Here is a 114965-nt window from a genome sequence, read left to right on the forward strand (position 1 = left end):
CGTGGCGGGGGCGCTGTCCTGGGCGCGCATTGCTAACATGATCGGTCTCCCTGGCTGGTGCGCTGAAACGGATCCAATGAGCTTATGCCTGAAGCACTTGACGCGCCCGGCCAGCCGATCAACGGCGCCGCGTCAATTTAATGCTGCGACCTGCACAGTTTCATTCGCGTCCTGGCCTTAACTGTCCCTGTGTGCGGATCCACGGCGCGCCTAGAATGAGCGCACTTGTCAGCAGGCGTTGGGGTTTGTATGCACGTTTCATCGGGTCGCTGGGTGTACGGCTTGTTCCTCGCGCTGCTGACCGCGTTTTTGTGGGGCATCCTGCCGATCAAACTCAAACAGGTGCTGATGGTGATGGACCCGGTCACAGTGACCTGGTTTCGTCTGCTGGTGTCCGGCGGTTGCCTGTTCATTTATCTGGCCTCGGTCAAGCGCTTGCCCCGTCGCAAAGTGCTCGGCCCCAAGGGTGGCTGGCTGGTGCTGATGGCCGTGCTCGGGCTGGTCGGCAACTATGTGTTGTACCTGATGGGCCTCAATCTGCTCAGCCCCGGCACCGCGCAACTGGTGGTGCAAATGGGCCCGATCATGTTGCTGATCGCCAGTCTGTTTGTGTTCAAGGAGCGTTTCAGTATTGGCCAGGGCATTGGCTTGGCGGTGCTGTTGATCGGTTTTGTGCTGTTTTTCAATCAGCGCCTGGCGGAGCTGCTCACGTCGCTGTCGGATTACACCGCAGGCGTGCTGCTGGTGCTGCTGGCGTCGACGGTCTGGACCTTTTATGCGCTGGGCCAGAAGCAATTGCTGACGGTGTGGAATTCGCTGCAGGTGATGATGGTGATCTACCTGTTCTGCGCACTGTTGCTGACGCCGTGGGTGCATCCGCTGGAAGCGCTGAACCTCAGCCCGTTGCAGGGTTGGCTGCTGCTGGCGTGCTGCATGAACACGCTGATTGCTTACGGCGCATTCGCCGAAGCGCTGGCGCATTGGGAGGCGTCGCGGGTCAGTGCGACGTTGGCGATCACGCCGTTGGTGACGTTTGGCGCGGTGGCGATTGCGGCCGGGATCTGGCCGGACTATGTGCATGCCGAACAGATCAATGGGTTGGGTTATGGCGGGGCGGTGCTGGTGGTGTTGGGGTCGGCGCTGGTGGCGTTGGGGCCTTCGTTGATTGCCGGGTTGAAGGCGCGGCGGATGAAGATGGCGGCCAGTTAAACCGCGTTGGCCCCATTCGCGAGCAAGCTCGCTCCCACATTCGACTGCATTCTCATGTTGGAAATGCGCCCAAGTGTGGGAGCGAGCTTGCTCGCGAAGACTGACTTTCAGCCGCTATAAAACTAGCCCTTGGCACCAGCCTCGATCATGTTTTCCGGCCGCACCCACGCATCAAACTCTTCATCCGTCAGATAGCCCAACGCCAGCGCCGACTCACGCAAGGTCAGTCCTTCGCTGTAAGCCTTCTTGGCAATCTCCGCCGACTTGTCATAGCCGATGTGCGGGTTCAGCGCCGTCACCAGCATCAATCCACGTTCCAGATGGCGGGCCATGACTTCGGCATCCGGCTCCAGCCCGGCGATGCAGTGCTGCTGGAAGTTGCTGCAACCATCGGCCAGCAGACGAATCGATTGCAGCAGGTTGTGAATGATCACCGGTTTGAACACGTTCAACTGCAAGTGACCCTGACTGGCGGCAATGCCGATGGTCACGTCATTGCCCAACACCTGACAGGCGAGCATCGACAGCGCTTCGCACTGGGTCGGGTTGACCTTGCCGGGCATGATCGAGCTGCCCGGCTCATTCGCCGGCAGTCGCACTTCGGCGAAACCTGCGCGAGGGCCGGAGCCGAGCAGGCGCAGGTCGTTGGCGATTTTCATCAATGCCACGGCGAGGGTCTTCAGCGCGCCGGAGAGGCTGGTCAGCGGTTCGTGGCCGGCGAGGGCGGCGAATTTGTTTGGCGCAGTGACGAACGGCAAGCCCGACAACGCCGCCAGTTCGGCGGCAATCGCTTCACCAAAACCGTGCGGCGAGTTCAAACCGGTACCGACCGCAGTGCCACCCTGGGCCAGTTCACACACCGCTGGCAGTGCGGCGCGGATCGCGCGTTCGGCGTAGTCCAGCTGCGCGATGAAACCGGACAGTTCCTGACCGAAGGTGATCGGCGTCGCATCCATCATGTGCGTACGCCCGGTCTTCACCAGTTTCATGTGCCGCGCGGCCAGTTCGGCGAGGCCGCCGGACAGCTCGGCAATCGCCGGCAGCAGTTGTTCCTGCACGGCTTGCGCGGTGGCGATGCTCATCGCGGTGGGGAAGCAGTCGTTGGAGCTTTGCGAGCGGTTGACGTGGTCGTTCGGGTGCACCGGCGTCTTGCCGCCACGCGGGTTGCCGGCCAGCTCATTGGCGCGTCCGGCGATGACTTCGTTGACGTTCATGTTGCTCTGGGTGCCGCTGCCGGTTTGCCAGACGACGAGCGGGAACTGGTCGTCGTGCTGGCCGTCGAGCACTTCGTCGGCGGCCTGTTCGATCAGGCGGGCAATGTCGGCGGGCAGGTCACCGTTGCGGTCGTTGACGCGGGCAGCGGCTTTCTTGATCAGGGCCAGGGCGTGCAGCACCGGCAGCGGCATGCGTTCCTGACCAATGGCGAAGTTGATCAGCGAGCGTTGCGTCTGAGCACCCCAGTAGGCGTCGTCCGGGACTTCGATCTGGCCCAGGCTGTCGGTTTCGATACGGCTCATCGTGCACACTCCTGTTGGTCTGTTTGCGCAGTTTAGGCCGGCATCGGCCGTGGTGGTTCCATCGAGCCGATTGTTGACCGGTAAAACCCGGGCAATCAAGCACGGCAAGGCTCGGGGGTTGAGCGACGAGGTTTTTTAGGCGCAGAATGGTCGCCCTTGGGGTTTGACCTCGCCTAGCTGAAAAGGAAACTCGATGACTCGTCTTCGTGCCATCTGCACCGCGGTTGCACTGGTTTGCGCCAGCGGCCAGGTGCTTGCCGATACCGCCAGCCACAACGCCAGTGCTGAAGCTTTTCTGACCCTGGCGCACGCTGACAAGCTGGGCACTCCGGTGTACATGCAAGTGCAGCAAATGTTCGCTCAGCGTTTTGAGCAGACCAAAGCCCCGGAAGCCAAGAAAGCCGTCCTGGAAACCTACCAGGCCAAGGCCAACGCCGCGCTGGACCAGGCCATTGGCTGGAACAAGCTCAAGCCGGACATGGTCAAGCTCTACACCACTAACTTCAGCGAGTCGGAGCTGAAAGACCTGGTCGCGTTCTACCAGTCGCCACTGGGCAAGAAAGTCCTGGAAAAAATGCCGCAGCTGACTCAGCAATCGGCCCAGATGACCCAGGCCAAACTGGAAAGCGCCGTACCGGTCGTCAACAAGCTGCTCGACGACATGACCAAAGAGCTGGACCCGAAAGGCGCTGCTGCGGCGGCCAAGAAGAAGTAAGCGGAGTTCGTGATGACCATGCAACAACGCATCGAATCGACGCTGGCCCTGCTTCAGCCTGAGCACTTGCAAGTGCTGGATGAAAGCCACATGCACAGTCGCGGGTTACAGACGCACTTCAAGGCAGTTGTGGTCAGCGCGCAGTTCGACGGCCTGAACCGGGTCAAGCGCCACCAGAAAGTCTACGGCACGCTCGGCGAGCTGATGGGCGAGTTCCATGCGTTGGCGCTGCACACCTACACCCCGCAGGAATGGGCGGAGATCGACGCCGCTCCGGCATCGCCGACCTGTGCCGGCGGCAGCAAGCATTAAGCTTCGGTTTTTTGCTAGAATCCGCAACGCGCCGCTCACCCGGCGCGTTTTTTTTGAATCCGGTTCACCCTTTGCGAGGGTAGCCACCTGGAGAAATACCCATGACACAACCGATTGTCGTGGCGGCACTGTATAAGTTCGTCACCCTCGAAGATTACGTCAACCTGCGCGAGCCTTTGCTGCAAGCGATGGTCGACAACCAGATCAAAGGCACCCTGCTGATCGCCGAAGAAGGCATCAACGGCACGGTTTCCGGCAGCCGCGAAGGCATCGACGGCCTGCTCGCCTGGCTCAAGAACGACCCACGCATGATCGACATTGATCACAAAGAGTCGTACTGCGACGAGCAGCCGTTCTATCGGACCAAAGTCAAACTGAAGAAAGAGATCGTCACCCTCGGTGTCGAAGGCGTCGACCCGAACAAAAAGGTCGGCACCTACGTTGATCCGCAAGACTGGAACGCGTTGATCAGCGACCCGGAAGTGCTGTTGATCGACACGCGCAACGATTACGAAGTGTCGATCGGCACCTTCGAAGGCGCCATCGATCCGAAATCCACCAGTTTTCGTGAATTTCCCGACTACATCAAAGAACACTTCGATCCGGCCGTGCACAAGAAGGTCGCGATGTTCTGCACCGGCGGCATTCGCTGCGAAAAAGCCTCGAGCTACATGCTCGGCGAAGGTTATGAAGAGGTTTACCACCTCAAGGGCGGCATCCTGAAGTACCTCGAAGAGGTGCCGCAGGAAGAAACCAAGTGGCAGGGCGACTGCTTCGTGTTCGACAACCGCGTGACCGTGCGTCACGACCTCAGCGAAGGCGACTACGATCAATGTCATGCCTGCCGCACACCGGTCAGCGTTGAAGATCGCACCTCGGAGCATTACGTGGCCGGCATCAGCTGCCCGCATTGCTGGGACACGCTGAGCGAGAAAACCCGGCGCAGCGCCATCGATCGGCAAAAGCAGATCGAACTGGCCAAGGCGCGCAACCAGCCGCACCCGATCGGCTACAACTACAAGCAAGCATCCACCGAGGCTTAATCATGTCAGCACGCCTGCTCTATGTGATGGATCCGATGTGTTCGTGGTGCTGGGGATTTGCTCCGGTGGCCAAGGCACTCGTCGAGCAGGCGCAAGCAGCCGGGGTGGAGTTGCATCTGGTGGTCGGTGGCCTGCGCACCGGCAGCGGCTCGGCGCTGGAGCCGACCACACGGCGCTACATCCTTGAGCACTGGCAAGCGGTCACCGAGGCCACCGGCCAGCCATTCAAGTTTGACGGCGCCTTGCCCGACGGTTTTGTCTACGACACTGAGCCGGCCTGCCGCGCAATCGTTACGGCGCGCAGTCTGGCGCCGGATTGTGCGTGGACACTGGTCGGGCTGATTCAGCAGGCGTTTTACGCTGAAGGCCGCGATGTCACTCAGGCCAGCGTGCTGGTCGAGCTGGCTGAGCAGGCCGGTGTGCCGCGTATCGAGTTCGCCGCGTTGTTCGACCATGCCGATCAACACAAAGCGACTCAGGCCGATTTCAGTTGGGTGCAGGATCTCGGCATCGCCGGTTTCCCGACCCTGCTGGCCGAGCGCAACGGCCAACTGGCGTTGCTGACCAACGGCTATCAACCGCTCAGCGAACTGTCGCCATTGCTCGGCCGCTGGCTGGAGCGCGCCGCCTGTGCCTGATCTGGCCGATGACACGCCAGCCGTAAAGCGTGTCGACCGGCTGAGCTGGGCAGAAGTCCGGCGATTGGCACTGACGCACAAAAAATCCCTGTGGATCGCCAACGGCGTCGCCGTGCTGGCGACGTTGTGCAGCGTGCCGATCCCGTTGCTGCTGCCATTGCTCGTCGACGAAGTGCTGCTCGGCCACGGCGACGCCGCACTGAAAGTCATGAACCATGTGTTGCCGTCGATGTGGCAGCAAGCGGCGGGTTACATCGGCCTGATGTTGTTGGTCACCCTGACGTTGCGTTGTGGCTCGCTGTGCTTTGGTGTGTTGCAGTCGCGGCTGTTCGCCCGGCTGGCCAAGGACATCGTCTATCGCATTCGCGTGCGCTTGATCGAACGCCTCAAACGCATCTCCCTTGGCGAATACGAAAGCCTGGGCAGCGGCACGGTGACCACGCACTTGGTCACCGATCTGGATACCCTCGACAAGTTTGTCGGCGAAACCCTCAGCCGCTTTCTGGTGGCGATGCTGACGCTGGTCGGCACCGCGAGCATCCTGATGTGGATGCACTGGAAACTGGCGCTGCTGATTCTGCTGTTCAACCCGCTGGTGATCTACGCCACGGTGCAGTTGGGCAAACGCGTCAAACACCTGAAGAAGCTTGAGAACGACAGCACCTCGCGCTTCACCCAGGCGTTGAGCGAAACCCTCGATGCGATTCAGGAAATCCGTGCCGGCAACCGCCAGGGTTTCTTCCTTGGACGGCTCGGCCTGCGCGCGCAGGAAGTGCGCAATTACGCGGTCAACTCGCAATGGAAAACCGACGCCTCCAACCGCGCCAGTGGTTTGCTCTTCCAGTTCGGCATCGACATTTTTCGCGCGGCGGCGATGCTCACCGTGTTGTTTTCCGACCTGTCGATCGGCCAGATGCTCGCGGTGTTCAGTTACCTGTGGTTCATGATCGGTCCGGTCGAACAACTGCTCAATCTGCAATACGCCTACTACGCGGCGGGCGGCGCGCTGACGCGGATCAACGAGCTGCTGGCGCGTGCCGATGAGCCGCAGTATGCCGGCGGTGTCGATCCGTTCAAGGGGCGCGACACGGTGGGTATTCAGGTGCAGGGTCTGAGCTTCGGTTACGGCGATGAACTGGTGCTGGATCAACTCGATCTGTCGATTGCCCCCGGTGAGAAAGTCGCGATCGTCGGCGCCAGCGGTGGCGGCAAAAGTACCCTCGTGCAATTGCTGCTGGGGCTGTACACGCCGCTGGCCGGGACCATCCGTTTCGGCGGTTCGAGCCAACAGGAAATCGGTCTGGACACGGTGCGCGAAAACGTCGCGGTGGTGTTGCAGCACCCGGCGCTGTTCAACGACACCGTGCGCGCCAATCTGACCATGGGCCGCACCCGCAGTGACGAAGCCTGCTGGCAGGCACTGGAAATCGCCCAGTTGGACGCGACCATTCGCGCCTTGCCGGATGGCATCGACAGCATCGTCGGGCGCTCCGGCGTGCGCCTGTCCGGTGGTCAGCGCCAACGCCTGGCGATCGCGCGGATGATTCTCGCCGAACCGAAAGTGGTGATCCTCGACGAAGCCACCTCGGCCCTCGACGCCGCCACCGAATACAACCTGCATCAGGCCATGGCGCGGTTTCTCAATGGCCGCACCACGCTGATCATTGCCCACCGCTTGTCAGCGGTGAAGCAGGCCGACCGGGTGCTGGTATTCGACGGCGGGCAAGTGGCCGAGGATGGCGACCATCAGCAACTGATTGCCGATGGCGGTTTGTACGCCAAGCTGTACGGGCATTTGCAGCGCTTGTAGGTCAGTTCCACATGACCTTCAAACCCTCGGTTGTGCCGTCAAAGCCAAACTCTTTGATCACCACCGAGCAGCTCTCGCAGGGCGGCAGGGTCGTCACCACGTCGACTGATTTGAGCGTCGAGGGGTCCGGGTACTTTTCCCGCAGCACATTGACCAGCTTGGCCTCGCTGTCCAGCGAGGTCGGCCGAACAGTCTTCCCCGGGTTGTATTGGCCGACATTTTCTATTGTGTGGGGAATGGCCAGTATCCTGCTGTTCTCCGAGACATTCAGCGATGTTTCGGGGAAGCCCCGGCCGGCGTCAACGTTGAAGTAGGTGGTATCACCCACCACGACGCTATTGCTGGCGAGCGGGCGTTGGAACAGCGGCAGCTGTGAAGTCACGTCGTGTTTACCGGAAACGCTGACATACACCTCACGTTTGCCGGTCGCTGTAACAATGTCAGCGTAGGCGATGTTTCTCGGCCGTCCGGTGTGCGGGCTGATAGGAATCAGCGCCCGAACCCTGCCGATGGCCTGATCGATTGACTCGCTGTGCAGCGTCCGGTTGATCGGAAGGGTATCGACAATATCGGCATCGAGGTTGTGCACCCAATCGGGATCGTAGCGGCCGCCAGCGTGCAGCGTATCGAAGATGTCCGCTGCTCTCTGGCGAAAGGGCACCGAGGCGGTCTCGCTGCGAGACCACACCGCCGCACTGGTCGGTTTGCGGGTGATGATCATGCGCGAGGCGTGATCGAACAGCACCGCTTCGCCCGGGCTGGTATCGACTCTCAAATGCTTGAGGGTGTCGGGCGGGTTGACCCGGCCGCCAATCGGTATGGCGATCTCGTCCATGGTTCGCATGGCGCGCTTCACCGCTTCCACGCCGTGAATCCTTGCCATGTTGTTGGCGTTGAGGGAGCCGGTGTAAACCGTCATCAATTCATCTTTCAAGTCGGCGGGCAAGGTGCTGGCCTTGCGCAAAGTCAAAGGCGTGGCAAATGTTTGCCCCTTGGCCAGTTCCGCCACGTAAAAGTCGCCGGCATCCAGTCGAGTGAACACGTAGTGTTTCGAACCGTCGATGGCCGGGACAATGGTCGCACCCGCTTCGAGGATATGCGGCTGTCGGGGATTACTGGAGGGGATCTCGACTTTGAGCCTGCCGTATATCCCTTTTTGAAAGGACATGGTTGCCTGGTGCTGACTGTTTCTTTTCAGTTGCTTGAGTGACATTGGTTGTCGGGCATTCGCCGGTGTGTAGATGCTGTCGCCAAACCATGGCGCATAGTCTTTGGTTTCGTCGAACGTACCCACGGCCGGCGTGGCGGCCGGTTCGCCGGTGACGTAGCGGGTTTGGCAGCGGTTATTGCCTGCACGCCTCAGGCGACAAGGCAACGCTTTGAACATCGACTGATCATCGATCAGATCGGCGCGACGCAGTTGGTTGCCGTCCAGGCGATACGGCACGTCATCGATCAACATCGTGGTGCGACCATCCACTTCAAACATTTCACGGACGCGGGCATTGTCCGGTATTTCTGCCAGAGCATGGGATTCGCTCGGTGGCAGCGCCTTGAACGCGGAGCGGCCCTCGGTGAGACTTCTGCCGTTCCTCAAGCGCGGGCCATAGGGCAAGGATGTCACCGGGTCGACCAGGTGCAGTTGTTTTGGATCCCGCGGGTTTGTCTGGCGCACCAGAACGTCATCGATGCCATCGAGCGTCGCCAGTCGATCACTGGCATTGAGCGGCTTCCACTGCCCCGCATCGATGGCCTGCGGCAGATTGCGAGCCAGTCGGAAACCGGCAACACTGCTGCGCAGACTGTTGACCCCCCACACAGCCACGCGACCGACCCCGAGCAGTCCTTTGCTCACCCCACGTACCACCGACGGGATAACGTCCAGCGGGTTGGTGTTGCGCACTGTGGATATCAGCAGCTTGCGGGTCAGCGTTGAAAAGGACGGCAGGCTGGCTTTGACGGCGATGCGCGCGGTGCCGGTGCTGGCCTTGATCAAGCGCACCGAACCGGAGATGAACTTGCCGATGGGAAAAAGGAACGACGCCAGATCCGCCAGAAGTCCGAGGCCACCCAGCACTTTGCTGGTGGTGCTGTCCGAAAGCAGGTCTTCAATGCTGCCCCAAAATGGCACGAAGCCTTTGACCACCGTGACAAAGGTTTCCCGGCGTTTCTCGTTCCTCGCCCTGATCTCGTCGAAAGAAGTCATGCCCCGGGCCTCGGTGCGCAACTCGTTTTCATCGACATAGAGAAATTTCGAGGCGATGACCTCGGCCACTGCATTCAGGCGTGCGGCCAGCACCGCCGCTTCAGTGTCGGTGGCCGCCGGGTTGGCCGCCGAGGCTGGCGGCACCAGCGCCACGCTGTCGAGGAAACCGTAGCAGTGGGGTTTTTTCTCCGGCATCTTGCCCTGAACATGCGCTTCGAGGTCTAGAAGCAGCGACGTACGGGTGTTTTGACCGGGCGAATAGGGGGACTCAGGGAGTGAGACGTGCAACGGAAGTTCGCGGCGATTGCCCGCAATGATCGCCACTCTCAGGGCCGAACGTGAACGAATGATGCCAGCACTGGGGATGACTTCGTAGTAAGTGATGTCGTCGCCTTGGGTCGCCTTCAGCACAAAGCCCTTGCGTGCCTTTTGCTGGATGGCAAGGTTGCCTGGTGTTTTGCTTGCTCGCAGTCGGAGTATCTCGACCTCACCCTGTGCGAGTACGTTGCGCTCGGCCAGGGGCAGGGAGGTCAGCAGACTGGCGAGCAGGGTCTGATAGGCCTTGGTCATGGTCGCCAGATAGCGTTTGAAGGCCGTTTCAAACGCCGCATTGATATCGGGTAATGTCTTGCCACTGGGCAGGGGGCCGTCCATCTGGCGGTAAATCCCTTGGTGGTCTGGCGCTTCCAGCCAGCATTTACGTTGAGGATCAATGCGCAACGTCAGGCGGGTGCGTGTCTTGCCATCGGCCAGGGTCAGGCCCCACATGCTGCCGTCGTCCAGTTGGCCATCGGCGTAAAGGTCGAGAAAGGCGTGGCCCGGCAGGGTCAATGGCGGCGCCGACCTGGACTTCACCGAGATTGGGTCGATCAGGAATAATCGGCGCCCGTCGGCTTCCAGCGTATTGGCACCCCACTGCTCGTCCTTGATCTTTTTGGCCATTTTCAGCCGTTCGGGGATCCGTTCTTCCAGTTCCATGACGGCGGTGTTCAAGCGCTCGTTCTGGGTTTGCAGGGCCTCCATCGCTCGCTGGTAATCTTGCGGGGTGTAGGTGGACGCCGTTCGCAACTCAACGGAGCCGGTGCACACCGCCCATTCCAGTGCGGGGCGGAGGCGACATTTCGCAATTTGCTCAAGCTGCTCGGGCGAGGCGCCCTCGCTGCGCTGCAGAGGCAGGTTGACCAGTTCTTGAAACGTCAGCGGTGGCGATTGATTCAGGCTCAGCTCGTCAGCCAGCAGCACGCCGTGCATGAAGTTGACCCACACCGGCGAGCTTTTGTAACGCAACTCGGCGGGGATATCGCGTACGGCCAGGTCGCTGGACAATCGAGTCTGCGCGATCCGCCCGAGGATGATCGCTTCCTTGGTGTAAATCACCCGATGCGAGCGCTTCAAGTGCTCTTCAAAATCCTGCCACAGGGCCTGATAGCTTTTGCCCCAGTGCGCCGTATCCTGCCAGGAGAAACCAAAAGCTGCTTGCGGCTCGCCGGGTCGCGGCTTGTGCAGGTACACGCAGATCGCTTTGCACAACAGTTGGCGGCGCATGGATTCGGGTGTCTGTTCGCCGGGCCGGGCGCCATACCATTTGAGAGCCTTCAGTAGCCGATCTGTCAGCTCTTTGGATTGCGCGGAATCGAGTATCTGTCGCAGAAATACGGATGGCGTTGCGCGCACTTCCTCGATAGTGAGTGAAAACAACAGATCGCCGGCCAACTGACGGAGCAGCCCGGTGCCTGCCTTCATGAAACTCTCTACGGTTTGGTAGATTTGCTCGTCGATGCGTTGTGCCTTGTACGCTTCAACGGTCATTGATTGCGCGAGCGCGGGTGTCTGGCGTAAAAGAGCCTTGAAGCGTTTGTGGTCGCGCGCGGTGGGGCGAGGCAACAGTGTGTCGATGTGCGGGTTGTCATCCAGTCCCAGGGCTTGTTCGGCAAGCCGTTCTTCGTTGTCGGGTGCAGGTAAAGGTGTCGTTGTCATGTGCCACTCCTTGGCCGGGGCGTCCCCGGTAGCGGGGAAACGTCAGGCGCCCAGTAAACCGGCATGAGACCCAGTTGTGGCATTACATATATATGCGTACAGCGCGATCCTGCACTGAGGCCGATCCGTCGCTTGCCTGAACCGGGAACGCCTCCTAGTCTTGATGGGATGGTCTGACAGAGAAGGACGATCAGGCAGTGCTCATGCAAGGAATCCCATGAAGCAAAAGCGGACTCTCGGAACGCCACGGTTGTTGGGTATCGTCTGGCCATTCATTGCCGTCGTGTTGTTTCAGGCGTTGCTGGGAGGCGTGAGTCTTTACGTGCTTTCGGCCGTTCGCGGTTATGTGGCGGGGGAAAGTCTGTGGTCCAAAGGCCAGAAAGACGCCATCTACTACCTCAATCTGTACGCCGACAATCGTGACGAGGCGATCTATCTCAAATACCAGAAGGCGATCAGCGTGCCGCAGGGCGGGCATGAGTTGCGCCTGGCGCTGGATCGGCAACCGCCTGATCTGCAGGCCGCGCGTGAGGGCATCCTCAAGGGTGGCAACCATCCGGACGATGTCTCGAGCCTGATCTGGCTGTACCTCAACTTTCGCCATTTCAGTTACCTGGAAACCGCCATCGACCGCTGGACCGTCGGGGATGCGTATCTGGTGCAACTCGATGACGTGGCCCGGCAGATGCACCAGCGCATCGCTGATAACGCGGCCTCTCAGGCGGATATCCAGCGCTGGAAAGCGCAGATTCTCGCCATCAACGAAAGCGTGACGCCAGCGGCCAAGGCGTTCAGCGATGCGCTGGGCGAAGGCTCGCGGATGATTCTGCGACTGCTGCTGTTAACCAATCTGGCCACGGCGCTGGGGCTGATCGTGCTGGCCTTGTGGCGTACACACAAATTGCTCAAGCAGCGCCACGCCTTTGCCGAGGCACTGCAACTGGAGAAGGATCGGGCGCACGTCACGCTGCATTCGATCGGCGATGGCGTGATCACCACCGATGTCAGCGGCGCCATCGATTACATGAACCCCGCCGCCGAAGCCATGACCCACTGGAAGGCCGAGCAGGCAGCCGGGCTGCCGCTGGCCGCGCTGTTCAACCTGCTCGACGACAATGCCCAGGCCGAAGGCCTGACGCTGATCGAACACATCCTCAGCGGCAAGCTCAGTGGCGGCAGCGAACACTCCAAACTGATCCAGCGTCTGGATGGCAGCACCGTCTCGGTGACGCTGGTCGGGGCGCCGATCCGCAATGCCGGCAAAGTCAGTGGCACGGTGCTGGTGTTGCATGACATGACGCAAGAGCGGCAATACATCGCCAACCTGTCGTGGCAGGCCACCCACGATGCCTTGACCGGGCTGGCCAACCGGCGCGAATTCGAATATCGCCTGGAGCAGGCGCTGCACAACCTCACTCGACAGCCGGGCCGGCACGCGCTGATGTTCCTCGATCTGGATCAGTTCAAACTGGTCAACGACACGTGCGGCCACGCCGCCGGTGATGAGTTGTTGCGGCACATATGCACGCTGCTGCAATCGGGCCTGCGCGAGGGCGACACCCTGGCGCGTCTGGGCGGCGACGAGTTCGGCATCCTGCTGGAGAACTGTGCGCCGGAAGCCTCGGAGAAAATCGCCGAGGCACTGCGTCAAACCGTGCAGAACCTGCATTTCGTCTGGAAGGGGCGGCCATTCCTGACCACGGTGAGTATCGGCCTGGTGCATGTTGCACAGACCCCGACCACGCTTGAAGCCTCGCTGCGCGCTGCGGACATGGCCTGCTACATGGCCAAGGAGAAGGGCCGCAACCGTGTGCAGGTCTACCACGCCGACGATTCCGAGTTGTCCCTGCGCTTTGGCGAAATGGCCTGGGTGCAACGCCTGCACATGGCGCTGGAGGAGAACCGGTTCTGCCTGTACGCCCAGGAAATCGCTCCACTGAAACACAGCGATGACAAGGGCGGGCACATCGAAATTCTGCTGCGCCTGCACGATGAAGCGGGGCGGATGATTTTGCCGGACAGTTTTATTCCGGCCGCCGAACGATACGGTTTGATGAGTCAACTGGATCGTTGGGTAGTGCAAAACGTATTCAAGGTTATTGCTCAATGTATTGCACAAGAACATCAAGGTCCTTTAGCGATGTGTGCGATTAATCTGTCAGGAATTACTATAGGAGATGACGCGTTTTTGCACTTCCTGCGAGAACAGTTTGTTAACTACGCAATACCCCCTGAAATGATTTGTTTTGAAATTACAGAAACCAGCGCCATTTCAAATTTAGGCAGTGCAATACGATTTATTAATGAACTCAAAGGCTTAGGTTGCTACTTCTCGTTAGATGACTTTTGTGCCGGAATGTCTTCATTCGCTTATCTGAAACATTTACCTGTAGACTTCCTGAAGATCGACGGGAGTTTCGTTAAGGATATGCTGGACGACCCGATTAACCGCGCAATGGTCGAAGTGATCAATCACATCGGGCATGTCATGGGTAAGAAGACAATTGCCGAGTTCGTTGAAACAACCCAGATCGAGCAGGCCCTGCTTGAAATTGGTGTGGATTACGCTCAGGGTTATGTTATAGAACGCCCACAGTTGTTTACCTGCGACAGTTTGCAAAGTCGGCCCGCCAGACCGCAGCCGCTGTTATTCAAAGCGCCTGGCACGTTCCGTTGAAGTCTCTTGCCGATCCTTACAATCACAAATCAAAAGGAGCCGAACAGTGATCGACACATTCAACCGAACCGGACCACTCATGGAAGCTGCAAGTTATCCTGGCTGGGCACAACAGCTCATTCAGGATTGCAGCGAGAGCAAGCGCCGGGTTGTCGAACATGAACTTTACCTGCGCATGCGCGATAACAAGCTCAGCGCCCGAACCATGCGCCAGTACTTGATCGGCGGCTGGCCGGTGGTCGAGCAGTTTGCGTTGTACATGGCGCAGAATCTCACCAAGACCCGGTTTGCCCGTCACCCGGGCGAAGACATGGCGCGGCGCTGGCTGATGCGCAACATTCGCGTCGAACTCAATCATGCCGATTACTGGGTGCACTGGAGTCGCGCGCATGGCGTCAGTCTGGAGGATCTCCAGGCCCAGCAAGTGCCGCCGGAACTGCACGCCTTGAGTCATTGGTGCTGGCACACCAGTTCCGCCGATTCGCTGATCGTGGCGATTGCCGCCACCAACTACGCCATCGAAGGCGCGACCGGGGAGTGGTCGGCGGTGGTGTGCTCAACTGGCGTGTACGCCGCGGCGTTTCCCGAAGAGGACCGCAAGCGTGCGATGAAGTGGCTGAAAATGCACGCTCAGTACGACGATGCCCACCCTTGGGAAGCGCTGGAAATCATCTGCACGCTGGCCGGGATGAACCCGAGCAAGGCGTTGCAAACCGAACTGCGCCAGGCCGTGTGCAAGAGCTACGACTACATGTACCTGTTCCTGGAGCGCTGCATGCAGCTTGAAACCTCGGAGCGCTTGCTGGTGAGCCGCGAGCGCAGGGCCGTCGTCGAGAGCTGATTTTCGGCGTCACGCATAACCAATGTGGGAGCGAGCCTGCTCGCGAAAGCGGTATCTCAGTCAACTCATGGTTGAATGTCAGATCGCATTCGCGAGCAGGCTCGCTCCCACACTGTTTTGTGATGGCTGAAAAATCAGCCCGCCATCGCCAAGCGGTTTCGGCCTTCACGCTTGGCCACGTACAGCGCACTGTCGGCACGCCGCAACAGACTCTCCGCCGACTCGCCCGGCAGCAAGGTCGAACATCCCAGGCTGACCGTCAGCTCGATCAACTGGCCGTCGGCGTAATACTCGGCGGCCTGCGCCGCATAGCGCAACCGTTCGCCGACCATCGCTGCCGCTTCGCGGCTGGTGTTGGACAGCAGAATCAGAAACTCTTCGCCGCCATAACGAAACACCATGTCGACGTTGCGCAGTTGCGCCTTGATGGTGGCGGCGATCGCTTTCAGCACGTCGTCACCGGCGCCGTGTCCATGGCTGTCATTGACCCGTTTGAAATGGTCGATGTCGAGCATCAGCAGCGATAGCGGCTGTTGATGGCGACGAGACATCTCGATCTCGCGCTGCAGGGTCTGCTCCATGGCAATGCGATTGCCGGCGCCGGTCAGCGGATCGCGCAAAGCGCTCTGAGTGGCTTCACGATAGAGCAGGGCGTTGCGCATCGGGTACAGCAACGACGACAGCAGTGACTCGAGATTGCCTTGTTCCTTGTCGCTGAAACGCTGATTGCGGCGAAACACCAACTCGCCCATGTGCTCGCCTTCGTGGCTGAGGCTATAGCTGATCGAGTGATGACCGCGGGTGCCGAACTCCAGGCGCAGGTCGCTGCCCTGATGCACATAGCTCAAGGCATCCAGCGGCACCAGGCGCTGAACTTCGCGGAAAAACAGGCCAAGGATGCGTTGTGGCTCAAGACTGGTTTGCAGTTGCAGGCTCATTTGCTGGCGCAGTTGCGCCAGACTGGCCGGTCGCTCCAGCAGGGGAGGTACTTGACCAAAGCCCAGGCGTTGCAATTTGGCACTGTCAAAGTCAATTGCATTGGTCTGGGAGGGTGATTTCATATGGCGTGAACCCTTAGCAGTAAGTCTGTCTTACAGGCTGGGTGAGAGCGGCTATGGGCTGCGCGTCATACTGATCCATCAGTCCCGTAGGACGTTTGGCGTAAGTTTAGTCTGCCGGATGACGATTAGTAAGCTATCGAAATCGGCCTCGCCCCAATGCCTTCACGCGGCTTGCGTTGAGGAAAATTAGAGCGAAAGTCGTGCCATTCAGTTCGGTTTTATTTAAACCGTTTGGAATCAATGGTTTGGCTTGGAAGGCGAGAAGTTGGTGCTGGAAAATTGACAGGATTGTGACGCTCCCAGGCGGCAAATGCATGCCGCGACAGGAATCTGCCGCGGCAACAAATGCGACGTATGGCAGTTATTGCGCGTTGAATGCCTGGCCATTGATGCCGGTACTGTCCGGCCCCATCAGGTAGAGGTAGACCGGCATGATCTCCTCGGGCGTAGGATTGTTCAGCGGGTTTTCCCCCGGATAGGCCTGGGCACGCATGCTGGTGCGTGTGCCGCCGGGGTTGATGCTGTTGGAGCGTACCGGCGCGACGCCGTCGACTTCGTCGGCCAGGGTTTGCATCAGGCCTTCGGTGGCGAACTTCGACACGCCATAGGCGCCCCAGTAAGCACGGCCCTTGCGCCCGACGCTGCTGGAGGTGAACACCACTGATGCATCTTGCGACAGCTTGAGCAGCGGCAGCAGGGTGCTGGTCAGCATGAACATCGCGTTGACGTTGACCTGCATGACGCGCATGAAGTTTTCCCCGGACAACTGCTCGATCGGCGTGCGTGGGCCAATGATCGAGGCGTTGTGCAACAGGCCATCGAGGTGGCCGAACTCGGTCTCGATCATCGCCGCGAGTTCATCGTATTGATGGGGCAGGGCGGTTTCGAGGTTGAACGGAATCACCGCCGGTTGTGGGTGGCCAGCCCCCTCGATCTCGTCATAGACCTGCGTCAGATTGGCTTCAGTCTTGCCCAGCAGCAGCACCGTGGCGCCATGGGCGGCGTAGGTTCTCGCGGCCGCCGCGCCGATGCCGCGACCGGCGCCGGTGACCAGAACAACCCGATCCTTGAGCAATTCGGGACGAGCGGAATAATCAAACATTAAAAACCTCACAATCCATTGATGAAGACCTGCTTCACCCTGAGTCGAGTCAGATCAGCAGCTGCAAAGCGCGCTATCGAGTACCTTGCGCAATTCCGACGGATGATCCACCACCACGTCCGCACCCCAATGCCGCGGGTTGTCGTCCGGGTGGATGTAGCCAAACGTCACCGCAGCGGTTTTCGTACCGGCATCACGCCCCGATTCGATGTCGCGCAAATCATCGCCGACAAACAGAACCGTCGACGGATCCAGATCAAGCATCTTGCACGCGAGGATCAACGGTTCCGGATCCGGCTTGCTGTTTTTCACATGATCCGGGCAGATCAGCAGCGCCGAGCGCTCGGCCAGCCCCAGTTGTTGCATGATCGGCTCGGCAAAGCGCAGCGGCTTGTTGGTGACCACGCCCCAGATCAGGTTGGCCTTCTCGATATCGGCGAGCAATTCGCCCATGCCGTCGAACAACTTGCTGTGCACGGCGCAGCCGACCAGATAGCGCTCAAGAAACTCCAGGCGCAGTTCTTCGAAGCCCGGTGATTCGGGGTCCATCGAAAACGTCACCGCGACCATGGCTTTGGCGCCACCGGAAATCTCGTCGCGGATGTGCTTGTCGTTGATCGGCGGCAAGCCACGATCGGCGCGCATTGCCTGGCAGATGGCGATGAAGTCCGGCGCCGTGTCGAGCAGGGTGCCGTCCATGTCGAAGAGAACCGCTCTGATGGCCATCGGCTTACTCCTCGCGCAGGGTCTGGATCATGTAGTTGACGTCAACGTCGTTGGCCAGCTTGTAGTGCTTGGTCAGCGGGTTGTAAGTCAGGCCGATGATGTCCTTGACGGTCAGGCCGGCCATGCGGCTCCAGGCGCCGAGCTCGGACGGGCGGATGAATTTCTTGAAGTCGTGGGTGCCGCGCGGCAGCAACTTCATGATGTATTCCGCGCCGACGATGGCGAACAGATACGCCTTCGGATTGCGGTTGATGGTCGAGAAGAATACTTGGCCGCCCGGTTTGACCATTCGGTAGCAGGCGCGAATGACCGACGATGGATCCGGCACGTGCTCGAGCATCTCGAGGCAGGTCACTACGTCGAATTGCTCCGGCATTTCTTCAGCGAGGTCTTCGGCGGTGATCTGGCGGTATTCGACGTTGACGCCGGATTCCAACTGATGCAATTGCGCGACCGCCAGCGGCGCTTCGCCCATGTCGATGCCCATCACAGTGGCGCCACGCTGGGCCATGGCTTCGCTGAGGATGCCGCCGCCACAACCGACGTCGAGGACTTTCTTGCCGGCCAGGTTGACCAGCTCGTCAATCCAGTTGACCCGCAGCGGGTTGATGTCGTGCAGCGGTTTGAATTCGCTTTCACGGTCCCACCAGCGATGGGCCAGGGCTTCGAATTTGGCGATTTCGGCGTGGTCGACGTTGCTCATGTTAAATCCTCTAAAACTTGAAAAAGGCTGTAGCCGCGGATTGTGCTCCGCGGTGTTTACGATTCGGTGTGGCCGCTGATGCGCTGGCCCCAGGCTCTGGCGGTGGCGCCCAATTGTTCTTCGTCGAGTCGAGTCAGGCGCCGGTCGTCGAGCAGTTGCTTGCCGGCGACCCACAGGTGTTTCACGCAATCGCGACCGGTGGCGTATATAAGCTGCGAAACCGGGTCATACACCGGTTGCTGGGCCAGGCCGGACAGGTCGAAGGCGACGATGTCGGCGGCTTTGCCGAGTTCCAGCGAGCCGACTTGTGCCTCGATCCCCAATGCTCGCGCGCCATTCAGGGTGGCCATGCGCAATGCGCGGTGGGCATCGAGCGCGGTGGCCGAGCCGGCGACGGCTTTGGCCAGCAGGGCGGCAGTGCGGGTTTCGCCGAGCAGATCCAGATCGTTATTGCTGGCGGCGCCATCGGTGCCGATCGCGACATTGACGCCAGCCTGCCACAGACGCTCGACCGGGCAGAAACCACTGGCCAGTTTGAGGTTCGATTCCGGGCAGTGGATCACGCTGGTGTTGCTTTCTACCAGCAACGCCAGGTCGTCATCGCTGATCTGGGTCATGTGCACGGCCTGAAAGCGCGGGCCGAGCAAGCCCAGGCGGCCGAGGCGCGCGAGCGGGCGTTCGCCGTGTTGCTCCAGCGCTTGGTGGACTTCGAACGCGGTTTCGTGGACGTGCATGTGGATCGAGGCATCGAGCTCTTCGGCAATCACACGGATTTTTTCGAGGTTCTCATCACCAACGGTGTACGGTGCATGAGGGCCGAAGGTGATCTTGATGCGATCGTGATGCTTCAGGTCGCCGAACAATTCGACGCCCTCACGAATGGCTTCGTCGGCACTGCTGGCGCCCGGGATCGGGAAATCGAGGATCGGAATGGCGATCTGTGCGCGAATGCCGCTGTTGTGCACGCGCTCGCTGGCGACTTTCGGGAAGAAGTACATGTCCGAGAAGCAAGTGATGCCACCCTTGATCTGCTCGGCGATGGCCAGATCGGTGCCGTCGCGGACAAACGCTTCATCGACCCATTTGGCTTCGGCCGGCCAGATGTGGTTTTCCAGCCAGGTCATCAGTGGCAGATCATCGGCCAGACCACGGAACAGCGTCATCGCCGCGTGGCCGTGAGCATTGATCAGGCCCGGAGCGAGCAGCACATCCGGCAATTCGTGCACTTCAGTGGCGTTACACTTCAATGCTTCGGCGCGCGGGCCGATAAACACGATGCGACCGTCGCGGATGCCCAGGCCATGCTCCTTGAGCACAACGCCTGCAGGTTCGACGGGTACCAGCCAGGTCGGCAGCAATAATAAGTCGAGCGCAATGGCAGGTTTCGGCATCGAGGGTCGGTTCCAGTGCTTTTGTAAAGGATGGCGAAGTATACCCGAGCGTCTTCGCGGGGGGATCGCTATAATCGGCGGCTTTTGTTCATGAGTGCGGGGTGAGGGATGCGCGATCGACTGTTGGCTGCGGAGAAAGTGAAGGCCATCGATTGGCGAGATGGCGCGCTCCACCTGCTGGATCAGCGTATTTTGCCGTTCGAGGAAACCTGGATCGCCTACACCAGCGCCGCCGGTGTGGCCGAGGCCATTCGCTCGATGGTGGTGCGTGGCGCACCGGCCATCGGCATCAGCGCGGCCTATGGCATCGTGCTGGCGGTGCGTGCCCGGATCGCCGAGGGTGGCGATTGGTACGCGGCACTGGAAGAGGATTTCGCCTTGCTGGCCGATTCTCGTCCGACCGCGGTCAACCTGTTCTGGGCGCTCGGCCGCATGCATGATCGCCTCGATCGCCTGAAAGAAAACGCCGATCCGTTGGCGGCGCTGGAAGCCGAAGCCATCGCCATTCATGAAAGCGACCGCGAAGCCAACCTGACCATGGCGCAACTGGGCGTCGATCTGATCCGCAAGCATCAGGGCAATGCCCAGGCGATTCTGACGCACTGCAATACTGGCGCGCTGGCCACCGGCGGTTTCGGCACGGCTCTGGGGGTGATTCGCGCGGCTTATCTGGAAGGCATGGTCGAGCGTGTTTATGCCGACGAAACCCGTCCGTGGCTGCAAGGCTCGCGCCTGACCGCGTGGGAACTGGCTAATGAAGGTATTCCGGTGACCCTCAATGCTGACTCCGCTGCCGCGCACATCATGAAAACCAAAGGCGTGACCTGGGTGATTGTCGGCGCTGACCGCATCACGGCCAATGGTGACGTGGCCAACAAGATCGGCACCTACCAACTCGCGGTCAACGCCATGCACCACGGCGTACGCTTCATGGTGGTGGCGCCGAGTTCGACCATCGACATGAACCTGGCCAGCGGCGACGACATCCCGATCGAGGAGCGTGACGGCGCCGAATTGCTCGAAGTCGGCGGCAAGCGCGTCGGCGCGGATGTTGAAGCGTTCAACCCGGTGTTTGACGTGACCCCGGCCGACCTGATCGATGCGATCGTTACCGAGAAAGGCATCGTCGAACGCCCGGACACCGCGAAAATGGCCCAGTTGATGTGCCGCAAGCGCCTGCACTGATTGGCTTCGGCGTCAGTTCGGACGCCATCGCTGGCAAGCCAGCTCCCACAGGTTTTGTGTTCGCCACTGATCCTGTGGGAGCTGGCTTGCCAGCGATGAGGCCCTAAAAGTCAATAAACATCGCTAAACCTAGCCCCGATTCTGCATTGAAAGAAGCTCTGAGCTTCTCTCGTCCCCGTTAAGCCTGTCACCGGTCAACTAACTATGCTCCATGCGCATCTGGGGGATAGGTGCGTGGCGGCCTTTGTGATAACATCCGGCGTTTTCCGAGGCAGCTCCATGGAGCTGTCTTTACTGCGCAAATCCACGATCCAATGTTGATTTGTCGTAAGTCGGCGCATGGCACTCGGCCTGCCCCGACGAGCTTCGTTGGTCCCATATGGATATGACGAAGTTTCACCAGAAAAAGGAATCAGGCTTCTCATGGGCGAACTGGCCAAAGAAATCCTCCCGGTCAATATCGAAGACGAGCTGAAACAGTCCTACCTCGACTACGCGATGAGCGTGATCGTCGGCCGTGCACTGCCGGATGCGCGCGATGGCCTCAAGCCCGTGCACCGTCGCGTACTGTTCGCGATGAGCGAGCTGGGCAACGACTTCAACAAGCCGTACAAGAAATCTGCCCGTGTTGTCGGCGACGTGATCGGTAAGTATCACCCGCACGGTGATACTGCGGTGTACGACACCATCGTTCGTATGGCTCAGCCTTTCTCCTTGCGCTACCTGCTGGTAGACGGTCAGGGCAACTTCGGTTCGGTCGACGGCGACAACGCTGCGGCCATGCGATACACCGAAGTGCGCATGACCAAACTGGCGCACGAGCTGCTGGCTGACCTGCACAAAGAAACCGTGGACTGGGTGCCGAACTACGACGGCACCGAAATGATCCCGGCGGTCATGCCGACCCGTATCCCCAACCTGCTGGTCAACGGCTCCAGCGGTATCGCCGTGGGCATGGCGACCAACATTCCGCCGCACAACCTCGGTGAAGTCATCGACGGTTGCCTGGCGCTCATCGACAACCCTGAGCTGACCGTCGATGAGCTGATGCAATACATCCCCGGTCCGGACTTCCCGACCGCCGCGATCATCAATGGTCGCGCCGGCATCATCGAAGCCTACCGCACCGGTCGCGGACGCATTTATATGCGCGCGCGCTCGATCATCGAAGACATCGACAAGGTCGGTGGCCGTCAACAGATCGTCATCACCGAACTGCCGTACCAGTTGAACAAGGCGCGTCTGATCGAGAAGATCGCCGAGCTGGTCAAAGAGAAGAAGCTCGAAGGCATCACCGAACTGCGCGACGAGTCCGACAAGGACGGTATGCGCGTCGTGATCGAACTGCGTCGCGGCGAAGTGCCTGAGGTGATCCTCAACAACCTCTACGCGCAGACCCAGCTGCAATCGGTATTCGGCATCAACATCGTTGCGTTGATCGACGGCCGCCCACGCATCCTCAACCTCAAGGATCTGCTGGAAGCCTTCGTCCGTCACCGTCGCGAAGTGGTCACCCGCCGTACCGTGTTCGAACTGCGCAAGGCGCGCGAGCGTGGTCACATCCTCGAAGGTCAGGCCGTTGCCCTGTCGAACATCGACCCGGTGATCGCCCTGATCAAGGCTTCGCCGACGCCGTCGGAAGCTAAAGAAGCGCTGATCAGCACGCCGTGGGAATCCTCGGCCGTGGTGGCGATGGTTGAGCGTGCCGGTGCTGATTCCTGCCGTCCGGAGACTCTGGATCCGCAATACGGTCTGCGCGAAGGCAAGTACTTCCTGTCGCCAGAGCAGGCGCAAGCCATTCTGGAATTGCGTCTGCACCGTCTGACCGGTCTGGAACACGAAAAACTGCTGGCCGAGTATCAAGAGATCCTCAACCAGATCGGCGAGCTGATCCGCATCCTCAACAGCGCCGTGCGCCTGATGGAAGTGATCCGCGAAGAGCTGGAAGTGATTCGTGCCGAATACGGCGACCAGCGTCGCACCGAAATTCTCGATGCCCGTCTCGACCTGACCCTGGGTGACATGATCCCGGAAGAAGAGCGCGTCGTGACCATCTCCCACGGTGGCTACGCCAAGACCCAGCCACTGGCTGCGTACCAGGCTCAGCGTCGTGGCGGTAAAGGCAAATCGGCCACTGGCGTCAAGGATGAGGACTACATCGCTCACCTGCTGGTTGCCAACAGCCACACCACGCTGCTGCTGTTCTCCAGCAAGGGCAAGGTGTACTGGCTCAAGACCTACGAGATTCCGGAGGCGTCCCGCGCCGCCCGTGGTCGTCCGTTGGTCAACCTTCTGCCATTGAGCGAAGGCGAATACATCACCACCATGCTGCCGGTCGATCTCGAAGCCATGAAGCGTCAGGCTGACGAAGAAGAGGCTGAAGGCGTCGAGGCTGATGTAGAAGACATCGAAAACAGCAACGAGACCGACGAAGAGCGTCGTGCCCGTATCAAGGCTGCCGACCGCAAGAAAGCCCCGTTCATCTTCATGTCGACCGCCAACGGTACCGTGAAGAAGACCCCGCTGGTGGCGTTCAGCCGTCAGCGTAGCGTTGGTCTGATCGCGCTGGAACTGGACGAAGGCGACATCCTGATTTCCGCTGCCGTCACTGATGGCGAGCAGGAAATCATGCTGTTCTCCGACGGCGGCAAAGTGACGCGCTTCAAGGAATCCGAAGTTCGCGCCATGGGCCGTACCGCCCGCGGTGTGCGTGGTATGCGTCTGCCGGAAGGGCAGAAGCTGATCTCCATGCTGATTCCGGAAGAAGGCAGCGAGATCCTCACAGCATCCGAGCGCGGCTACGGCAAGCGTACGGCGATCAGCGAGTTCCCTGAGTACAAGCGTGGCGGTCAGGGCGTTATCGCCATGGTCAGCAACGAGCGTAACGGCCGTCTGGTCGGCGCGGTGCAGGTGCAGGACGGTGAAGAGATCATGCTGATCTCTGATCAGGGCACCCTGGTGCGTACCCGTGTCGACGAGGTGTCGAGCCTGGGTCGTAACACGCAAGGTGTGACGCTGATCAAGCTGGCCAAGGATGAAACCCTGGTCGGGCTGGAGCGGGTTCAGGAGCCTTCGGAAATCGAAGGTGAAGAGCTTGAAGGGGAAGAGGGCGAGGAATTCGAAGGCAGCGTCGTGAGCGACGATGCTGGCGAAGACCAGCAACTCGACGCCGCAGCAGACGAAGAACCGCAAGAATAAGCGGGCAAACGAGGGGGCGGATGAGAATTCGCCCCCTTGTTATTTGTCCTGTTTGAAAATTTGCAACACTGCACGGGATCGTTCCCACGCAGAGCGTGGGAACGATCATCCGCAGACCAAAAGATTTAAGTGACCACCAAATCAGAGCGAGATTGGATGTGAGCAAGCGAGCCTATAACTTCTGCGCCGGTCCTGCGGCGCTTCCTGAAGCCGTCCTGCAACGTGCTCAAGGTGAACTCCTTGATTGGCACGGCAAGGGTCTCTCGGTCATGGAAATGAGCCATCGCAGCGATGAGTTCGTGTCCATCGCCACCCAGGCCGAGCAGGATCTGCGTGACCTGCTGAATATCCCGTCGAACTACAAAGTGCTGTTTCTGCAAGGTGGCGCCAGCCAGCAATTCGCGCAGATTCCACTGAACCTGTTGCCTGAAGGCGGCTCTGCCGACTACATCGACACCGGTATCTGGTCGCAGAAAGCCATCGAAGAAGCTTCGCGCTACGGTCATGTCAACGTTGCCGCCACTGCCAAGCCTTACGACTATTTCGCCATCCCGGGCCAGAACGAGTGGAACCTGTCGAAAGACGCCGCTTACGTTCACTACGCGCCGAACGAAACCATCGGTGGTCTGGAATTCCAGTGGATCCCGGAAGTCGGTGATGTGCCGCTGGTCGCTGACATGTCTTCGGACATTCTCTCGCGTCCGGTCGATATCTCGCGTTTCGGCATGATCTACGCCGGCGCGCAGAAGAACATCGGCCCGAGCGGCATCGTCGTCAACATCATCCGCGAAGACCTGCTCGGCAAGGCGCGCGCGCTGTGCCCGACCATGCTCGACTACAAGGTCGCAGCGGATAACGGCTCGATGTACAACACCCCGCCGACCATGGCCTGGTACCTCTCCGGTCTGGTGTTCCAGTGGCTGAAAGAGCAGGGCGGCGTCGACGCGATCGCCAAACTCAACGACGTCAAGCAGCGCACACTGTACGACTTCATCGACGCCAGCGGCCTCTACAGCAACCCGATCAACAAATCGGATCGCTCGTGGATGAACGTGCCGTTCCGTCTGGCTGATGATCGTCTGGACAAGCCATTTCTCGTCGGTGCCGAAGAGCGTGGTCTGCTCAACCTCAAGGGTCACCGCTCTGTGGGCGGCATGCGCGCCTCCATCTACAACGCCGTCGATATCACCGCGGTCAACGCGCTGGTGGCGTACATGGCTGAATTCGAGAAGGAACACGGCTGATGTCCGAGCAAGAACTCAAGGCACTGCGCGTTCGCATTGACGCTCTGGACACCAAAGTCATGGAGCTGATCAGTGAGCGTGCGCGTTGCGCCCAGGAAGTCGCGCGCGTAAAGATGGCCTCGCTGGCCGAAGGCGAAGTGCCGGTGTTCTATCGTCCTGAGCGCGAAGCTCAGGTGCTCAAGCGCGTGATGGAGCGTAACCAGGGGCCGCTGGGCAACGAAGAGATGGCGCGCTTGTTCCGCGAAATCATGTCGTCGTGCCTGGCGCTGGAGCAGCCGCTGAAAGTGGCTTACCTCGGTCCTGAAGGCACCTTCACCCAAGCGGCGGCCATGAAACACTTCGGTCACGCTGTGATCAGCAAGCCAATGGCGGCGATCGATGAAGTGTTCCGCGAAGTGGCGGCCGGTGCGGTGAATTTTGGCGTGGTGCCGGTGGAAAACTCCACCGAAGGCGCGGTCAACCACACGCTCGACAGCTTCCTCGAACACGACATGGTTATTTGCGGCGAAGTCGAACTGCGCATTCACCATCACCTGTTGGTCGGTGAAAACACCAAGACCGACAGCATCAGCCGCATCTATTCCCACGCGCAGTCGCTGGCCCAGTGCCGCAAGTGGCTGGACGCGCACTACCCGAATGTCGAGCGCGTTGCGGTTTCCAGTAACGCCGAAGCGGCCAAGCGGGTGAAGGGTGAGTGGAATTCGGCGGCGATTGCCGGTGATATGGCGGCAGGACTGTACGGTCTGACCCGTCTGGCCGAGAAAATCGAAGATCGTCCGGACAACTCGACGCGCTTCCTGATGATCGGTAATCAGGAAGTGCCGCCGACCGGCGACGACAAGACCTCGATCATCGTGTCGATGAGCAACAAGCCCGGCGCGCTCCATGAGCTGCTGGTGCCGTTCCACGACAACGGGATCGACCTGACCCGTATCGAAACCCGTCCGTCGCGCAGCGGCAAATGGACCTACGTGTTCTTCATCGACTTCGTCGGCCATCACCGTGATCCGTTGATCAAAGGTGTACTGGAAAAGATCAGTCAGGAAGCAGTAGCACTCAAAGTGCTGGGTTCCTACCCGAAAGCAGTTCTCTAAGGGCGGTAGCAAATGAGTGGCAATTTCCTCGCTTTGGCACAGCCGGGCGTGCAACAACTTTCGCCATACGTTCCGGGCAAGCCTGTGGACGAACTGGCACGCGAGCTGGATCTGGATCCGGCAAAAATCGTCAAACTGGCGAGCAACGAAAACCCGTTGGGCGCCAGTCCAAAAGCCTTGGCGGCAATCCGCGAAGAGCTGGCCGAGCTGACCCGTTATCCGGACGGCAACGGATTCGCATTGAAATCGCTGTTGGCCGAGCAATGCCGCGTAGACCTCAATCAGGTCACGCTGGGCAACGGTTCCAACGACATTCTTGAGCTGGTCGCGCGTGCCTATCTGGCACCGGGCCTGAACGCGGTGTTCAGCGAGCACGCATTTGCGGTGTATCCGATCGCCACTCAGGCCGTTGGCGCACAAGCCAAAGTGGTCCCGGCCAAGGAGTGGGGGCATGACCTGCCGGCGATGCTCGCAGCCATCGATGCCAACACCCGCGTGGTGTTCATCGCCAACCCGAACAACCCGACCGGCACCTGGTTCGGCGCCGAGGCGCTGGACGAGTTCCTGCAGGACGTTCCGGAACACGTGCTGGTGGTGCTCGACGAGGCGTACATCGAGTACGCCGAAGGCAGCGATCTGCCGGACGGTCTGGATTTCCTCGCCGCTTACCCGAATCTGCTGGTATCGCGCACCTTCTCCAAGGCCTACGGTCTGGCAGCGCTGCGTGTCGGCTACGGTCTGTCGACTGCGGTTGTTGCTGATGTCCTGAACCGTGTTCGCCAGCCGTTCAACGTCAACAGCCTCGCCTTGGCGGCAGCCTGCGCAGCGTTGAAGGATGATGAGTATCTGGCGCAAAGCCGTCAGCTCAACGAGGCGGGCATGCAGCAGTTGCAGGCCGGTTTCCGTGAGTTGGGGTTGAGCTGGATCGAATCCAAAGGCAACTTCATCTGCGTCGATCTCGCTCAGGTTGCGGCTCCGGTGTTCCAGGGCTTGCTGCGCGAAGGCGTGATCGTGCGTCCGGTGGCCAACTACGGCATGCCGAACCACCTGCGGGTGACCATCGGTCTGCCGGCGGAAAACAGCCGCTTCCTTGAAGCGCTGCGCAAGGTTCTGGCTCGTGGGTGATGTCACTGCACTGCAATCTGCTGCACCTATGATCGGGCGCCTTGTGGTGGTCGGTCTGGGGTTGATCGGTGGTTCGTTTGCCAAAGGCTTGCGTGAAAGCGGCGTGTGCCGTGAAGTGGTCGGGGTCGATCTTGATCCGCAATCGCGCAAGCTGGCGGTTGAGTTGGGCGTTGTGGATCGCTGCGAAGATGACCTGGCGGCGGCCTGTCAGGGCGCTGACGTGATTCAGTTGGCGGTGCCGATTCTGGCCATGGAAAAAGTGCTCGCGCGGTTGGCGAGCATGGATCTGGGCTCGGCGATTCTGACCGATGTCGGCAGTGCCAAAGGTAATGTGGTGCGCGCGGCAACCGAAGCGTTTGGTGCTATGCCGCCGCGCTTCGTGCCCGGCCATCCGATTGCCGGCTCCGAGCAGAGTGGGGTGGAAGCCTCCAATGCCGAGCTGTTTCGTCGTCACAAGGTGATTCTTACGCCGCTTGAGCAAACCGATCCGGCCGCGTTGGCTGTGGTCGATCGTCTGTGGCGCGAACTGGGCGCCGACGTCGAGCACATGCAGGTCGAGCGTCACGATGAGGTGCTGGCTGCGACCAGCCATCTGCCGCACCTGTTGGCCTTTGGTCTGGTCGACTCGTTGGCCAAGCGCAATGAAAATCTTGAGATCTTCCGTTACGCTGCGGGCGGTTTCCGCGATTTCACAAGAATCGCCGGAAGCGACCCGGTGATGTGGCACGACATCTTCCTCGCCAACCGCGAGGCTGTCCTGCGCACACTCGATACATTTCGCAGCGACCTCGACGCCTTGCGCGACGCGGTCGATGCAGGGGATGGGCACCAATTGTTGGGCGTTTTCACTCGCGCCCGGGTTGCCCGCGAGCATTTCAGTAAAATCCTGGCCCGCAGGGCCTATGTGGACGCTATGAATTCCAACGATCTGATCTTCCTGGCTCAACCTGGTGGCCGCCTGTCCGGTCGGATTCGCGTACCGGGTGACAAATCCATTTCCCACCGTTCGATCATGCTCGGCTCGCTGGCCGAAGGCGTCACCGAAGTCGAAGGCTTCCTCGAGGGCGAAGACGCTTTGGCGACCTTGCAGGCGTTCCGCGACATGGGCGTGGTCATCGAAGGCCCGCACCACGGCCGCGTGACCATCCACGGTGTCGGCCTGCACGGCCTGAAGCCGGCGCCGGGCCCGATCTATCTGGGCAACTCCGGCACTTCGATGCGTCTGCTGTCCGGCCTGTTGGCTGCGCAGAACTTCGACAGCACACTGACCGGCGATGCCTCGCTGTCCAAGCGTCCGATGAATCGCGTGGCCAATCCACTGCGTGAAATGGGCGCCGTGATTGAAACCGCTGCTGAAGGTCGTCCGCCGATGATCATTCGTGGCGGTCATAAGCTCAAAGGTCTGACCTACACCATGCCGATGGCCAGTGCACAGGTGAAATCCTGCCTGTTGCTTGCCGGTCTGTACGCTGAAGGCAAGACCACCGTGACCGAGCCGGCACCGACTCGCGACCACACCGAGCGCATGCTGCGCGGCTTCGGTTATCCGGTCAGTGTTGAAGGCGCTACGGCTTCGGTTGAGTCCGGCGGCAAGCTGAGCGCAACTCACATTGAAGTACCGGGCGATATTTCCTCGTCGGCGTTCTTCCTGGTCGCGGCCTCGATCGCCGAAGGTTCGGAACTGGTGCTCGAGCACGTCGGCATCAACCCGACCCGTACCGGCGTGATCGACATTCTGCGTCTCATGGGTGCAGACATCACTCTGGAAAACCAGCGTGAAGTCGGCGGCGAGCCTGTGGCTGACCTGCGCGTGCGGGCAGCTAAACTCAAAGGTATCGAGATTCCTGAAGCGTTGGTTCCGCTGGCGATCGACGAATTCCCGGTGCTGTTCGTGGCGGCTGCCTGTGCCGAAGGGCGCACCGTGCTGACCGGCGCTGAAGAACTGCGGGTCAAGGAGTCGGATCGCATCCAGGTGATGGCGGACGGCTTGTTGGCGCTGGGCGTCAAGTGCGAGCCGACCCCGGACGGCATCATCATCGACGGCGGCCAGATTGGCGGCGGCGAAGTGCATGGCCATGGCGATCACCGTATCGCGATGGCCTTCAGTGTGGCCTCCCTGCGCGCCACTGCACCGATCCGCATCCATGATTGCGCGAACGTCGCGACGTCGTTCCCGAACTTCCTCGCGCTGTGCGGGCAGGTCGGTATTCGTGTGGCACAAGAGGCTCAATCGTGAAAAGCATTGCACCGGTCATCACCATCGATGGGCCAAGCGGCTCGGGCAAAGGCACTGTAGCCGGGATTCTGGCCAAGCGTCTGGGCTGGAATCTGCTGGATTCCGGTGCGCTTTACCGTTTGCTCGCCTTCGCTGCGCACAACCATGGTGTCGACCTGACCAATGAAGAGTTGCTGAAGAAACTCGCCGCTCATCTGGATGTTCAGTTCATTGCGGCGACCGAAGGTCAACTGCAACGGATCATTCTGGAAGGTGACGAGGTCAGCGATGTCATCCGAACCGAAAGCATCGGTTCGGGTGCTTCGCAAGTGGCTGCATTGCCCGCCGTGCGCGAGGCGCTGCTGCAGCGTCAACGCGCTTTTCAGGAAGCGCCGGGCCTTGTCGCCGACGGTCGCGACATGGGTACGGTGGTTTTTCCTGATGCACCGCTGAAGATTTTCCTGACCGCTAGTGCCGAGGAGAGGGCGCGCCGCCGATATTTGCAGTTGAAGGGCAAAGTCGAGGGTGTTAGTCTGTCGAGTCTGCTAGATGAGATCCGTGCACGCGACGAGCGTGACACCCAGCGAGCGGTAGCCCCGCTTAAGCCGGCGGCTGACGCCATACAGCTGGATTCCACGGAGTTGTCCATTGATCAGGTGCTGGAACGCATCATGAGCGAGATCGCCATTCGCGATATCGCCGGGTGACCAAGAAGGTTGCAGGGGACCAGTCATAGTCCTGTGGCGCTTCTTCTATATGAAACTAACCCACACCGTCTGGGGTGTGGAGATGGGCGTATCCTTCGCCCTCATTTACAGGAATTAAAATGAGCGAAAGCTTTGCGGAACTCTTTGAAGAAAGCCTAAAAACCCTGAACCTTCAGGCAGGCTCCATCATCACCGGTGTTATCGTTGATATCGATTACCAAGCTCGCTGGGTAACCGTTCACGCTGGCCTGAAGTCTGAAGCACTCATCCCGCTTGAGCAGTTCTACAACGACGCTGGCGATCTGACTATCAATGTCGGTGACGAAGTTCACGTTGCTCTGGACTCGGTTGAAGACGGTTTCGGTGAAACCAAGCTGTCCCGTGAAAAAGCCAAGCGCGCTGAGTGCTGGATCGTTCTGGAAGCAGCCTTCGCAGCTGAGGAAGTGGTCAAGGGCGTTATCAACGGTAAGGTTAAAGGCGGCTTCACTGTCGACGTTAACGGCATCCGTGCGTTCCTGCCAGGTTCCCTGGTTGACGTCCGTCCAGTGCGCGACACCACGCACCTGGAAGGCAAAGAGCTGGAATTCAAGGTCATCAAGCTGGACCAGAAGCGCAACAACGTTGTCGTTTCCCGTCGCAGCGTCCTGGAAGCCGAGAACTCCGCCGAGCGTGAAGCTCTGCTGGAATCCCTGCAGGAAGGCCAGCAAGTCAAAGGTATCGTCAAAAACCTCACCGATTACGGCGCATTCGTCGATCTGGGTGGCGTGGACGGCCTGCTGCACATCACCGACATGGCCTGGAAGCGCATCAAGCATCCTTCCGAGATCGTCAACGTTGGTGACGAAATCGACGTCAAGGTTCTGAAATACGATCGCGAACGCAACCGTGTTTCCCTGGGCCTGAAGCAACTGGGCGAAGATCCATGGGTTGCTATCAAAGCCCGTTACCCAGAAAGCACTCGCGTTACCGCTCGTGTAACCAACCTGACCGACTACGGCTGCTTCGCTGAGCTGGAAGAAGGCGTTGAAGGTCTGGTACACGTTTCGGAAATGGACTGGACCAACAAGAACATCCATCCTTCGAAAGTCGTACAAGTCGGCGACGAAGTGGAAGTCATGGTTCTGGACATCGACGAAGAGCGTCGTCGTATCTCCCTGGGCATCAAGCAGTGCAAATCTAACCCATGGGAAGATTTCTCTGGCCAGTTCAACAAGGGCGATAAAATCTCCGGCACCATCAAGTCGATCACCGATTTCGGTATCTTCATTGGTCTGGACGGCGGCATCGACGGCCTGGTTCACCTGTCCGACATCTCCTGGAACGAAGTTGGCGAAGAAGCCGTACGTCGTTTCAAGAAGGGCGACGAGCTGGACACCGTTATCCTGTCGGTTGACCCAGAGCGCGAGCGTATCTCCCTGGGTATCAAGCAACTGGAAAGCGATCCGTTCTCCGAGTACGTCTCGGTTAACGACAAAGGCGCAATCGTTACTGGCACCGTGAAAGAAGTTGACGCCAAAGGCGCCATCATCGTTCTGGCCGACGATATCGAAGCGACTCTGAAAGCCTCCGAAATCAGCCGTGACCGCGTTGAAGACGCGCGCAACGTTCTGAAAGAAGGCCAGGAAGTAGAAGCCAAGATCATCAGCGTTGATCGCAAGAGCCGCGTGATCCAACTCTCCATCAAGTCGAAAGATGATGCTGAAGAGAAAGAAGCTATCCAGAGCCTGAAATCGGCTCCGGAAGGTGAAGCAGCTGACACCACCATGGCTGGCCTGCTGCGCCAGGCAATGGCGGCCAAACAGAACTAAGTTCTGATTGGGCAATAAAAAGGGCGACTTCGGTCGCCCTTTTTTGTGCTCGCGATTTAGTGTTTCGAGTCATGCATGAAGGTGTTAGTGAAACCAATCCCGCTTCTGAGCGGTCTGTTTCTTTAATCGGATCAATCGCCTATTCACGACTAAGCTTGGTCTTAAGCGTGTAGTCGTCGGGCAGTTGCCTGGCATAAGGAAGTGGATGAACAAGTTTATTGTCCTCATGGCTGTACTGGTTCTGGCTGGCTGTACGACCAGTGCCAAGACCCATGCCGTGCGTGGTGTCAGTGGTATAGAGGTCGACTGCTCTGGGTTAGGCTCTGGCTGGGAGAAATGCCAGAAGCGCGCGGCGAAGGAGTGCAAGGGCGCGGGCTACAAAGTGATCACGAGATCAGATGATGCCAAGGATGAAGATGAGTTTCCTTTTGGCTTCAACCCGGCGGGCTACGTGACGCGAACCATGCTGGTGATATGCCGTTAAGCATGCTGTGCCCTGTTTGTGGCTGTGATGCCCTGAAAACGGGCGTTTCGACGCGGTGGAAGATATGTCAATCCCTGGGCTGTTCAAAATCTTCCGGGCGTGCTAAAACCTTTCAAGCGCTGATCTAGCTGCTTGAAAAAGAAGGGAAAAATATGACGAAGTCGGAGTTGATCGAACGAATTGTCACCCATCAAGGGCTGCTCTCATCCAAGGATGTGGAGTTGGCCATCAAGACCATGCTTGAACAAATGTCCCAATGCCTGGCTACCGGTGATCGTATCGAGATCCGTGGGTTTGGCAGTTTCTCTCTGCACTACCGTGCGCCGCGTGTTGGCCGCAATCCGAAGACCGGCCAGTCTGTCAGTCTGGATGGTAAATTCGTTCCGCATTTCAAGCCCGGTAAAGAATTGCGTGATCGGGTGAATGAGGAAGAGGAGGAGGGCGCTTGATCTTCGCTATTCAAATTCGAGGGGGCATGAATGCGTAACCTTAAACGCATATTGCTTGGCGTATTTCTTCTGCTGATGGTTCTGGTTGTTCTGGCATTTGTGCTTGAGAATCAGCAGTCGGTTTCGCTTTTGTTTCTTGGTTTTTCCGGCCCGCAGTTGCCAGTGTCGCTCGTTGCAGTGTTGGCTTTGTTGATCGGAATGCTGATTGGCCCTTTATTGGGTTGGTTTCTGGGGCGTTCGTCCAGAGCTGCACGCAAGCGACTGGTCTGAAAACGACAGGCGCAGGGCGTCTGTCGAAATTGCGCCTCTGCCTGTCTTTATCCATTAGTAAAACCATCATTAAGCTGTAAAATGCGTCCCTTGTTCGATCTTGCCTTATTGCATGTCGATTCAGACTGACTCTGACAGATGCCAACTGCGAGTGGCTTCTGCATTCATGGATTAGACAGCGCTCATCGGCAGCGCTGTCCGCAGCTCAAGGGTATCGTTCGCGTGAAAATTCTAGTTACCGGCGGCGCCGGCTTTATTGGCTCGGCAGTCATCCGTCACATCATTTCCAACACGTCCGATGCTGTCGTTAACGTCGATAAACTGACTTACGCCGGCAATCTGGAGTCCTTGGCAGAAGTCAGCCAGAATTCGCGCTATGCATTTGAACGCGTCGATATCTGTGATCGTGATCAGATCGACCGTGTCCTGCGTGAACACCAGCCAGATGCAATCATGCACCTGGCCGCAGAATCCCACGTCGATCGCTCGATCACTGGTCCTTCCGAGTTCATTCAGACCAACATCATCGGCACGTACACGCTGCTCGAAGCCGCCCGCCACTACTGGGCCGCGCTGGATGATGCGCGTAAAGCGAGTTTCCGCTTTCACCATATTTCGACTGACGAAGTTTACGGTGATCTCGAGGGGCCGGAAGATCTCTTCACCGAAACCACGCCATACCAGCCAAGCTCGCCTTACTCGGCCAGCAAGGCCAGCTCCGATCACCTGGTTCGTGCCTGGGCCCGCACTTACGGCCTGCCTACCTTGGTGACTAACTGCTCGAACAACTACGGCCCATGCCATTTCCCTGAGAAACTGATCCCGCTGATCATTCTCAATGCGCTGGAAGGCAAGCCTTTACCGGTTTATGGCAAAGGTAATCAGGTTCGTGACTGGTTGTATGTCGAGGATCACGCCCGCGCGCTGTACAAAGTCGTCACCGAAGGCGTGATCGGCGAGACTTACAACATCGGCGGTCACAACGAAAAACAAAACATCGAAGTGGTGCATACCCTGTGTGCGTTGCTCGATGAGTTGCGCCCTGATTCTGCCCATCGTCCGCATGCCAGCCTGATTACCTATGTTCAGGATCGTCCTGGGCATGACGTGCGTTATGCAATCGATGCGAGCAAGATTCAGCGTGAGCTGGGCTGGACACCGGAAGAGACTTTTGAAACCGGTATTCGCAAGACTGTTGAGTGGTATCTGAATAACACTGAGTGGGTTGAGCACGTGAAGAGCGGCAGCTATCAGCAGTGGATTAACCAGAATTATGCGGATCGTTCGAACAGGGCATGAAAATTCTTCTGTTGGGTAAGAACGGTCAGATTGGTTGGGAGCTGCAGCGCTCGCTCGAACCGCTTGGTCAGCTAATTGCGCTGGATCGTCAGATTGTTGATGGGCTGTGCGGGGACCTGTCCAATCTGGTTGCCTTGCGCGCAACGATTCGGCAGATCAAGCCCGATGTCATCGTCAACGCCGCTGCCTACACTGCGGTCGACAGAGCGGAGTCAGAAGCTGATCTGGCTTTCATTGTGAATGCCCAGGCGAGCCAGGTTCTGGCCGAAGAAGCCGTCGCCCTGAATGCGTGGCTGGTTCATTATTCAAGCGACTACGTCTTCAGTGGTGTCGGTTCCGTGCCATGGCTGGAGACCGATGCTGTCGGCCCGGTGAATCAGTACGGCGCGAGCAAGCTGGCGGGCGAGCAAGCGATCGTTTTGTCGAATTGCAAGCATTTGATCTTTCGTACGAGTTGGGTCTACGGTGCGCGCGGCAACAACTTTGCCAAGACGATGCTGCGTCTGGCAAAGGAGCGGGATACGCTGAATGTTATCGCCGATCAGATCGGAGCTCCGACCGGGGCTGATCTGATCGCGGATGTGACCGCTCTTGCTATCCGCCAAGCGCTGCAGCAGCCGGAACTTTCCGGCGTGTATCACCTGGTTGCCAGCGGTGAAGTGTCTTGGCACGGGTATGCGACTCATGTAATTGCATTTGCCCGGGCCAATGGTGAGACGCTTGCTGTAACGTCCGTCAATGCCATCGACACGACCGCCTACCCGACACCTGCACAACGGCCATTGAACTCGCGTCTGAATTCTCAAAAATTGTGCGCTAAATTTTCTCTACACTTGCCGGATTGGCAAAGTGGTGTAACCCGAATGCTTAGGGAAGTTCTGAACAAATGACCACGACAAATCGTAAAGGCATCATCCTCGCTGGTGGTTCGGGTACGCGCCTGCACCCGCTGACCCTAGGCGTTTCCAAGCAGATGCTGCCGATCTACGACAAACCGATGATCTTCTATCCGTTGTCCGTGTTGATGCTGGCGGGGATGCGCGAAATCCTGATCATCTCCACTCCCGAAGATTTGCCTTGTTTTCGCAAATTGCTGGGTGATGGCAGCGTTTATGGGATCAAGCTCACCTATGCCGAACAACCTAGTCCCGATGGTCTGGCCCAGGCATTCATCATCGGTGAAGAGTTCATTGGCAACGATCCTTGCTGCTTGATCCTTGGTGACAATATTTTCTACGGTCAGCATTTCTCGGACAATTTACGTTCGGCGAGTACTCAGCAGAAAGGTGCTACGGTCTTCGGTTATCACGTGTCTGATCCGGAGCGTTTCGGTGTTGTCGAATTCGATAAAACCGGTCGTGCACTGAGTATTGAAGAGAAACCGCTCAAGCCAAAATCTAATTACGCCGTAACCGGACTGTACTTTTACGATAACGATGTCGTCGAGATCGCGAAAGGCATCAAGCCATCTGAGCGCGGTGAGTTGGAAATCACTGACGTCAACCGTGCGTACCTAGAAAGAAAGACGCTGAGCGTTGAAATGCTCGGTCGTGGATTTGCCTGGCTCGATACAGGCACGCACGATTCGCTGCTTGAGGCCAGTCACTTCGTACACACCATCGAACAGCGTCAGGGCCTCAAGGTGGCCTGCCTGGAAGAAATTGCATATCACAATGGCTGGATCACCGCTGAGCAGTTGGGTGCACAAGCGGATGCGCTGAAGAAGACTGGTTATGGCCAGTACTTGCAGAAACTCTTGGAGCCCACTAATCGCTGAAAATGGCGATTTGATGCAAGGAACACTTCTTGAGTGTGGATGCAAGCCATATGTCAGTCAAACCTAAGGTTGCAGTTTTGCTGGCGGCCTATAACGGTGTCCAATGGCTAGAGGATCAGATTGATTCCATCCTCGGTCAAGCAGCAGTCAATCTGACCATTTACATCAGTGTCGACCCATCAACTGATGGCACCGAACAGTGGTGCGCTGCTTGCGCTGCCCAGCACGCCGAGGTGGTTGTTCTGCCCATCTCGGAAGTGTTTGGAGGTGCGGCGCGCAATTTTTTCAGATTGATTCGTGATGTGAGCTTCGATGGCTATGACTACATTGCGCTCTCTGATCAGGACGACATTTGGAATGCAGGAAAGCTGGAGCATTCTATTCGCATGCTCCAGTTTCATGGCGTTGATGCATATTCCAGTAACGTCACTGCATTTTGGCCTACCGGCAAGGTTTTGTTGCTGGATAAGGCACAACCTCAAGTTGAGTGGGATTATTTATTTGAGGCGGCGGGCCCGGGTTGTACTTATTTGATAAGTCGCAAGGTCGCTGGCTCGTTGAAGGCATCCGTACTTGAGGACTGGCAAAAGTTACAGGCTGTATCCCTGCATGACTGGTATATCTATGCCTTGGCTCGAAGTCATGGGTATAGATGGTTTATCGATCAGGTTTCGACATTGCGTTATCGGCAGCACGAGCGGAATCAGGTTGGAGCGAATGCCGGTATCAGGCCCCTTATCTCCAGATACAAAACCATCAGTAACGGTTGGTGGTTCTCTCAAGTATCACTCATTGGATCTCTGGTCGGTTTGGAGGCGCATCCCTTTTTCCTGAGGTGGCGGTCTTTGGGTAGGATGGAACTCCTGTCGTTATCAATGAATGCGTGGAAGTGTCGCCGCCGTGTGCGAGATAAGATTCTATTCTTTTGTGTGTGCTGGATTACTGCGTTAAATTTTAGGAAGTGAACCTGATTGCAGTCAGTCCCGAAATGGATATTTCAATGTAACGGATTGTTGCGAGGGTATGACCCCCGATCCGTCCTTCCAGGTTTACTTTCAGTCACGATATTGGCGCCTGCGATAGTCTCTGTTCGTTCGAGTAACCGTTCCGCTTGGATGGGCAGCTGAAACGCCCGCAAGGCGCTGATGCCCCCATGCCTGTATGTCTGATCATGCCGCGGATACAATGCCGAAAGGCATGAGATTGGGCGTATACCTGCCTTATAGTGGTTCTCCTGTGGCCGCGAGCTAATGTTGCCTTGCGCTTTCAGGGGCAGATACCTGATGCTTAAAAAGCTCTATTTCGCTAGAATAGTGCCCATTTTGTTTGGGTGGGAGGGGAGTGGAGGAGGTCAAGCATCAATCCTCTTCAGGCACGTCCAACAGCTCAGTCAGAGGCTTTTCGGGGTGAGGGCATGCCGTAGTCCTAAGGTCTTCATCTTCGTTTTCAAGATTAGCGACACCGGCAGCTCGACCATGCCCACGCTCTAGCAAGGACGTATTTTTCGCTCGACAAGGATCGGAATGTCGTTTTGCAGGAGGTTTCTTCAATTCAATTCAAGAGTAAAAAATGTCCTTTTTCCCCTGTTTTTTATCTGTCGTCTTCGTGGTGAGAAACCAGTCAGCGAGCATAGAAAGCACTCTGGCTGATGCAGTGGCTGCAATTGCGGGCGTTGTTAGTGACTATGAATTGATCGTTGTAGATAACGCCTCAGAAGACGATAGCATTTCGGTACTAAAGCAGCTCACTGCAGAAGACGGACTGGCTAATTTGCAAGTCTATGCGCTGACGAAAGAGGTGGATGCGGATACCGCCTCATGGGTTGGTCTCGAGAATGCGCTCGGAGATTTCGTTGTAGTGGTCGATCCATTTGTCGACGACATTAGCTTCGCTCCCAAGATGCTTGATCGCGCCGTTAGTGGTGCTGATGTGGTATTTGCAAATAATTCGCAAAAACCGGCGCAGAGCCTCGCCTATCGTGGGGCTAACGCTATCTTTCACAGCATTTACAATCGCTTGAACGGTGTTCATTTAGCTAAAGAAGCTCCGCAATACCGAATTCTGAGCAAGCGGGTCATCAATTTCATCCTGCAACATCCGCAGCCTGTAATGACATACAGGCATCTTCCCGCAACGGGTGGTTTTGCACGGGCTTATCTGAATTACAGTTCTGCGCCGAAGGCGTCCAGTCCCAAGAGATTGGGGGAGAGTATTGACCGAGGTATGCGCTTGTTGGTATCGACCACACGTGCGCCAATGCGATTGGTTACGACGCTTTCCCTTTTTGGTGCCATCGCAAACGTGGTGTACAGCGTTTATGTGCTCGCAATTGGCATTCTAAAAACAGATGTTGCTCCGGGTTGGGTGAGTTTTTCATTGCAGCAATCGGGGATGTTCTTCCTTATTTCCCTGGTCCTGTTGGTTTTGGGTGAATACATTCTGAACATGGCCAGTCTGTCGAATGAAGGCCCTCTTTATCACGTAGGCCAAGAGTTCACCAGCGCGCGCATGACGCGCCTTGAAAAATTGAATATTGAAGCGGTAGTGTCGGACTCCGCCAGTGCGGAAGATCCCAATAAAGAAATCGTTTCCTGATGCCTTACTTCGATCCCAATGTGTGCAACGAGGATGCCGTAATAATTGGCGGGGGGTTTTACGGCGCGGCTATTGCGGTCTATCTTGCCAAGCAACGTGGACTCAAACGCATCGTTCTGGTCGAGCGGGAACCCGCCCTGCTAATGCGCGCCTCGTACAATAATCAGGCGCGTGTGCATAACGGCTACCACTACCCACGAAGTTTTACCACGGCCTATCGAAGTCGAGTAAACCTGCCTAAATTTGTTCGGGACTGGCCACTCGCGGTGAAAAAGGATTTCACCAAGCTATACGCGATTTCTCGACGAAACTCGAAAGTCACTGCGAAGCAGTTTGAACGCTTTTGTCGGCAGATTGGAGCGGATATCAAACCCGCGGATCCTAGTCTAAAAGACTTGTTTGAATCGCGACTGATCGAGGACGTATACCTGGTCGAAGAGCACGCGTTTGACACTACTCAGCTTGCGAGTTGGGCAACGCGTGAGTTGAAAGACGCGGGCGTTCAGGTCCGTTACCAAACGCGGGCGAGCGCTATTTCGAAGGGCGAGCGGTCGCCGTTGAAAGTTGTATTGGAGTGCGGACACGGAGAGGCAGAAATTCTCAACTGTCGGTACGTGTTCAACTGTACTTACAGCGGCCTTAATCAGTTCAAGGGTGACTTTCCCGGAGTCAATACAGGCCTCAAGCAAGAAATTACGGAAATGGCCTTAATGAGAATGCCTCCATCACTTGAAGGTTTAGGGGTCACGGTCATGGATGGCCCCTTTTTCTCGATGATGCCCTTTCCGGCGCGCGGGCTCCACACCTTGTCTCATGTTCGCTATACGCCACATCTCAACTGGAGCGACGAGCAGGGGATTGATCCCTACGAAAAGCTGCGTCATTACGAACGAAATACTCGCGTGGACCGGATGCTGAGGGATGTCGGGCGTTACATGCCTGAAGTCTTGAAAGCCAAACACGTAGACTCGTTATTTGAAGTCAAGACTGTTCTCGTGAAAAACGAAGGTGATGACGGAAGGCCGATACTTTTCGAGAAGCACGCGGAGTTACCAGGTTGTTATTCGGTGCTTGGTGGAAAAATTGATAATATTTATGATGTTCTTGAAACCCTTGAAGCTGAAGAAATTATCAGTGTTGATGATCAAGATATATCTAAACTTGGAGCGCTGAATGTTTAATTCGCTTATTGGTTATTCGGGCTACGTCGGCAGCACCCTTCTCAAACAGGAAAGTTTTACCTCGCTGTATCGCTCAACCAATATCGGCGATATAGATAATCAGACCTTTGACACAGTGGTGTGCGCCGGAGCCCCGGCGCAAAAATGGATCGCCAATCGCGATCCGCAGTCTGATCGACAGAAAATCGAGGCATTGATCGCGCACCTCAGAACCATTCAGTGCCAGACTTTTATTTTGATCAGTACGGTCGATGTCTTCAAGAGTCCCATTGGTGTGGACGAGGGGACGTCTGTCGATGAGTCTGGTTTGCATGCCTATGGTCTTCATCGGCGATTGCTTGAAAAGTTCGTCGAAGAGCACTTCCCCAACCACCTGATTGTTCGTCTGCCAGGCTTGGTCGGCCCGGGTTTGCGCAAGAATGTCATCTTCGACTTTTTGAATGATAACAATCTTCAAGCGATAGATAGTCGGGGAGTATTCCAATTCTACCCAATGGTGAACCTTTGGTATGACATTCAAACGGCGCTTAACGCCCGCTTGAAGTTGGTACATCTCACTGCAGAACCGATAAGCGTGGCAGAGATTTCCCGACAGGGTTTCGGCAAAACCTTCGCCAATACCTTGGCTAACCCTGCTGCAACATACGATCTGCAGACCAGGTACGCGCAGGTATTTGGTTCCTCGGGCCGCTATCAATATAGTTCCCGAGAAACCATCCAAGCCGTCCGAGGTTATGCGCAGTCCGAGCCGATCGCGATTAAAACCGAAGAGGGGACAGGCGCATGAGATTGGCGATCTCCAACATTGCGTGGGACATCAGCGAGGACGAGGCGGTAGTTACGCTGCTTCAGCGCTACGCAGTTGATGCAATAGATATCGCACCTGGCAAATATTTCCCGGAACCCGCCCTAGCGACCGAAGCTGGTATTGCCAAGGTCAAAGCGTGGTGGGCTGAACGTGGAATTGAAGTCACGGGAATGCAATCGCTATTGTTCGGCACCCAGGGATTGAATGTCTTTGGTAACACTGAAAGCCAAGCTGCTCTCCTTGCGCACATGGCGGCGGTATGCCGTATCGGCGCAGGTCTTGGGGCGACCAGGCTGGTTTTTGGTTCACCGAAGAATCGGGATCGCAGTGGGTTGAATGATAAAGAGGCGTTGGATATAGCAATTGCCTTTTTTCGGAAATTGGGGGAAATAGCTCTGTCTTGTGGCGTAATTATCTGCCTTGAGCCCAACCCCACTTGTTATGGCGCTAATTTCATGACAACTACTGTCGAGACGGCCGAGGTCGTTAAATTAGTTGCGCATCCAGCTATTCAAATGCAACTGGACACCGGTGCGCTTACCATCAATCAAGAAAGCGCTGAAGCAGTGTTGCAACAGTGCGCTGCGATAATTGGTCATGTGCATGCGAGCGAGCCCAATCTGGTGCCTTTGGGCGATGGCGGTACAGATCATGGAACGGTTGCTGTCGGTCTGATGCGGTACTTGCCTTCTCATGTGGTTTCCATCGAGATGGTGGCAACAAAGGATGAGTCGCACGTGATATCCATTGAGCGCGCCCTTAAAGTGGCAATGCAGCATTATCGTGGAACAGATGTAGGAGCGAGTGTATGAGCATAAAGTGGCTCATCCTCATTCTGGGTATTCTTTCAAACGCGTCTGCCAGTGTCCTGGTGAAGATGGCCATGATGCCGCCGCGCAAGTTTCCCTCGCTGGGTGATCCAATGTCAGCGTTGAGCAATTGGCCGTTCTGGTTGGGGCTTGGCCTATATGGCGCGGCGTTTCTCCTGTACGCCGCTGCTCTGGCACGTCTGCCGCTGAATGTGGCGCACCCGGTTCTAACGGCTGGAGCGATCGCTACTGTTGCCCTTTTTTCGGTTCTGTTTTTTCGTGAATCCTTCCACTGGACTACAGGGGCAGGGATCGTATTGGTAATTATCGGCGTAGGGCTGATTACAGCGCGCGTCGCCTGATGGTAAACATGATGACCTTTTCTGAAAATGTTCCTGCTGACCGCGAAGCGTGGCAAGTACCCTCCTATGACACGCAACTCTGGCTCGGCCGTAAGCATCCCTGGTGTGTGGTAATTCCGGTTATCAACGAAGGTGAACGTATCAAGAGTTTGCTGGCTAGAATGGCGGCGCTCGAGATTGAAACCATTGCAGATATCATCATTGTCGATGGTGGCTCTACAGATGGTTCGCTGGAGTTACAAGCACTGCAGCAGGTCGGCGTACGAGGCTTATTGCTGAAGACTGCTCCTGGAAAACTCAGCGCCCAATTACGTTGCGCTTACGCCTTTACACTCGATCAGGGCTATGAAGGCATCGTTACCATTGATGGCAACGACAAGGATGATCCGGAAGCGATATCGCGCTTTATTGATGCGTTAAAGCAAGGTGTCGATTTTGTACAGGCCTCGCGCTTTGTGTCGGGGGGCGTGGCTGAGAACACACCGAAATCGAGAGATTTTGCAATTCGCTTCATCCATGCGCCGATGCTCAGCCTTTGCTCCGGATTTAGCTGGACTGACACCACTCAGGGTTTTCGGGCTTATAGTAGGAAAATGCTGTTGGACCCGAAAGTCTCTCTGTTTCGTGATGAGTTTATGACTTACGAACTGTTGGCATATCTGTCTTATCGGGCGCCTAAACTGGGTTATCACTGTGTCGAACTGGCTACCGTTCGACGTTACCCTAAAGGTGAGGTCCCGACTAAGATAAGCAGTGTCAAGGGTAACCTTTCGGTGCTCCTGGTGTTATTTAGAGCTTGTCTTGGTAAATATAATCCCAAGGGGATTAAATAATCGGTGTGCTCTTTTGTATGGATATCGATGTTTAAATTTACTGAATCTTAAGAGTTGAGCATGTTATTGACTGGTAGTGGCGAGCACAGAATAACCGGATCTACTAAGTGGCTTTTTGCAATTTACGCTGCCTTGGTATTTTTCAGGTTTTGGTTGACCGGTGATAGGGATATAGTTGCGACCAATAGTCCATATGATGAGTACTGGTACATCGAGAGTGCTGCCAGGTATATTTGGGGTGGCGGTTACACCCATATGGCATTTGCTCAAATACCAACCTATTCAATTTGGTTGCTTGGTTTAAGTCTTCTAGGTATCCCCGCTCGTCTTGGTATTGATGCACTCTGGATATTCTCCAGCTTGTATCTGGCATTTGCCATTTCGCGGTTTACCCGTTGGAGGCCGGCAGGATTATTGGCATTCGTTTTATTGGCTTTTCACCCTTATGCAATCATGGTGTTGGATCGCGGGCTTTCTGAGACCTTGCTAGGCGGCTTAACGCTATTGACTCTGGCTGCGGGTATTGAGGTCTGGAACTCGAGGAAGTCTGAAAGTGGCTACTCCAGAAAAATATCATATGTACTTTTTGTGTCGGGATTTGCGTTTGCTTATCTGACTCGAAAAGAAGGTGTTGTTTTACTCGCCCCATTGATAGTGATGCTGTTTTTTTCTTTCTTCTACAAAGAAATATGGTGGCAAGGACGTTTTTGGCAGAAGATCGGCACTAAATTGATTGTTGCTCCATTGATAGCAACTATTTTTCTAGGGGCCGTGATATCGATCGGCAATTACACTCGGCTGCATATGTTTGTGCTAAACGAGCTTTCGGCGCCCGGCTACCAAAGTGCAGTCAAGTCTTTGAACAGCATTGATGTTGGTCGTACTCCTAAGCACGCTACGGTCACAGCCGCCGCTCGAGCTTTGGCTTATGAAGTCAGCCCGACATTCAGAGAGCTGGCTCCTTTCTTTGAGGGGCCCATCGGGAAGTCAATTGCTGCGCACCCGATAGCCGGCTCGGAGGGGGAAATAGGGAATGGTTGGTTCTATTGGGCCCTGCGTGATGCTGGTGCAAATGCTGGCTGGTTTGAAAGTGCAGAATATGCTGACGAAAAATTTGCTCAAATTACCCGTGATATTAACCATGGCTTCGAGAGTGGCAAGCTCAAGAAGCGTCCTTATGTAATTTCAAGCTTTATTGATCCGGATCTAGGCAAATGGGTTGGTGATGTTCCAACGTCTACATGGAATATTTTCCTGCTTTTAATCTTGCCGAGATATCAGTTCGAACCACCGACTGACACAGCAACCCCAACACAGTTTGAGAAGTATGTGTCGATTGCGGGTCGTAGAAATGCACCCAGACAAAGTGGTATTTCGGGTTGGGTCGCAGTACCGGCCGGTAGTTTCATGGCTCTCGGTGGCAATGAAGTACCTAGCGATTGGACTGCTCTAGGTGGCGTAAAACGTGCTGACATTTCCACCGAAGCTTATCCTTTTTGGCTCGCGGCCGATTCAAGCATCCTCCCGCAATACATCTATCTGAAGAATTTGAATGGTGAAATTTCAAAAGCGGATATATCTGGAGTAAAGGTGGGCGATAATATTTCGCTACACGGCGTCTCTAGTTATACGATGGGTATTGATAGTATTTCTAATGTTAAAGTTTATCGATTGGATAATCTTTTTGAAGCTGCTGGGGCTAATGGCGAAAAAAATCTATTGCTATATCAGCTTTATCGATTTATGGGCTATCTTCTTTGTGCGGCAATAGTGATCGGTTTCATTGTCTCACTGTTAGCTAAGCAGAAGGGAGCGGCGTTTTTGATTTTGGTCACGGTAGCAGGCTTGCTTGCGAGGTGCGCTGTTCTAGGTATTCTTGATGCTAGTTCTTGGCCTGGAACGCAAGTCAGATATGTTTTTCCAGCGCTCCCGTTTTTCATTACTGCAAGTGTTCTAGGAGTTTATGTGACGATTCGTTCATTGCGGACGGCTGGCAAACGCAGCCAATCCGGGCATTTAATATCGCAGTAGCGATTTCTGTCTCTTTGTGTGCTCCTGTAGGCGTAAAATTTTACAGGAGCACATAGTCGGCATGCGCAAACTCGTAAACGAACGGCTAATCAGCGTGACACACCTCACCAAACAAGGGTAATGGTATCGCCACTGCTTTAAGAGGGCTCAATAGCACCTGGCGCTGCCCGTTCCATTAAAGATTGGGTCGAGAGGCCGCTCTAAGCTTTGAGAGTTACTGAGTCGCGATTGAACAAGCAAACTATCACCTGCAATGCCGTCTTCCGAACTTGCTAGATGCATCATTCATGGATTTGCGCGGTGAACAGCATCGACGCGATTTGCCTGGTCGTTAGAGCAAGCTCAAATTAGCTTGCGCAATGGTAGCCCGTTTTGCTCCACATGGGGCTCAGTCGTAAAAATTGGCGGTTCGCCGCTCTCTGCGCGATGGATAATCGGCGGCACTGTGAGACTGATCCAGTCGGCCGAGCGTTACGTGTATATTTTTTGAAGGAAAAACCTCACTCGCCTCCAACGAAGCAGGCGAGTGAAATTACGCACTTATTTCCGTAGAACTGGTAGCCGGATTAGTTGTGGCGGAAAGAGTGTCCGATACTTGCAGTGTAACTTAAGCTTTATTATTTTCAGGTGACAGGCTATCGACGTACCAGTTTATTGTGCGCCTCAGTCCATCCTGAAGACTGAACTCTGCCTTCCAACCTAGTTCCCGTTCTGCCAGCGAACAATTAAGTACGTTGATAGGCACATCGAAAGCTCGTGCGGGCATGAAATTACGAGTCACTGCGTTATCAGTTATATTCTCAATAAGATCGATCAGCGCATTCAGTGATGTCCCCTCGCCTGAGCCGATGTTAAAGACAATCTCAGAGCCTTGGTACTTGAGGGCTTTCGAGAATGCGTTGGCGATATCTTTTATATATATATAGTCACGCGTAACCGATCCATCTCCCCAAATGTCTATCACTTTTCCTGCTGTCGCTCTGCTTACAAAAGCTGCAATGGCACCTTGTGCCGTTTCAATCCTTTGTCTTTCGCCGTAAGGGTTGGCAACCCTTAATATCACCGGTTTGATGTTGTGGAGCTTTTTGTAAAGATAGAGGTATTTCTCGATGGTGAGTTTGCTGATGCCGTAAGATACTTCTGGATCAGTGGGATGTTCTTCGGATAGCGGGCATTGAACGGGCTTTCCGTATACGGTACCGCCCGATGATATAAAAATGATCTGCTCAACTTTTTGCTCCACCATCACATTCAGCATGTTCAGGGTCGCAATGACATTCGTTTGAATGTCATAAATAGGATCATCGTTAGAAGATTTGGGTAGGGTAGTGGATACCAAGTGGAGTACGCCATCGACGCCTTTGATCGCTTCTTCAATATCGTGTTTGCTCTGCAGATCTCCAGCGATCCATTCAACGTTCTCATGGGACTCGAAAACGCGATACGGAGGGACTCGGGGCCGCTCAAAAATTCGCAGGCTGTGGCCCTCTGCAAGGAGCTTGTCTGCTATGTTCGAGCCGATGAAGCCACCGCCGCCGAAAATTACATACTTCATAATTTATTCCAATTTTTCATGAATTTGCATGAGATCCGCGTAAACACCCGATAGTACGCTGATGTAGGCGTGCAGCGGTTCACCGGCTATCCTTCCTGCGCCATGATTGTGGGCGTGCTCATTATTCAATGCAAGGCACGACTGGAGCCTTTGCGCCAATTCTTCGGCGTTTCCAGGCTCGAATACTGTTACGTTATCCTTCTCCCCCAAGTATTCAGTTATTCCCGTTACGTCGCTTGCGATGATGGGGGTGCCGCAAGCCAAAGCGTTCAATAACACGAGGGGCGCGTTTTCTCTCCACGTAGAAGGGATGACCAGTACATCCAGCGAGTGCAAAACGCTACCAATTCGTTCGTGAGGGAAAGTTCCCATGAACCGGACTCGTGAATCATTCTGAATAACCCCTTCGAGACTTTTCACGTAATCCGGGTTTTGTTGTGTGTCGCCGTAAATAACAACGTCCGCATCCATGTTTGGAAGTTGCTTGATGGCCTGCAGGAGAACGTGACAACCCTTGTGGTTTGTCAGCGTTCCAATAAAACCGATAGTGGGCGTCTTTCTCCGCGTTTTGATTCGATCCAGATCAACTGGATAAATGATTGGCGGCTGGATTCCGTATTTGAGGCGTCTGATTTTTTGCTCGGGAATTCCCGCGTTGATCAGTAAATCTTCTATGAATAATGTAGGCGGTAAAATTTTATCAATTTTGAGCATGGCTTGGGCAATGGTCTGCTCACGATTGCGAAGATCCTTCATGGCCAGCATGATGTTCTTGAAGCGGGTATTGATTGGCGCGGACGCAGCCAGCATCAACGCGGAAAATAGTACCTGAGGCGTATGCGCCAAAAGCCGGCGCATGGTGCCCTTCTGGTTATTAATGGCTACATGTTTGAGGCAGTTACTTGCCAAAAGACTTGGTCCAGAGCACTCATTCTGACCCCAGGGTTTCACCAGCTGACATGATCGGCAGTTGATCCAATAGTCGGTAGGGGTGTAAACCGTTGGAATATTCTTGTCAACGCACGCTTGAAGTGCTGATATCGTCAGGTTTTTGAAATGAAAGAAATGCACTAGATTCGGTTGGAAGTGATCAAGCAGACTTTTGAAGGGAGCGTATACCGCACGGTTGTTGTATTCATCCACTAGCGTAGTGCTGGAGAACTTCCCTGCGACGTAGGGCACCAGTAGTTGATGAACCCTGAAGCCTTCATGATCGTAAGACGCAAGACTCAGGTTTTCTTCTCCCTGAAGCTGCGCCGTCACAATTTCAACAATATAGCCTTCGTCTCTCAGTGCCTGAGCAGTCGATAATGTAAGCACTTCTGTTCCCGCAGAAAATTGCGGAAAAAACTGATGAACGCACAGCAGAATACGTTTGCCATTGGCAAAAGGCGTTTCACCTTGCATGGTGGCCAACAGCGCTGCGCATTTTGATAATTTCGATGATTCTCACCAAAGTCTAAGGCTTTTAATTTGATTGGATGTTTGAGAGCTGGAGTAGCGCTCGGCGTCCGTTATAGTCAGAGACCGTGCTGTGCACAGCAATCGGGCTGGCCGGGTCAAGATAAACTGCAAGTCCCAGCATTTGCGGTGAGGGTTTGCTGAGGCCCGCTGTGAGCGTCACAACCTCTGTCCATTGATCCCCTGGCCTGAGCTTTTCAGACTTTGAAAGCGCAGTATCCGACTTGTCGAGAATCTCCGCGTTCTTGTCCAGGAGGTGAACCGCCAGAATGTATCCCTTGGGAAGTGGCTTGATCAGTTCGAAGGCCAACTCGATGTTGTCGCCGCCTGAACTCGTCTTTACGGATTTGGCGGCGACAAGGCGCAGATTTTCACCAAACTCCGGTGAGCTGGTTAGCGCGTGGTTCTTGACCAGGTAAGTGCATTCGTCTGATTGGCAGCCTTTGGGGGCGAACGCTGCGGGTAATAAGTTAAGGGCCAGGATCAAGGCACCTGCTGTTGCGAGGTAGGCACTAGCTCTTACATTGTATGCCGTGCTCAGGGCTTTTGGGATCGTGGTTTTGTTTACGCTCAGGATTAACTTGCGGCATGGGTTCTCCACGGCTTTGTGCAGAAGAAACGCCATTGACAGGGCGATAGCCCAGTAGCCGGCAGTTTGCACAAGAAGCGGAAGATGGCTGAAGTACAAGGAGTTCGCCATGTACCACTGGAAGATCGTCATGTGTACCAAGTACAGGGAAAAGCTGATTTCTCCCAACAGCACGAGAAAAGGTGCGGAGAGGGCTTTGGAAAACACACCCTTGCCGAGGGCGAATACAACAATCAGGGCTGCAAAAAACAGGAAACTGCCGGACTTGATCAGGTAATAGTTTACGGCGCTGCCAATGGCACCGTGCATGGCAAAAATAGTCGTGAGTTTTGGCGTTATCCACATTGCGAATACTGCGAGCACAACGACCAGTAACTCTGCGGCGGAAAAAAGCGGGCCGGATTGGTTCTTGGTACGGCTGTGGATTTTCTGATACACCCTGCAAGCGAGGATTCCTGCAAAAAACTCAATGATCCGTACAAATGGGTTCACGTAAAACAGGCCCATCAGGCTCACCGATGGCGCTGCATCATCTGCCGGTACGTTCCAAGCGATCGCGAATCCGAAAAACAATGCTGCCACGGTACTCAGGAAAATCAGTTTTACTTTCCAGCCCGGGATAAAACTGGAAATCAATAACGGAAAGCTGAAATAAAAGAACATCTCGGTCGAGATGCTCCAGGCGACACCGTTAAATGTGAGAAATACATCTCTGAGTGGGATGAGGGACTGAATCAGAAATACGTTGGCCAGGGCTGTGAATATGGCCTGCAGATAGGTCAGCCCACCAAGGTTCCAGCTAGACGTCAGCAGATACAGCAGGATGATCGCTGCAATGTGCGCAGGCCAGATCCGGGCTATGCGTGCTTTGAAAAAATGGGCCGTTTCCTGGCGTGTAGAGAGCGTCGGGTAGTTGTACGCCAGGATAAAGCCGGAGAGCACGAAGAAGAAGGATACACCTTGGGCCAAGGACAGCGTCGTTGCCAGCCCCAAAGAGCCAAACGCTCCATGGGTGTGTCCCAGAACGATCATTGCAGCGGCAAAAAAACGTAATGATGTCAGTGCGTCAAGTTTGACTGTCGCATGCATAAGTGAATCCCGTGCGCTTGGTGTTTAAAGCGAATGTGAAGTGCGTACAGCATCGGCCGTCCTTGGCCCTGCTGTTCAATACAAAACCGTCAGACCGTTTCAGGCGTCTTCGCATACATGGCAAATGTCTCTCGGGCCATGATTTCCGGCGTCCTCTCGTAGTTCGTGGTCTTCGCCAGATCATAGAGGGCTTGCGGATTGGCAACCCAGGCCGACAGCTTGCGATAAAGATCATCGGCGCTGCCGCGATCGAATATCTCTCCGTTTATCCCGGCCTCTACGAACTCGGTCATGCCGCGCACATCCGATACCAGAGCAGGGGTGTGGGTGGCCAGAGCGTTCAACAGCACCAGCGGGCTGTTTTCATACCAGCGCGACGGGATTACCAAGGTGTCCATGTCGCGCAGAATATTGACCATATCCTTGCTCTCGAAAACGCCACGGAACTCGATTTGCGTGCCAGCGCTTTTGGCTTTCAACTCTTCCATGTACGCCGGATCCTGGTCGGTCGGACCATAGATCAACAGTCGTGCACTGCCCTTTGGCAGGCGATTGAAGGCATCAATCAGCAGATCTGTACCTTTGTGCGGTGCAATCTGGCCGATGAAACCGATCACTGGAATGTGTTCGGCGTCTCGCTGCGGCTTCGGCGTGCGGTCGACGTCGATGCCGAACCACAAGGTATTCATGGGGACCTTGATGTCGTTTTTGACATAGGCTTCCCTTAAAAAGGTGGTTGGCGCGACGGCACCTGCGTAGGAGCCATTGTAAAGAGCTCCAAGAATGTCCGGGCGCTCCGCGATGTAGTCGATCGTTTGATCGAACACACTGTTTTTCACGCCCGGCATTTTGCGTAGAGCGGTTACGGCGCTCGCGATGAGCTTGGCTGACGTGCCATTATTTGCGTATTTGATCCAGCCCTCTTTCGATGTGCGTGCAGTCTCTTTCAAGTAGCAGGCCACGCAGTTGCTGCGAGTTCTCGACGGGCCCGCACACAGTGCGCCATCAGCTGCTTCCAGTTTATTGGTCAGGCAGAAGCCGAAAAAGTCAGTGAAGGTTGCGTAGGTCGGAATGCCCAAGGCCTTGGTAGCTTCGAGCAAGGCACTGGTGTGGTTGATCAAATGGGTGACATGAACGATGTCCGGTTTCAAGTCAGCGAGAATATCGGTCAAGACCGGACGCATCTCCGCCTGGTAGTACGTTTCCTTGATATTGACGTGAGGGATTTTGTTTTTGTCGACCAGGACAACTTCAAAGCCTTCATGCTCATATCGAGTGATCAATTCCGCTGCCGCGGGTTCGCCCTGAAACAAGGCGCTGACGATGACTACATCGTGGCCCCAATTGCGGTAGTTCTTGGCCAGTTCCAGCGTATAGGTTTCTGTTCCGTAGAAATGATCCGGAAAGAAGCAGTGCACAAAAAAAACGATCTTCATTGTTTGGTTTCCGCCAAGGTTTCGGCATAGATCTGGTCGTAGTTCTCAATCATCGCCTGGATCGAGAAGTGAGCCTCGGCTCTTTCGCTGTGGCGGTCGGCAATGTAGGTGCGGCGAGCGCTGTCATTCAGCAGATCAACGATGATGTCCGAGAGTTTGTCCGCATCGCCATAAGGGGCGAGCAGGCTGCTGTCATCGACAATCTCGCCAATTGCACCGATGTCATACCCGACAACCGGAACATGCATGCGCATCGCAAAAGGACTGACCTGGCCGAAGCTCTCTTTCCAGACTGGCGCGACAAAAAGTTTCATGCGGCGGTACAAGTCTGGCAGTTGCGAGTAGGCGACATAACCGGTGAACTCAAAGTTGTCTGAAACTCCCGCCGAGTTCACCGCTTCTTTGAAGGTCTCCATCAGACTTCCGCCACCGACAATCAATACGTGGGTTTGCGGGCGTTTCTGTACGGCTTTGATGAACGGAGTAATGGAGTCAGCATTAAGCTTGTCCGTTTCCAGTCGGTAAACCATGCCGATCGTGTCGGTAGCAGTCTGATTGGGCGCATCGGCTTTGAACATCGAGAAGTCGGAGCCGGGATAAACCGTTGCATTCGGTGCTTCTGCTTGTCCAAAAACGTTGCGAACGTAATCACTGACGTACACGTAACGCTTGATGGCGGGCGACAAGTAAGGCGCAACCGGTGTGTTGATGTTCTGGATGACAGGAATGCCCAATTGTTGCGCGGCACGCATGGTCTGGTCATACCAGGGTTCATCACAATCGCCCCAGTAGTGCATGTGAATGACTTCTGGTTTTAGTGCTTGCAAGTACTCGACAAAAGGCATCTCGTCTGCAGACAGTTTGATTTCCTTGATGGTGATGCCCGAATACGCGGCAGGTGTCGGTGCGTAACTGGTCAGAATACTTTGATCGAACCGGTCGCCCAGGTATTCATAGATATCCACCACCAGGCGTGAGGAGCCGCCGGTCATGAAGTTCGCGATGACATGCAGCACCCGTGGCCGGACCGCGTTCAGCCTGGCTGGTTGCTTGACGATGTAAGTATCTTCATTGATGTCGTCGGGCACGTCGGTATTCGACGCAATCGCCGTTGGTTGCTGGCCTCTAAGGCTTTTCTTCAAGGCCGAAACGGTTGGGCTCATCATGCGACGAACAGGGGCCGGGGTCACCAGGGAGGTGAGTACGTAGGCTACGCGCAAGTATTTCTTCAGGTCGCTGGGTTGTGCAGCAAATGCCTGGCTCAAACGGAACAGTCGACTCCGGCCGATGGTTTGTAGCCGTTGCTCGCGATGTGCGACTTCTGCATTAAGCAGTTGCACGATAGCGTTCTTTTGTTCCAGTTGCTGATTCAACGAGGCGGTAGTGTGTTCCAGTTGCCGATACAGCGAGGCGATGGTTTGTTCGTTGGCTTGTTTGTCGGCTTCTGCGGCTGTAAGGGCCAGACTCAAGCTTTGCTCTTTCTCGGAAAGAGCGGTGTTGAATTGCTGCTCCCAATCGCTCTGGGCAGACTGGCTGGCCGCATCCTTTTGCATGATCACCCGATTCAGCCGCGCGGTTTCCGCCACGATACCTGGCACTCTCGACAGTTGAGAGTCGCGGTCACGAAGATGCTGGTGCCACCATTGCGGGGTGCGATCCTCGGTGTTGGAAGCGTATCGCAAGGCATAAGCGCAAGAGGAGGCGAGTTCGACAATGGCGCCCAGTTCGGACATACCGAAGTCGGTCGGTTTTTCGAGCGAGCCCATTGAGGCGCACCAATCGATGGCGAGGGCCTTTTCTGCGCTGGTTAAGCCTGTACGCCAATACAACTCAGCCTGTTGATTGTTACCTTTGCCGGACTCGATCAAACCAAGGTTCAGGTACGACCTGATTTGCTTGGTAATCAGGGTCGGACTGTATTGAGTGCAGTCATAGGCTACGCATGTTTTATACAGATCAATGGCGCGAGCGGTGTCGCCTGCGGCCTGCCAGAGTTGGGCCATAACGAACGATATCGATACTTTCCAGCGCAACTGCTGAGGCGAATGATCCGCCTGACTCATATAAGCGTCAGCATCCTTTGCAAACACTTCCAACTGATTCACCGTCAGTGTAGGTGCCTGCAGCAGTTGGTAAGCCTGAATGCACAGTGCCGCTCCCAGGTCGGGTGATGTCGCCGAGGCTTGAGCGGCCACTTCGCGGGAAAGCTCAAGTAGCTTCTGACTGTCTTCGATTCGATGGCCGATCGTGACCAGTCCCTTCACCAGCCAGGGATTGGCATAGTCGTCAAAGCGCGTGACCTTCCATTCCGGGTTTTCCGGATAGAGGTCGTAGGTGGTTTCGCGGTAAGGCACGGTTGCGCCCAGTGTCGGCGATTTCATGCCGACCAGAAGGCACCATTCGCAAGACGGATCTTTTTCGATCAATGTCTTGGTGTCTACCTCGTACAGCTCGCGAATGCCTACGGCCCACTCGTAAGCGTTGTTGATTTTCGGTTTGTATTGATCCGCTGTCTGAGCGTAAGCCGCTTCGACGATGAAGTCTTTTTCCAGTTCTTTAACGATGCGCTCCCACGTGTAGACGTGAAAGTGGAATTCGTTCGGATCTTCTCCGGTTTCATCTGACCAGTCATTTGGAACGGAAAGCACGATTCGTCCGGACGGACTCAGAACCCGGTAGAACTCTGCCAGCAATCCCACCGGATCCGGTACGTGTTCCAGTGTTTCAAACGAGGTAATGAGGTCGATCGAGTTATCCGGAATATCGTTCAACGCCTCCGGCAGCCAGCCCTCTTTGAAGGTCAGCTGTGAATTGACTGTAGAGAAGTTTTTTTCAGCGTACTTGACTGCGTAGTTGCTGCCATCAACGCCGAGGATCGAACCGGCGTCCGAGCAGTTGAACAACGTGTAGGCGCCGTAACCAAGTCCGCAGGCGGCGTCGAGGATGCGGTCGCCATTGCGCACATAGCGACTGGCCAACAGATACCGAATGATATGGCCGTCGGAGCGACTGCCTGGCTCGCGCGTCATGTCCATGTGCAGGTCGCGTTCTTCTTTCAGCGCTTCCAATGGATAAACGGCGGCGGCTTCTTTGGGAAGCTTCTCAAGCGGAATGGCAATTTTGCCTTGTTCGTATTGCAGCGACTGGTAGTCGTTGACGCGGTAGTAGGCAGGGTGTTTGCGTACGCCGTTTTCGAAGAACAGCATTTCCCATGCCTTGCGGGCTTCTTTCGTGTCGGGTTCGGAACTGGTGTCCAGAAACAGGAAAATGTTGCGTTTCGAGACTCTTGGAGCTTCGACGGCCAAGCGCTTGAGGGAGAGAGCTGTGTCGTCGGTATGAGTGATCAATACCGTCGAAAAACCCTCGTCGTCCAACGGCAGGTCAGCGCCATCCCATTCAATGAAGCGCCCTGGAAGCTGTGCGTTGCCACTGTCGGTTTCAGTGCCCGGGAAGACGTTGTACGCCTGCACACCCGCAAGCAGGAAGGCCCGCAGCAACTCTGTATCAGGCAGGCCGATATGCAGCACTTTGCCGTTACCGCAGGCTGAAAGTACCTGCGAGACCAATTGTTGGCGTTCCCCTGCCGTCAGCGATGCTGAGCAAATGTTAGTAGTGGAAATAGTCATTGGCTCAGCCCTTGATTTCGGTTGCTTTCATGCGGAGGTCGAGAACACCGCCAAAATGGTATTCGCGGGGCTTGGTGGCCACCGTAAAAAATGCTGCTTCGTCTCGCCAGTGAAGAATGCGTTGTTCGGCGTAGTAGGGTTTGCCTTCCTGGGATATGGCAGCCTGAATTTCGTAAAGGTTGGCGCCAAGGCTGCATTCAAACTGAAAATCAACCGAGGACTCGGTGCCGGCAGTGAATGTCTTGTTCCAGAAGGTCTCGCCCGTCGCCAGATTGGCGGCGATGGCCATGTCCTGGTTCAGCGTGCCCCAAGAGTAAATCTTGACGCCTTCCTTGTTGCGAAGACGCAGGCTCACATTCAGGTGCTCAAGATCGACGTTGCAGCGGAAGGACACGCGAATGACTGCCGTCTGCGTGGCATAGAAAACCTGGGTTTCTTCGCCCTCGGCGTTCAATACGCGCACGTCCAGGACCTCGGCATCCTGATTACCGAAGGAGAACCGGTCTGCAGTTTTCGATTCGGTCCTGGCAGCCTTGTTGTCGTCCTTCTGATGTTGCGCAGCTTTGTCGGAAAGGTTTTTCGTCAACTGTTGCAGGTAAAGACTTTCCTGTTCGTGCAGGTTCCTGCGGTAATCGAGGATGACGTCTGCCGACGATCCGATGCTTTCAATTTTCCCGTTGGACAGAAAGATCGCCCGCTGTGTGAGGGTCCGCACCGATTCTTCATCGTGGGAGACGAACAGCAGGGTTGTGCCATTGCTGGTGAGCTTTTCGATTCGTTCGTAGCAGCGTTTCTGAAACAGCGCATCGCCGACCGCCAAGGCTTCGTCGACAATCAGGATTTCAGGTTTCAGGTTAGCCTGGACAGAGAATGCCAGCCTCACAAACATACCGCTGGAGTAAGTCTTTACGGGTTGGTCGACGAATTCGCCGATGTCTGCAAACGACAGGATGTCATCCATCAACTCGTCGGTCTTGCTGCGGCTCAGACCGTGAATCGCACAGTTGAGATAAACGTTTTCCCGCCCGCTGAATTCCGGATTGAAACCCGAGCCCAGCTCAAGCAGCGCGGCAATGCGCCCATCCACATTGACCGTGCCGGAGGTCGGCGTCAGCGTGCCACAGATAATCTGCAGGAGGGTGGATTTGCCCGAGCCATTTTTGCCGATGATGCCAACGGATTCGCCACGTGCCACTTCAAAGTTGATGTCCTTGAGCGCCCAGAACTCATGGTGAAGTTTCTTCGACGGCAGGATCATCTGGAGCAAGCGATCGTGCGCTTTCTCGTACATATTGAAACGCTTAGAGAGGCCATTGACGTGAATGGCAACATCTTTAGAGGACATCAGCAAAGCCTGCGCGAGTTTTTTGAAAGAATGCAAAGCCGAGGCAGCAAATGACGATGCCGACGATATAGCTCGTGCCGAGTGTGTGCAGATCCGGAAACTGACCGAAAAGCATGGTCGCACGACCGTTTTCGATGATGGCAGTCAGCGGGTTGATATACAGCCAGCCGCGATATTGTTCCGGCAAGGCACTGATTGGATAGAAAACGGGTGAAAGGAACAGCAGCGCTGTGGCTGCCATGCCCGTGACCTGGCCGATATCGCGAATATAGGCGCCGAGTGCCGACAGGATCCAGGAAAGGCCTATCACCATCAGGATCAAAGGCAGCAGAACGAAAGGGAATAGCAGCGCGGTGAGCGGTATCGAATGATTGAACACCAGTTGTGCGGCCAGCAATACCGATAGGCTGACGCATAGATGGAACAAGGCGTTCAACACTGAAGTGGGCGCCAGGGTCTCGATCGGAAAAACAACTTTCTTTACGAAGTTGACGTTGCTGGTGATCAATTTCGGTGCCGAGTTAATGCACTCTGCGCAGAACGCATGAATGATCAGGCCGGTAAACAGAATCAGTGCAAAGTCGACTTTTGATCCTGTGCCCGCAACGCCTCCCCAGCGCGCATTGAATACAGTCGAAAATACAAATGTATAAATGGCCAGCAATAGCAGTGGATTGATAAACGACCATGCTACGCCTCCCACGGAACCGCGATAACGAGAGGATATTTCCCGCTTCGTCAGTTGCATGATCAGTTGACGATTTTTGATCGCGCTGATCAGCATTCTCAAAGGCGACGTTGGAAATGAATCATGCATGTTCAAGGAAAAAGCTCCAATGGCGGCCGTTCGGTAAGTGGAAAGAGGGGGCGGGCGACGTTAGTCAGTTCGCCTGAAACTGGCGACTGGAATTGTCCGGTTGACGCAGTGCCATGGCTGAAATCTGCATGGGCGTAGACACTGTCATCGCCGCTGCGAAACGTTTGATGAGCAGTCATCGATCAAATGCCCTTCACGATGGCCGCGAGGAAAAGTCCGATGTTTCCTGGCAATGTCTGGCGGTAAACACCGGCGCGCAGCAATCCAAGGAGCCGGCCTGGCAGGTGGCTTTTCCTCGCCAGTCGAAAGCGGTCGAGCTTTTGCTGATTTTCGGCAGTCAGTAATCGGCGTGCCGAAGTCAGGCAGTGAATGTTCTGTTCATTCCAGTTGGAAAATCGTCCCTTGAACATCATGCAAAGCCTTGACAGTCGCGCCTTCAATCCGGAATTGGCACCCACCAGATTGCCGTCATGTTGACGGTACAGAACAAAAGGTTGGGCGTCGTAGGCAACCTGGCCGCCGGCACCCGTTACCAGGAGATAGGCCCACCAGTCGTGGGAGACGATATCCAGATGGCCGCCTGCGCCGAGCATCAAATCACGTGCCGCCTGATTGAACACCATCGTATTGCCTCCCGCCAGGCTCTGTACCAGCGCATTGGCAAACGTCGGCGGGCGAGAGAAAAGCGGGGAACACTCCATTGGTTTTCCTTGAGCGTTCATCCCACGGGTTCGACCGCAATAAAGTGCGGGAACGCCTGCGGGAACTGTTTGCAACCAGGTCAATGCGGTCTCTAGTTTGCTGTTCAGCCAGATATCGTCCTGATCAGACCAGGCATAAAAATCGGCCTGAATAGCCTCGTTACAGGTGAGGGTCAGAAAATTGGTGGCGAAACCACGTTTCGGGCCATTGAAAACGCGGACACGGTCTGCCCTGTTCTGGCTTGCGGAAAATGTAGCGATAATGTCCAGGGTCTGGTCGGTGGAGCCATCGTCGGAGACTACAACTTCCCAGTTTTCGTGGGTTTGAGCAGCGATGGAAGCTAATTGTTCGGACAGAAAACGCTGGCCGTTGAACGTGCACATGAGTACCGCGACACGTCTGGACGATAAGCGGTGGAAGGAGTTTGTCTGCCCGAATTGATTTGCTTGGTGAGTATCCACTTTAGAATCTGTTGTTGAGGGGCTATGCACCTAGCACTCCGTTGCGAATAAATGACTCGATGGTCAGAAAAGTCCTTGTCGAAGGCATTCCTGCGAAACGCGCCCTCTGACTAATGTTAAGTGACCAAAGTCAAAACGCGCATTGTAGCGAAAATACCTTTGCCCTAGTAGTGCTTAGCAGCCCGCGCGCAGGGAGATGGACCGGCGGACGGAGCTCAATCAGGTAACATGTCCATGCATCGGTTTTCACTGTTGGGAGAGGCGGCCCGGGTTTGCGGGGTGCCCGACCGTGATGCGTGGCTGATTTATTGGATAATCGTGTAACAAATCTGTGCGAATACGCATTTTGTGACGTGGCTTGTTGGCCAGTACGATGCTCCGCCATTTCAACCCCAAGGGATAAGGCCAATGCCTTGTTCGCGATGATTTGCTTTTGAAGAATGAGATAAATGAGCGCTAGCACCCTATTAGTAACGGGCGGATCGGGCTTTGTGGGCGGCGCCTTGCTAAGGACATTGGCCAAGCGCGGTGAATACTCCTTGCGCACGGCCATAAGGCGCGACAGCGCGGTGTTGCCCGCGTCGGTGCTCAAGTTCAATGTCCCGGACCTGACAGCAACAACGGATTGGCAGGATGCCTTGAGCGGTGTCGACGTTGTCGTGCATGCCGCTGCGCGCGTACATGTGATGGACGAGCAGGCGGGGAACCCCTTGGCCGAGTTTCGCCTGATCAATGTCGATGGCACGCTGAATCTGGCACGGCAGGCCGTCAACGCGGGGGTTCGACGGTTTATCTACATCAGCTCGGTGAAGGTGAATGGCGAACTCACTGTTCCGGGCAGCGTATTTACGGCAGACGATCCTTCGGGCTCCATTGATCCCTATGGCATTTCCAAGTGCGAGGCAGAAGAGGCACTGCGCCAACTTTCTTCGTCATCGCCGATGGAGGTCGTCATTGTCAGGCCCGTGCTGGTGTACGGGCCGGGTGTGAAAGCAAACTTTCTCAGCATGATTCGCTGGCTGGAGCGTGGAGTGCCATTGCCATTGGGGGCGATCGACAATAAACGCAGTCTGGTAGGAATTGATAACCTGGTTGATCTGATCGTGACTTGTTGCTCCCATCCGGCAGCAGCCAATCAGACGTTCCTTGCCAGTGACGGAGATGATGTATCCACAACCGAGTTACTGCGCAGAATCGGTCAGGCGCTTAACAAACCCGCAAGGTTGATGCCTTTTCCTGTGCCGCTTATGCGTCTGGGCGCGAGACTTGTGGGCAAGCAAGCAGTGGCTCAGCGACTCTTCGGCTCCCTCCAGGTTGATATAAGCAAAAATGAACGGCTCTTGGGGTGGGCCCCCCCCATGAGTCTTGATCAAGGACTGAGCGCTACCGTGCAGGCTTATCTGGAATCTCACAAGTGATGAACTTTTACTGGATTGTTCCGCTGTTGGCGGGTGTTTCATTTGCCCTCACTGCCGGTTTGCGACGCTATGCGCTGGCGCGCAGTCTCCTGGATGTACCCAACGGTCGCAGCTCTCACTCCGTGCCCACTCCGCGTGGCGGAGGCGTGGCAATCGTCCTGAGCTATAGCGCTGCTCTGGTGGCGCTGTTCGGTGGAGGACTGATTTCTTCTGATGGACTGATTGCTTTCCTCGGCGCGGGTGCGATCATCGCTGTGATTGGCTTTCTGGATGATCATGGGCACATTGCCGCGCGGTGGCGATTGCTTGCGCATTTCTTCGGTGCGGCCTGGGGGGCTTACTGGCTGGGCGGGCTGGCGCCGTTTACCGTGTTTGGTTTTGCCATCGATGCAGGTTGGGTCGGGCACCTTCTGGCTGTGGTTTACCTGGTGTGGATGCTTAATCTCTACAATTTCATGGACGGTATCGACGGTATCGCCAGCCTTGAAGCGATCACCGTGTGTGTCGGCGGGGCACTTCTTTACGGGGTCAGTGGCCATACGGAGCTTTCCTGGCCTGTTGTGCTTCTGGCGGCTTGTGTCGTGGGTTTCTTGTGCTGGAATTTTCCGCCGGCAAAAATTTTCATGGGGGATGCAGGCAGTGGTTTTCTCGGCGTCGTGCTGGGGCTTCTGTCCCTGCAAGCGGCCTGGGTCTCACCTGCTCTATTGTGGGGGTGGCTGATTCTGTTGGGCGTGTTCATTGTCGATGCCACGTTCACGCTGTTCAGGCGCCTGTTTCGCGGCGACAAGGTCTACGAAGCGCATCGCAGCCATGCCTATCAGTTTGCATCCCGTTCGCATGGTAGCCATCTTCCTGTCACGCTTGCCGTTGGCCTGATCAACCTGCTTTGGCTACTGCCAATCGCGATCGGAGTGGTCCTCTACAATTGGGACGGCACGCTGGCTCTGCTCCTGGCTTATGCGCCGCTGGTAGGGCTGGCAATCAAGTACAGGGCGGGACAATTGGAAGGTCGAACCTCCAATATTTGAAAAACAATGTTACTGTTTAGTGTGCTGTCAACGTCGTCTGCATCACAGGATTCGGCGCAGTAATTCAGTTGAAAGGAACGTGCTGAGGTAGTGGACGGGATGATGGATAAGGTTCGTGCGTATCTGCTGGGATTACCCCGGCGTCGCAAAAGGTTGATTCAGGTCGCCACCGATATTGTATTGGTCTGGCTGGCGCTGTGGTTGGCTTTTATCGTGCGCTTGGGCATCGATGATATGTACAACCCGTTGCGGGTCCATATGTGGTTGTTCGCTTCCGCACCCCTCGTGGCGATTCCCCTGTTTATCCGGTTCGGCATGTATCGGGCCGTCATGCGTTATTTTGGCAATGACGCATTGGTCGCAATTATCAAGGCTGTCAGTCTTTCATCGTTGATCCTCGCGTTGATTGTTTACTGGTACAGCAACCACGAAACGGTTGTGCCGCGGTCCATTATCTTCAACTACTGGTGGTTGAGCATGGTGATCATCGGCGGACTGCGTCTGTTGATGCGCCAGTATTTTATGGGTGACTGGTTTACTGCCGTTCAGCATGTGCCTTTCACCAACCGTGATGATGGTCTGACCAAGGTGGCCATCTACGGTGCGGGCGTTGCCGGAAATCAACTGGTGGCGGCACTGCGCATGGGGCGCGTCATGCGCCCGGTCGCGTTCATCGACGATGATCCGGGCATTTCTGATCGCTCCATTTCGGGTCTGCAAGTTTATAAGCCCAAGCATATTCAGCAGATGATCGACGTGACGGGAGCGAAGGAAATTCTGCTTGCCCTGCCGTCGTCTACCCGAGCAAGGCGCCGGGAAATCCTGAATTTACTTGAGGGCTTTCCACTTCATATCCGCAGCGTTCCGAACTTCACCGATCTGGCCAGCGGTCGGGTCAAGGTCGAAGATATCCAGGAAGTGGATATCGCGGACCTGTTGGGGCGAGATTCCGTGCCCGCGCAACCTGACTTGCTTGAGCGTTGTATCAAGGGCAAGACGGTAATGGTCACGGGCGCCGGCGGCTCGATCGGTTCGGAGTTGTGTCGGCAAATATTTGCATTGGGCCCGGTCACCCTCATTTTGTTCGACCACAGTGAGTTCAACCTGTACAGCATTTTGTCGGAGCTGGAGCAGCGCGGCATTCGCAAGTCGATATCCGTCAGATTGTTGCCGATACTTGGGTCCATTCGCCATCCAGATAAACTTCTCGATGTCATGAAATCCTGGAAAGTCGACACCGTTTATCACGCTGCAGCCTATAAGCATGTACCGATGGTTGAGCACAATATTGCTGAAGGCGTGCTCAACAATGTGATCGGAACGCTGAATACCGCGCAAGCGGCGTTGCAGTCAGGGGTGTCGAATTTCGTCTTGATCTCAACCGATAAGGCCGTACGTCCGACCAATGTGATGGGCAGTACCAAGCGCCTCGCCGAGCTGACGCTGCAGGCACTCAGTCGCGAGGTGGCTCCGGTATTGTTTGGAGACAAGGCCAATGTCTCGAGGGTGAACAAGACCCGCTTCACCATGGTGCGTTTCGGCAATGTCCTGGGTTCTTCGGGCTCGGTCATACCGTTGTTCCACAGTCAGATCAAGTCCGGTGGACCACTGACGGTCACTCATCCGAAAATAACCCGTTACTTCATGACCATTCCTGAAGCGGCACAACTGGTTATTCAGGCGGGGTCCATGGGGCAAGGCGGTGATGTCTTTGTCCTCGACATGGGGGAGCCGGTGAAGATCGTCGAGCTGGCGGAAAAGATGATCCATCTGTCTGGGTTGAGCATTCGCTCGGAGCGCAATCCCCAAGGGGATATCTCCATCGAGTTCACTGGATTGCGACCCGGAGAAAAACTCTATGAAGAGCTGCTGATTGGTGACGATGTTTCTGCGACGTCCCATCCGATGATCATGACGGCCCGGGAGGATCACGTTGCGTGGGATGTGCTCAAAGGCCGTCTCACAGAACTGCTGGCGGCTGTCGAGTGCGATGATTACGCTCGAGTGCGGCAGTTGCTGCGAGAAACCGTAAGTGGTTATGTACCCTCCGGCGAGATTGTGGACTGGATTTATCAGCAGCGCAGGCTCGATCCATAACGGCCTCACATTCTGTAACTGACACATTTTTGACAGCTCGCCTACATCGCCTAACTTTGGGAGGCAGCTTAGGAAAAGCTGCTTCTACTTAATCGATGTCATGGAGCGTTTCTTATGCGTACTGGTTACTTCTACTCTCTGGTTTTTGCCTTGCTCACCAGCGCCTCGATCGCGGCCATCGCCGCCCCGGCCTCCACGCCAGAGGCTGCCAACGTCGTGTTGTCGCAGGCCGTTACGACCAAGGTGCAGGACGGAAAAGTCAATTTAAACGACGCAGATGTGGCGACTCTGCAACGTGAACTGGCGGGTGTGGGGGAGGCGAAAGCCAAGGCTATTGTGGCTTACCGTGAGGCAAATGGTCCTTTTGCTTCAGTCGATGAGTTGCTGGAAGTGAAGGGTATCGGGAAGGCGATTCTGGATCGGAATCGCGATAAGCTCGAAATCAATTAACGTACGTCAGTCGAATCGGAAGCCGATCATTTGGTCGGCTTCCTTCAATTGCGTCAGTGTGTGAGCATGACCACAAAACCCATCAATCACTAGTGAACTCGGTCACGCGAATCGAATCGAGCAAGTGGACCGTGAGTAGTTACTGATTTTCACAATCAATAGGCGTTTTTTTGTTTGGGGTGACTCTTTGGACAAATATGCTTATTGCGATTTTACCACTCCGGATAATTACAAAAAGTACAGCTGGCAAAAAGCCGAAGTACCACAATACATAATCAAGGTTGATATGTATCGCAGCATGCCGCTGCATCAGTATGAACCAACTCAATGGCGACAGGGAGGCAGCAAAAAGCAACGCCGTGTCGCGAAAGCGGAACTTGTCATTTATAGAGTACTGAAACAACAAGGAGCCTATCGATACTGCGATGAGGCATACAAAAAAGCCAGGCATGGTTACCCAGAATAGAACTGGCGTACTCCAGTCAAAGACATATTCTTTTAGAATTTGCAGGAGCGGGGTGTCCGGGCCAATCCGGTTGAACCCGTTTACCTCAACGACGCTGCTATATTTCAACGCATCCTGACTAAAAGTCTGCATAAGCCCTTGAGTGATTGATCCTGCACGATTTGCTGCATGCACAATCAATGCGGAGATGAACGCTAGCAGGCTTGTGATGCCAATGCATATCAGGTGTTTTATCGAGTCAACGACTTGTTTTTTCTGTGTTGCCTTAAAAGGTGCGATCATGAATGGCAGCAGAGAAAGAAGAACGACGGATGTGATGTATTCATAGCCCGCAAGGCACTTTAGCATTATGGCGATAAAGTACATTGCATAAAAGAATCTACGCTTCTGGGCGTGGTCGATGTAATTGAAAATAGCTGCGGCGAAAACGGCAGGCAGGAACCATAAAAATGAAGCCCAGTACAAGTTTCTGGCAAATGCGACTATCCAGGGTGAGCCTATCATCGTAATCAGAAAAATCATCCCAAAAAGCGGGGAAATTGAGCGAGACAGTTGCATGGATAATGCTATTAATGTTAATGCCAACGCTGCGCTCATAATCAGCTGAAGCGAAAATACTGAATTGAAAACGGGGATTGATTTATGTACAAGTGAAAGCGCTAGACCTTGAATGCCAAATTGTTGTGGGTAAGGATCAAACAGCAGGGTGGGGGGGTGTGTTGGTTTTATAGTATTTGGCCACTCACTGGCGGAACCATCAATACGCGGGCCGGAATAGCTGACATTTAAAAAGTTTCCCTGTCTGTCGGTAGCGGTGACTTCGCGAACGTCCCCGTGAAGAAACTCTATTTTTTCTCCGAGTTTAAGCTCGTCTGGCATATAACCTATAACGTTGGTGTTGGCAACTGGCAGTACGAAAGCACTTTGATTGTTACTAAAACCGTGAGTCCAGTATTGATCGCTGACGTTTAAAGTTGATAAACCTAGTGGGTTGTTAAATCTTTCATAGACTGAAAGCACGCCAGGACCTTTTTGGTTGACGTCTTTCTCCAGGAATCCCAGGTTCGAGTGAGGGGTTGCAATATCGTTCTTGTCAGCGACGATTTTTCCGAGGACAAGGGCTTCGGAGCCATCTCGGTATGTTTTGAACTGAAAGTCTGATGTGGTACGAAGAATGTTTAGTTGGAATACGAGTATTAATATTATGAAAGTTGCGGTGTACAAGTAAAATTTTATTGATTTTGTCATTTGAATGTTCATGTGGTGCCCGTTTTTATCGGGGCTTTCAATATAGGGGCGAGCAATTGTTTTTTTTTGCTCGGTGCGTTATGTCGGATGGTAGCAATTTTTAGTCATTGAATTAAGCAAAAATTTCCGAAATGGTATTTGACGGTGCGTGAATCAAAAGTGGCCAAGCACCTGCGACGCCCAAGTGAATTAAGCTAATGTTTCTAAGCCAGGAAGGCGTTCGTTAGCCGTCCTTTTTCATTCTGTGCCGCGCAAGGCAGAGTTCAGCGGCGTTAGGGCGTTCGTCGGGCAAATAAAAATTACAGCTATCATATTGCGATAAAATTATGCCTATAATAATTTGCCTCGCCTTAGATTCCACTTCGTGCTGGGCGATTCTTCCTCAAGCCTCCTAGGAGCACTCTCATGAATTCCGCACATCCTGGTACTGCTCTCGTTACCGGCGCATCGTCCGGTATCGGTGCGATTTACGCCCAGCGCCTGGCGGCGCGTGGCTTTGATCTGCTGCTGGTTGCCCGTGACAAGGATCGTCTGGAAGGCGCTGCGAGCCAGTTGCGTGAGGCCCATGGCGTTCAGGTTGAGGTCCTCAAGGCCGATCTGACACAGAAGGACGACGTGCTCAAACTCGAACAACGTTTACGTAGTGATTCGAGCATCAGCCTGCTGGTCAATAACGCCGGTGTGGCTTCGGACGGTTTGCTGGCCAACGCCGATATGGACCAGTTGGAGCGACTGATCCAGTTGAACATCACCGCCGTCACGCGTCTGGCGTCGGCAGCCGCCGCCAGTTTCGCCAAGGCCGGACGTGGCACGATCATCAATATCGCCTCGGTGGTGGCGTTGTTTCCGGAACGCTTCAACGCAACCTACAGCGCCAGCAAAGCTTATGTACTGAGCCTGACGCAGTCGTTGAACACTGAGCTCGAAGGTACCGGTGTGCAGATCCAGGCCGTGCTGCCGGGTGTGACCCGCACTGAAATCTGGGAGCGTTCCGGTATCGATGCCAGTGGCATTCCGGCAGAAATGGTCATGGAGGCGGGCGAGATGGTCGACGCGGCGCTGGCCGGCCTGGATCAGGGCGAGTTGATCACCATTCCTTCGCTGCCTGACGCTGGCGAATGGCACGCCTTTGTTGCAGCTCGCCATGTCATGGCGCCGAACCTTTCCCGCAGTTCCGCAGCCCAACGCTACAAGTCCGGCAATTGAATTGATCAGAGGTCACCACGGTATGGATTCGCGTCGAATAGTCGTCACGGGCATGGGCCTGGTTTCACCCTTGGGCAGCGATCTTGAAATCGTATGGCAGCGTTTGCTGGCCGGGCGTTCTGGTTTGCGTAACTTGCCTGAGGCAACGGTCGCTGATTTACCCACGCGAGTCGGAGGCGCTGTGCCGACGTTGGAGGAGGACGCTGAAGCAGGATTTGATCCGGATCGCGCCACGCCACCCAAAGAACAGAAGAAGATGGACCGCTTCATTCTGTTCGCCATGGAGGCTGCCCGGCAGGCGCTGGAGCAGGCTGACTGGCATCCTTCAGAAAACCAAAGCCAAGAGCGTACCGCAACGATCATCGGTTCCGGTGTCGGGGGGTTCGGCGCGATTGCTGACGCCGTACGCACCACCGACAGTCGCGGTCCTCGGCGTTTGTCACCGTTCACTATTCCATCCTTCCTGGTCAATCTGGCTGCCGGGCATGTCTCGATCCAGCATGGTTTGAAGGGGCCACTGGGTGCTCCGGTGACGGCCTGTGCTGCTGGTGTTCAAGCAATAGGAGATGCCGCGCGTCTGATTCGTGCCGGTGAAGCCGACATCGCGGTGTGCGGCGGCGCGGAAGCCTGCATCGACCGGGTCAGTCTGGCGGGATTCGCGGCAGCGCGGGCGCTGTCCAGCGCTTACAACGACACCCCGCAGCGCGCCTCGCGGCCGTTCGACAGCGGGCGCGACGGCTTCGTGATGGGCGAGGGCGCGGGCCTGTTGGTGATTGAATCCCTGGAGCATGCCTTGGCTCGTGGCGCGACACCGCTGGCGGAACTGGTCGGATATGGCACGAGTGCCGACGCCTATCACCTGACGGCCGGGCCGGAAGATGGCAGTGGTGCGCGTCGGGCGATGACGCTGGCATTGGCGCAGGCGGGTATCAAGCCGGATCAGGTGCAGCACCTCAACGCCCACGCCACGTCGACCCCGGTCGGGGATCTGGGTGAGTTGGCGGCGATCAAAAGTGTTTTCGGCGAAGAGAATAAAATCGCGGTGACGTCGACAAAATCGGCCACAGGTCATCTGCTCGGCGCCGCCGGTGGGCTTGAAGCGATTTTCACGCTATTGGCGATCCGTGATCAGGTGGTTCCGCCAACACTGAACTTCGACAACCCGGATCCGGCGAGTGCCGGTGTGGATATCGTCCATGGCGAAGCGCGGTCAATGCCGATCGAATATGCACTGTCCAACGGTTTTGGCTTCGGCGGGGTCAATGCCAGCGTATTGTTCAAGCGCTGGCAGGCTTAGTCGCGGTTCTTGAGGTGATCGCGGGTGACATTGAGGATGCGTTGCGCAAACTCGGCATCCGCGACGCTGCGTGACAGCAGCAGCGCGCCGATCAGGGTCGACATGATGACAATGGCGCGATCGGCGCTGTGTTCGCCTTCGAGGTTGTTCTCGATCTGCTCCAGTCGTGACTTGAGTACCGCGTCACTGGTGAGACTTGCTTGTCCACGAAGGCCCAGTTCGGAAGAAATGGTCGGCAGCGGGCAGCCTTCATGCGGCGACGTTTGATGCCACTCGGACAGATATGTCTCGATAAAGATATCGAGAGGATTGTCCTGGGAAAAAATCTCGGCACATAACCCATCGACCTGGTTGCCGGCCTCTTGCAAGGCCTTCTCCACCAACTCGTCCTTGGACTTGAAGTGAGAATAGAAGCCGCCATGGGTCAGCCCCAGTGCTTTCATCAAGGGTTGCAGGCCGGTGGCGCCGATGCCGTCCTTGCGAAATCGCGCCGAAGCTTCCTTGATGATGCGCTGATGGGTCTGGGCTTTGTGGTCTTGCGAGTAACGCATGTGGAACTCTCCGCAACAATGCCCCCATCTTAACCACGGAAAATTAAATGGTGACTGTACTTCTACTTCTAAAAAGCATGCAGCCAGGTCCGATCGGATCTGAAAAAACAAACCCCGCCAATTCGGCGGGGTTTTCGTTAGCGATCTTGCGCTTCTTTCGCGTCCATTTCCGCATTGCGTTGCGCAACGCGTTTGCGTTCTTCATCGGTCAGTTCGACCTTGTTGGCGGTGTCGCGCAGCATCATTAATCCGCCAACGATCGAGCCGATTGCAACGACCAGAATCAACCAGGCATACCAAGGCATAACGGCTCTCCTTAAGGGCAGGTCGACGGACGAGGATTTCGCCGTACGACGCTGCATACCACGTTTGAGCGAAGTGACTTCGCAGTGGTTCCATTCTAGGCCGCTTGCACCCGGTTCACCTGAAATCCCTCAATTGCCGGTCAGCATCGCATCGGCCGGTGCGTTGGCACGTAGTTGCCCGGTCAACAGGAAGTACCCGAAGCCCACCGCCATGAAGCCGAGGAAAATCAAGCCGATCAACGCATTGAACCACGCCATCGCCACCAGACACACCACCGCCAGCACCAGCGCAATCAGCGGAATCAACGGATAGCACGGCGCGCGAAAGGTGCGCTCCAGATTCGGCTCCGATTTACGCAGTTTGAACAGGCTGAGCATGCTCATGATGTACATCACGATGGCGCCGAACACCGCCATGGTGATCATCGCCGCAGTAAGCGTCATGCCGCCGAGGTTGATCAAACCGTCGCTGTAAATCGCTGCGATGCCGATGATGCCGCCGACGATGATCGCCCGATGCGGCGTCTGGAAGCGCGACAGTTTCGCCAGTGACGCCGGCAGGTAACCGGCGCGGGCCAGAGCGAAGAATTGTCGCGAGTAACCGAGGATGATCCCGTGGAAACTCGCCACCAGGCCGAACAGGCCAATCCACACCAACATGTGCAGCCAGCCGGAGTTGTCGCCGACCACGGTTTTCATCGCTTGCGGCAGCGGGTCGTTGATGTTGGCCAGCGTGCGCCAGTCGCCGACGCCGCCGGCAAAGAACATCACGCCCATCGCCAGCAGCACCAGGGTCAGGATGCCGCTGATGTAGGCTTTGGGAATCGTGCGTTTCGGATCCTTGGCCTCTTCGGCGGCCATGGCGGCGCCTTCGATGGCGAGGAAGAACCAGATCGCAAACGGAATCGCCGCAAACATCCCGGCAATCGCCGGCGCACCGAACACATCCGAACCGGCCCAGCCATTCAGGGCAAAGTTACTGAAGCTGAACGCCGGCGCGACCACGCCCATGAACACCAACAGTTCAGCGACGGCCAGCACGCAGACGATCAACTCGAAGGTCGCCGCCAGTTTCACGCCGAGAATGTTCAAACCCATAAAGACGATATACGCGCCGACCGCTGCGTGTTTCGGATCGAGCGCCGGAAACTGCACATTCAGGTAAGCGCCAATCGCCAGAGCAATCGCCGGCGGCGCGAAGACGAATTCGATCAGCGTTGCCAGGCCAGCAATCAATCCACCTTTTTCCCCGAAGGCGCGGCGGCTGTAGGCAAACGGCCCGCCAGCATGAGGAATCGCGGTGGTCAGTTCGGTGAAACTGAAGATGAAGCAGGTGTACATGGTCGCGACCATGAATGAGGTCACCAGAAAGCCCAGCGTGCCGGCCACGCCCCAGCCGTAACTCCAGCCGAAATACTCCCCGGAAATCACCAGTCCGACGGCGATGCCCCACAGGTGCAAGGTGCCCAGCGTGGGTTTGAGTTGTGTGTTCATGCGGTTGCTCCCTGAACGGTTTGGAAAGCTCGGGGGAGGGTGTGTGCAGTGGGCGTGCCATTGCGCTGAAACAAGTCGTAATGAGTTGAAAGCTGTCGTATCGGGGATGTTGGCTTCGGGATGCCTGCTGAATTGCTGCGTTTTGTGCGCCAGTTGGGTGCGATGTTGCTAGTTATGCCGTCTTCGCGAGCAAGCTCGCTCCCACAGGTGTCAGCGGTGTCTGGACGCGCGCATTTCAAAATGTGGGAGCGAGCTTGCTCGCGAAGAGGCCCGGCCTGACGGCGCAAAAACCTGCTGTAACGCCCGCATAAACCCACTCTTTACGCTTTCTTTATGCCCAGCCAGCACCCTCGGTCTCGTTCCTTTACAGCCTCCTTTCCGACAATGCCTGCACACACGGCAATACGCCGTAACACGGAGATCTTCCATGAGCGTTCTGGACGGGGTGTCACTGCTACTGGCAGTGGGGCTGTTCATTTATCTGTTGGTTGCGCTGTTGCGCGCGGATCGGAACTAGGAGCGGCTATGCACAGTTATGACTATTGGCTGATCCTCGCGTTCTTTGCGCTGGTCTTGCTGCCGGCGCCTTTCCTCGGGCGCTTCTACTACAAAGTGATGGAAGGCCAGCGCACCTGGCTGACGCCGATTCTCGGCCCGGTCGAGCGCGGCTGCTATCGCATCGCCGGCGTCGACGCCGAGGCTGAGCAGAGCTGGCAGAAGTACACGCTGGCGCTGCTGGCCTTCAACCTCGCCGGTTTCCTGCTGCTGTTCGCGATTCTGCTGTTCCAGGATCACTTGCCGCTGAACCCGCAAAATCTGCCGGGCCAGGAATGGACCCAGGCGTTCAACACCGCGGTCAGTTTCATGACCAATACCAACTGGCAGTCCTACAGCGGTGAAGCGACCCTCAGCTACCTGAGCCAGATGGTCGGCCTCACCGTGCAGAACTTCGTCAGCGCCGCCACCGGCCTCGCCGTGCTGGTCGCGCTGTGCCGCGGCATCGGCCGCAAGTCGACGAAAACCCTCGGCAACTTCTGGGTCGACATGACCCGCGCCACCCTCTACGGCTTGCTGCCACTGTGCCTGTTGCTGGCGCTGTATCTGGTCTGGCAGGGCGTGCCGCAAACCTTCGCGCAGTATGTGAACGCGGTAACGATGCAGGGCGTCGATCAAGTGATCCCGCTCGGCCCGGCGGCCAGTCAGATCGCGATCAAACAACTGGGCACCAACGGTGGTGGCTTCTTCGGCGTCAACTCGGCGCACCCGTTCGAGAACCCGACCGCGTGGAGCAACCTGTTCGAAGTCGCCTCGATCATTCTGATCCCGGTGGCGCTGGTGTTCACCTTCGGCCACTACGTCAAGGACCTGCGTCAGAGCCGCGCGATCATCGCCTGCATGCTGGCGTTGTTCCTGATCGGCGGCGCCACCTCGCTGTGGGCCGAGTATCAGCCGAACCCGACCCTGAACAACGCTGCCGTTGAACAGACCGCACCGCTGGAAGGTAAAGAAGCGCGCTTCGGCACCACCGCCACCGTGCTGTGGTCGGTGACGACGACGGCCGCCTCGAACGGCTCGGTCAACGGCATGCACGACAGCCTCAACCCGCTCAGCGGCATGGTCGCGTTGGTCAACATGATGGTCGGCGAAGTGATCTTCGGCGGCGTCGGTGCCGGGCTCTACGGCATGTTGCTCAACGTGCTGATCGCGGTGTTCCTCGCCGGTCTGATGATCGGGCGTACGCCGGAATACCTCGGCAAGAAACTCCAGGCGCGCGAAGTGCAATTGCTGGTCGTCACGCTGTTGGTGATGCCAGTCGGCGTGCTGGTGCTCGGCGCGATTGCCGCCGCGGTCCCCAGCGCTGCGGCAACCATCAGCAACCCCGGCCCCCACGGTTTCAGCCAGTTGCTCTACGCCTACACCTCGGCCAGCGCCAACAACGGCTCGGCATTCGGTGGCCTGAGTGCGAACACGCCGTTCCACAACCTGATGCTGGGCCTGGGCATGTTGATCGGTCGCTTCGGTTACATCCTTCCGGTACTGGCCTTGGCCGGCAGCCTGGCGATGAAGAAAACCGCACCGATCGGCCAGAACAGCTTCCCGACCCACGGCCCGCTGTTCGTGACCCTGTTGACCGTGACCATTTTGTTGGTGGGCGGCCTGACCTTTCTGCCGACTCTGGCGCTCGGCCCTATCGCCGAACATTTAAGTATGGGCTTCTAAGGAATCCATCATGAATATGCCTGCAATCAAACCCGCCGCCGTCAAGGCACCGGAACAAGCGAAAACCGCGATCTCGGCCCTCTGGCGTCCGGCGCTGGTGCAAGCGTTCGTCAAGCTCGACCCTCGGCAATTGAAGCGTTCGCCGGTGATGCTGGTGGTCGAACTGACCGCGATTTTCACCACCGTGCTGTGCTTCATTCCTGATGCCGATGTGCCGACGTTTGTTGCCGCACAAATCGCCTTGTGGCTGTGGTTCACCGTGCTGTTCGCCAACTTCGCCGAAGCCCTCGCCGAAGGTCGCGGCAAGGCCCGCGCCGACAGCCTCAAGGCGGGCAGTGAAGGCCTCAGCGCACGGCGCAAACTGGCCAACGGCAGCTTTCAAGTGGTGCCGGCGGCGAGCCTGCGCAAGGGCGATGTGGTGCGCGTCGAAGCCGGGGAGATGATCCCCGGTGATGGCGAAGTCATCGAAGGCATCGCGGCGGTCAACGAAGCGGCGATCACCGGTGAATCGGCGCCGGTGATTCGCGAGTCCGGCGGCGACCGTTCGGCCGTTACCGGCAACACGCGGCTGGTCTCCGACTGGCTGCTGGTGCAGATCACCGCCAATCCGGGTGAGTCGACCCTCGACCGCATGATCGCCCTGGTCGAAGGCGCCAAACGCCAGAAAACCCCAAACGAAGTCGCGCTGGATATTTTGCTGATCGGGCTGACGTTGATCTTCCTGCTCGTGGTCGTGACCCTGCAACCGTTCGCGCATTTCGCCAACGGCAGCCTGCCGCTGGTGTTCCTCGTGGCACTGCTGGTCACGCTGATTCCGACCACCATCGGTGGTCTGCTGTCGGCCATCGGTATCGCCGGGATGGATCGTCTGGTGCGCCTCAACGTGATCGCCAAGTCGGGCCGCGCCGTGGAAGCAGCGGGTGACGTGCATGTGCTGTTGCTCGACAAGACCGGCACCATCACCTTCGGTAACCGTCGTTGCAGCGCGGTGTATGCCGCGCCAGGTGTGAACAGTCGTGATCTGGCCGAGGGTGCGTTGTTCGCCTCGCTGGCGGATGAAACGGCGGAAGGTAAATCGATCGTTGAGTACCTGCGCGGTCTGCACCCGCAACCCGAGCCTGCACTGGACACCTTGACCGCTGTGCCGTTCAGCGCTGAAACGCGGTTGTCCGGCGTCGACTATCAAGGTCGCGTTTACCGCAAGGGTGCGGTGGATTCGCTGCTGAGTTTCCTCGGCCAGAATCGCGCGGATCTGGCCCCGGCCCTGTCGCGGGAAATCGACAAGATCGCCCAGAGCGGCGGCACCCCGTTGCTGGTCTGCGCCGACGGCAAACTGCTCGGCGCGATTCACCTCAAGGATGTGGTCAAGCCAGGCATTCGCGAGCGCTTTGCTGAACTGCGCAAGCTGGGGATTCGCACGGTGATGGTCACCGGCGACAACCCGCTGACTGCCGCCGCGATCGCCGCTGAAGCAGGCGTTGACGACGTTCTCGCCGAAGCCACCCCGGAGAAAAAACTCGCGCGCATTCGTCACGAGCAGAACGACGGTCGTCTGGTCGCGATGTGCGGCGACGGCGCCAACGACGCGCCGGCGCTGGCTCAGGCTGACGTCGGCATGGCGATGAACGACGGCACACAAGCAGCGCGCGAAGCGGCGAACATGGTCGACCTCGACAGCGACCCGACCAAGCTGCTCGACGTGGTGCAGATCGGCAAGGAATTGCTGGTGACCCGTGGTGCGCTGACGACCTTTTCCATCGCCAACGACGTGGCCAAGTACTTCGCGATCCTGCCGGCACTGTTTGCCTCGATCTATCCGCAACTGGGTGTGCTGAACATCATGCAACTGACCAGTCCGCAGAGCGCGATTCTCTCGGCCATCGTCTTCAACGCCTTGATCATCGTCGTGCTGATTCCGCTGGCGCTGCGCGGGGTTCGCGTGCAGGCGGCGAGTGCGGCGGCGTTGCTGCGGCGCAATCTGTTGATCTACGGACTGGGCGGGATTCTGGTGCCGTTTGTGGGGATCAAGGCGATCGACATGTTGCTCACGGCGCTGCATCTGGTGTGAAGCTGAAAAGAGCCCCTCACCCTAACCCTCTCCCGGGGGGAGAGGGGACTGACCGAGTGGTTTATCAGAGATACACCGACCTGAACTACCGAGCCGAACTCAGGTTTTGAAAAGCACAAAAATCGGCTCCCTTTCCCCCTCGCCCCCTTGGGGGAGAGGGCTGGGGTGAGGGGGAAAAGACCTCCCTGACACCCCGCAAAAGTTTGCCCAACGAATTCGAGGATTATGAAATGTCCACAATGATACGTCCGGCCCTGAGCCTGCTGGTGCTGATGACCCTGGTCACTGGCGTTGCCTATCCACTGGTGGTGACCGGTGTCGCGCAAGTCGCCTTTCCCGCACAAGCCAACGGCAGCCTGGTGCGCGATGCCGACGGCAAGGTGCGTGGCTCCTCGCTGATCGCCCAGGACTTCGTCGGTGATGCGTGGTTCCACCCACGTCCCTCCGCCGGTGCGTTTGCTACCGTTTCCAGTAGCGCGAGCAACCTGGCACCGAGCAATCCGGCACTCGCCACGCGGGTGATCGATGACGCCAACAAGTTGCAGGTTCCGGGGCAAGGCCCGGTGCCATTGGCCTTGCTGACCACCTCCGGCAGCGGCCTCGATCCACACTTGCCACCGGCAGCAATTGCCTATCAACTGGCGCGTGTCGCAGCGGCGCGAAATCTACCCGTATCGACTGTGCAGCAATTGCTCGATGCGCACATCGAACAGCCGCTGGTAGGGCCGCCGGTGGTCAATGTGCTTGAGCTGAACATGGCATTGGAAAAACTTTAGTAGATGCTCGTTCCCACGCTCTGCGTGGGAATGCATCAATAGACGCTCTGCGTCTGCTTTGATGGGACGCAGAGCGTCCCGGGCTGCATTCCCACGCAGAGCGTGGGAACGATCAATCAGGAAGAGAGAGCATCAAGCATGAGCGACTCCGGCCGCGCCGACGCGCTGTTAGCAGACCTGCCCCGCGACGGCCGCGGCCGGTTGAAAGTGTTTCTCGGCGCCGCCCCTGGCGTCGGCAAAACCTACGCCATGCTCCAGGCCGCCCACACGCAACTGCGCCAGGGCGTAAAAATCATCGCCGGCGTCGTCGAAACCCACGGCCGCGCCGAGACCGAAGCCTTGCTCGGCGGCTTGCCGCAACAACCGTTGCTGCGCTCGGAGTACCGTGGCGTGATGCTCGAAGAAATGGACCTCGACGGCATTCTCGCGGCCAAGCCGAAGCTTGTGCTGGTCGATGAACTGGCCCACAGCAACGCCCCCGGCAGTCGCCACACGAAACGCTGGCAAGACATTCAGGAACTGCTCGCCGCCGGCATCGACGTGTTCACCACGGTCAACGTCCAGCACCTGGAAAGCCTCAACGATCAGGTGCGCGGCATCACCGGTGTGCAGGTGCGCGAAACCCTGCCGGACTGGGTCCTGCAAGAAGCCTATGAACTGCTGTTGATCGACCTGCCGCCACGCGAATTGCTCGAGCGTCTGCGCGAGGGCAAGGTCTACGTGCCGGAACAGGCACGCGCGGCGATCGATGCATTTTTCACCCAGACCAACCTCACCGCACTGCGCGAACTGGCGATGCAAACGGCCGCCGCGCAGGTCGACAACGATCTCGCCCAAGGTTATCGCCAACTCGGCCAGGCAGCGCCGGCGGTGCGTGGCCGATTGCTGGTCGGCGTCGATGGCGATGCGCAAGCCGAACGCCTCGTGCGCCATGCCAGTCGCGTCGCCCAGCGCCGACATCTGCCGTGGAGTCTGGTGCATGTCGACAACGGCAGCGTGCGCGACGAGCAATCACGTCTGCGCCTGCAAAGCGCTCAGCAACTGGCCGAGCGCCTCGGTGGCGAAGTGGTCTTGCTGCGTGCCGGCGAGGTGGCGAAAACCCTGATCCAGCATGCTGCCGAGCGTCGCGCCAGTCTGGTGCTGGTCGGCCAATCCCGGCCGCGTCTGCGCCGTCGGCTGTTCGGTGGCGGTCTTGCGGCGCGCTTGCTGCGTCAGGCTCACGGGCTGGAAATCAACGTCCTCGACAGCGACCAGCAACAGCATCAACCACGCCCGCGCAACGCGCTGACCCTGGTCTGGTTCGACTATGCGCTGGCGCTGGTGGCGACCGTATTGGCGAGTGCCTTGGCATGGGCGGTGTCGAGTGTGTTGCCGCTGCCGAACATCTCGCTGGTGTTCCTCGCGGCGGTGTTGCTGGTGGCGGTGCGCAGCAGTCTTGGCCCGGCGCTGGCCTGCGCGGCGCTGTCATTTCTGACCTACGATTTCTTATTCATTCCACCGAATTTTTCTTTCAGCATTCAGCGCGAAGAAGACGTGCTGACCCTGCTGTTTTTCCTGTTGATGGCGGCACTCACCGGTAACCTTGCGGCGCGTCAGCGGCGGCAATTGCAGGCGTTGCGCGACACCCAGCAAGAGACCAGCGAGCTGCTCGATCTGTCACGCAAACTCACCGCCGCCACCGACCGCCAGGCCGTGGTCAGCGCTGCTGCGCAACACCTCAACGGTTGGAGCGACCTGCAACTGTGCTTGCTCAATCGCGATGGTCAGGGCGACTGGAAAGTCGAGACCGGCGGGCCGTTGCAATTCACCGAGGCCGAGCGCGCCGCCGCCGATTGGGCCTGGCAACACGATCAACCGGCGGGCATGGGCACCGGCACGTTGCCGTTCGGGCGCTGGTGGTGGTGGCCGCTGTCGGTCGAGGACGGGCCGCTGGCGCTGCTCGGCGTCTGCGCCAAAGAAGGCCAGACCTTGAGCGGCCAGCGCCGGCGTTTGCTCACCGCGTTGAGTCAGCCATTGGCGCAGGCACTGGCCCGCGCGCAGTTGGCTGATGATCTGGAAGCCGCGCGTCTGCACGGTGAAACCGAACAACTGCGCAGTGCACTGCTGGCCTCGGTATCCCACGATTTGCGCACACCGCTGACCGCGATGCGCGGCAGCATCGACAGCCTGCTGGCGCTCGGCGAAGCGATTCCGCTGGAGGACCGGCGCGAACTGCTCGAAGGCACCCGCGATGAAGCCGAGCGCCTCGATCGCTATATCCAGAATCTGCTCGACATGACCCGTCTGGGTCACGGTGCACTGAAACTGGCGCGCGATTGGGTGTCGCCAGCGGACATCGTCGGCAGTTCGCTCAACCGGTTGCGCGCAGTGCTGGCGCCACTGCAAGTCAGTACCGACGTACCGGCCGAGCTACCGTTGTTGTTTGTCCACGCGGCGTTGATCGAGCAGGCGCTGGTCAACGTGCTGGAAAACGCCGCGCGCTTCTCGCCCCCTCACGGTCGTTTGCAACTGAACGCGGGAGCGCATGACGAAGAGATTTTCTTCTCGGTCAGTGATGAAGGCCCGGGGATTCCCGAGGACGAACGAGCGAAGATATTCGACATGTTCTACACCGCTGCCCGCGGCGATCGTGGTGGTCAGGGCACGGGGCTGGGCCTGGCGATCTGCCAGGGCATGGTCGGCGCGCACGGCGGGCGGATCAGCGTTGCTGACGGTATCGACGGGCGCGGCACCTGCATCACCTTGCACTTGCCACTGCAGACGCAACCGGGGATGGACGATGAAGGCTGAAGCGGACTGCGCTACTCTCTTGCCACTCTTTTGTGTTGATGTGAATTCATGAGCCAGACCGCGACCATTTTGGTCATCGACGACGAACCGCAGATCCGCAAATTCCTGCGCATCAGCCTTACCTCACAGGGCTATAAAGTGCTTGAGGCGGGCAACGGTGCCGAGGGTTTGGCGCAAGCGGCGCTGAACAAACCGGACCTGCTGGTGCTCGATTTAGGCCTGCCGGACATGGATGGCCAGCAAGTGCTGCGCGAGTTTCGCGAGTGGGCCACGGCGCCGGTGCTGGTGCTGTCGGTGCGCGCCAGCGAAGGGCAGAAAGTCCAGGCGCTGGATGGCGGCGCCAATGACTATGTGACCAAGCCGTTCGGCATTCAGGAGTTCCTCGCTCGCGTACGTGCGCTGTTGCGTCAGGCCCCGGCGGGGGAGGCCCAGCAGGCGGCGCTGAATTTCGGTCCGCTGACGGTGGATCTGGCCTATCGGCGGGTGCTGCTCGACGGTGTCGAAGTGGCGCTCACGCGCAAGGAGTACGCGGTGCTGGCGCAACTGGCGCGACATCCGGGGCGGGTGATTACCCAGCAGCAATTACTCAAGGATATCTGGGGCCCGACGCACACCGAAGACAGCCATTATCTGCGGATTGTGGTGGGGCATTTACGCCAGAAACTGGCGGATGATCCGACGCGGCCGCGGTTTATTGTCACTGAAGCCGGGGTTGGTTATCGGCTGATCAGTGACAACAATTTTTAGCCATTGGTTGTCCCGGCAGACGCCATCGCTGGAAAGCCAGCTCCCACAGGTTTTTCAGCTGTGATTGAAATCTGAGTATCACACCGATCATTGTGGGAGCTGGCTTGCCAGCGATGAGGCCCTTACAGACTGCGGAGAACTTCAGGGCTCTCGGTTCTGCTCACTCTCGTACCGATCCAGCGTATCGCTGGCAATTTCGCGCCCCAACGCGATCAACTCCGGCGCCTTGTAGAACTCGAAAAACCGGCACACCCGCTTCGGCACATTGATCAGAATATCCGGCGGATAGCCGGCGATCTTGTACTGCGCCAACGAGGTCTGCATGACCTCGAAACTCTGGTTGATCAAGTCCAGCAATGACGCCGGCCCGACGTTGTCGATGATGAATGAACCGGTCGCCGATTTCGGCGCGCCTTCACGCTCAGGGGCGGCGGCCGGCTGTTGATTCTCGGGTTCGGCGCCTTCCAGCCATGGATTGATATCGGCGGCTTCCGCGCGCAGGGCTTCCTGTTCGAGCTTCAACAATTGCTCGGCCTGTGTCCGGCGGAACGGCATCTTCGAACCCAGCGAACTGATCAGGCTGTCGAAGCGTGAGCGGAACGCAGGCGGGCGCTGGATCACCGGCAGTTTGTAATGACGCTGGTTGGTCGAGTTGAGATTGACCGCAATGATCAGATCACAGTGGCTCGACACCACCGGCACGATCGGCAACGGATTGAGAATCCCGCCATCGACCAGCATGCGGTTGCCTTGCATCACCGGCGTGAACAGGCTGGGGATTGCCGCGGAGGCACGCATGGCCTGATGCAGACAACCTTCCTGAAACCAGATTTCCTGCTGGTTGGTGAGGTCGGCGGCGACGGCGGTGTAGGGGATGCGCAAGTCTTCAATGTTGATCTCGCCGACGATCTTGCGGATCTGCCCGAAGACCTTCTCGCCGCGAATCGCACCGAGGCGGAAACTCACGTCGACCAGCCGCAGCACATCCAGATAATCGAGACTTTCGATCCAGTTCTTGTAAACGTCGAGTTTTCCGGCGGCGTAGATGCCGCCGACCACCGCGCCCATCGAACACCCGGCAATGCAGGCGATGTCGTAACCGCGTTTCTCGATCTCTTCGATGACTCCGATATGGGCATAGCCCCGGGCGCCACCGGAGCCCAGCACCAGTGCGACACGCTTTTTCATCCAGTTTCCTCCCCGGCAAGTTTGCACAATGCACCCATCGCCGGACTGGCTCAATCGCCGTGGTCGTTGAGTGCGCCGGTGACGTCGTTTTTTTGATACTGCATGACCCTTCAGCGCTATCCTTCTCAGTTGCGCGGTTTCACCCGCCGGCAAGGCACTTTTTCGCAGCCTTACCGTCTTACCTGCACGACTGTTGACCTATTTTGAGGTGTGAGTGATGAAAGCCTGGATCTGTGTGCCGTTGATGGCTCTGGCATTGGCCGGTTGCGCCGGTAAAACCGCTTACCGCGACAGCTGCGGCAGTCAGCTCGATGCGGCTTGGCATGAGCTGGATCTGGCCAAGGCCGAAGGCTTTGCCGGCACGGTCAGTTATTCCAAAGCCTTGTCGTTGCTGACGGCGGCGAAGACTCAGCAACAATTCGAAGGGTTCGAAGGTTGCAGCAACAAAGCCGAGAAGGCGCGCTTCTACATTCGCGAATCCCGCGCCGGGCGCTAAGCTGCTGACGTGAAGCAAGGACGCTGCTTTGATCGAGCGGCAGAATAATTCTCAAAGCCATTTGAATCAGGAGCAAGTGATGTCTGCGTTGGTTGACCGGTTGGTGGCTCATGTCCTGAGCCTGGAAGTACGGCTGCTGGCCTGTCAGGCGCGACTCACTGCACGGACCGACCCCGAGGCGCTGCATGATCTGCGCACCACGGTGCGGCGCTTGCGCAGCCTGTTGCGGCCATTGCGCGGTTTGCCCGGTGTCGAGCAACTGGAAGACGCCGCGTCCGCAGTCGGCCAATTGACCACCCCTTGGCGCGATCGTGAAGTGCTCGCGGCGTATCTGCTCGAGCATGATCAGCCTGAGGCCGCGCAACGGCGCATGGCGCAAATGGCTGAGGCGTATCCGGCACTGGCGGCGAGCGCCGAAGTGGCTTCGCTGTTGATGATTCTCGACGCCTTCCCGCGCTTCCTGCGCGCCTCCCAGCGTCAGGGCTTGCTCAAGGGCCTGGATAAACGCATCGAAAAACGTCTCGGCAAACAATGGCAGAAACTCGACCAGGCGCTGCACGATCCAGCCCACGACCGCCATCGCCTGCGCCTGTTGATCAAACGCGTGCGCTACGGCATCGAAGCCTATCCCGAACTGGATCGCTTGCCCGCCCCAGCGTTGAAGCGATTGAAGGCTGCGCAAGGGGCGTTGGGCGACTGGCACGATTGCTGGCAGTGGCTGGCGAAAGCCGAGCTGGAGGCGGATATGCAACCGTGCGTTGCAACCTGGCAGGCGACGATGGTCAACGCTGAAGTCGAGGCCGACCGAGTGCTTGAAAAACTCAGCGCTGCCTGCTTCAAAAAATCCTGAAATCACCACCTCCCCTGTGGGAGCGAGCTTGCTCGCGAATGCGCTCTGTCAGGCGGTACATTTTTTCCTGACACACCGCTTTCGCGAGCAAGCTCGCTCCCACAGGGTGTTGTGTGTGTCGGGAAGTGCGCTAAGGCCTTTCTGTCAGCCCATTTGACCGGAATAGACGCTGCGGCGCTGTGCAGGTCTGGTTAAGATCCCTGTATTCCTTTCTTGTTTTCTGAGGTTGCCATGCGCTTTAGCGATCTGCTCGAGGCGGTCCGCCGCCAACCGCAACTGACGATTCCCGCCGAATGGGGCCAGGGCCGTGCCAGTTTCGGTGGCCTGGTGGCCGCGCTGCAATTTGAAGCCATGCGCGCAAAAGTACCGGCGGATCGCCCGGTGCGTTCGCTGGCGATCACTTTTGTCGGCCCGGTCGAACCCGAAGTCCCGGTGAGTTTTGAAGTCGATGTGCTGCGCGAAGGCAAAGCCGTCAGCCAGGTCATGGGCCGGGCGATGCAGAATGGTCAGGTGGTGACGATCGTTCAGGGCAGCTTCGGGGCTTCGCGGCCCTCTGAAGTGGCAGTCGAAGCGTATCCGGCGCCATCAATGAAACACTGGGACGAATGCCAGGAGTTGCCATACATCAAAGGCGTGACGCCAGAATTCATGCGTCATCTGGCAATGCGCTGGAGTGTGGGCGGCATGCCGTTCACCGGCACCCAATCGCGGCTGATGGGGGGCTGGGTGCGGTTGCGTGGTGATGTCAAAGAAGAGCCGGTCAATGAGGCGCATCTGCTGGCTTTGGTGGATGCGTGGCCGCCTGCGCTGTTGCCGTATCTGAAGAAGCCTGCACCCGGCAGCACGCTGACCTGGACCATTGAATTCGTGCAGCCTCTACACGATTTGAGCACGCTGGACTGGTGCCAGTACCTGGCCGATATCGAGTACGCCGCCGACGGCTACGGCCATGTCGCCGCCAAGCTGTGGAGCGCAGAAGGTGAGCTGATTGCGATGAGTCGGCAGACGGTCACGATCTTCGCCTGACTCAATGCCGACGGTGGCGCTCACGCCATGCGCGCCACCAGCCGCCACTGAGAAAGAAGCGCGGAAAAGTCAGAAACTGCTCGACCAGCAAGCGTGACACCGCATCTTTACGATCACTGAACGGCTCGGAGGCTTGCGCCTCCAGGCTGTGGCCGTGGCGCTGCAAACCGAGCGCCGCGACGATACCGATCACGCCGATGGCCACACTGGCCAGACTCGGGCTGAACACCCCGGACACGATCAGCAGAAAGGCGACGATAAACAACGGCACGGCAATCAGGTGCAACACCAGATTGGTCGGGTGCTGATGATTGCCCGGGTACGCGCGCCATTGCCACGCGGGAAGGTTGGGGTGACGTTTGCCCATGTTTGCTACTCCTCGATCCATGTTGAACACATGCTTGAAGAATAGGCCCGGGCAGGGAGGGCGGCGAATCAAGGTTGGCTATTGAAGTGATAGGCGTCATCGCAGGATTCGATGCTGCCCGGGCTGACGCCTTCGCGAGCAAGCTCGCTCCCACATTGGACCGGTGCGCATACAAATCCCCTTGTGGGAGCGAGCTTGCTCGCGAAAGGGCCGTCAGAGTTTCAGTTGTCCGATCGCCTTGCTCAACTCCCCAGCCAACGTCGCCAGCTCATTACTGGTCGTCGCCGAATCCACCGTCTGCTGCACGGTATTCTCGGTCACATCGCGAATACTCACCACCGCCCGGTTCATCTCCTCGGCAACCTGACTCTGCTGCTCCGCCGCCACGGCAATCTGCGTATTGCTTTCACGCATCTGCGCCACCGCCCCGGTGATTTCCGCCAGCGCTGCACCGGCCTCCTGTGCCTGCTGCACGCAGTCGTCGGCCTTGTACGAACTCTCCTGCATGAAATCCACCGCATCACGGGTGCCGGCCTGCAAGGCCGAGACCATCGTGGTGATCTCGTCGGTCGAGGTCTGCACGCGTTTGGCCAGATTACGTACTTCATCAGCCACCACGGCAAATCCCCGGCCCATTTCACCGGCGCGGGCGGCCTCGATGGCGGCGTTCAGGGCGAGCAAGTTGGTCTGCTCGGCAATGCTGTGAATCACGCTGACCACGCCGTTGATCTTCTGACTGTCCTCGGCCAGCCGTTGAATCATCTCGGCGGTCTGCTGCACGCCGCTGGAGAGCCCGGCAATCGAATGCTGCACCCGCGCGACCACTTGCTGACCGCTGCCCGCGAGGCCATCGGCGGTCTGCGACAGATCGCGAGTGGCACCGGCGTGCTGAGCGATGTGATAGACCGTGGCAGTCATTTCATTGATCGCCGTGGCGGCCTGATCGGTTTCGCTCTGCTGACCGAGCATGCCGTGACGCACTTCGTTCATGCTCGACGCCAACCGCGCCGCGCCGACATCCAGTTGCCGTGCGGTGTTGGCCACGGTGGTCACAACACGCTGGTAACCGGCCTGCATCGCGTTGAACGCATTGGCCATCTGCCCGACCTCGTCTTTGCCGGCCAGCGGCACGCGAGCCGAGAGGTCACCGGTTTTTTCCACGTGCAGCATCACGTCTTTCAGGGTGTTGAGCTGGCTGAGCAGGAAGCGGATCAGCAACTGCGAGGCACACAGCATGGCAAACATCAGGATGAACACTGCCACCGCATAATTGGCGAAACGCTCGCTGAACACCTGGCTCAGACTCGGGCCATAGGCAATCACGGCAACTTGCTGGCCGTCGGCGCGGCTGAACACTTCAGCGCCCATCAGCGGATTGTCGCCGAACAGCGGCAGATGATTGATGTCGTTCCAGCCGTTGCTTTCAGTGATTTCCAGCAACGGTTGATCGTTCAGGCGCGGTGCTTCACCTCGTTTGAAGGTCAGCACCTGATCGGCTTTGGGCAATGGCTGACCGACCGGCCAGGCTTTAAGCAGTTGTGCCTGGGCTTGCGCCGAGGCCTGTGATGCGTGACTGCGCGCCTGTTGTTCGAGTTGCACGGCGTACAGCACCAACAGCAGGGTGGTGACGAAGGCGACCGCATTGACCGCCCAGAATTTGTATTTCAGCGAGATATTGCTAAGCCAGGCACCCATGGAGGTCTTCTCTGATAGCGGAAACAGTTTCGGCAAGGTGCCAGCATTGTGCCGCTACGCAGATTCGAGATCTTGATACACATCAAAAGAACACATCGCTTCCACAAGGGAATTATGGTGTGTCAGGGGAGGGTGGGGAGGTTATAGAACGCTCGGGCGCACGCGGTGCTATGCGCCGCCAGATCTTCCTCGGTTTCACCGCGATGCAACGCCACTTCGCGCAGCACTTCTGTCAGATACGCCGGCTCGTTACGCCCGTTCTTCGGCTTCGGCCGCAAGGTGCGCGGCAGCAGATACGGCGCGTCACTTTCCAGCATCAACCGTCCGCGTTTGATCTCTTTGACCAGTGGGTGCAAATGCGTGCCACGGCGTTCGTCGCAGATCCAGCCGGTGATGCCGATGTGCAGATCCAGATCGAGATAGCTGAACAGGGCTTTTTGCTCGCCGGTGAAGCAATGCACCACGGCGGCGGGCAGGTGATCGCGGAAGTCTTTCAGGATTTCCAGCAGCCGCTGGCTGGCATCGCGCTCGTGCAGGAACACCGGCAGTTGCAGTTCAACGGCCAGCGCCAAGTGTTCTTCGAGGACTTTTTCCTGCTGTGGGCGCGGCGAGAAATCACGGTTGAAATCCAGCCCGCATTCACCCACGGCGACTACGTTTTTTTCGTGCAACAGGCTGCGCAAACGACGGGCGCTGTCCGCGTTCCAGTCACTGGCCGAATGCGGGTGAATACCGGCGGTGGCGAACAGCCGTTGACCGCTCTCATCCAGTTGCTGGCACAGCTCCAGAGCCTGTTCGCTGCCCTCGACGCTGGTGCCGGTCAGCACCAATTGGCAGACCCCGGCGGCATAGGCGCGATCAAGCACGGCCTGATGTTTGTCGGCGAAACTTGGGTTGGTCAGGTTGACGCCGATATCGATGAGTTGCATGGTTGCTACCTCGGGCCGAAGGCCGGAAAGCATACCAGAGCTGTAGATTCATAAGAAAAGCCAAGAACTACAACGAGTTATAGCTGTCTTTTGATGCCGCGAGGCAGCCCGGTCTGGCAACGATGCCACTACTGTGCCAGTCTCTCGCACTTTGCCAGCGCTCCAGGCGCTCTGTTTTCGTCGGTGATATCGACCGTTCAGCGGTGTTATCACCCCGTATTCTTTCCGGAGAGTGGATGGTTCGTCCCTCGGTTTTGCTTCTGTTGTGTGGATCGCTGCTGCTGCCGATGACGGCGGTTGCGCGCCTGCCCGGGCCGCTGCAAGCCGTGCCGGCGGCCAAGGTGCGCGACTTGTCCGAGATTCGCAGCAGCCGCGTGTTGCGCGTGCTGGTCAACCAGAGCCGCAACAGCTCCGGTGAAGTTCAGGGTCAGGCCATCGGCGTCGAATACCATCGCCTGCGCGCCTTCGAGCAATACCTCAATGGCCATGCTCGCGACGGCCAGGAAATCACCCTCAAGATCATTCCCAAAGCCAAGGATCAACTGCTCGGTGCGCTGCAGCGCGGCGAGGGCGATTTGGTTGCGCCGGGCGAATTGCTCGATCTGCAACCGGGCTTCGCCGTGGCCAGCAGCGAACCGATCGCCAGTAACGTGCCGCTGTTGCTGGTCGGGATCAAGGGCGAGCGCCGTTACACCAAGGTCGAGCAACTCGCCGGCAAGACCCTCGCGTTACCCACCGGCAGTGCAGCGGGGGAGGCGGTCAGTCAGCTCAATCAGAAACTCGCGTTGCACAAACTGGCGCCGATCAAGATCGAATGGGTCGATCCGACCCTGGCGGTCGAAGATGTGCTGGAGATGGTTCAGGGCGGGATTTTCCACCTGACCATCGTCGAGCAACCCATTGCCGAGCGCTGGGGCAAGATCCTGCCGAAGCTGCGTTTTGATCGCCAACTGATGATCAGCGAACCGGGCGAAGAGTATTGGTTCGTGCGCCGTGATGCGTCGATGCTGCGGGCCAGCATCGATCGCTTCCTCGTTGGTTACAAGAAGCCGTCCAACGAAGACGTGGCGTTTCTGCGCATCTATCGGCGCCTCTATCAAGTTCACTATCCATTGGCCAAGGCCGACCGCCAGCGTCTGGAAAAACTCCGTCCGACCCTGCAAAAGCATGCTGACGCGCAGAACATGGACTGGTTGAATCTGGCCGCCCTGGCGTTCAAGGAATCGGCGCTGCAGCCCAATGCGCGCAGTGGCAGCGGCCCCACCGGGCTGATGCAGATCACGCCTTCCGCCGCCCAGCGTGTCGGCGTCAACAATATCCAGAATCTTGATGCGAACGTGCAGGCCGGGGCCAAGTACCTGGCGATGATCCGCCGCAAATTCTTCAACAGCTCCAAGCTCAATGAGCGCGAACGCATGGCCTTCACCCTGGCGGCTTACAACATCGGCCCCGAGCGCGTGCAGGGCATGCGCGCCGAAGCCCGGCGGCGTGGTTTGAACCCTAATCAGTGGTTCTTCCAGGTCGAGCGTATTGCCATGGAGCAGGTAGGAATGGGCCCGGTCAGCTATGTTAATAGCGTGAACAAGTATTACTTGGCGTTCGACCGGGAGCGTGAATCGTTGGAGCCCGGGACGCAAAAAGTCGTCTCACGGAAATGATCTAATAATTTGATTGTTATGGCGGAATATTTGCGCTTTTATCATGAAATTAACTGATTAATATAGCGGCCAACCAACACACATAACTCCTCGCAAAAACAAGGAATGCCCCATGAGCTCTCTGATCAACAAAGTCCTGTTCACCCGCGCCGGCTACGGTCTGACCCTCCTGCGCATTGCTGTCGGCGTGATCTTCGCCGCGCACGGTTCGCAGAAGCTTTTCGGTCTGTTCGGTGGTTACGGTCTGGCGGGCACCGCGCAGTACATGGACAGCCTTGGCCTGCACCCGGGCTACCTGATGGCGACCCTGGCTGGCGGCACTGAGTTCTTCGCTGGCCTGGCCTTGATCATCGGCCTGCTGGTGCGCCCGGCGGCGTTGGGCCTGACCTTCCTGTCGCTGGTGGCAATCTTTACCGTACACATCAGCAACGGTTTGTTTATGGCCAACAACGGTTACGAGTTCGCTCTGGCGCTGCTCGGTGGCAGCCTCGCCGTCCTGATCGAAGGCGCCGGCAAGCTCTCGGTGGATCGCGCCATCGCCGGTTAAGCGCTCTGGCTCAAGGAAAAGGCCCGCATTGTGCGGGCCTTTTTTGTTGCCGCTGATTCTTGACACTGATCGGTCACGTTCTCTAGGATGTTGCCCATGCGCCGATTTAAACAGCTACTTGCGGGGCGCCAGGTGACTTCAACAGTTGCCGTCAGAAGCCGGAACAGGGCTTCGAAATACCGCTAAAGCGCTGGTTCGGTGTTGCCTCTCACCTGCCATGCAGACTTTTGAGGCAGAGACACGACACGATGAATGCACTACGCCCTCCAGCACGTCCCGCGCCGATCACGGCACATATCACCCAGCGCAACCCGAAAATTCTCCTTGGCGGCAAACATCAGCCGACGCTGTTGCGTTATCTCGATGGCTGGCCACGTCGCAGCGGCGGTCCTGCCGCGTTCCTGATCCAGTTCGTTGAAGACGGCGAGTCGCTGGCACGGTTTGCCACTGACAGTTTCGATCTGGCGGTGATTCAGGCCTCGAGCGCGGAAGATGCGCCGGAAATGATCAAGCAACTGGTCCGTGTGGCGCGGCAGGGTCTGATCACCCGCCGCTGATGCGCTTTACGGATAGTCGATGGCGACGATGTAAACGAACTGCTCGCCAGTCGGCGTCTGCACCCTGACTTCAGCATCCAGCGCCTTGCCGATCAAGGCGCGGGCCAATGGCGAGTCGATGCTGATCAGGCCCAGCTTCAAATCCAGTTCATCCGGGCCGACGATGCGGTAGCGCGATTGCTTGCCGTCTTCGTCTTCGATGGTGACCCAGGCGCCGAAGTAGACCTTGTTCGGATCACTGGGTTTTTCACTGACGACTTTCAACGCTTCCAGACGTTTGGTCAGAAAGCGCACGCGACTGTCGATCTCGCGCAGCATCTTCTTGCCGTAGGTGTACTCGGCGTTCTCCGAGCGATCACCCTGAGCCGCTGCCTCGCTCACCGATTGCGTCACCTGCGGGCGGCGCACATGCCACAACTCATGGAATTCGGCGCGCATCCGCGCTTCACCTTCGGGGGTGATCAGCGCGGTGCCGGCGGGGCGTGGGGGGCGATAACGGCTCATGGCAACTTCTTGTGATTAAGACCGCTTGAGTCTATCAACCCTCGCGCAACACTGTCAGTGGACTTGCATTGAGCGCCCGGCGCGTGCCGAACACACCGGCACCACCAATCAGCGCGGCGCCAATCAACGGCAGCACCAACAACCATGGATGCGGATGCCACGGCAGATCGAACGCGTAGCGATACAACACCAGACTCACCACTTCCGAGCCGATCGCCGCAAGCAGGCCGCTGACCGCACCGAGTAAACCGAACTCAATGCGCCGTGCCTTGATCAGCAATTGCCGCTCCGCCCCCAGTGCACGCAACAGCGCACCTTGGCGAATACGTTCATCGAGCGTCGACTGCAAGCCGGAAAACAGCACCGCCATCCCTGCCGCCAAGACAAACAACAATACGTATTCCACGGCCAGGGTGACTTGGGCGAGGATGCTGCGCAGCTGTTCGAGCAGCGCTTCGACCTGAAGAATGGTCACCGCCGGGAAGGTGCGCGACAGTTCGACGATCTGCTGATCATGACCGGGGGCCAGATAGAAGCTGGTCAAATAAGTCGCTGGCAGATCCTTCAACGTGCCGGGCTGGAAGATCATGAAGAAGTTCGGCTGGAAATTGTCCCAGTTGATTTCGCGCAGGCTGGTGACCTTCGCTTCACGATTGACCCCGCCGACGCTGAAGACCATGTGATCGCCGAGTTTGAGCTTGAGGCTTTCGGCGACTTTGCCTTCCACCGAGACACCGGGAACATCATCCGTGGGTTGATCCTTCCACCATTCACCCGCTGTGAGCTTGTTGCCCGCAGGCAGATCCGCCGCCCAGGTCAGGCTCAAGTCGCGCTGCACCGCACGGTCACCGGCCGAATCCTTGCTGACGATTTGCTGCACGGCTTCGCCATTGATGCTGATCAGGCGCCCCGGCACCACCGGATACAGTGGCGCCGCTTGTGCGGAGACTTTGATCAGGTGATCGGTGAAGGCCTGTTTGTCTGCCGGCAGAATATTCAGGGCAAAGTAGTTGGGCGCGTTTTTCGGTAGCTGGTTCTGCCAGGTGTCGAGCAGTTCGCCACGCAGCAGGGCAATCAAGGCCATCGACAGCAGAATCAGGCCGAATGCCAGTGACTGACCGGCCGCTGCCAACGGATGCCGCAGCAATTGGCCCAGACCCAGGCGCCACGGCAGCGAAGCACGGGCGAGCATCCGCCGCAGGCTTTGCAGCAGCAACAACAGCAAACCGCCCAATAGCAGCGCGGCGACCACGCCACCGCCGAGCAAGGCAAAGGTCAGCAGCAGATCCAGACTTAGGCGCCACATGATCAGGCCGAGCGCTCCGAGTGCAGCGCCGTAAACCATCCAGGTACTCGACGGAATCGGCAGCATGTCGCGGCGCAGCACACGCAGCGGCGGTACGCGGCCTAGCGCGGCGAGTGGCGGCAAGGCGAAACCGGCCAACGCCACCAGCCCGGTGCCGATCCCGGCGATGGCTGGAAACAGACCGCCCGGAGGGACATCGCTTGGCAACAGATCGTGCAGCAGCGCGAACAGGCCCAGTTGCGCCAGCCAACCCAGCAGCGCTCCACTGAGAGCGGCCAGCAAGCCGAGCACGGTCAACTGCAAACTGAACAGCAGCATGGTTTCCCGGCGCGACAGACCGAGGCAGCGCAGTAACGCGCTGGCATCGAAGCGGCGGCTGGCAAAACGGTTCGCCGACAACGCCACGGCGACACCGGCCAACAACACGGCGACCAGACTGGCCATGTTCAGATAACGTTCCGCCTTGCCCAGCGCACCACCAATCTGCCGGTTGCCATCGCGGGCATCCTGAATGCGCTGGTTGGCGGCGAGCCCGGGTTTGATCAGTTGCCGATAGGTTTCCAGCGCCTGCGGTTCACCGCGCCACAGTTCGCGGTAACTCACGCGGCTGCCGGGTTGCACCACACCGGTGGCGGCGAGGTCGTCGAGGTTGATCATCACCCGCGGCGTCAGGCTATAGAAATTGCCGGCGCGATCCGGTTCGTAGGTCAGCACGCGGGTCAGTTTCAATGTCTTCATGCCGACATCGATGCTGTCGCCGATCTTCAGATCCAGTGCGGTCAGCAGGCGTGCCTCAACCCAGGCTTCGCCCGGTTGCGGTTCGCCGCCGGTTTCTTCTGTGGCGAACGGCGCGGCTGCGCTCTTCAGTTCACCACGCAACGGATAGGCGCGGTCGACGGCTTTGATGCTCGACAGTTGAATGCCGTTGTCGGTGGCGATGACGCTAGAAAACTCCACCACCTGCGCATGATTCAGACGCAGTTCGGTACCACTCCTGATCTGTTCTTCACGGGCCGGAGAACTGCCTTCGAGCACCAGATCGGCGCCGAGAAACTCGGTCGCGCGCAGCATCATCGCGCCGTTCAGGCGGGCGCCGAAATAGCCGATGGCGGTACTCGCCGCGACCGCCACGACCAACGCGAAAAACAACACGCGCAATTCCCCGGCGCGGGCATCGCGCATCAGTTGGCGCAGGGCAAGGCTGAACAGACGCAACAGCGGCAAACGTGCCATCAAGGCTCCAGAGGGGCGACCAACAGCCCGGCTTCAAGTCGGATCAGGCGCCGGCAGCGATGGGCCAGGCGTTCGTCGTGGGTCACCAGCACCAGGGTGGTACCGCGTTCCTTGTTCAACTCGAACAGCAGGTCGCTGATGCGCTCACCGGTGTGGCTGTCGAGGTTGCCGGTGGGTTCGTCGGCGAACAGCACGTCCGGCTCGGCAGCAAACGCTCGGGCAATCGCCACGCGCTGCTGTTCGCCACCCGAGAGCTGGCGCGGCGAGTGCGTCAGGCGCTGGCCGAGGCCGACGCGCTGGAGCAGTTCGGTCGCCCGTTCGCGGGCATCTTTGCGGCCATCGAGTTCCAGCGGCAGCATGACGTTTTCCAGCGCATTAAGGCTGTCGAGCAATTGAAAGGACTGGAAGACAAAACCCACGTGCTCGGCACGAATACGCGCGCGCTGGTCTTCATCCAGTTTGCTCAGGCCTTGGCCGGCGAGAATGACCTCGCCGCTGCTTGGCAGGTCGAGGCCGGCGAGCAGGCCGAGCAGGGTGGATTTGCCCGAACCGGACGCGCCGACGATGGCCAGGCTGTCGCCCTTGTTCAGTTCCAGGCTGAGTTCGTGCAGGATAGTCAGTTCACCTTCCGCGCTGGGAACCACTTTGCTGAGGTTCTTCGCGGTGAGAATGCTTGCGCCCATGGAGAATCCGATGCGTGTGTGGTTTTTGAGTGCTGGCCTGGCCTTGATGTGTATGGCCCAGAACGCAGCGGCGGGTACTGTCCTGATCGTTGGCGATAGTATCAGCGCCGGTTTCGGACTGGATACCCGCTTGGGGTGGGTGTCGTTGCTCGAACAACGGCTCAAACAGGAGGGTTTCGACGACAAAGTGGTCAATGCCTCGATCAGCGGCGACACCAGTGCCGGAGGCCAGGCGCGGCTGCCGGCGCTGCTTGCAGAGCATAAGCCGGAACTGGTGATCCTCGAGCTGGGTGGCAACGACGGCTTGCGCGGAATGCCGCCAACTCAATTGCAACAAAATCTTGCCTCGATGATCGACAGCTCCCGCCAGAGCGGCGCCAAGGTGCTGCTGCTGGGCATGCAATTGCCGCCCAATTACGGCAAGCGTTACACCGATGCTTTTGCCGAGGTGTACGGCAAACTCGCCGACGATAAAAAGATCCCGCTGGTGCCGTTTTTCCTCGACGGCGTGGGCGGTCATCCAGACTTGATGCAAGCCGATGGTCTGCACCCGGCGGTCGGGGCTCAGGGCAAGTTGCTGGAAAATGTCTGGCCGACGCTAAAACCGCTGTTATGAGGCTTTTCTAAGGGCAGGCTTTCGGCTAATGTGGCGCCCCCTTATTTGGAGCCCCCGATGTCGCGTTCTGCCTGGTCCCTGTTTGCCTACCAACTGATCGAGCCTGACGAGCAGCTGGACCTGTTCGCCTGCCAGGAAGTGCGGGTGCATCTGGTGACGCGGCAACTCGAACTCGGTGGCTCGGCTGATCGCACCCTGTGCGGCAGCCTGCTGCCGGCGCAACCGCGCTGGTCGAGCGTGGATCGCCGGGTGTTTCAGGATCAGCGCCTGTGTTCGTTGTGCCGGGCGATCCTTGAATCGCAGAAGCGTGGCACCTCGCCGATCTGGCCCGAGCTGCGTTTCGAGCTTTAAGCGCAAAAGATCGCAGCCTGCGACAGCGCTTACATGAAGAGTTTGTCTGCCTATCGGGCCGTCTCCCCGAATATTCAAAGTGCGGTGTACAATCGCGCTCTTATACCCTTGTTGATCATGCGAAGGATTTTCCGGATGTTGCCGCGCTTTCCTGCCGTCACCCGCTGCCTGTCACTTGCCGCCCTGTGTGTGGCCGGTCCCGTTGCTGCATTGGAGTTTCCCCTGCCACCACCCGGTGAAGACATCATCGGCCAGGTCCAGGTGATCAAAGCCAAGTACGAAGACACCTTCGCCGATCTGGGCACGAAGTACGATCTGGGCTACTCGGAGATGGTCGCGGCCAACCCGGGCGTCGATGCCTGGTTGCCGGGCGCCGGTACCGAAATCGTCTTGCCGACCCGTTTCATTCTGCCGCCGGGTCCGCGTGAAGGCATCGTCATCAACCTCGCCGAATACCGCCTCTACTACTTCCCGAAAGGCCGCAACGTGGTGTACACGTTCCCGCTGGGTATCGGTCGTGAGGGGTGGGGGTCGCCGATCGCGCACACCTCGATCACCGCCAAGACGCCAAACCCGACCTGGACGCCTCCAGCCTCGATCAAGGCTGAGCACGCCGCCGATGGCGACCCGCTGCCAAACGTCGTGCCGGCCGGCCCGGACAATCCATTGGGTCCTTTCAAGTTCACGCTGGGCACGCCGGGTTACCTGATCCACGGTTCGAACAAGAAATTCGGTATCGGCATGCGCACCAGCCACGGGTGCTTCCGCATGTTCAACAACAACGTGCTGGAAATGGCCAGCATGGTGCCGGTAGGAACGTCGGTGCGTATCCTCAACGATGCGTACAAGTTCGGCAGCAGTGGCGGCAAGGTTTATCTGGAAGCGCACACGCCGATCGACGACAAGGGCAATCCGTCGGTGGTCGACAAGCACACTGCAGTGATCAACGCGATGCTCAAGCGTGAAGACGTCACCAGCAACCTGCGCGTGAACTGGGATGTGGTGCGGGATGTGGTCGCGGCCGAAGATGGTCTGCCGACCGAAATCGGCACGCCGAATACGTCGGCGCCGATGGTCTCGAACACACCGATCGACTTGCAGCAGTAAATCGCGGTGCAGAACCCTCCGGTGCGTGAAGCGCCGGCGGGTTTTTTATTGCCCGGTGAAAAGCACCAGGCAATAAAAAAGCCGACCCGAAAATCGGGTCGGCTTGATAACAATCCCGAAGGATTATTACTTGCGGCTAGCTTTGTCCAGCATGCGCAGAGCACGCTCGTTAGCTTCGTCAGCAGTCTGTTGTGCTTTTTGAGCAGCAGCCAGAGCTTCATCAGCTTTACGGTAAGCTTCGTCTGCACGAGCCTGGGAGCGAGCAGCTGCGTCTTCAGTAGCGGTCAGACGTGCTTCGGTTTCTTTCGATGCGCTGCTGCAACCGGTAGCCAGAACTGCGGCCAGAGCCAGAGCAGAGAATTTCAGAACGTTGTTCATCGTGTTCCCCTTCAAGGACTTTCAAATTAAGTGGCTGTCTCCTCACGATTGAGGAAATAGCCGGCGTACATACTACCCATTACTTGTAGTAAGTAAACTGACGTAGCGCAAGAAGCAAAAAAAATTGTAGGCGCTGATTCTTTTTCGAGCAACTTTTAACTGCGCTGTATAAAAAATACCCAGCTACAAGCCCCGAGCTGAGCGAGTTATTGAGAAAAAGTTCCCGTTACGGCGTGCTGTTTTTGCAGTCTTGGCTAAAGTCTTTCTAGATGAATTCGTCCACACTTTTGTTCCGATTTTGCGCGCTGCTTCGCTTATCTTTGTGCATGTTGAGGTGACTTTAAAAAAGGGCGTACGTCTTAAGTCTCAACATCCGGCAATGTACAGGCGAGCGGCCCGGGAAGATCTTCTCCCGAACCGTCCCCGCGTCAATCGGAGCAACCCCGGTCAACCCACGTGATGACGAGTGCACCTTGAGCATTTTGGCCATTGGTGCCTACTATTTATCAGGTGCTCGGTTGCGCGAGATCGGTGTGGCTCTTCTCGGTGTCCATCAGGCACGGGGTGGCGTAGATGTTCCTTCGCCGGAAAAACATCGGTAAGGTAGGGGTCAGAATTCAAGACCCGCGAGGAGTAGTGATGAGCGAGGCGTTGTCCATCCACCATGACCAGGCTGGTCATCAGTTCGAGACCAATGTGGACGGTCATCGTGCCTACCTGACCTATATGGATCTGGGGAAACAGACTCTGGATATCTACCGCACGTTCGTGCCCAACGCCCTGCGTGGCCGAGGCATAGCGGCAGCGCTGACCGAGCGCGCGCTGCAGTACGCTGAGGAAATGGGCTACACGGTGATTCCGTCGTGCTCCTACGTCGAGCGCTACATGGAGCGCCATCAGCGCCGCGCTGCAAAGATCTGAACCGCACACACAAAAACGCCGGGCAATGCCCGGCGTTTTTTTATGCCTGCAAAACGCCTGTCAGTCGCGCTGGCGTTTCGGCAACACGTCCTTGAGCTTGGCGTGCATGCTGCGCAGGGTGTTCTCGGTGGCGGACCAGTCGATGCAGGCATCGGTGATCGACACGCCGTATTGCAGGTCGGCGAGGTCTTTGGGAATCGCCTGGCAACCCCAGTTCAGGTGACTTTCGACCATCAGGCCGATGATCGACTGGTTGCCTTCGAGGATCTGGTTGGCAACGTTCTCCATCACCAGCGGTTGCAGGGCCGGGTCCTTGTTGGAGTTGGCGTGGCTGCAATCGACCATGATGTTCGGCTTGATCTTCGCCTTGTTCAGCGCCTGCTCGCACAGGGCCACGCTGACCGAATCGTAGTTCGGCTTGCCATTACCGCCGCGCAGTACCACGTGACCGTAGGCGTTGCCTTTGGTGGTGACGATCGACACGCCACCTTCCTGGTTGATGCCGAGGAAACGGTGCGGGCTGGACACTGACTGCAAGGCGTTGATCGCCACGGTCAGGCCACCGTCGGTGCCATTCTTGAAGCCGACAGCCGAGGACAGGCCGGAAGCCATTTCACGGTGAGTTTGCGATTCGGTGGTGCGCGCGCCGATGGCCGACCAGCTGATCAGATCCTGCAAATACTGCGGGGAGATCGGGTCGAGGGCTTCGGTGGCGGTCGGCAGGCCTTTTTCGGCCAGGTCCAGCAGCAACTGGCGACCGATGTGCAGACCGTCCTGAATCTTGAACGAGTCGTCCAGATACGGATCGTTGATCAGGCCTTTCCAGCCGACGGTGGTCCGTGGCTTCTCGAAATACACGCGCATGACCAGGTACAAGGTGTCGGAGACTTCCGCCGCCAGCACCTTGAGGCGATCGGCGTATTCGTGGGCAGCCTTGATGTCGTGGATCGAGCACGGGCCGATCACTACGAACAGACGGTGGTCGGTGCCATCAAGAATGTTGCGAATGACTTCGCGGCCCTTGGTGACGGTGCGCAGGGCAGCGTCGCTCAGAGGGATATCACGCTTGAGCTGATCGGGAGTGATCAGGGTCTCGTTAGAGGCGACGTTTAGGTCGTTGATCGGTAAATCAGCCATCGTTTACTCGTCAGGTCACGGGTGCCGGCCGCCAGCGATCCCCGCGCGGCGGAGCACAGCAGATTTAAGCGCGTCGGGGAGCGGAACCTTAGCGCGTAAAGCGCCTGCTCGACAATGGGCAAGTAACTGTTTAGAGAAGACGGTCAGTCCAGCACTGGCTGGGCGAAAGCCTTGCGCACGCTGTCGTGGGAGAACTCGTCGGCGTGTTGCTCGACCCATCGCAGGGCCACAGCCTGAATATCCTGCAAGTCTTCGTGGCTGTCGTGCATGCGGCAGTAGCGCTCGATCTGACACACCTGCTCACCCATTCGCGCGCTGAACAGCGTCTGCTCATCGGTAAACGCGATGCCCACCAGATAGCCTTTTTTGCGACGCAGGCACCACGCCACATAGCCCGGATAACAGATGTCGGCATTCAGGGTCGGCATGCGCACTTGCAAAGCGGTGCCATGGCGCCAGGCACGGTGGTAATTGCAAGCGATGCCGCCGAGGCTGATAGTGTGCAGCTGTTGCCTGGAAATACACTCAGGCTTGAGCAAGGTTAATTCAACCGGCACCTCGTCCGGATGAGGTATGAAACGTCCCATGAGCACAGACTCCCTGTGTCGGCCATTTGACATTGTTTCCCCCAGTATAGTGGTCGAATCCGAACTGAACGATTTCGACGCCGACCAACGGCTGCTGGCGATGAGCGGTGTTTCGCTGGTGATTTTCACCAGCGTCGGTTGCGCCAGTTGCCGTTACGCCCGCGAGGTCTTGCCGGACATGGCCTTGGCCATCGATCGCCTGTGCTGGATCGATGCCGGCGACAACGGCGGCTTGGTCGAGCGTTATCAGGTCTTTCATTTGCCGGCGCTGTTTGTGGTGCGCGACGGCGAGTTCTTTGGGGCATTGCACACACGCCTGACGGCCGAGGCGCTGAACGCGGCGCTGGCACAGGCACTGGGTCGAATTGCAGAGGAGTTGCCATGATGGGGGCAGTGAATAAACCGGGCGTTGATAAACCGAAGGTGGGGATCATCGGCACCGGCGCCATTGGTGGGTTCTACGGCGTGATGCTGGCGCGGGCCGGTTTCGATGTGCACTTTCTGTTGCGCAGCGAATTCTCTGCGGTCGCCGAGCGCGGTTTGCAGGTGAACAGCGCAGTGCATGGCCCGCTGACGCTGAATCCGGTGCAGGCCTATTCCGCCGCCGAAGACATGCCCAAGTGTGATTGGCTGTTGGTCGGGGCGAAAACCACCAGCAATGCCGGCCTCGCGCCTTCTATCATTCAAGCGGCCAAACCCGACGCGAAAGTGCTGGTGCTGCAAAATGGCCTCGACGTCGAAGACAGTTTGCGTGAACTGCTGCCCGATTCCCTGCATCTGCTGGGCGGCTTGTGCCTGATTTGCGTGCACCGCGAAGGCCCTGGGCAAGTTACCCATCAAGCGCTGGGCGCGGTCAACGTCGGTTATCACAGCGGCCCGGCCATCGATGACGTTGCGCGTATGGCGCTTGTCGAAGAGGGCTCCAATCTGTTCCGCAGCGCTGGACTCGATTCCCAGGCAATGCCCAATCTGCAACAGGCACGCTGGCAGAAACTGGTGTGGAATATTCCCTACAACGGCCTCTCGGTGCTGCTCGGTGCGGGCACGACCGCGCTGATGGCCGATGCCGACAGCCGCGTGTTGATCCAGGCGTTGATGGCCGAAGTGGTGCAGGGCGCCAAGGCCTGCGGTCACGACGTGCCGCCGGGATACGCCGACTATCTGTTCATGATGACCGAGAAAATGCCCGACTACTGGCCGAGCATGTACCACGACTTTTTACACAAGCGCCCGCTGGAGCTGGAGGCGATCTACGCTCGGCCACTGGCAGCGGCGAAAGCGGCGGGCTGTGAGTTGCCGCGCATCGAAGCGCTGTATCGCAATTTACGTTTTATCGATCGACGCAACGTTTAAGTCGATCGCTCTGGGGGAAGGCATGGCCAAAAACATCGATGACAAACTGGTGCTGGCGATTTCGTCGCGCGCCTTGTTCGACCTGAGCGAGAGTCATAAGGTCTATCTGTCGAGCGGCGTCGAAGCCTATCGGCAATATCAGATCGAACACGAAGACGAGATTCTGGCCCCCGGCGATGCCTTCCCGCTGGTGGAAAAACTTTTGGCACTCAACAATCGCCTCGGCCGTGCACGGGTCGAGGTGATTCTGGTTTCGCGCAACAGCGCTGACACTGGATTGCGCGTGTTCAACTCGATTCATCATTACGGTCTGGCGATTTCCCGCGCAGCGTTTGTCGGTGGGCGCAGTCCGTATCCGTATCTGAAAGCTTTTGGTTGCGACCTGTTTCTGTCCACTCATGCCGAAGATGTGCGCGCGGCGCTGGATGCCGGTTTCGCTGCTGCAACGATTCTGTCCGGTGGTGCCAGCCGCGCGGCCAGTGATGAATTGCGCATTGCTTTCGACGGCGACGCGGTGATCTTTTCCGATGAATCGGAACGCGTCTATCAATCCGGCGGGCTGGAAGCGTTTCAGGCCAAGGAGCGTGAAGCCGCGCGCGAGCCGTTGCGCGGCGGGCCGTTCAAGGGCTTTCTGGCGGCACTCAATTTGCTGCAACGCGAGTTTCCCGATGATGACTGCCCGATCCGCACAGCACTGGTGACCGCGCGTTCGGCGCCGGCCCACGAGCGGGTCATTCGCACCTTGCGCGAGTGGGACATTCGTCTCGACGAATCGCTGTTCCTCGGTGGCCTGACCAAATCGGCGTTCCTTGAAGCCTTCGCCGCCGACGTGTTTTTCGACGATCAGGCCGGTCACTGCGAACTCGCCCGCGAAGTCGTCGCCACTGGCCACGTGCCGCACGGCATCAGCAACGAACCGTCGGTCTAAAGCCCTTTGGTTCAAGACGTTGCGTCACACGTCGTAGTCGCCAAGGCACTGCTAAGCTGAATCAAATCTCCGCCATGTTGGCTTGCGAGGAGGTCATATGATTCGTTCGATGCTGTATGCCACTGACCTCGGTCTGTACGCACCGTTAGTGATGCAGCATGCCCTGGCATTGGCGCGAACGTTCAATGCCGACTTGTATGTGGTGCACGCGGTGGAGCCGATGGGGCTGTTTGCCGAATCGGTATTGCAGAGTTACCTCGACGAGCAGGCATTGAACGATTTTCACAGTCAGGGTCTGAAAACAGTCATCGCCAATATCGAGCAGCGGGTGCTGGAGAGCTTTCGCGAAGAACTGGGAGAAGAAGGCGAGCAGGATCTGCAGCGGATTCGCGCGGTGCGCGTACTGCAGGGCGATCCGTCGCAGGTGATTCTCGACCAGGTGGAGAAACTCTCTGTCGATTTGCTGATCGTCGGCAGTCACAGCCACGGGGTGGGCGCGGAAACGCCGTTGGGGCGCACGGCGGCGCGGGTCCTGCAATTGGCCAAGGTGCCGGTTTATCTGGTGCCGTTAGTGGAGCGGCGGCGGCGGGAGGATCGCTGAAGCAGGAATAATGGCGCTTTGATAAAAAAGTTCTAGATTTATTATTCAAACCATTAATATAGTTATATACCGTCGCTGATGCCCGTGGCGTCTACCTGCTTTGAGGGATTCATATGAAGCTTCAACAATTGCGCTACATCTGGGAAGTGGCGCACCACGACCTCAACGTTTCCGCTACAGCCCAAAGCCTTTACACCTCGCAACCGGGCATCAGTAAACAAATCCGCCTGCTGGAAGACGAACTCGGCGTCGAAGTGTTCGCCCGCAGCGGCAAGCACCTGACCCGCGTCACCCCGGCCGGCGAGCGCATCATCACCACTGCCGGTGAGATTCTGCGCAAAGTCGAGAGCATCAAGCAGATTGCCCAGGAATTCTCCAACGAGAAAAAAGGCACCCTGTCGATCGCCACCACCCACACTCAGGCACGTTATGCGCTGCCACCGGTGATCAGCAATTTCATCAAGCAATACCCGGACGTGGCGCTGCACATGCACCAGGGTTCGCCGATGCAGATCGCCGAAATGGCCGCTGACGGCACCGTCGATTTCGCCATTGCCACCGAGGCACTGGAGCTGTTCGGCGACCTGGTGATGATGCCGTGCTATCGCTGGAACCGCTGCGTGGTCGTACCGCAGGGCCATCCGCTGACCAAGCTGCCGAAGCTGACCCTGGAAGCGCTGGCCGAATACCCGATCGTGACGTACGTGTTCGGTTTCACCGGTCGCTCGAAACTCGACGAAGCTTTCAGCCATCGCGGCCTGACGCCGAAAGTGGTGTTCACCGCCGCCGACGCCGACGTGATCAAGACTTACGTGCGTCTGGGTCTGGGCGTGGGCATCGTCGCGAAAATGGCGGTCGACACCAAACTCGACAACGATCTGGTGGTGCTGGATGCCAGCGAACTGTTCGAATCGAGCGTGACCAAGATCGGTTTCCGTCGCGGCACCTTCCTGCGTGGTTTCATGTGCGACTTCATCGAGAAGTTCGCCCCGCACCTGACCCGCGAAGTGATGGCCAAAGCCATTCAGTGCCACAACAAGCAGGAACTGGAAGAGTTGTTCGACGGCGTCGAACTGCCGGTTCACTGATCAGTTGTTTCAGAGCACCTCGGTGACAGCGAACTGTTGCCGGGTGCCTGCCACCAGAATCTCCACCTCATCGCCTTCGCACTTGCCCAGCAGACCTTTGCCCAGCGGCGAGCGCGGGGTGATGACGGTAATCGGCTGACCGACCACATCGACTTTCAGGCCTGCTGCATCCGGCGCCAGAAATAGCCATTGCTCACGCCCCTTTTCGTCTTCCAGGCCGAGCAGGGCGCCGACTTCGATGCCGCGATTCTCGTCATAGGCCCGCAGCGTCAGGTTCTGGCACAGCGCCAGTGACTGACGGATTTCCTCGACCCTTTTTGCCTGACCCGCTGCCAGATACGACGCTTCCAGACCCAGCGTGTCGTACTTGTTTTCGACGATATTTTCTTCGTGGGTCGCGGTTTCGTAAGCGGTTTGTGCAGCGCGTTCGGCGATGTCGAGGTCGATACGCAGTTTGTCGAGAATCAGTTGGTGAACCGTGTGTTTGTTCATGATCAATCGCAGAATTGCAAAACGTTGGCGCGGCTTTTTTCGCTCGGGGCGGTCTGGTCCTGTTGCAGCCAGAACTGGCATTTCGGATTCGACAGGTTACGCGTGTTGCCGCGCGCCTGATCCAGACGTGCCTGTTGCTCGTTCTTGCGCAGGTTTTCTTCGTACTGCTGAAAAAGCGGGCTCTGCGCTGGAATGTCCGGCTGGACCGGCACCTGCACCTGCACCGCTGGCGGTTCGGCCAGTTGCTGCACTGCCTGGGCCACCGGCGCCAATTGTTCCTTGAACAGCAAATGCGCCAGCAGCCAGCAGGTCAGGGCAATGGCGAGAAAGCCCAGCCACATGCCCAGGGCAATACTGCCGGTCAGATGCAGCGCGCTAAGCTGAACAGGCAAGGGCCGACGCGGGGTGGGACGGTAGGGCATGGCTGCCTCCTGGCGGATGGTTGCGGGCAAGTGGCGATTGTCGCACGAAGATTAATCGCCGTCGGCTCTTCTGCGCGAGGTCATTTATGCGGACAATCGCTGCTTTTGCCAACGGGAGTCCGGAATGTCGCAACTGAATACCCGCTGGGATATTTTTTGCACTGTCGTCGACAACTATGGCGACATCGGCGTGACCTGGCGTCTGGCCCGGCAACTGGTGGCTGAGCACTGCGTGGCGGTGCGGTTGTGGGTGGATGATCTGCGCGCATTCGAACGTATTTGCCCTGAGCTCGACATCAACGCCACGCAGCAATGGCAGCAAGGCGTCGAGGTCTGGCAGTGGCCGCAAGACTGGCCGCCAACCGAAGCGGCAGATGTGGTGATCGCCGCGTTTGCCTGCCAGTTGCCCGGCGCTTACATGGACGCCATGGCCGCGCGGGAAAAACCGCCGCTGTGGATGAACCTCGACTATCTGAGTGCCGAAGACTGGGTGATTGGTTGTCACGGTTTGCCGTCGGTCAAATATAAATCGGTGCAGAAATTCTTCTTCTTTCCAGGGTTCCAGCCGGGTACCGGTGGGCTGCTGCGGGAACGCGGATTGCTCGAACAGCGTCGGCAGTTTCAACAGGATACCGAGGCGCAGCGACAATTCCTGCAAGGTCTGGGCGTCGATTGCGCAGCGGATGCACAGCTGATTTCGCTGTTTGCCTATGAGAATGCCGGGCTGGCCAGTTGGCTCGATGTGTTGGCGGCCGATGTCGCGCCGACACATCTTCTGGTGCCGGAAGGGCGGATTCTCGGCGATGTCGCACGCTGGCTCGGTGTGGAAACCCTGACGGTCGGCGCAATTCATGTGCGTCAGTCGCTCACCGTGCAAGTGCTGCCTTTCGTCCGCCAGGATCAATACGACCACCTGCTCTGGTGCTGCGATTTCAACGCGGTGCGCGGCGAGGATTCGTTCGTCCGTGCGCAATGGGCCGGGCGGCCGATGCTCTGGCACATCTATCAGCAGGACGAAGACATCCATCTGGACAAGCTCGACGCCTTCCTTGCGCTCTATACAAAAGGGCTTTCGCCGGCCGCTGCCGAGGCGATGAACGGTCTCTGGCGCGCGTGGAGTGCCGGTCAACCCATTGGCGAACACTGGCTCGCGGTCCGTAATCATTGGCCAGAACTGCAGAAAAATGCCGAAGCATGGTGTCTGGAACAAGGCTTGCAGGCCGATCTTGCCGCAGCGCTGGTACAGTTTTACCTAAATTGGATATGATACGCGGCCTAGATTTTTGTAAATCCCATCCAAATTCGGATATTCGCAATGAAAACTGGTAAAGAACTGAAACCCGGTACCGTGATCCGTCTCGAGAACGATCCTTGGCTGGTTCAGAAAGCTGAATTCACCAAGTCGGGCCGTAACAGCGCGATCATGAAGACCAAGCTGAAAAACCTGCTGACCGGTTACAAGACCGAGATCGTTTACAGCGCTGACGACAAACTGGACGACGTAATCCTCGACCGCAAAGAAGCGACCCTGTCCTTCATCAGCGGCGACACCTACACGTTCATGGACACCACTGACTACACCATGTACGAGCTGAACGCTGAAGACATCGAAGCCGTTCTGCCTTTCGTTGAAGAAGGCATGACCGATGTTTGCGAAGCGATCTTCTTCGAAGAGCGTCTGGTTTCCGTAGAGCTGCCGACCACCATCGTGCGCGTAGTTGACTACACCGAAGGTTCGGCTCGTGGCGATACTTCCGGCAAAGTCATGAAGCCAGCCAAGCTGGCCAACGGTACTGAGCTGCAAGTTGCTGACTTCATCGAAATCGGTGACAAGATCGAAATCGACACCCGCGAAGGCGGTTCCTACAAAGGCCGTGCCAAATAAGCACTGGTTTTTGCGGAAAGAAAAAGCCCGACCATTGAGTCGGGCTTTTTTGTGCCTGCGATTTGTGTATGGCTTCAAACAGTGACGTGCAGGCGTACATCGACATTGCCACGGGTGGCATTGGAGTACGGGCAGACCTGATGGGCAGCGTCGACCAGCGCTTGTGCGTCGGCTTGTTCCAGGCCTGGCAGGCTGATGTGCAAGTCGATGTCCAGACCGAAACCGCCAGGGATCTGGCCGATGCCGACGTGCGCGGTGATCGAGGCGTCGTCCGGGATTTTGCGTTGGGTCTGGCTGGCCACGAATTTCAGGGCGCCGATGAAGCAGGCCGAGTAGCCGGCAGCGAACAGCTGCTCAGGGTTGGTCGCCGCGCCGCCGGCACCGCCGAGTTCTTTCGGCGTGGCGAGTTTGACGTCGAGGATGTTGTCGCTGGAGATCGCACGACCATCACGGCCGCCAGTGGAAGTTGCGATTGCGGTGTAGAGAGTTTGCATGGTGTGAGCCTCATTGGGTGTGTTTTGTGCGCTAATTGTTTGCGCGCTAAGTAAGTACGAGGTGAATGTATCGCGCGAATATTTAGCGCGCAAGATAATTTTTCGGAAAAACCGCACTTACACGAAGGGGTGGCTCTCAGAGGGGGGCTGTAAGGCTTGAGTTAGAGCGGATTGCGCGCGAGCTCAGGTATTGAGAAATATTTTGCTGGCGCTGAAATCAATGCGGGCGCGAGCAGGCTCGCTCCCACAGAGGGCAGGGTCGAGGTCAGATCAGGCTTTCTTGCAGATGGCTACGCAGCGCCTGCAGCTCCGCTTGCAGGTTTTGCAGGCGTTCCAGAGAGAAGCCGCTGGCGCCGAGGATGCATTGTGGAACGGTCTGGGCTTTTTCTTTCAGCGCGCGGCCTTGCTCGGTCAACTCGACAATCACCACGCGCTCATCCTCACGACTGCGGGTGCGGCTGAGCAAGCCTTCGCCTTCCAGTCGTTTGAGCAGCGGCGTCAGCGAGCCGGGATCGGTCAACAAACGCGCGCTGATTTCTCCGACGGTCAAACCGTCCTTCTCCCACAGCACCATCATCGCCAGGTACTGCGGATACGTCAGGCCCAGCGCTTGCAACAGCGGTTTGTAGACCTTGGTCATCATCAGCGAAGTGGAGTGCAGGGCAAAGCACGCCTGATTGTCGAGGAGCAGGTCGTCGCAGGTGTCGCGTTCGGAAGTCATGTCAAAGCCTTGATCGGTGATGGCCATGAATCTAGCGCTCGAATCTTTAATGCGCCAGATAATTTTCCAGCGCTAGTGCCGGCCCAGATCCCGCTGCAACGCCAGATCCCATGGCGGCACCGGACTGAAGCGGGTCTTGAGATATTCGAGCAACAAGCGGCTGCGCGAGTTGGTCTGCTGCTCCATGCGCAGCGCGTAAATGCCGGTGGACTCCGGCTTCGGCAGGCCGTTTTCGCAGAACAACGGCAGCAGTTCACCGCGCAACAGGTATTCGCTGGCCAGCCACGTCGGCAGATGGGCGATGCCCAGACCGGCCAAAGCGCCGCAGACCAGGGCTTCGGCATTGTTGGCGCTCATGCGTATGCGCGCCGGGCGGTGCAATTGCATCTGGCCGTCCTGTTCGAACCGCCAGGCGAAAGGCGGAGCGAGACCGTCCCAATCCAGACCATCGTGCTCGTTCAGTTGGGCTGGATTGATAGGCACGCCTCGGCGTTTGAGATAGTCGGGACTGGCGCAGGCGATGCGCACCATGCTCGCCAGCGGTGTGGCCACCAGTCGCGTATCGGCCATTTGCCCGGCACGCAGCACCAGATCGACTTTGCCCAGGTTCGAGCCGCCCATATCGACGAAACTGTCGATCAAGTGCAACTGCACATCCAGCCCCGGGTACAAAACCAGAAAGTCAGCAATCACTGGCGCCAGATGCCGGCGCCCGAACGCTGCAGGCGCGTCGATACGAATCAAACCCTCCGGTGCGCTGCTCAAGGACACCGCTTCGGCCCGGGCCAGTTGCAACTCGGCGACAATCCGCCGCGCACGTTCGGCAAACGCCAGACCGGCGGGCGTCGCGCGGACGGCGTGGGTGCTACGAATGAACAACTGACTGCCGACGGCATTTTCCAGGCTATCAATGCGCCTTGCGACGGCTGAAGGCGTCAGCGGATGACGGCGCGAGGCGGCTGAAAAACTGCCGCTTTCCAGCACATCGAGAAACAGCCCGAGTTGTTCGGTCAGTTGATTGGGGTTCATGGTTGGCAACGCCTGTGCGAAATCAGCATAGCCATTGTGCGTTGCTGTGCGTTTCCCCGCCAGCCGTGACTGCGTAGGATGAATCGCCTGACGTAAGAGGAATTTGCTGTGATGGAGTTTGTGTTGTACCTGCTGTTCGGCGCCGCCCTCGGCACACTCGGCGGAATATTCGGTATCGGCGGTGGCTTGATCGCCATTCCGTTGCTCGGCGTGTGGTTTGGGCTGGATCAGCAGATCGCCCAAGGTACGGCGCTGGTCATGGTGGTGCCGAACGTGATGCTGGCGCTGTGGCGTTATCACCAGCGCAATCGCATCGAACTGCGGCACGCGCTGCCACTGGCAGTGATGGGCTTCTGCTTTGCGTGGATCGGATCGATCTGGGCGGTGGGCATTGATGCGCAAACCATGCGCATCGGCTTTGTCGCGTTCCTGGTGGTGCTCTCGGCCTACAACCTGTTGAAGATGTTCGGCAAGCCACCCGCGGCGACTTCCCAAATGCGCTATTCCTGGCCGTGGCTTGGCGTGCTTGGCGCAGCGTCCGGAACCATGGGCGGATTGTTCGGCGTCGGCGGCGCGGTGGTGGCGACGCCGGTGTTGACCAGCCTGTTCGGCACCACGCAAGTGGTCGCTCAGGGCTTGTCGCTGGCGCTGGCCTTGCCAAGCACCGGCGTGACGCTGGTGACCTACGCGGTGCACCACGAAGTCGACTGGATGATTGGCCTGCCGCTGGCCATCGGCGGCTTGGCCAGCATCAGTTGGGGGGTGAAAGTCGCCCACGCCATGCCGGAAAAACGCCTGCGCGGGCTGTTCTGCGGTTTCCTGGTGCTGTGTGCGGTGATGCTCGCGTTTAAAGTTTGAAGCCTTCGACGATGTGCTCGGCGAGGCACTCGGTGATCGGCGACGGATTGTTCAGGTTGCGGATCAGCATGATGCTGGCCTCGGGCAGCAGCGGCAGATCCTCGGCGGCGCCAAGAATGCGCATGTCCGGGGTAATCAGGCTTTCCAGTTGCGCGGTGATCGCCAGACCCGCGCTCACCACCGCCATCAGCGCCGACAGGCTGGTGCTGTTGTAGGCGATGCGGTAGTCGCGGCCCATCGCGTCCAGCGCATTGCACGCCCACAGACGGCAGAAACAGTCACTGTTGAACATCGCCAAGGGCAGCGGCGTTTGTTCATGGGCGCTGAAGTTTTGCGCCTCGGCCCAGACGAAACGCTCCTTGCGCAGCAATTGGCCGATCTCGTTGCCCGGCTCGCGAGTGACGATCGACAGATCCAGATCCGTGCGCTGCAATAGTTGCCTGGTCGACTCGCAGTGCACTTCGATCTGGATCAGCGGATAGAACTGCGCAAACCGCGACAGGATCCCCGGCAGAAAGCGCATCACGTAATCATCCGGCGTACCGATGCGCACGGTGCCAACCATGTGTGGCTCGCGCAACGTGTTGAACACTTCACTGTGCAACTTGAGGATGCGCCGCGCATAGCCGAGCAACACTTGGCCCTCGGCGGTCAGGCGTACTTGACGTCCGTCACGTTCGAACAGCTGACGTTGCAACACGTCTTCTTCCAGACGCTTCATCTGCATGCTCACCGCCGATTGCGTGCGGTTGACCATTTCGCCGGCGCGGGTGAAGCCACCCTGATCAGCGATGGCGACAAAGGTGCGTAAAACATCGGTATCGATACTGGGGTAGGCCGACAATTGATGAATCTCCGTGATGCATGCCATCAGAAACATTCGTTGGATTGATCTTAGCGCCGGCGCGAGACTTGAGCCATCCACAAGGAGGGCAACACGATGAAAGGTCAAAGAGAGTTTGTAGAGGACGCAAAATTTTCCGGCCACGGCCATATCGTTTCCGACCTGCTGCACAAGTTTAGCCGCTGGTACGAACTGCACCGTGAGCGCGAGTTGCTCGCTAGTTTGAGCGACGAGGCGTTGAAGGATATCGGGGTCAGTCGTGCCGACGTTGAACACGAAGCCGTGCGGCCGTTCTGGGATGACCCGATGCATAAATGACCCGCTGCCGATAAATGATGGGCAGAGCGCTACACAAACCAACTTCCAGTGAGGTAGGTTGCGAGCAGACAAGGAGATGCTCATGCCCGCGACTCTGGCCTTTTCCCTCAAACAGGCGCGACGACTGGCGCTGGCTGCCCAAGGATTCAACGGGCGCCAGCCGCCGACTGTCAAAGCTGCTCACCTCAACCGGCTGATCGAACGGCTGGGCCTGCTGCAAATCGATTCCGTCAACGCCGTGGTGCGCTCGCACTACCTGCCGCTGTTTTCCCGTCTCGGTGCCTATTCCTCCAATTTGCTCGACCAGGCTGCCTGGAGTTCGGGGCGACGTCGCACGTTGTTCGAATACTGGGGGCACGAAGCCTCGTTGCTGCCGCTGTCGATGTATCCGTTGATGGGCTGGCGCATGCAGCGGGCCAAACGTGGCGAGGATATCTATCAGCAACTGGCCAGGTTCGGACGCGAACAGCAGGACGTGGTTCGCCGGGTCTTGAGTTCGGTTGAAGAGCAGGGCGCGTTGGGCGCTGGCAGCTTGTCGACTCGCCAAGACAAGGCCGGACCGTGGTGGGACTGGAGCGCAGAAAAGCATGCGCTGGAGTGGTTGTTTGCGGCCGGTGAAGTCACGGTGGCGGGGCGGCGCGGATTTGAGCGTTTGTATGATTTGCCGGAGCGGGTGATTCCTCCATCGATTCTGCAACAAGCATTGCCGGATGAAGCCTGTGCGCAGCGCGGGCTGCTGTTGCATGCGGCGCAGGCACTGGGCGTCGGCACTGAAAAAGACCTGCGTGATTACTTTCGGTTGAACCCGGCGGATGCGCGTCCGCGCCTGGCCGAACTGGTCGAGGCGGGGCAACTGCAGATGTGCGAAGTCGCTGGTTGGCGGCAAATCGCCTATTGCCTGGCGGAGCCGAAAGTCCCGCGCAAGGTGATGGCCAGTGCGCTGTTGTCGCCGTTTGATTCGTTGATCTGGGAGCGTAGCCGCACCGAACGGTTATTCGACTTCAGGTATCGCCTCGAGATTTATACGCCGCAGGACAAGCGGGTGTACGGCTATTACGTGTTGCCGTTTTTGCACAACGAGCGGATTGCTGCGCGGGTGGATTTGCGCGCCGAGCGGGCGGCGGGGCGGTTGGCGGTGCATGCGGTGCACGAAGAGGAACAGGGGCTGGATGAGGAAGGGATGTTGGCGCTGGCCGTGAATTTGCGCCAGATGGCGGATTGGCTGGGACTGGCGCGGGTGCAGCTCAATTGCCAGCGCGAGAGTGCAGCGCGGTTGCGGGTGGCATTGGCAGAGATCGGTGGTGACTGAGTTGGCCCCTTCGCGAGCAAGCTCGCTCCCACATAGGTTTTGTGTACGACACAGATCCAGTGTGGGAGCGAGCTTGCTCGCGAAGGGGGCGATGCGGTCTAGCGGCGGACTTGTTTCAGGGTTTCAGCGATCAAGAACGCCAACTCCAGCGACTGATCAGCATTCATCCGTGGATCACAATGCGTGTGATAGCGATCCGACAAGCCATCTTCAGTAATCGGCCGCGCGCCCCCGATGCATTCGGTGACATTCTGCCCGGTCATCTCGATGTGAATGCCGCCGGCATAACTGCCTTCCGCCTCGTGCACCTGGAAGAACTGTTTAACTTCACCGAGAATCTGCGCGAAGTCGCGGGTCTTGTAACCGCTGCTGGCCTTGATGGTGTTGCCGTGCATCGGGTCGGAGCTCCACAGCACTTGCTTGCCTTCACGCTGCACCGCGCGGATCAGCGCTGGCAGGTGGTCACCGACTTTGTTGGCGCCCATCCGCGCGATCAGGTTGAGGCGCCCCGGATCGTTGTCCGGGTTGAGCACGTCGATCAGACGGATCAGATCATCGGGGTTCATGCTCGGGCCGACTTTGACGCCGATCGGGTTGTTCACGCCTCGCAGGAATTCGACGTGCGCGCCGTCGAGCTGGCGGGTGCGGTCGCCGATCCACAGCATGTGCGCTGAGCAATCGTAGTAATCGTTGGTCAGGCTGTCGCGCCGCACGAAGGCTTCTTCGTAGTTCAGCAGCAGCGCTTCGTGGGCGGTGAAGAAACTGGTTTCGCGCAGTTGTGGCGAGCTGTCCATGCCGCAGGCACGCATGAACGCCAGGGTTTCATCGATGCGATCGGCGAGGTGGCTGTACTTCTCGGCCAGTGCCGAGTTGGCGATGAAATCGAGGTTCCATTTGTGCACTTGGTGCAGGTCGGCAAAACCGCCCTGAGCAAACGCGCGCAGCAGGTTCAGCGTCGCGGTGGACTGATGATAGGACTGCAGCAGACGCTCCGGATCCGGTACGCGGCTTTTCTCATCGAAGCCGATGCCGTTGACGATGTCGCCACGGTAGGCCGGCAGGGTCACACCGTCGATCGTCTCGTCGTTGGCCGAACGCGGTTTGGCGAACTGACCGGCCATGCGCCCGACCTTGACCACCGGGCAACCGGCGGCGAAGGTCATGACGATCGCCATTTGCAGCAACACTTTAAAGGTGTCGCGAATCTTCGCCGCGGAGAACTCGGCGAAGCTTTCCGCGCAATCGCCGCCCTGCAGCAGGAATGCGCGGCCCTGCGTGACCTCGGCAAACTGACGACGCAGCTCGCGCGCTTCGCCGGCAAACACCAGTGGCGGATAGCTGGCCAGCGTCTGCTCGACCTGGTGCAGATGCGCAGCGTCAGGATATTGGGGTTGTTGCTGGATCGGCAGGGCGCGCCAGCTGTCAGGGCTCCACGGTTGGCTCATCACGGTCTCTAATTGGTTCTACGCACGGGAAGCCCATGGTAGCAGCAATTAGTGCGTGACCTGCTCCCGCCCCATCGCCGACAATCGCCGCTTTGCCACGGCGCCACAGCGGTGCCATCGCGTCACCGCGCCCGGTGACCACCAGGAGACGAAATGACTGAGGAGCGCGTCGAGCATCTGCTCGCCGAAGTACAGGATGAGTTCGGCGTGATTCGCGTGCTGGAAGTGGCCGATTACCGCTTTCTGGAGTTCGGCGATGCGATCGAGCAGAGCTGCGTGTTCACCGCTGATCCGAGCTGGCTGGAATACGACTACACCCGCGCGATGCTGATCGGTGCGTTGTGCCATGAGCAGCCGGAGAGTGCGCTGTTTCTCGGGCTCGGCGCCGGTACGCTGACCCAGGCCTGCCTCAAGTTTCTGCCGCTGGAAGATGTCGAAGCGATTGAACTGCGCCCGGATGTGCCGCGTTTGGCTATCGAATACCTTGGGCTGGATGATGATCCTCGCCTGTACATCCGTGTCGGCGATGCGCTGGAGTTGTTGCCGACCGCAGAACCTGCGGATCTGATCTTCGTCGACCTCTACACTGACGTCGGGCCGGGTGTCGGGCATCTGGCCTGGGGTTTTCTCGGTGATTGCCAGAAGCGTCTGAATCCGGGTGGCTGGCTGGTGATCAATCAGTGGGCCACCGATGATGGCCAGCCGCTGGGCGCGGCGCTGTTGCGTGGGCTCTATCACCGGCATTACTGGGAGTTGCCGGTGAAGGAGGGCAATGTGATTCTGATTGTGCCGGCGGATCTCGATCAGGTGCTGGACATGCAGGCACTGACGGCCCGGGCGGAGGCGCTGGCGCCGAAGTTGGGGTATTCGTTGCAGTCGTTGATCAACAGTATTCGCCCGGCCACCTGAGTCGTCAGTGCTGACCCCATCGCCGGCAAGCCAGCTCCCACAGGGTTCGCGCCGTACGCAAAATGTGTGAACGACTCGGTCACTGTGGGAGCTGGCTTGCCAGCGATGGCGCCCTGACAGGCGCCATAATTCTCAGATCCCCTTGAATATGCCAGGTCGCCGCTCCACCAACGAGCGCACCCCTTCCTTGGCATCTTCACTCGCCAACAACTTCTTCACCAGCGCCGGCAACCCCTGTGCCGCCGCTGTCTCACCTTCATACCTTGCCTGCCGCGCCGACATCAACGTCGCCTGCACGCCCAACGGTGCCTGCCGGGCAATCCGCTCAGCCAATTCAATCGCCCGGGGCAACAGATCCTCACTGGCCATCACTTCCTGCACCAATCCCAAGTGCAACGCATCGTGCGCATCAAACTCATCGCCGGTCAGCAACCAGCGCATGGCATTGCCCCATCCTGCGATTTGTTGAAAACGTAAAGTCGCGCCACCAAACGGAAAAATCCCACGTTGCACTTCCATTTGCGCGAAGCGGGTATTGCTCGCGCAAAGGTTGATATCTGCCGCCAGCATCAACTCGATGCCGATGGTCAGGCAGTAACCCTGCGCGGCGACAATCACCGGTTTGCTCACCCGTGGCCCGACGAAAACACCCCATGGGTCGCAGCCACCGGTCGGAACCTGCCAGCCTTGCGCCAATGCCGAGCTGGCATTGACCAGATCCAGACCGGCGGTAAAGTGCTCGCCATGGCCGAATACCACCGCTACCCGCGCCTCACTGTCGGCCTCGAACTCGCCGTAGGCCAGGCTCAGCTCGTTGAGCAGGTCGAGGTCGAAAGCGTTGCGCTTGGCCGCCCGATCCAGGCCAATCAGATGGACGTGACCACGGCGTTCACGGCTGACGCGGCCGGGGCAGGGCTGATTCATGGGTAGATCCTCGGGCGGGAAGGGCGGGTGCGGCGACGCAATGCCGCAGGTCGATGAATCGTTTAAGCGTCATCGCCCGCAGGGCCGGGCCTTTGAAAAATAGACCTTGGCGCGATTATCCGCAAAACCCCGTTACACAGCGGTGACACACGCATTCAGACGATAAAAAAAGCTCCCTTTTCGGGCAAAATCCGGTATAGTGCGCGCCGGCCTTTAACCGGGCCGCGTTTAGGTAGCGCAATTCCCCGAAGTCAGCTTCGGCTGCACGTCCGCATTGCGGGCTCTTCCCGGACGATTCTTTTTTTTCATTCATTCGTTTTCGCAAATCCCCGCCGACAAAGCTGCCAGGGCGACTCTTGAGTCTCAACACGGCATGCGCAGCTTTGGAGCATGGGTCTTTGCGGATGCACTTAGAGGCAGACCCATGACCCAGGAAACCGGCGGATTCGCCGCTTTTAATCTTAACCCGAATATTCTTGCAGCCGTCGCAGCGACCGGCTACGAAGAGCCTTCGGCGATTCAGCAGCAATCGATCCCGATCATCATGGCCGGCCAGGACATGATTGGCCAGGCGCAAACCGGTACCGGTAAAACCGCCGCGTTCGCACTGCCTATCCTGCACCGCATCGATCCTGCCAAGCGCGAACCGCAAGCCCTGATCCTGGCGCCAACTCGTGAGTTGGCGCTGCAAGTAGCAACCGCTTTCGAAACCTACGCCAAGCAAATGCCGGGCGTTACTGTTGTGGCCGTTTACGGCGGCGCGCCGATGGGCCCGCAACTGAAAGCAATCCGTAATGGCGCACAGATCGTTGTCGCCACTCCGGGCCGTCTGTGCGACCACCTGCGCCGTGACGAAAAAGTACTGTCGACCGTGAACCACCTGGTTCTCGACGAAGCTGACGAAATGTTGAAACTGGGCTTCATGGATGACCTGGAAGTCATCTTCAAGGCTCTGCCAGCGACCCGTCAGACCGTTTTGTTCTCGGCGACCCTGCCGCAGTCGATCCGCGCCATTGCCGAACGCCACCTGCGCGATCCGCAACACGTGAAGATCCAGACCAAGACCCAGACCGTTACCGCGATCGAACAGGCTCACCTGTTGGTTCACGCTGACCAGAAGACTTCGGCCGTTCTCAGCTTGCTGGAAGTGGAAGATTTCGACGCTCTGATCATGTTCGTGCGCACCAAGCAAGCGACCCTGGACCTGGCCAGCGCCCTCGACGCCAAAGGCTACAAAGCCGCGGCGCTGAACGGTGACATCGCCCAGAACCAGCGTGAGCGCGTGATCGACTCGCTGAAAGATGGCCGTCTGGACATCGTTGTCGCGACCGACGTTGCTGCTCGTGGTCTGGACGTTCCGCGCATCACTCACGTGTTCAACGTTGACATGCCGTACGACCCGGAATCCTACGTTCACCGTATCGGCCGTACCGGCCGTGCCGGTCGCGAAGGTCGTGCACTGCTGCTGGTGACTCCACGTGAGCGCCGCATGCTGCAAGTGATCGAGCGTGTAACCGGTCAGAAAGTCGCTGAAGTCCGCCTGCCGGATGCTCAGGCCGTTCTCGATGCACGCATCAAGAAACTGACCAACAGCCTGTCGCCGCTGGTCGCTGATGCCGAATCGACTCACGGTGAGCTGCTCGATCGTCTGACTGCAGACATCGGCTGCACCCCGCGTGCTCTGGCTGCTGCGCTGCTGCGCAAAGCCACCAACGGTCAAGCGCTGAACCTGGCTGCAATCGAGAAGGAACGTCCACTGGTGCCGAACAACGCACCGCGTGGCGACCGTCCTGAGCGCACCGGTGACCGTCCTGATCGTGGTGACCGCGAGCGTCGCGCGCCAATGCCTTTGGGCGAAGGCCGTGCTCGTTGCCGTACCGCGCTGGGTGCGCGTGACGGTATCGCCGCGAAAAACCTGCTGGGCGCCATCCTCAACGAAGGCGGTCTGGCCCGTGAAGCGATCGGTCGCATCCAGGTGCGTGACAGCTTCAGCCTCGTCGAGCTGCCGGAAGATGGTCTGGACAAACTCCTGACCAAACTGAAGGACACTCGCGTTGCTGGCAAGCAGTTGAAGCTGCGTCGCTATCGCGAAGATTGATCCGCCCCTGGGCTGATTGATCGAACATAAAAAATCCCCGACTGGTTCGGGGATTTTTTTTTGCCTGATTTTTGGGTTCACACAAACCCCTGTGGGAGCTAGCTTGCCAGCGCCGACGTCAGCCGAAGCGATAAATATCCATGCCCAGCGCACCCATCGTGAAGCCCTTGTGCGCCACGCTGAACTCACCGCCCGCACCCCGGGCGAAATACAGCGGCAACAAATGCTCATCACTCGGATGGCTGCGCACCGCATGCGGCGCCTGCTGGCGATAATCATGCAGCGCCGCCTCATCGTCGGCCGCCAGTTTCTCGATTACCCAGTCACGGAAGTCCCGCGCCCACGGTTCAACGCTTTCCGGGCCGGCGTGCCAGTCCAGTTCGCGCAGGTTGTGCGTGATGCTGCCGGAACCGATCAGCAGAATGCCCTGATCACGCAGGCTCGCCAGCGCTCGGCCGACCCGGGTT

The 114965-nt window shown here is 57.8% G+C and carries 103 protein-coding genes (2 of these 103 only partly in view); 64 read left to right on the forward strand and 39 right to left on the reverse strand.

All coding sequences use genetic code 11. The features are described from left to right. Positions 1 to 39, reverse strand: the 5' end (the start) of a protein-coding gene (locus WA225_RS11980; RefSeq protein WP_422608060.1) for a DUF6316 family protein. Its footprint begins 156 nt before the window's first position; the window shows 39 of its 195 coding nt (coding positions 1-39); its start codon is at positions 37 to 39; its stop codon lies off the left edge, out of view. A 210-nt stretch (positions 40 to 249) separates the two neighbouring features. Between WA225_RS11980 and WA225_RS11985 the strand changes: the two genes are divergently transcribed. Beyond that, a complete protein-coding gene (locus tag WA225_RS11985) occupies positions 250 to 1209 on the forward strand; it encodes a DMT family transporter (protein WP_422608061.1) in 960 nt (319 codons plus the stop codon). Positions 1210 to 1331: 122 nt separating this feature from the next. Here the strand turns inward: WA225_RS11985 and WA225_RS11990 are convergent, their stop codons facing one another. Further along, positions 1332 to 2726: a class II fumarate hydratase gene (locus WA225_RS11990; protein ID WP_422608062.1), complete on the reverse strand. Its 1395-nt coding sequence runs from the start codon at positions 2724 to 2726 to the stop codon at positions 1332 to 1334. A gap of 193 nt (positions 2727 to 2919) precedes the next feature. On the opposite strand from WA225_RS11990, the gene WA225_RS11995 reads away from it, so the two are divergent. The 5 genes from WA225_RS11995 (at position 2920) to WA225_RS12015 (ending at position 7244) form a co-directional block, all read left to right on the forward strand. After that, positions 2920 to 3441, forward strand: a complete 522-nt coding sequence (locus tag WA225_RS11995; protein WP_422608063.1) for a DUF2059 domain-containing protein — start codon at positions 2920 to 2922, stop codon at positions 3439 to 3441. Positions 3442 to 3453: 12 nt separating this feature from the next. After that, positions 3454 to 3753: a BolA family protein gene (locus WA225_RS12000; protein ID WP_064120325.1), complete on the forward strand. Its 300-nt coding sequence runs from the start codon at positions 3454 to 3456 to the stop codon at positions 3751 to 3753. Positions 3754 to 3854: 101 nt separating this feature from the next. Next, complete coding sequence (locus WA225_RS12005) at positions 3855 to 4796, forward strand: rhodanese-related sulfurtransferase (RefSeq protein WP_422608064.1); 942 nt, start codon at positions 3855 to 3857, stop codon at positions 4794 to 4796. Between the two features lie 35 nt (positions 4797 to 4831). After that, the gene (locus WA225_RS12010; protein ID WP_172828209.1) at positions 4832 to 5434 is read left to right on the forward strand and encodes a DsbA family protein; all 603 of its coding nucleotides are present in this window, start codon (positions 4832 to 4834) and stop codon (positions 5432 to 5434) included. Then, entirely contained in the window at positions 5427 to 7244 is a 1818-nt protein-coding gene (locus WA225_RS12015) for an ABC transporter ATP-binding protein (RefSeq protein WP_422608065.1), read from the forward strand. The genes WA225_RS12010 and WA225_RS12015 overlap by 8 nt, the downstream gene beginning before the upstream one ends. A gap of 1 nt (position 7245) precedes the next feature. Here WA225_RS12015 and WA225_RS12020 read toward each other — a convergent pair whose 3' ends face one another. Then, positions 7246 to 11427: a deaminase domain-containing protein gene (locus WA225_RS12020; protein WP_422608066.1), complete on the reverse strand. Its 4182-nt coding sequence runs from the start codon at positions 11425 to 11427 to the stop codon at positions 7246 to 7248. A gap of 217 nt (positions 11428 to 11644) precedes the next feature. On the opposite strand from WA225_RS12020, the gene WA225_RS12025 reads away from it, so the two are divergent. Both WA225_RS12025 and WA225_RS12030 read left to right on the forward strand, forming a co-directional pair. After that, positions 11645 to 14104 (forward strand): EAL domain-containing protein, encoded by a 2460-nt coding sequence (locus tag WA225_RS12025; protein ID WP_422608067.1) that lies wholly within the window; start codon positions 11645 to 11647, stop codon positions 14102 to 14104. A gap of 79 nt (positions 14105 to 14183) precedes the next feature. Then, positions 14184 to 14945, forward strand: coding sequence for a TenA family transcriptional regulator (locus tag WA225_RS12030; RefSeq protein WP_422608068.1), 762 nt, complete (start codon positions 14184 to 14186; stop codon positions 14943 to 14945). Positions 14946 to 15079: 134 nt separating this feature from the next. Here WA225_RS12030 and WA225_RS12035 read toward each other — a convergent pair whose 3' ends face one another. From WA225_RS12035 to WA225_RS12055, 5 genes are all read right to left on the reverse strand, one after another. After that, positions 15080 to 16006 (reverse strand): GGDEF domain-containing protein, encoded by a 927-nt coding sequence (locus WA225_RS12035; protein ID WP_422608069.1) that lies wholly within the window; start codon positions 16004 to 16006, stop codon positions 15080 to 15082. 361 nt (positions 16007 to 16367) lie between these two features. Then, positions 16368 to 17108, reverse strand: coding sequence for a YciK family oxidoreductase (locus tag WA225_RS12040; protein WP_422608070.1), 741 nt, complete (start codon positions 17106 to 17108; stop codon positions 16368 to 16370). Positions 17109 to 17162: 54 nt separating this feature from the next. Then, positions 17163 to 17834: an N-acetylmuramic acid 6-phosphate phosphatase MupP gene (mupP, locus tag WA225_RS12045; protein ID WP_038364376.1), complete on the reverse strand. Its 672-nt coding sequence runs from the start codon at positions 17832 to 17834 to the stop codon at positions 17163 to 17165. Between the two features lie 4 nt (positions 17835 to 17838). After that, on the reverse strand, positions 17839 to 18537 hold the full coding sequence (ubiG, locus tag WA225_RS12050; RefSeq protein ID WP_422608071.1) for a bifunctional 2-polyprenyl-6-hydroxyphenol methylase/3-demethylubiquinol 3-O-methyltransferase UbiG: 699 nt from the start codon (positions 18535 to 18537) through the stop codon (positions 17839 to 17841). A gap of 56 nt (positions 18538 to 18593) precedes the next feature. Then, positions 18594 to 19928: a TRZ/ATZ family hydrolase gene (locus tag WA225_RS12055; RefSeq protein WP_422608072.1), complete on the reverse strand. Its 1335-nt coding sequence runs from the start codon at positions 19926 to 19928 to the stop codon at positions 18594 to 18596. Positions 19929 to 20036: 108 nt separating this feature from the next. On the opposite strand from WA225_RS12055, the gene mtnA reads away from it, so the two are divergent. The 22 genes from mtnA to WA225_RS12165 all read left to right on the forward strand — a co-directional run bounded on the left by mtnA (position 20037) and on the right by WA225_RS12165 (position 45402). Beyond that, positions 20037 to 21113, forward strand: coding sequence for an S-methyl-5-thioribose-1-phosphate isomerase (gene mtnA, locus WA225_RS12060; RefSeq protein WP_422608073.1), 1077 nt, complete (start codon positions 20037 to 20039; stop codon positions 21111 to 21113). Between the two features lie 423 nt (positions 21114 to 21536). Continuing rightward, entirely contained in the window at positions 21537 to 24311 is a 2775-nt protein-coding gene (gene gyrA, locus WA225_RS12065; protein ID WP_422608074.1) for a DNA gyrase subunit A, read from the forward strand. A 158-nt stretch (positions 24312 to 24469) separates the two neighbouring features. Beyond that, positions 24470 to 25555 carry a 3-phosphoserine/phosphohydroxythreonine transaminase gene (serC, locus tag WA225_RS12070; RefSeq protein WP_422608075.1) on the forward strand — a complete coding sequence of 362 codons (1086 nt, stop codon included), beginning with the start codon at positions 24470 to 24472 and terminating at the stop codon, positions 25553 to 25555. Continuing rightward, on the forward strand, positions 25555 to 26649 hold the full coding sequence (gene pheA, locus WA225_RS12075) for a prephenate dehydratase (RefSeq protein WP_007908404.1): 1095 nt from the start codon (positions 25555 to 25557) through the stop codon (positions 26647 to 26649). Before serC ends, pheA begins: the two co-directional genes overlap by 1 nt. Before the next feature lie 12 nt (positions 26650 to 26661). After that, positions 26662 to 27774 (forward strand): histidinol-phosphate transaminase, encoded by a 1113-nt coding sequence (gene hisC, locus WA225_RS12080; protein ID WP_422608076.1) that lies wholly within the window; start codon positions 26662 to 26664, stop codon positions 27772 to 27774. Between the two features lie 28 nt (positions 27775 to 27802). Next, the gene (locus WA225_RS12085) at positions 27803 to 30010 is read left to right on the forward strand and encodes a bifunctional prephenate dehydrogenase/3-phosphoshikimate 1-carboxyvinyltransferase (protein WP_422608077.1); all 2208 of its coding nucleotides are present in this window, start codon (positions 27803 to 27805) and stop codon (positions 30008 to 30010) included. Then, complete coding sequence (gene cmk, locus WA225_RS12090; RefSeq protein ID WP_422608078.1) at positions 30007 to 30696, forward strand: (d)CMP kinase; 690 nt, start codon at positions 30007 to 30009, stop codon at positions 30694 to 30696. The genes WA225_RS12085 and cmk overlap by 4 nt, the downstream gene beginning before the upstream one ends. 119 nt (positions 30697 to 30815) lie before the next feature. Then, the gene (gene rpsA / locus WA225_RS12095) at positions 30816 to 32504 is read left to right on the forward strand and encodes a 30S ribosomal protein S1 (protein ID WP_122609279.1); all 1689 of its coding nucleotides are present in this window, start codon (positions 30816 to 30818) and stop codon (positions 32502 to 32504) included. A gap of 205 nt (positions 32505 to 32709) precedes the next feature. After that, complete coding sequence (locus WA225_RS12100; protein WP_007908433.1) at positions 32710 to 32988, forward strand: hypothetical protein; 279 nt, start codon at positions 32710 to 32712, stop codon at positions 32986 to 32988. A 152-nt stretch (positions 32989 to 33140) separates the two neighbouring features. Continuing rightward, positions 33141 to 33437: an integration host factor subunit beta gene (gene ihfB / locus WA225_RS12105; protein WP_007950920.1), complete on the forward strand. Its 297-nt coding sequence runs from the start codon at positions 33141 to 33143 to the stop codon at positions 33435 to 33437. Positions 33438 to 33467: 30 nt separating this feature from the next. Further along, a complete protein-coding gene (locus WA225_RS12110; RefSeq protein ID WP_422608079.1) occupies positions 33468 to 33707 on the forward strand; it encodes a LapA family protein in 240 nt (79 codons plus the stop codon). A 222-nt stretch (positions 33708 to 33929) separates the two neighbouring features. Further along, positions 33930 to 35006, forward strand: coding sequence for a dTDP-glucose 4,6-dehydratase (rfbB, locus tag WA225_RS12115; protein WP_422608080.1), 1077 nt, complete (start codon positions 33930 to 33932; stop codon positions 35004 to 35006). Then, the gene (gene rfbD, locus WA225_RS12120; protein WP_422608081.1) at positions 35003 to 35896 is read left to right on the forward strand and encodes a dTDP-4-dehydrorhamnose reductase; all 894 of its coding nucleotides are present in this window, start codon (positions 35003 to 35005) and stop codon (positions 35894 to 35896) included. Before rfbB ends, rfbD begins: the two co-directional genes overlap by 4 nt. Next, on the forward strand, positions 35893 to 36783 hold the full coding sequence (gene rfbA, locus WA225_RS12125; RefSeq protein ID WP_422608082.1) for a glucose-1-phosphate thymidylyltransferase RfbA: 891 nt from the start codon (positions 35893 to 35895) through the stop codon (positions 36781 to 36783). Before rfbD ends, rfbA begins: the two co-directional genes overlap by 4 nt. Positions 36784 to 36833: 50 nt before the next feature. After that, positions 36834 to 37748, forward strand: coding sequence for a glycosyltransferase (locus WA225_RS12130; protein WP_422608217.1), 915 nt, complete (start codon positions 36834 to 36836; stop codon positions 37746 to 37748). A 604-nt stretch (positions 37749 to 38352) separates the two neighbouring features. Beyond that, complete coding sequence (locus WA225_RS12135; protein WP_422608083.1) at positions 38353 to 39378, forward strand: glycosyltransferase; 1026 nt, start codon at positions 38353 to 38355, stop codon at positions 39376 to 39378. After that, the gene (locus WA225_RS12140) at positions 39378 to 40559 is read left to right on the forward strand and encodes an NAD(P)/FAD-dependent oxidoreductase (protein WP_422608084.1); all 1182 of its coding nucleotides are present in this window, start codon (positions 39378 to 39380) and stop codon (positions 40557 to 40559) included. The genes WA225_RS12135 and WA225_RS12140 overlap by 1 nt, the downstream gene beginning before the upstream one ends. After that, complete coding sequence (locus WA225_RS12145) at positions 40552 to 41346, forward strand: pyridine nucleotide transhydrogenase (RefSeq protein WP_422608085.1); 795 nt, start codon at positions 40552 to 40554, stop codon at positions 41344 to 41346. Before WA225_RS12140 ends, WA225_RS12145 begins: the two co-directional genes overlap by 8 nt. Beyond that, positions 41343 to 42179, forward strand: a complete 837-nt coding sequence (locus WA225_RS12150) for a sugar phosphate isomerase/epimerase family protein (protein WP_422608086.1) — start codon at positions 41343 to 41345, stop codon at positions 42177 to 42179. Before WA225_RS12145 ends, WA225_RS12150 begins: the two co-directional genes overlap by 4 nt. A 2-nt stretch (positions 42180 to 42181) precedes the next feature. Further along, positions 42182 to 42538 carry an SMR family transporter gene (locus WA225_RS12155; RefSeq protein WP_422608218.1) on the forward strand — a complete coding sequence of 119 codons (357 nt, stop codon included), beginning with the start codon at positions 42182 to 42184 and terminating at the stop codon, positions 42536 to 42538. Positions 42539 to 42549: 11 nt separating this feature from the next. Continuing rightward, positions 42550 to 43371: a glycosyltransferase family 2 protein gene (locus WA225_RS12160; protein ID WP_422608087.1), complete on the forward strand. Its 822-nt coding sequence runs from the start codon at positions 42550 to 42552 to the stop codon at positions 43369 to 43371. 60 nt (positions 43372 to 43431) lie between these two features. Continuing rightward, entirely contained in the window at positions 43432 to 45402 is a 1971-nt protein-coding gene (locus tag WA225_RS12165; RefSeq protein WP_422608088.1) for a hypothetical protein, read from the forward strand. Between the two features lie 607 nt (positions 45403 to 46009). Here the strand turns inward: WA225_RS12165 and WA225_RS12170 are convergent. The 8 genes from WA225_RS12170 to WA225_RS12205 form a co-directional block, all read right to left on the reverse strand. After that, positions 46010 to 46957 carry an NAD-dependent epimerase/dehydratase family protein gene (locus WA225_RS12170; RefSeq protein ID WP_422608089.1) on the reverse strand — a complete coding sequence of 316 codons (948 nt, stop codon included), beginning with the start codon at positions 46955 to 46957 and terminating at the stop codon, positions 46010 to 46012. Positions 46958 to 46960: 3 nt separating this feature from the next. After that, positions 46961 to 48364: a glycosyltransferase gene (locus WA225_RS12175; protein ID WP_422608219.1), complete on the reverse strand. Its 1404-nt coding sequence runs from the start codon at positions 48362 to 48364 to the stop codon at positions 46961 to 46963. A 61-nt stretch (positions 48365 to 48425) separates the two neighbouring features. Then, on the reverse strand, positions 48426 to 50096 hold the full coding sequence (locus WA225_RS12180) for an acyltransferase family protein (RefSeq protein ID WP_422608090.1): 1671 nt from the start codon (positions 50094 to 50096) through the stop codon (positions 48426 to 48428). Between the two features lie 89 nt (positions 50097 to 50185). After that, a complete protein-coding gene (locus tag WA225_RS12185) occupies positions 50186 to 51532 on the reverse strand; it encodes a glycosyltransferase family 4 protein (RefSeq protein ID WP_422608091.1) in 1347 nt (448 codons plus the stop codon). Then, positions 51529 to 55158, reverse strand: coding sequence for a glycosyltransferase (locus WA225_RS12190; RefSeq protein WP_422608092.1), 3630 nt, complete (start codon positions 55156 to 55158; stop codon positions 51529 to 51531). The genes WA225_RS12185 and WA225_RS12190 overlap by 4 nt, the downstream gene beginning before the upstream one ends. A gap of 4 nt (positions 55159 to 55162) precedes the next feature. Further along, positions 55163 to 56503 (reverse strand): ABC transporter ATP-binding protein, encoded by a 1341-nt coding sequence (locus tag WA225_RS12195; protein WP_422608093.1) that lies wholly within the window; start codon positions 56501 to 56503, stop codon positions 55163 to 55165. Beyond that, complete coding sequence (locus WA225_RS12200) at positions 56493 to 57326, reverse strand: ABC transporter permease (protein WP_422608094.1); 834 nt, start codon at positions 57324 to 57326, stop codon at positions 56493 to 56495. Before WA225_RS12200 ends, WA225_RS12195 begins: the two co-directional genes overlap by 11 nt. A gap of 176 nt (positions 57327 to 57502) precedes the next feature. Continuing rightward, on the reverse strand, positions 57503 to 58513 hold the full coding sequence (locus tag WA225_RS12205) for a glycosyltransferase family 2 protein (protein ID WP_422608095.1): 1011 nt from the start codon (positions 58511 to 58513) through the stop codon (positions 57503 to 57505). A gap of 419 nt (positions 58514 to 58932) precedes the next feature. Between WA225_RS12205 and WA225_RS12210 the strand changes: the two genes are divergently transcribed. The 4 genes from WA225_RS12210 to WA225_RS12225 all read left to right on the forward strand — a co-directional run bounded on the left by WA225_RS12210 (position 58933) and on the right by WA225_RS12225 (position 63476). Then, positions 58933 to 59901: a UDP-glucose 4-epimerase family protein gene (locus WA225_RS12210; protein WP_422608096.1), complete on the forward strand. Its 969-nt coding sequence runs from the start codon at positions 58933 to 58935 to the stop codon at positions 59899 to 59901. Further along, positions 59901 to 60929 carry an MraY family glycosyltransferase gene (locus tag WA225_RS12215; protein WP_422608097.1) on the forward strand — a complete coding sequence of 343 codons (1029 nt, stop codon included), beginning with the start codon at positions 59901 to 59903 and terminating at the stop codon, positions 60927 to 60929. Before WA225_RS12210 ends, WA225_RS12215 begins: the two co-directional genes overlap by 1 nt. 102 nt (positions 60930 to 61031) lie before the next feature. Continuing rightward, the gene (locus tag WA225_RS12220; protein WP_422608098.1) at positions 61032 to 63026 is read left to right on the forward strand and encodes a polysaccharide biosynthesis protein; all 1995 of its coding nucleotides are present in this window, start codon (positions 61032 to 61034) and stop codon (positions 63024 to 63026) included. A 114-nt stretch (positions 63027 to 63140) separates the two neighbouring features. After that, positions 63141 to 63476, forward strand: coding sequence for a ComEA family DNA-binding protein (locus WA225_RS12225; protein ID WP_422608099.1), 336 nt, complete (start codon positions 63141 to 63143; stop codon positions 63474 to 63476). Between the two features lie 139 nt (positions 63477 to 63615). Here WA225_RS12225 and WA225_RS12230 read toward each other — a convergent pair whose 3' ends face one another. Next, positions 63616 to 65202: a hypothetical protein gene (locus tag WA225_RS12230; protein WP_422608100.1), complete on the reverse strand. Its 1587-nt coding sequence runs from the start codon at positions 65200 to 65202 to the stop codon at positions 63616 to 63618. Positions 65203 to 65595: 393 nt separating this feature from the next. On the opposite strand from WA225_RS12230, the gene WA225_RS12235 reads away from it, so the two are divergent. Continuing rightward, a complete protein-coding gene (locus tag WA225_RS12235; RefSeq protein WP_422608101.1) occupies positions 65596 to 66396 on the forward strand; it encodes an SDR family NAD(P)-dependent oxidoreductase in 801 nt (266 codons plus the stop codon). 22 nt (positions 66397 to 66418) lie between these two features. Beyond that, positions 66419 to 67693 (forward strand): beta-ketoacyl-ACP synthase II, encoded by a 1275-nt coding sequence (gene fabF / locus WA225_RS12240; RefSeq protein WP_422608102.1) that lies wholly within the window; start codon positions 66419 to 66421, stop codon positions 67691 to 67693. Here the strand turns inward: fabF and WA225_RS12245 are convergent. The 3 genes from WA225_RS12245 to eat form a co-directional block, all read right to left on the reverse strand. Then, a complete protein-coding gene (locus WA225_RS12245) occupies positions 67690 to 68244 on the reverse strand; it encodes a TetR/AcrR family transcriptional regulator (protein WP_422608103.1) in 555 nt (184 codons plus the stop codon). The two genes, fabF and WA225_RS12245, sit on opposite strands and share 4 nt — an antisense overlap. Positions 68245 to 68381: 137 nt before the next feature. After that, positions 68382 to 68549, reverse strand: coding sequence for a DUF2897 family protein (locus tag WA225_RS12250; RefSeq protein WP_103305695.1), 168 nt, complete (start codon positions 68547 to 68549; stop codon positions 68382 to 68384). Between the two features lie 129 nt (positions 68550 to 68678). Next, entirely contained in the window at positions 68679 to 70043 is a 1365-nt protein-coding gene (gene eat, locus WA225_RS12255) for an ethanolamine permease (RefSeq protein ID WP_007908507.1), read from the reverse strand. A 427-nt stretch (positions 70044 to 70470) separates the two neighbouring features. On the opposite strand from eat, the gene kdpF reads away from it, so the two are divergent. From kdpF to WA225_RS12285, 6 genes are all read left to right on the forward strand, one after another. Beyond that, a complete protein-coding gene (gene kdpF, locus WA225_RS12260; RefSeq protein WP_007899818.1) occupies positions 70471 to 70560 on the forward strand; it encodes a K(+)-transporting ATPase subunit F in 90 nt (29 codons plus the stop codon). An 8-nt stretch (positions 70561 to 70568) separates the two neighbouring features. Then, the gene (gene kdpA, locus WA225_RS12265; protein WP_422608104.1) at positions 70569 to 72263 is read left to right on the forward strand and encodes a potassium-transporting ATPase subunit KdpA; all 1695 of its coding nucleotides are present in this window, start codon (positions 70569 to 70571) and stop codon (positions 72261 to 72263) included. Between the two features lie 10 nt (positions 72264 to 72273). Beyond that, the gene (gene kdpB / locus WA225_RS12270) at positions 72274 to 74331 is read left to right on the forward strand and encodes a potassium-transporting ATPase subunit KdpB (RefSeq protein WP_422608105.1); all 2058 of its coding nucleotides are present in this window, start codon (positions 72274 to 72276) and stop codon (positions 74329 to 74331) included. A 230-nt stretch (positions 74332 to 74561) separates the two neighbouring features. Continuing rightward, positions 74562 to 75107: a potassium-transporting ATPase subunit KdpC gene (gene kdpC, locus WA225_RS12275; RefSeq protein ID WP_422608106.1), complete on the forward strand. Its 546-nt coding sequence runs from the start codon at positions 74562 to 74564 to the stop codon at positions 75105 to 75107. A 138-nt stretch (positions 75108 to 75245) separates the two neighbouring features. Next, the gene (locus WA225_RS12280) at positions 75246 to 77897 is read left to right on the forward strand and encodes a DUF4118 domain-containing protein (RefSeq protein WP_422608107.1); all 2652 of its coding nucleotides are present in this window, start codon (positions 75246 to 75248) and stop codon (positions 77895 to 77897) included. Positions 77898 to 77945: 48 nt separating this feature from the next. Beyond that, on the forward strand, positions 77946 to 78644 hold the full coding sequence (locus WA225_RS12285) for a response regulator (RefSeq protein WP_422608108.1): 699 nt from the start codon (positions 77946 to 77948) through the stop codon (positions 78642 to 78644). A gap of 141 nt (positions 78645 to 78785) precedes the next feature. On the opposite strand, the gene WA225_RS12290 is transcribed toward WA225_RS12285, so the two are convergent. Continuing rightward, positions 78786 to 79832 (reverse strand): patatin-like phospholipase family protein, encoded by a 1047-nt coding sequence (locus WA225_RS12290; protein WP_422608109.1) that lies wholly within the window; start codon positions 79830 to 79832, stop codon positions 78786 to 78788. A gap of 217 nt (positions 79833 to 80049) precedes the next feature. On the opposite strand from WA225_RS12290, the gene WA225_RS12295 reads away from it, so the two are divergent. From WA225_RS12295 to WA225_RS12305, 3 genes are all read left to right on the forward strand, one after another. Next, complete coding sequence (locus WA225_RS12295) at positions 80050 to 80328, forward strand: hypothetical protein (RefSeq protein ID WP_064120270.1); 279 nt, start codon at positions 80050 to 80052, stop codon at positions 80326 to 80328. Positions 80329 to 80407: 79 nt separating this feature from the next. Then, on the forward strand, positions 80408 to 81178 hold the full coding sequence (locus WA225_RS12300; RefSeq protein ID WP_422608110.1) for a CHAD domain-containing protein: 771 nt from the start codon (positions 80408 to 80410) through the stop codon (positions 81176 to 81178). A 231-nt stretch (positions 81179 to 81409) separates the two neighbouring features. Further along, positions 81410 to 82204, forward strand: coding sequence for an acyl-CoA thioesterase (locus WA225_RS12305; RefSeq protein ID WP_422608111.1), 795 nt, complete (start codon positions 81410 to 81412; stop codon positions 82202 to 82204). 1 nt (position 82205) lies between these two features. Here WA225_RS12305 and WA225_RS12310 read toward each other — a convergent pair whose 3' ends face one another. The 3 genes from WA225_RS12310 to WA225_RS12320 all read right to left on the reverse strand — a co-directional run bounded on the left by WA225_RS12310 (position 82206) and on the right by WA225_RS12320 (position 85195). Then, entirely contained in the window at positions 82206 to 82571 is a 366-nt protein-coding gene (locus WA225_RS12310) for a terminase (protein ID WP_186529326.1), read from the reverse strand. A 213-nt stretch (positions 82572 to 82784) separates the two neighbouring features. Next, complete coding sequence (locus tag WA225_RS12315) at positions 82785 to 84266, reverse strand: methyl-accepting chemotaxis protein (RefSeq protein ID WP_422608112.1); 1482 nt, start codon at positions 84264 to 84266, stop codon at positions 82785 to 82787. A 122-nt stretch (positions 84267 to 84388) separates the two neighbouring features. Next, positions 84389 to 85195, reverse strand: a complete 807-nt coding sequence (locus WA225_RS12320; RefSeq protein ID WP_422608113.1) for a TatD family hydrolase — start codon at positions 85193 to 85195, stop codon at positions 84389 to 84391. 236 nt (positions 85196 to 85431) lie between these two features. On the opposite strand from WA225_RS12320, the gene WA225_RS12325 reads away from it, so the two are divergent. The 3 genes from WA225_RS12325 to WA225_RS12335 all read left to right on the forward strand — a co-directional run bounded on the left by WA225_RS12325 (position 85432) and on the right by WA225_RS12335 (position 87957). Continuing rightward, positions 85432 to 86853, forward strand: coding sequence for a transglycosylase SLT domain-containing protein (locus tag WA225_RS12325; protein ID WP_422608114.1), 1422 nt, complete (start codon positions 85432 to 85434; stop codon positions 86851 to 86853). A gap of 112 nt (positions 86854 to 86965) precedes the next feature. After that, positions 86966 to 87400 (forward strand): DoxX family protein, encoded by a 435-nt coding sequence (locus WA225_RS12330; RefSeq protein WP_422608115.1) that lies wholly within the window; start codon positions 86966 to 86968, stop codon positions 87398 to 87400. Between the two features lie 248 nt (positions 87401 to 87648). Then, a complete protein-coding gene (locus tag WA225_RS12335) occupies positions 87649 to 87957 on the forward strand; it encodes a class I SAM-dependent methyltransferase (RefSeq protein WP_422608116.1) in 309 nt (102 codons plus the stop codon). Between the two features lie 6 nt (positions 87958 to 87963). Here the strand turns inward: WA225_RS12335 and greB are convergent, their stop codons facing one another. From greB to WA225_RS12350, 3 genes are read right to left on the reverse strand one after another with little or no spacing between them, the layout of a single operon-like run. After that, entirely contained in the window at positions 87964 to 88461 is a 498-nt protein-coding gene (gene greB / locus WA225_RS12340) for a transcription elongation factor GreB (RefSeq protein WP_016985509.1), read from the reverse strand. Between the two features lie 34 nt (positions 88462 to 88495). After that, a complete protein-coding gene (locus tag WA225_RS12345; RefSeq protein WP_422608117.1) occupies positions 88496 to 91000 on the reverse strand; it encodes an ABC transporter permease in 2505 nt (834 codons plus the stop codon). Further along, positions 91000 to 91683 carry an ABC transporter ATP-binding protein gene (locus WA225_RS12350; RefSeq protein WP_422608118.1) on the reverse strand — a complete coding sequence of 228 codons (684 nt, stop codon included), beginning with the start codon at positions 91681 to 91683 and terminating at the stop codon, positions 91000 to 91002. The genes WA225_RS12345 and WA225_RS12350 overlap by 1 nt, the downstream gene beginning before the upstream one ends. Before the next feature lie 10 nt (positions 91684 to 91693). On the opposite strand from WA225_RS12350, the gene WA225_RS12355 reads away from it, so the two are divergent. The 3 genes from WA225_RS12355 to WA225_RS12365 all read left to right on the forward strand — a co-directional run bounded on the left by WA225_RS12355 (position 91694) and on the right by WA225_RS12365 (position 93757). Further along, a complete protein-coding gene (locus WA225_RS12355; protein WP_034155253.1) occupies positions 91694 to 92299 on the forward strand; it encodes an arylesterase in 606 nt (201 codons plus the stop codon). A gap of 57 nt (positions 92300 to 92356) precedes the next feature. Then, positions 92357 to 92650, forward strand: coding sequence for a hypothetical protein (locus tag WA225_RS12360; RefSeq protein ID WP_007908575.1), 294 nt, complete (start codon positions 92357 to 92359; stop codon positions 92648 to 92650). Positions 92651 to 92785: 135 nt separating this feature from the next. Further along, positions 92786 to 93757: a L,D-transpeptidase family protein gene (locus WA225_RS12365; protein WP_277758723.1), complete on the forward strand. Its 972-nt coding sequence runs from the start codon at positions 92786 to 92788 to the stop codon at positions 93755 to 93757. Between the two features lie 126 nt (positions 93758 to 93883). On the opposite strand, the gene oprI is transcribed toward WA225_RS12365, so the two are convergent. After that, complete coding sequence (oprI, locus tag WA225_RS12370) at positions 93884 to 94135, reverse strand: outer membrane lipoprotei OprI (protein ID WP_003199355.1); 252 nt, start codon at positions 94133 to 94135, stop codon at positions 93884 to 93886. Between the two features lie 639 nt (positions 94136 to 94774). On the opposite strand from oprI, the gene WA225_RS12375 reads away from it, so the two are divergent. Next, complete coding sequence (locus WA225_RS12375; RefSeq protein WP_102900376.1) at positions 94775 to 95056, forward strand: GNAT family N-acetyltransferase; 282 nt, start codon at positions 94775 to 94777, stop codon at positions 95054 to 95056. A gap of 60 nt (positions 95057 to 95116) precedes the next feature. On the opposite strand, the gene WA225_RS12380 is transcribed toward WA225_RS12375, so the two are convergent. Together WA225_RS12380 and WA225_RS12385 are read right to left on the reverse strand one after the other, a co-directional pair. Next, a complete protein-coding gene (locus WA225_RS12380) occupies positions 95117 to 96193 on the reverse strand; it encodes a 3-deoxy-7-phosphoheptulonate synthase (RefSeq protein ID WP_242205690.1) in 1077 nt (358 codons plus the stop codon). 143 nt (positions 96194 to 96336) lie between these two features. After that, the gene (locus tag WA225_RS12385) at positions 96337 to 96780 is read right to left on the reverse strand and encodes a PilZ domain-containing protein (RefSeq protein WP_422608119.1); all 444 of its coding nucleotides are present in this window, start codon (positions 96778 to 96780) and stop codon (positions 96337 to 96339) included. Between WA225_RS12385 and WA225_RS12390 the strand changes: the two genes are divergently transcribed. From WA225_RS12390 to cysB, 5 genes are all read left to right on the forward strand, one after another. Further along, complete coding sequence (locus WA225_RS12390) at positions 96779 to 97165, forward strand: thioredoxin family protein (RefSeq protein ID WP_422608120.1); 387 nt, start codon at positions 96779 to 96781, stop codon at positions 97163 to 97165. The genes WA225_RS12385 and WA225_RS12390 overlap by 2 nt on opposite strands. After that, the gene (locus WA225_RS12395; protein WP_422608121.1) at positions 97162 to 98133 is read left to right on the forward strand and encodes a putative 2-dehydropantoate 2-reductase; all 972 of its coding nucleotides are present in this window, start codon (positions 97162 to 97164) and stop codon (positions 98131 to 98133) included. The genes WA225_RS12390 and WA225_RS12395 overlap by 4 nt, the downstream gene beginning before the upstream one ends. 22 nt (positions 98134 to 98155) lie before the next feature. Then, positions 98156 to 99061 (forward strand): 5'-nucleotidase, encoded by a 906-nt coding sequence (locus WA225_RS12400; protein WP_422608122.1) that lies wholly within the window; start codon positions 98156 to 98158, stop codon positions 99059 to 99061. 97 nt (positions 99062 to 99158) lie between these two features. Beyond that, a complete protein-coding gene (locus WA225_RS12405) occupies positions 99159 to 99662 on the forward strand; it encodes a universal stress protein (protein ID WP_422608123.1) in 504 nt (167 codons plus the stop codon). A gap of 113 nt (positions 99663 to 99775) precedes the next feature. Next, positions 99776 to 100750, forward strand: a complete 975-nt coding sequence (cysB, locus tag WA225_RS12410) for an HTH-type transcriptional regulator CysB (RefSeq protein ID WP_003183769.1) — start codon at positions 99776 to 99778, stop codon at positions 100748 to 100750. Positions 100751 to 100759: 9 nt separating this feature from the next. Here cysB and WA225_RS12415 read toward each other — a convergent pair whose 3' ends face one another. Both WA225_RS12415 and WA225_RS12420 read right to left on the reverse strand, forming a co-directional pair. Next, the gene (locus WA225_RS12415) at positions 100760 to 101242 is read right to left on the reverse strand and encodes a GreA/GreB family elongation factor (protein WP_422608124.1); all 483 of its coding nucleotides are present in this window, start codon (positions 101240 to 101242) and stop codon (positions 100760 to 100762) included. A 2-nt stretch (positions 101243 to 101244) separates the two neighbouring features. After that, positions 101245 to 101664 (reverse strand): hypothetical protein, encoded by a 420-nt coding sequence (locus WA225_RS12420; RefSeq protein WP_422608125.1) that lies wholly within the window; start codon positions 101662 to 101664, stop codon positions 101245 to 101247. Between the two features lie 124 nt (positions 101665 to 101788). Here WA225_RS12420 and earP point away from each other — a divergent pair, with 124 nt between their 5' ends. Further along, positions 101789 to 102931: an elongation factor P maturation arginine rhamnosyltransferase EarP gene (gene earP / locus WA225_RS12425; RefSeq protein WP_422608126.1), complete on the forward strand. Its 1143-nt coding sequence runs from the start codon at positions 101789 to 101791 to the stop codon at positions 102929 to 102931. Positions 102932 to 102979: 48 nt separating this feature from the next. Further along, the gene (locus WA225_RS12430; RefSeq protein WP_007908599.1) at positions 102980 to 103549 is read left to right on the forward strand and encodes an elongation factor P; all 570 of its coding nucleotides are present in this window, start codon (positions 102980 to 102982) and stop codon (positions 103547 to 103549) included. A 74-nt stretch (positions 103550 to 103623) separates the two neighbouring features. Here the strand turns inward: WA225_RS12430 and WA225_RS12435 are convergent, their stop codons facing one another. The 3 genes from WA225_RS12435 to WA225_RS12445 all read right to left on the reverse strand — a co-directional run bounded on the left by WA225_RS12435 (position 103624) and on the right by WA225_RS12445 (position 105793). Continuing rightward, the gene (locus WA225_RS12435; protein ID WP_236427463.1) at positions 103624 to 104043 is read right to left on the reverse strand and encodes an organic hydroperoxide resistance protein; all 420 of its coding nucleotides are present in this window, start codon (positions 104041 to 104043) and stop codon (positions 103624 to 103626) included. 265 nt (positions 104044 to 104308) lie between these two features. Next, a complete protein-coding gene (locus WA225_RS12440; protein ID WP_422608127.1) occupies positions 104309 to 104764 on the reverse strand; it encodes a MarR family winged helix-turn-helix transcriptional regulator in 456 nt (151 codons plus the stop codon). 72 nt (positions 104765 to 104836) lie between these two features. Beyond that, positions 104837 to 105793 (reverse strand): LysR family transcriptional regulator, encoded by a 957-nt coding sequence (locus WA225_RS12445; RefSeq protein ID WP_422608128.1) that lies wholly within the window; start codon positions 105791 to 105793, stop codon positions 104837 to 104839. A 108-nt stretch (positions 105794 to 105901) separates the two neighbouring features. Here WA225_RS12445 and WA225_RS12450 point away from each other — a divergent pair, with 108 nt between their 5' ends. After that, complete coding sequence (locus tag WA225_RS12450; protein ID WP_422608129.1) at positions 105902 to 106651, forward strand: sulfite exporter TauE/SafE family protein; 750 nt, start codon at positions 105902 to 105904, stop codon at positions 106649 to 106651. On the opposite strand, the gene WA225_RS12455 is transcribed toward WA225_RS12450, so the two are convergent. After that, complete coding sequence (locus WA225_RS12455) at positions 106641 to 107495, reverse strand: LysR substrate-binding domain-containing protein (protein WP_401213501.1); 855 nt, start codon at positions 107493 to 107495, stop codon at positions 106641 to 106643. The genes WA225_RS12450 and WA225_RS12455 overlap by 11 nt on opposite strands. A 96-nt stretch (positions 107496 to 107591) precedes the next feature. Here WA225_RS12455 and WA225_RS12460 point away from each other — a divergent pair, with 96 nt between their 5' ends. Beyond that, the gene (locus WA225_RS12460; RefSeq protein WP_422608130.1) at positions 107592 to 107813 is read left to right on the forward strand and encodes a DUF1127 domain-containing protein; all 222 of its coding nucleotides are present in this window, start codon (positions 107592 to 107594) and stop codon (positions 107811 to 107813) included. Positions 107814 to 107895: 82 nt separating this feature from the next. Then, a complete protein-coding gene (locus tag WA225_RS12465) occupies positions 107896 to 109122 on the forward strand; it encodes a winged helix-turn-helix domain-containing protein (protein WP_422608131.1) in 1227 nt (408 codons plus the stop codon). A 98-nt stretch (positions 109123 to 109220) separates the two neighbouring features. On the opposite strand, the gene WA225_RS12470 is transcribed toward WA225_RS12465, so the two are convergent. Then, entirely contained in the window at positions 109221 to 110567 is a 1347-nt protein-coding gene (locus tag WA225_RS12470) for a class II 3-deoxy-7-phosphoheptulonate synthase (protein WP_016985491.1), read from the reverse strand. Positions 110568 to 110720: 153 nt separating this feature from the next. Between WA225_RS12470 and WA225_RS12475 the strand changes: the two genes are divergently transcribed. After that, positions 110721 to 111476 carry a spermidine synthase gene (locus WA225_RS12475; RefSeq protein WP_422608132.1) on the forward strand — a complete coding sequence of 252 codons (756 nt, stop codon included), beginning with the start codon at positions 110721 to 110723 and terminating at the stop codon, positions 111474 to 111476. Positions 111477 to 111608: 132 nt separating this feature from the next. On the opposite strand, the gene WA225_RS12480 is transcribed toward WA225_RS12475, so the two are convergent. Continuing rightward, a complete protein-coding gene (locus tag WA225_RS12480; RefSeq protein ID WP_422608133.1) occupies positions 111609 to 112400 on the reverse strand; it encodes a crotonase/enoyl-CoA hydratase family protein in 792 nt (263 codons plus the stop codon). Positions 112401 to 112824: 424 nt separating this feature from the next. On the opposite strand from WA225_RS12480, the gene WA225_RS12485 reads away from it, so the two are divergent. Then, positions 112825 to 114498, forward strand: a complete 1674-nt coding sequence (locus WA225_RS12485; RefSeq protein ID WP_008088238.1) for a DEAD/DEAH box helicase — start codon at positions 112825 to 112827, stop codon at positions 114496 to 114498. 118 nt (positions 114499 to 114616) lie between these two features. Here WA225_RS12485 and WA225_RS12490 read toward each other — a convergent pair whose 3' ends face one another. Further along, positions 114617 to 114965, reverse strand: the 3' portion of a protein-coding gene (locus WA225_RS12490; RefSeq protein WP_422608134.1) for a DODA-type extradiol aromatic ring-opening family dioxygenase. It continues 419 nt past the right edge of the window; 349 of the gene's 768 nt are visible here — the last part of the coding sequence; its start codon lies off the right edge, out of view — the gene reads right to left on this strand; its stop codon occupies positions 114617 to 114619.

The sequence above is a fragment of the Pseudomonas sp. genome, assembly GCF_049300855.1.
GTDB lineage: Bacteria > Pseudomonadota > Gammaproteobacteria > Pseudomonadales > Pseudomonadaceae > Aquipseudomonas.

What these genes read in the sequence shown, in the direction of transcription:
- WA225_RS11985 (WP_422608061.1), top strand. Translation starts at nt 250, where the DNA reads ATGCACGTTTCATCGGGTCGCTGGGTGTACGGCTTGTTCCTCGCGCTG.
- WA225_RS11990 (WP_422608062.1), bottom strand. Translation starts at nt 2,726, where the DNA reads ATGAGCCGTATCGAAACCGACAGCCTGGGCCAGATCGAAGTCCCGGAC.
- WA225_RS11995 (WP_422608063.1), top strand. Translation starts at nt 2,920, where the DNA reads ATGACTCGTCTTCGTGCCATCTGCACCGCGGTTGCACTGGTTTGCGCC.
- WA225_RS12000 (WP_064120325.1), top strand. Translation starts at nt 3,454, where the DNA reads ATGACCATGCAACAACGCATCGAATCGACGCTGGCCCTGCTTCAGCCT.
- WA225_RS12005 (WP_422608064.1), top strand. Translation starts at nt 3,855, where the DNA reads ATGACACAACCGATTGTCGTGGCGGCACTGTATAAGTTCGTCACCCTC.
- WA225_RS12010 (WP_172828209.1), top strand. Translation starts at nt 4,832, where the DNA reads ATGTGTTCGTGGTGCTGGGGATTTGCTCCGGTGGCCAAGGCACTCGTC.
- WA225_RS12020 (WP_422608066.1), bottom strand. Translation starts at nt 11,427, where the DNA reads ATGACAACGACACCTTTACCTGCACCCGACAACGAAGAACGGCTTGCC.
- WA225_RS12025 (WP_422608067.1), top strand. Translation starts at nt 11,645, where the DNA reads ATGAAGCAAAAGCGGACTCTCGGAACGCCACGGTTGTTGGGTATCGTC.
- WA225_RS12030 (WP_422608068.1), top strand. Translation starts at nt 14,184, where the DNA reads ATGGAAGCTGCAAGTTATCCTGGCTGGGCACAACAGCTCATTCAGGAT.
- WA225_RS12035 (WP_422608069.1), bottom strand. Translation starts at nt 16,006, where the DNA reads ATGAAATCACCCTCCCAGACCAATGCAATTGACTTTGACAGTGCCAAA.
- WA225_RS12040 (WP_422608070.1), bottom strand. Translation starts at nt 17,108, where the DNA reads ATGTTTGATTATTCCGCTCGTCCCGAATTGCTCAAGGATCGGGTTGTT.
- mupP (WP_038364376.1), bottom strand. Translation starts at nt 17,834, where the DNA reads ATGGCCATCAGAGCGGTTCTCTTCGACATGGACGGCACCCTGCTCGAC.
- ubiG (WP_422608071.1), bottom strand. Translation starts at nt 18,537, where the DNA reads ATGAGCAACGTCGACCACGCCGAAATCGCCAAATTCGAAGCCCTGGCC.
- WA225_RS12055 (WP_422608072.1), bottom strand. Translation starts at nt 19,928, where the DNA reads ATGCCGAAACCTGCCATTGCGCTCGACTTATTATTGCTGCCGACCTGG.
- mtnA (WP_422608073.1), top strand. Translation starts at nt 20,037, where the DNA reads ATGCGCGATCGACTGTTGGCTGCGGAGAAAGTGAAGGCCATCGATTGG.
- gyrA (WP_422608074.1), top strand. Translation starts at nt 21,537, where the DNA reads ATGGGCGAACTGGCCAAAGAAATCCTCCCGGTCAATATCGAAGACGAG.
- pheA (WP_007908404.1), top strand. Translation starts at nt 25,555, where the DNA reads ATGTCCGAGCAAGAACTCAAGGCACTGCGCGTTCGCATTGACGCTCTG.
- hisC (WP_422608076.1), top strand. Translation starts at nt 26,662, where the DNA reads ATGAGTGGCAATTTCCTCGCTTTGGCACAGCCGGGCGTGCAACAACTT.
- WA225_RS12085 (WP_422608077.1), top strand. Translation starts at nt 27,803, where the DNA reads ATGATCGGGCGCCTTGTGGTGGTCGGTCTGGGGTTGATCGGTGGTTCG.
- rpsA (WP_122609279.1), top strand. Translation starts at nt 30,816, where the DNA reads ATGAGCGAAAGCTTTGCGGAACTCTTTGAAGAAAGCCTAAAAACCCTG.
- WA225_RS12100 (WP_007908433.1), top strand. Translation starts at nt 32,710, where the DNA reads ATGAACAAGTTTATTGTCCTCATGGCTGTACTGGTTCTGGCTGGCTGT.
- ihfB (WP_007950920.1), top strand. Translation starts at nt 33,141, where the DNA reads ATGACGAAGTCGGAGTTGATCGAACGAATTGTCACCCATCAAGGGCTG.
- WA225_RS12110 (WP_422608079.1), top strand. Translation starts at nt 33,468, where the DNA reads ATGCGTAACCTTAAACGCATATTGCTTGGCGTATTTCTTCTGCTGATG.
- rfbD (WP_422608081.1), top strand. Translation starts at nt 35,003, where the DNA reads ATGAAAATTCTTCTGTTGGGTAAGAACGGTCAGATTGGTTGGGAGCTG.
- rfbA (WP_422608082.1), top strand. Translation starts at nt 35,893, where the DNA reads ATGACCACGACAAATCGTAAAGGCATCATCCTCGCTGGTGGTTCGGGT.
- WA225_RS12130 (WP_422608217.1), top strand. Translation starts at nt 36,834, where the DNA reads ATGTCAGTCAAACCTAAGGTTGCAGTTTTGCTGGCGGCCTATAACGGT.
- WA225_RS12135 (WP_422608083.1), top strand. Translation starts at nt 38,353, where the DNA reads ATGTCCTTTTTCCCCTGTTTTTTATCTGTCGTCTTCGTGGTGAGAAAC.
- WA225_RS12140 (WP_422608084.1), top strand. Translation starts at nt 39,378, where the DNA reads ATGCCTTACTTCGATCCCAATGTGTGCAACGAGGATGCCGTAATAATT.
- WA225_RS12145 (WP_422608085.1), top strand. Translation starts at nt 40,552, where the DNA reads ATGTTTAATTCGCTTATTGGTTATTCGGGCTACGTCGGCAGCACCCTT.
- WA225_RS12150 (WP_422608086.1), top strand. Translation starts at nt 41,343, where the DNA reads ATGAGATTGGCGATCTCCAACATTGCGTGGGACATCAGCGAGGACGAG.
- WA225_RS12160 (WP_422608087.1), top strand. Translation starts at nt 42,550, where the DNA reads ATGACCTTTTCTGAAAATGTTCCTGCTGACCGCGAAGCGTGGCAAGTA.
- WA225_RS12165 (WP_422608088.1), top strand. Translation starts at nt 43,432, where the DNA reads ATGTTATTGACTGGTAGTGGCGAGCACAGAATAACCGGATCTACTAAG.
- WA225_RS12170 (WP_422608089.1), bottom strand. Translation starts at nt 46,957, where the DNA reads ATGAAGTATGTAATTTTCGGCGGCGGTGGCTTCATCGGCTCGAACATA.
- WA225_RS12175 (WP_422608219.1), bottom strand. Translation starts at nt 48,364, where the DNA reads ATGCAAGGTGAAACGCCTTTTGCCAATGGCAAACGTATTCTGCTGTGC.
- WA225_RS12180 (WP_422608090.1), bottom strand. Translation starts at nt 50,096, where the DNA reads ATGCATGCGACAGTCAAACTTGACGCACTGACATCATTACGTTTTTTT.
- WA225_RS12185 (WP_422608091.1), bottom strand. Translation starts at nt 51,532, where the DNA reads ATGAAGATCGTTTTTTTTGTGCACTGCTTCTTTCCGGATCATTTCTAC.
- WA225_RS12190 (WP_422608092.1), bottom strand. Translation starts at nt 55,158, where the DNA reads ATGACTATTTCCACTACTAACATTTGCTCAGCATCGCTGACGGCAGGG.
- WA225_RS12195 (WP_422608093.1), bottom strand. Translation starts at nt 56,503, where the DNA reads ATGTCCTCTAAAGATGTTGCCATTCACGTCAATGGCCTCTCTAAGCGT.
- WA225_RS12210 (WP_422608096.1), top strand. Translation starts at nt 58,933, where the DNA reads ATGAGCGCTAGCACCCTATTAGTAACGGGCGGATCGGGCTTTGTGGGC.
- WA225_RS12215 (WP_422608097.1), top strand. Translation starts at nt 59,901, where the DNA reads ATGAACTTTTACTGGATTGTTCCGCTGTTGGCGGGTGTTTCATTTGCC.
- WA225_RS12220 (WP_422608098.1), top strand. Translation starts at nt 61,032, where the DNA reads ATGGATAAGGTTCGTGCGTATCTGCTGGGATTACCCCGGCGTCGCAAA.
- WA225_RS12225 (WP_422608099.1), top strand. Translation starts at nt 63,141, where the DNA reads ATGCGTACTGGTTACTTCTACTCTCTGGTTTTTGCCTTGCTCACCAGC.
- WA225_RS12230 (WP_422608100.1), bottom strand. Translation starts at nt 65,202, where the DNA reads ATGAACATTCAAATGACAAAATCAATAAAATTTTACTTGTACACCGCA.
- WA225_RS12235 (WP_422608101.1), top strand. Translation starts at nt 65,596, where the DNA reads ATGAATTCCGCACATCCTGGTACTGCTCTCGTTACCGGCGCATCGTCC.
- fabF (WP_422608102.1), top strand. Translation starts at nt 66,419, where the DNA reads ATGGATTCGCGTCGAATAGTCGTCACGGGCATGGGCCTGGTTTCACCC.
- WA225_RS12245 (WP_422608103.1), bottom strand. Translation starts at nt 68,244, where the DNA reads ATGCGTTACTCGCAAGACCACAAAGCCCAGACCCATCAGCGCATCATC.
- WA225_RS12250 (WP_103305695.1), bottom strand. Translation starts at nt 68,549, where the DNA reads ATGCCTTGGTATGCCTGGTTGATTCTGGTCGTTGCAATCGGCTCGATC.
- eat (WP_007908507.1), bottom strand. Translation starts at nt 70,043, where the DNA reads ATGAACACACAACTCAAACCCACGCTGGGCACCTTGCACCTGTGGGGC.
- kdpF (WP_007899818.1), top strand. Translation starts at nt 70,471, where the DNA reads ATGAGCGTTCTGGACGGGGTGTCACTGCTACTGGCAGTGGGGCTGTTC.
- kdpA (WP_422608104.1), top strand. Translation starts at nt 70,569, where the DNA reads ATGCACAGTTATGACTATTGGCTGATCCTCGCGTTCTTTGCGCTGGTC.
- kdpB (WP_422608105.1), top strand. Translation starts at nt 72,274, where the DNA reads ATGAATATGCCTGCAATCAAACCCGCCGCCGTCAAGGCACCGGAACAA.
- kdpC (WP_422608106.1), top strand. Translation starts at nt 74,562, where the DNA reads ATGTCCACAATGATACGTCCGGCCCTGAGCCTGCTGGTGCTGATGACC.
- WA225_RS12280 (WP_422608107.1), top strand. Translation starts at nt 75,246, where the DNA reads ATGAGCGACTCCGGCCGCGCCGACGCGCTGTTAGCAGACCTGCCCCGC.
- WA225_RS12285 (WP_422608108.1), top strand. Translation starts at nt 77,946, where the DNA reads ATGAGCCAGACCGCGACCATTTTGGTCATCGACGACGAACCGCAGATC.
- WA225_RS12290 (WP_422608109.1), bottom strand. Translation starts at nt 79,832, where the DNA reads ATGAAAAAGCGTGTCGCACTGGTGCTGGGCTCCGGTGGCGCCCGGGGC.
- WA225_RS12295 (WP_064120270.1), top strand. Translation starts at nt 80,050, where the DNA reads ATGAAAGCCTGGATCTGTGTGCCGTTGATGGCTCTGGCATTGGCCGGT.
- WA225_RS12300 (WP_422608110.1), top strand. Translation starts at nt 80,408, where the DNA reads ATGTCTGCGTTGGTTGACCGGTTGGTGGCTCATGTCCTGAGCCTGGAA.
- WA225_RS12305 (WP_422608111.1), top strand. Translation starts at nt 81,410, where the DNA reads ATGCGCTTTAGCGATCTGCTCGAGGCGGTCCGCCGCCAACCGCAACTG.
- WA225_RS12310 (WP_186529326.1), bottom strand. Translation starts at nt 82,571, where the DNA reads ATGGGCAAACGTCACCCCAACCTTCCCGCGTGGCAATGGCGCGCGTAC.
- WA225_RS12315 (WP_422608112.1), bottom strand. Translation starts at nt 84,266, where the DNA reads ATGGGTGCCTGGCTTAGCAATATCTCGCTGAAATACAAATTCTGGGCG.
- WA225_RS12320 (WP_422608113.1), bottom strand. Translation starts at nt 85,195, where the DNA reads ATGCAACTCATCGATATCGGCGTCAACCTGACCAACCCAAGTTTCGCC.
- WA225_RS12325 (WP_422608114.1), top strand. Translation starts at nt 85,432, where the DNA reads ATGGTTCGTCCCTCGGTTTTGCTTCTGTTGTGTGGATCGCTGCTGCTG.
- WA225_RS12330 (WP_422608115.1), top strand. Translation starts at nt 86,966, where the DNA reads ATGAGCTCTCTGATCAACAAAGTCCTGTTCACCCGCGCCGGCTACGGT.
- WA225_RS12335 (WP_422608116.1), top strand. Translation starts at nt 87,649, where the DNA reads ATGAATGCACTACGCCCTCCAGCACGTCCCGCGCCGATCACGGCACAT.
- greB (WP_016985509.1), bottom strand. Translation starts at nt 88,461, where the DNA reads ATGAGCCGTTATCGCCCCCCACGCCCCGCCGGCACCGCGCTGATCACC.
- WA225_RS12345 (WP_422608117.1), bottom strand. Translation starts at nt 91,000, where the DNA reads ATGGCACGTTTGCCGCTGTTGCGTCTGTTCAGCCTTGCCCTGCGCCAA.
- WA225_RS12350 (WP_422608118.1), bottom strand. Translation starts at nt 91,683, where the DNA reads ATGGGCGCAAGCATTCTCACCGCGAAGAACCTCAGCAAAGTGGTTCCC.
- WA225_RS12355 (WP_034155253.1), top strand. Translation starts at nt 91,694, where the DNA reads ATGCGTGTGTGGTTTTTGAGTGCTGGCCTGGCCTTGATGTGTATGGCC.
- WA225_RS12360 (WP_007908575.1), top strand. Translation starts at nt 92,357, where the DNA reads ATGTCGCGTTCTGCCTGGTCCCTGTTTGCCTACCAACTGATCGAGCCT.
- WA225_RS12365 (WP_277758723.1), top strand. Translation starts at nt 92,786, where the DNA reads ATGTTGCCGCGCTTTCCTGCCGTCACCCGCTGCCTGTCACTTGCCGCC.
- oprI (WP_003199355.1), bottom strand. Translation starts at nt 94,135, where the DNA reads ATGAACAACGTTCTGAAATTCTCTGCTCTGGCTCTGGCCGCAGTTCTG.
- WA225_RS12375 (WP_102900376.1), top strand. Translation starts at nt 94,775, where the DNA reads ATGAGCGAGGCGTTGTCCATCCACCATGACCAGGCTGGTCATCAGTTC.
- WA225_RS12380 (WP_242205690.1), bottom strand. Translation starts at nt 96,193, where the DNA reads ATGGCTGATTTACCGATCAACGACCTAAACGTCGCCTCTAACGAGACC.
- WA225_RS12390 (WP_422608120.1), top strand. Translation starts at nt 96,779, where the DNA reads ATGAGCACAGACTCCCTGTGTCGGCCATTTGACATTGTTTCCCCCAGT.
- WA225_RS12385 (WP_422608119.1), bottom strand. Translation starts at nt 96,780, where the DNA reads ATGGGACGTTTCATACCTCATCCGGACGAGGTGCCGGTTGAATTAACC.
- WA225_RS12395 (WP_422608121.1), top strand. Translation starts at nt 97,162, where the DNA reads ATGATGGGGGCAGTGAATAAACCGGGCGTTGATAAACCGAAGGTGGGG.
- WA225_RS12400 (WP_422608122.1), top strand. Translation starts at nt 98,156, where the DNA reads ATGGCCAAAAACATCGATGACAAACTGGTGCTGGCGATTTCGTCGCGC.
- WA225_RS12405 (WP_422608123.1), top strand. Translation starts at nt 99,159, where the DNA reads ATGATTCGTTCGATGCTGTATGCCACTGACCTCGGTCTGTACGCACCG.
- cysB (WP_003183769.1), top strand. Translation starts at nt 99,776, where the DNA reads ATGAAGCTTCAACAATTGCGCTACATCTGGGAAGTGGCGCACCACGAC.
- WA225_RS12415 (WP_422608124.1), bottom strand. Translation starts at nt 101,242, where the DNA reads ATGAACAAACACACGGTTCACCAACTGATTCTCGACAAACTGCGTATC.
- WA225_RS12420 (WP_422608125.1), bottom strand. Translation starts at nt 101,664, where the DNA reads ATGCCCTACCGTCCCACCCCGCGTCGGCCCTTGCCTGTTCAGCTTAGC.
- earP (WP_422608126.1), top strand. Translation starts at nt 101,789, where the DNA reads ATGTCGCAACTGAATACCCGCTGGGATATTTTTTGCACTGTCGTCGAC.
- WA225_RS12430 (WP_007908599.1), top strand. Translation starts at nt 102,980, where the DNA reads ATGAAAACTGGTAAAGAACTGAAACCCGGTACCGTGATCCGTCTCGAG.
- WA225_RS12435 (WP_236427463.1), bottom strand. Translation starts at nt 104,043, where the DNA reads ATGCAAACTCTCTACACCGCAATCGCAACTTCCACTGGCGGCCGTGAT.
- WA225_RS12440 (WP_422608127.1), bottom strand. Translation starts at nt 104,764, where the DNA reads ATGACTTCCGAACGCGACACCTGCGACGACCTGCTCCTCGACAATCAG.
- WA225_RS12445 (WP_422608128.1), bottom strand. Translation starts at nt 105,793, where the DNA reads ATGAACCCCAATCAACTGACCGAACAACTCGGGCTGTTTCTCGATGTG.
- WA225_RS12460 (WP_422608130.1), top strand. Translation starts at nt 107,592, where the DNA reads ATGAAAGGTCAAAGAGAGTTTGTAGAGGACGCAAAATTTTCCGGCCAC.
- WA225_RS12465 (WP_422608131.1), top strand. Translation starts at nt 107,896, where the DNA reads ATGCCCGCGACTCTGGCCTTTTCCCTCAAACAGGCGCGACGACTGGCG.
- WA225_RS12470 (WP_016985491.1), bottom strand. Translation starts at nt 110,567, where the DNA reads ATGAGCCAACCGTGGAGCCCTGACAGCTGGCGCGCCCTGCCGATCCAG.
- WA225_RS12475 (WP_422608132.1), top strand. Translation starts at nt 110,721, where the DNA reads ATGACTGAGGAGCGCGTCGAGCATCTGCTCGCCGAAGTACAGGATGAG.
- WA225_RS12480 (WP_422608133.1), bottom strand. Translation starts at nt 112,400, where the DNA reads ATGAATCAGCCCTGCCCCGGCCGCGTCAGCCGTGAACGCCGTGGTCAC.
- WA225_RS12485 (WP_008088238.1), top strand. Translation starts at nt 112,825, where the DNA reads ATGACCCAGGAAACCGGCGGATTCGCCGCTTTTAATCTTAACCCGAAT.